Annotated in this window: 105 protein-coding genes (2 of these 105 running past the window's edge); 42 read left to right on the top strand and 63 right to left on the bottom strand. The window is 44.8% G+C overall.

The window, feature by feature from the left end:
• The 11 genes from K5X84_RS06230 to ttcA all read left to right on the top strand — a co-directional run.
• Positions 1-1,084: the 3' portion of a methyl-accepting chemotaxis protein gene (locus tag K5X84_RS06230; RefSeq protein WP_222235347.1), read on the top strand. 557 nt of this gene lie to the left of the window's left edge; the window shows 1,084 of its 1,641 coding nt (coding positions 558-1,641); its start codon lies beyond the left edge, outside the window; its stop codon occupies positions 1,082-1,084.
• A gap of 137 nt (positions 1,085-1,221) precedes the next feature.
• Positions 1,222-2,658 carry a cytochrome-c oxidase, cbb3-type subunit I gene (ccoN, locus tag K5X84_RS06225; protein WP_054487734.1) on the top strand — a complete coding sequence of 479 codons (1,437 nt, stop codon included), beginning with the start codon at positions 1,222-1,224 and terminating at the stop codon, positions 2,656-2,658.
• 11 nt (positions 2,659-2,669) lie between these two features.
• On the top strand, positions 2,670-3,290 hold the full coding sequence (gene ccoO, locus K5X84_RS06220) for a cytochrome-c oxidase, cbb3-type subunit II (RefSeq protein ID WP_054487732.1): 621 nt from the start codon (positions 2,670-2,672) through the stop codon (positions 3,288-3,290).
• Positions 3,290-3,472 carry a cbb3-type cytochrome oxidase subunit 3 gene (locus K5X84_RS06215; RefSeq protein ID WP_054487731.1) on the top strand — a complete coding sequence of 61 codons (183 nt, stop codon included), beginning with the start codon at positions 3,290-3,292 and terminating at the stop codon, positions 3,470-3,472. Before ccoO ends, K5X84_RS06215 begins: the two co-directional genes overlap by 1 nt.
• Complete coding sequence (ccoP, locus tag K5X84_RS06210; RefSeq protein ID WP_054487729.1) at positions 3,465-4,418, top strand: cytochrome-c oxidase, cbb3-type subunit III; 954 nt, start codon at positions 3,465-3,467, stop codon at positions 4,416-4,418. Before K5X84_RS06215 ends, ccoP begins: the two co-directional genes overlap by 8 nt.
• A gap of 51 nt (positions 4,419-4,469) precedes the next feature.
• Positions 4,470-4,967, top strand: coding sequence for a FixH family protein (locus K5X84_RS06205; RefSeq protein WP_199496440.1), 498 nt, complete (start codon positions 4,470-4,472; stop codon positions 4,965-4,967).
• A gap of 4 nt (positions 4,968-4,971) precedes the next feature.
• Positions 4,972-7,350 carry a heavy metal translocating P-type ATPase gene (locus K5X84_RS06200; RefSeq protein ID WP_222235346.1) on the top strand — a complete coding sequence of 793 codons (2,379 nt, stop codon included), beginning with the start codon at positions 4,972-4,974 and terminating at the stop codon, positions 7,348-7,350.
• Positions 7,347-7,526 carry a cbb3-type cytochrome oxidase assembly protein CcoS gene (gene ccoS, locus K5X84_RS06195; protein WP_054487724.1) on the top strand — a complete coding sequence of 60 codons (180 nt, stop codon included), beginning with the start codon at positions 7,347-7,349 and terminating at the stop codon, positions 7,524-7,526. The genes K5X84_RS06200 and ccoS overlap by 4 nt, the downstream gene beginning before the upstream one ends.
• The gene (locus K5X84_RS06190) at positions 7,498-8,169 is read left to right on the top strand and encodes a sulfite exporter TauE/SafE family protein (protein ID WP_233399476.1); all 672 of its coding nucleotides are present in this window, start codon (positions 7,498-7,500) and stop codon (positions 8,167-8,169) included. The genes ccoS and K5X84_RS06190 overlap by 29 nt, the downstream gene beginning before the upstream one ends.
• 65 nt (positions 8,170-8,234) lie before the next feature.
• Entirely contained in the window at positions 8,235-9,161 is a 927-nt protein-coding gene (gene uspE / locus K5X84_RS06185) for a universal stress protein UspE (RefSeq protein WP_199495178.1), read from the top strand.
• 63 nt (positions 9,162-9,224) lie between these two features.
• The gene (gene ttcA, locus K5X84_RS06180; RefSeq protein ID WP_222235345.1) at positions 9,225-10,124 is read left to right on the top strand and encodes a tRNA 2-thiocytidine(32) synthetase TtcA; all 900 of its coding nucleotides are present in this window, start codon (positions 9,225-9,227) and stop codon (positions 10,122-10,124) included.
• A 55-nt stretch (positions 10,125-10,179) separates the two neighbouring features.
• Here ttcA and K5X84_RS06175 read toward each other — a convergent pair whose 3' ends face one another.
• Together K5X84_RS06175 and K5X84_RS06170 are read right to left on the bottom strand one after the other, a co-directional pair.
• A complete protein-coding gene (locus K5X84_RS06175; RefSeq protein WP_054487716.1) occupies positions 10,180-11,019 on the bottom strand; it encodes a glucosaminidase domain-containing protein in 840 nt (279 codons plus the stop codon).
• Between the two features lie 7 nt (positions 11,020-11,026).
• Complete coding sequence (locus tag K5X84_RS06170; protein ID WP_222235344.1) at positions 11,027-11,782, bottom strand: hypothetical protein; 756 nt, start codon at positions 11,780-11,782, stop codon at positions 11,027-11,029.
• Positions 11,783-11,888: 106 nt separating this feature from the next.
• On the opposite strand from K5X84_RS06170, the gene K5X84_RS06165 reads away from it, so the two are divergent.
• From K5X84_RS06165 to K5X84_RS06140, 6 genes are all read left to right on the top strand, one after another.
• Positions 11,889-12,464, top strand: a complete 576-nt coding sequence (locus K5X84_RS06165) for a pseudouridine synthase (RefSeq protein ID WP_054487714.1) — start codon at positions 11,889-11,891, stop codon at positions 12,462-12,464.
• 79 nt (positions 12,465-12,543) lie between these two features.
• Positions 12,544-13,659 (top strand): tRNA 2-thiouridine(34) synthase MnmA, encoded by a 1,116-nt coding sequence (gene mnmA / locus K5X84_RS06160; RefSeq protein ID WP_222235343.1) that lies wholly within the window; start codon positions 12,544-12,546, stop codon positions 13,657-13,659.
• Positions 13,656-14,276: a high frequency lysogenization protein HflD gene (gene hflD / locus K5X84_RS06155; RefSeq protein ID WP_222235342.1), complete on the top strand. Its 621-nt coding sequence runs from the start codon at positions 13,656-13,658 to the stop codon at positions 14,274-14,276. The genes mnmA and hflD overlap by 4 nt, the downstream gene beginning before the upstream one ends.
• 41 nt (positions 14,277-14,317) lie before the next feature.
• Complete coding sequence (purB, locus tag K5X84_RS06150; protein ID WP_143441134.1) at positions 14,318-15,688, top strand: adenylosuccinate lyase; 1,371 nt, start codon at positions 14,318-14,320, stop codon at positions 15,686-15,688.
• Positions 15,685-16,827 carry a cupin domain-containing protein gene (locus K5X84_RS06145; protein WP_222235341.1) on the top strand — a complete coding sequence of 381 codons (1,143 nt, stop codon included), beginning with the start codon at positions 15,685-15,687 and terminating at the stop codon, positions 16,825-16,827. The genes purB and K5X84_RS06145 overlap by 4 nt, the downstream gene beginning before the upstream one ends.
• 132 nt (positions 16,828-16,959) lie before the next feature.
• Positions 16,960-17,997, top strand: coding sequence for a Glu/Leu/Phe/Val dehydrogenase dimerization domain-containing protein (locus K5X84_RS06140; protein ID WP_054487703.1), 1,038 nt, complete (start codon positions 16,960-16,962; stop codon positions 17,995-17,997).
• A 26-nt stretch (positions 17,998-18,023) separates the two neighbouring features.
• Here K5X84_RS06140 and ydiJ read toward each other — a convergent pair whose 3' ends face one another.
• Both ydiJ and ppsA read right to left on the bottom strand, forming a co-directional pair.
• A complete protein-coding gene (gene ydiJ / locus K5X84_RS06135) occupies positions 18,024-21,053 on the bottom strand; it encodes a D-2-hydroxyglutarate dehydrogenase YdiJ (protein ID WP_222236956.1) in 3,030 nt (1,009 codons plus the stop codon).
• Between the two features lie 2 nt (positions 21,054-21,055).
• Complete coding sequence (gene ppsA / locus K5X84_RS06130) at positions 21,056-23,422, bottom strand: phosphoenolpyruvate synthase (protein WP_222236955.1); 2,367 nt, start codon at positions 23,420-23,422, stop codon at positions 21,056-21,058.
• Between the two features lie 108 nt (positions 23,423-23,530).
• Here ppsA and ppsR point away from each other — a divergent pair, with 108 nt between their 5' ends.
• On the top strand, positions 23,531-24,340 hold the full coding sequence (ppsR, locus tag K5X84_RS06125) for a posphoenolpyruvate synthetase regulatory kinase/phosphorylase PpsR (protein ID WP_222236954.1): 810 nt from the start codon (positions 23,531-23,533) through the stop codon (positions 24,338-24,340).
• 30 nt (positions 24,341-24,370) lie between these two features.
• Here ppsR and K5X84_RS06120 read toward each other — a convergent pair whose 3' ends face one another.
• The 7 genes from K5X84_RS06120 to bioB form a co-directional block, all read right to left on the bottom strand.
• Positions 24,371-25,168: a DUF1338 domain-containing protein gene (locus tag K5X84_RS06120; RefSeq protein ID WP_054487695.1), complete on the bottom strand. Its 798-nt coding sequence runs from the start codon at positions 25,166-25,168 to the stop codon at positions 24,371-24,373.
• 40 nt (positions 25,169-25,208) lie between these two features.
• On the bottom strand, positions 25,209-26,567 hold the full coding sequence (locus K5X84_RS06115; RefSeq protein WP_054487693.1) for a class II 3-deoxy-7-phosphoheptulonate synthase: 1,359 nt from the start codon (positions 26,565-26,567) through the stop codon (positions 25,209-25,211).
• A 72-nt stretch (positions 26,568-26,639) separates the two neighbouring features.
• The gene (htpX, locus tag K5X84_RS06110) at positions 26,640-27,503 is read right to left on the bottom strand and encodes a protease HtpX (protein ID WP_222236953.1); all 864 of its coding nucleotides are present in this window, start codon (positions 27,501-27,503) and stop codon (positions 26,640-26,642) included.
• Between the two features lie 59 nt (positions 27,504-27,562).
• Positions 27,563-28,237 carry a dethiobiotin synthase gene (gene bioD, locus K5X84_RS06105; protein ID WP_222236952.1) on the bottom strand — a complete coding sequence of 225 codons (675 nt, stop codon included), beginning with the start codon at positions 28,235-28,237 and terminating at the stop codon, positions 27,563-27,565.
• An 18-nt stretch (positions 28,238-28,255) separates the two neighbouring features.
• Entirely contained in the window at positions 28,256-29,023 is a 768-nt protein-coding gene (locus K5X84_RS06100) for a methyltransferase domain-containing protein (RefSeq protein WP_222236951.1), read from the bottom strand.
• A complete protein-coding gene (locus K5X84_RS06095; protein ID WP_222236950.1) occupies positions 29,020-30,138 on the bottom strand; it encodes an aminotransferase class I/II-fold pyridoxal phosphate-dependent enzyme in 1,119 nt (372 codons plus the stop codon). The genes K5X84_RS06100 and K5X84_RS06095 overlap by 4 nt, the downstream gene beginning before the upstream one ends.
• A gap of 11 nt (positions 30,139-30,149) precedes the next feature.
• Complete coding sequence (bioB, locus tag K5X84_RS06090; RefSeq protein ID WP_082332139.1) at positions 30,150-31,187, bottom strand: biotin synthase BioB; 1,038 nt, start codon at positions 31,185-31,187, stop codon at positions 30,150-30,152.
• Positions 31,188-31,288: 101 nt separating this feature from the next.
• On the opposite strand from bioB, the gene bioA reads away from it, so the two are divergent.
• Entirely contained in the window at positions 31,289-32,584 is a 1,296-nt protein-coding gene (bioA, locus tag K5X84_RS06085) for an adenosylmethionine--8-amino-7-oxononanoate transaminase (RefSeq protein WP_222236949.1), read from the top strand.
• Here bioA and K5X84_RS06080 read toward each other — a convergent pair.
• Entirely contained in the window at positions 32,581-32,940 is a 360-nt protein-coding gene (locus tag K5X84_RS06080; RefSeq protein WP_222236948.1) for a hypothetical protein, read from the bottom strand. The genes bioA and K5X84_RS06080 overlap by 4 nt on opposite strands.
• A 107-nt stretch (positions 32,941-33,047) precedes the next feature.
• Here K5X84_RS06080 and asnS point away from each other — a divergent pair, with 107 nt between their 5' ends.
• The gene (gene asnS, locus K5X84_RS06075; RefSeq protein ID WP_054487679.1) at positions 33,048-34,448 is read left to right on the top strand and encodes an asparagine--tRNA ligase; all 1,401 of its coding nucleotides are present in this window, start codon (positions 33,048-33,050) and stop codon (positions 34,446-34,448) included.
• On the opposite strand, the gene K5X84_RS06070 is transcribed toward asnS, so the two are convergent.
• On the bottom strand, positions 34,445-35,011 hold the full coding sequence (locus K5X84_RS06070; RefSeq protein WP_054487677.1) for a nitroreductase family protein: 567 nt from the start codon (positions 35,009-35,011) through the stop codon (positions 34,445-34,447). The two genes, asnS and K5X84_RS06070, sit on opposite strands and share 4 nt — an antisense overlap.
• A 108-nt stretch (positions 35,012-35,119) precedes the next feature.
• On the opposite strand from K5X84_RS06070, the gene sppA reads away from it, so the two are divergent.
• The 3 genes from sppA to K5X84_RS06055 are packed head-to-tail and all read left to right on the top strand — an operon-like array spanning position 35,120 to position 39,406.
• On the top strand, positions 35,120-36,973 hold the full coding sequence (gene sppA / locus K5X84_RS06065) for a signal peptide peptidase SppA (protein WP_222236947.1): 1,854 nt from the start codon (positions 35,120-35,122) through the stop codon (positions 36,971-36,973).
• A gap of 42 nt (positions 36,974-37,015) precedes the next feature.
• Positions 37,016-38,029 (top strand): asparaginase, encoded by a 1,014-nt coding sequence (gene ansA, locus K5X84_RS06060; RefSeq protein ID WP_054487673.1) that lies wholly within the window; start codon positions 37,016-37,018, stop codon positions 38,027-38,029.
• Positions 38,030-38,062: 33 nt separating this feature from the next.
• The gene (locus K5X84_RS06055; RefSeq protein ID WP_199495165.1) at positions 38,063-39,406 is read left to right on the top strand and encodes a sodium-dependent transporter; all 1,344 of its coding nucleotides are present in this window, start codon (positions 38,063-38,065) and stop codon (positions 39,404-39,406) included.
• 28 nt (positions 39,407-39,434) lie between these two features.
• Here K5X84_RS06055 and K5X84_RS06050 read toward each other — a convergent pair whose 3' ends face one another.
• The 17 genes from K5X84_RS06050 to rluC all read right to left on the bottom strand — a co-directional run bounded on the left by K5X84_RS06050 (position 39,435) and on the right by rluC (position 52,831).
• Complete coding sequence (locus tag K5X84_RS06050) at positions 39,435-40,919, bottom strand: bifunctional 2-methylcitrate dehydratase/aconitate hydratase (RefSeq protein WP_222236946.1); 1,485 nt, start codon at positions 40,917-40,919, stop codon at positions 39,435-39,437.
• A gap of 357 nt (positions 40,920-41,276) precedes the next feature.
• Positions 41,277-42,065 (bottom strand): TatD family hydrolase, encoded by a 789-nt coding sequence (locus K5X84_RS06045; protein WP_222236945.1) that lies wholly within the window; start codon positions 42,063-42,065, stop codon positions 41,277-41,279.
• An 18-nt stretch (positions 42,066-42,083) separates the two neighbouring features.
• The gene (locus K5X84_RS06040) at positions 42,084-42,443 is read right to left on the bottom strand and encodes a hypothetical protein (RefSeq protein ID WP_054487665.1); all 360 of its coding nucleotides are present in this window, start codon (positions 42,441-42,443) and stop codon (positions 42,084-42,086) included.
• Positions 42,444-42,467: 24 nt separating this feature from the next.
• Positions 42,468-43,328 carry a DNA polymerase III subunit delta' gene (locus tag K5X84_RS06035; protein ID WP_054487663.1) on the bottom strand — a complete coding sequence of 287 codons (861 nt, stop codon included), beginning with the start codon at positions 43,326-43,328 and terminating at the stop codon, positions 42,468-42,470.
• Positions 43,328-43,945, bottom strand: a complete 618-nt coding sequence (gene tmk / locus K5X84_RS06030) for a dTMP kinase (RefSeq protein ID WP_054487661.1) — start codon at positions 43,943-43,945, stop codon at positions 43,328-43,330. Before tmk ends, K5X84_RS06035 begins: the two co-directional genes overlap by 1 nt.
• Before the next feature lie 2 nt (positions 43,946-43,947).
• Positions 43,948-44,955: an endolytic transglycosylase MltG gene (mltG, locus tag K5X84_RS06025; protein ID WP_222236944.1), complete on the bottom strand. Its 1,008-nt coding sequence runs from the start codon at positions 44,953-44,955 to the stop codon at positions 43,948-43,950.
• A complete protein-coding gene (gene pabC / locus K5X84_RS06020; RefSeq protein WP_222236943.1) occupies positions 44,952-45,737 on the bottom strand; it encodes an aminodeoxychorismate lyase in 786 nt (261 codons plus the stop codon). The genes mltG and pabC overlap by 4 nt, the downstream gene beginning before the upstream one ends.
• A gap of 54 nt (positions 45,738-45,791) precedes the next feature.
• On the bottom strand, positions 45,792-46,031 hold the full coding sequence (gene acpP, locus K5X84_RS06015) for an acyl carrier protein (protein WP_011234585.1): 240 nt from the start codon (positions 46,029-46,031) through the stop codon (positions 45,792-45,794).
• 117 nt (positions 46,032-46,148) lie between these two features.
• Complete coding sequence (gene fabG / locus K5X84_RS06010; protein ID WP_054487656.1) at positions 46,149-46,886, bottom strand: 3-oxoacyl-ACP reductase FabG; 738 nt, start codon at positions 46,884-46,886, stop codon at positions 46,149-46,151.
• A 16-nt stretch (positions 46,887-46,902) separates the two neighbouring features.
• Complete coding sequence (gene fabD, locus K5X84_RS06005) at positions 46,903-47,823, bottom strand: ACP S-malonyltransferase (RefSeq protein WP_222236942.1); 921 nt, start codon at positions 47,821-47,823, stop codon at positions 46,903-46,905.
• Between the two features lie 10 nt (positions 47,824-47,833).
• Positions 47,834-48,796 carry a beta-ketoacyl-ACP synthase III gene (locus tag K5X84_RS06000; protein ID WP_054488521.1) on the bottom strand — a complete coding sequence of 321 codons (963 nt, stop codon included), beginning with the start codon at positions 48,794-48,796 and terminating at the stop codon, positions 47,834-47,836.
• Positions 48,797-48,812: 16 nt separating this feature from the next.
• Positions 48,813-49,838, bottom strand: a complete 1,026-nt coding sequence (plsX, locus tag K5X84_RS05995; protein ID WP_054487652.1) for a phosphate acyltransferase PlsX — start codon at positions 49,836-49,838, stop codon at positions 48,813-48,815.
• An 8-nt stretch (positions 49,839-49,846) separates the two neighbouring features.
• The gene (gene rpmF, locus K5X84_RS05990) at positions 49,847-50,017 is read right to left on the bottom strand and encodes a 50S ribosomal protein L32 (protein ID WP_011234590.1); all 171 of its coding nucleotides are present in this window, start codon (positions 50,015-50,017) and stop codon (positions 49,847-49,849) included.
• Positions 50,018-50,033: 16 nt separating this feature from the next.
• On the bottom strand, positions 50,034-50,561 hold the full coding sequence (gene yceD / locus K5X84_RS05985) for a 23S rRNA accumulation protein YceD (protein ID WP_054487650.1): 528 nt from the start codon (positions 50,559-50,561) through the stop codon (positions 50,034-50,036).
• 51 nt (positions 50,562-50,612) lie between these two features.
• The gene (locus K5X84_RS05980) at positions 50,613-51,209 is read right to left on the bottom strand and encodes a Maf family protein (RefSeq protein WP_222236941.1); all 597 of its coding nucleotides are present in this window, start codon (positions 51,207-51,209) and stop codon (positions 50,613-50,615) included.
• Entirely contained in the window at positions 51,206-51,868 is a 663-nt protein-coding gene (locus K5X84_RS05975; protein WP_222236940.1) for an HAD-IA family hydrolase, read from the bottom strand. The genes K5X84_RS05980 and K5X84_RS05975 overlap by 4 nt, the downstream gene beginning before the upstream one ends.
• 15 nt (positions 51,869-51,883) lie before the next feature.
• Complete coding sequence (gene rluC, locus K5X84_RS05970) at positions 51,884-52,831, bottom strand: 23S rRNA pseudouridine(955/2504/2580) synthase RluC (RefSeq protein WP_054487645.1); 948 nt, start codon at positions 52,829-52,831, stop codon at positions 51,884-51,886.
• 452 nt (positions 52,832-53,283) lie between these two features.
• On the opposite strand from rluC, the gene rne reads away from it, so the two are divergent.
• Positions 53,284-56,181: a ribonuclease E gene (gene rne, locus K5X84_RS05965; RefSeq protein WP_244994831.1), complete on the top strand. Its 2,898-nt coding sequence runs from the start codon at positions 53,284-53,286 to the stop codon at positions 56,179-56,181.
• Between the two features lie 73 nt (positions 56,182-56,254).
• Here rne and K5X84_RS05960 read toward each other — a convergent pair whose 3' ends face one another.
• The 11 genes from K5X84_RS05960 to gyrA form a co-directional block, all read right to left on the bottom strand.
• A complete protein-coding gene (locus K5X84_RS05960; protein ID WP_054487643.1) occupies positions 56,255-56,575 on the bottom strand; it encodes a ComEA family DNA-binding protein in 321 nt (106 codons plus the stop codon).
• Between the two features lie 108 nt (positions 56,576-56,683).
• On the bottom strand, positions 56,684-57,379 hold the full coding sequence (gene pyrF, locus K5X84_RS05955) for an orotidine-5'-phosphate decarboxylase (RefSeq protein ID WP_222236939.1): 696 nt from the start codon (positions 57,377-57,379) through the stop codon (positions 56,684-56,686).
• A 3-nt stretch (positions 57,380-57,382) separates the two neighbouring features.
• Positions 57,383-58,540 (bottom strand): lipopolysaccharide assembly protein LapB, encoded by a 1,158-nt coding sequence (gene lapB / locus K5X84_RS05950; RefSeq protein ID WP_054487639.1) that lies wholly within the window; start codon positions 58,538-58,540, stop codon positions 57,383-57,385.
• Positions 58,541-58,546: 6 nt separating this feature from the next.
• Complete coding sequence (locus K5X84_RS05945) at positions 58,547-58,807, bottom strand: lipopolysaccharide assembly protein LapA domain-containing protein (RefSeq protein ID WP_054487637.1); 261 nt, start codon at positions 58,805-58,807, stop codon at positions 58,547-58,549.
• 74 nt (positions 58,808-58,881) lie between these two features.
• A complete protein-coding gene (locus K5X84_RS05940; protein ID WP_054487634.1) occupies positions 58,882-59,163 on the bottom strand; it encodes an integration host factor subunit beta in 282 nt (93 codons plus the stop codon).
• Positions 59,164-59,200: 37 nt separating this feature from the next.
• A complete protein-coding gene (gene rpsA / locus K5X84_RS05935) occupies positions 59,201-60,880 on the bottom strand; it encodes a 30S ribosomal protein S1 (RefSeq protein ID WP_054487632.1) in 1,680 nt (559 codons plus the stop codon).
• Positions 60,881-60,994: 114 nt separating this feature from the next.
• On the bottom strand, positions 60,995-61,687 hold the full coding sequence (gene cmk, locus K5X84_RS05930) for a (d)CMP kinase (RefSeq protein ID WP_054488516.1): 693 nt from the start codon (positions 61,685-61,687) through the stop codon (positions 60,995-60,997).
• A gap of 97 nt (positions 61,688-61,784) precedes the next feature.
• On the bottom strand, positions 61,785-63,074 hold the full coding sequence (gene aroA, locus K5X84_RS05925; RefSeq protein ID WP_222236938.1) for a 3-phosphoshikimate 1-carboxyvinyltransferase: 1,290 nt from the start codon (positions 63,072-63,074) through the stop codon (positions 61,785-61,787).
• Positions 63,067-64,170 (bottom strand): histidinol-phosphate transaminase, encoded by a 1,104-nt coding sequence (hisC, locus tag K5X84_RS05920; RefSeq protein ID WP_222236937.1) that lies wholly within the window; start codon positions 64,168-64,170, stop codon positions 63,067-63,069. Before hisC ends, aroA begins: the two co-directional genes overlap by 8 nt.
• A gap of 31 nt (positions 64,171-64,201) precedes the next feature.
• Positions 64,202-65,287: a 3-phosphoserine/phosphohydroxythreonine transaminase gene (serC, locus tag K5X84_RS05915; protein WP_222236936.1), complete on the bottom strand. Its 1,086-nt coding sequence runs from the start codon at positions 65,285-65,287 to the stop codon at positions 64,202-64,204.
• Positions 65,284-67,923: a DNA gyrase subunit A gene (gene gyrA, locus K5X84_RS05910; RefSeq protein WP_222236935.1), complete on the bottom strand. Its 2,640-nt coding sequence runs from the start codon at positions 67,921-67,923 to the stop codon at positions 65,284-65,286. The genes serC and gyrA overlap by 4 nt, the downstream gene beginning before the upstream one ends.
• A gap of 149 nt (positions 67,924-68,072) precedes the next feature.
• On the opposite strand from gyrA, the gene ubiG reads away from it, so the two are divergent.
• The 6 genes from ubiG (at position 68,073) to K5X84_RS05880 (ending at position 73,875) form a co-directional block, all read left to right on the top strand.
• The gene (gene ubiG / locus K5X84_RS05905) at positions 68,073-68,801 is read left to right on the top strand and encodes a bifunctional 2-polyprenyl-6-hydroxyphenol methylase/3-demethylubiquinol 3-O-methyltransferase UbiG (protein WP_199495149.1); all 729 of its coding nucleotides are present in this window, start codon (positions 68,073-68,075) and stop codon (positions 68,799-68,801) included.
• 3 nt (positions 68,802-68,804) lie between these two features.
• Entirely contained in the window at positions 68,805-69,488 is a 684-nt protein-coding gene (gph, locus tag K5X84_RS05900) for a phosphoglycolate phosphatase (protein WP_054487618.1), read from the top strand.
• 271 nt (positions 69,489-69,759) lie between these two features.
• Positions 69,760-72,090, top strand: coding sequence for a class 1a ribonucleoside-diphosphate reductase subunit alpha (gene nrdA, locus K5X84_RS05895; RefSeq protein WP_054487616.1), 2,331 nt, complete (start codon positions 69,760-69,762; stop codon positions 72,088-72,090).
• Between the two features lie 18 nt (positions 72,091-72,108).
• Positions 72,109-73,242 carry a class Ia ribonucleoside-diphosphate reductase subunit beta gene (nrdB, locus tag K5X84_RS05890; RefSeq protein WP_199495148.1) on the top strand — a complete coding sequence of 378 codons (1,134 nt, stop codon included), beginning with the start codon at positions 72,109-72,111 and terminating at the stop codon, positions 73,240-73,242.
• 3 nt (positions 73,243-73,245) lie between these two features.
• The gene (gene yfaE / locus K5X84_RS05885) at positions 73,246-73,506 is read left to right on the top strand and encodes a class I ribonucleotide reductase maintenance protein YfaE (RefSeq protein WP_054487612.1); all 261 of its coding nucleotides are present in this window, start codon (positions 73,246-73,248) and stop codon (positions 73,504-73,506) included.
• Positions 73,507-73,608: 102 nt separating this feature from the next.
• Positions 73,609-73,875: a GrxA family glutaredoxin gene (locus tag K5X84_RS05880; protein WP_054487610.1), complete on the top strand. Its 267-nt coding sequence runs from the start codon at positions 73,609-73,611 to the stop codon at positions 73,873-73,875.
• Positions 73,876-73,906: 31 nt separating this feature from the next.
• On the opposite strand, the gene hrpA is transcribed toward K5X84_RS05880, so the two are convergent.
• Together hrpA and K5X84_RS05870 are read right to left on the bottom strand one after the other, a co-directional pair.
• Positions 73,907-77,824, bottom strand: coding sequence for an ATP-dependent RNA helicase HrpA (hrpA, locus tag K5X84_RS05875; RefSeq protein WP_222236934.1), 3,918 nt, complete (start codon positions 77,822-77,824; stop codon positions 73,907-73,909).
• An 11-nt stretch (positions 77,825-77,835) separates the two neighbouring features.
• On the bottom strand, positions 77,836-78,870 hold the full coding sequence (locus K5X84_RS05870; RefSeq protein WP_222236933.1) for an isoaspartyl peptidase/L-asparaginase family protein: 1,035 nt from the start codon (positions 78,868-78,870) through the stop codon (positions 77,836-77,838).
• An 89-nt stretch (positions 78,871-78,959) separates the two neighbouring features.
• Between K5X84_RS05870 and K5X84_RS05865 the strand changes: the two genes are divergently transcribed.
• Positions 78,960-79,196: a hypothetical protein gene (locus tag K5X84_RS05865; protein ID WP_222236932.1), complete on the top strand. Its 237-nt coding sequence runs from the start codon at positions 78,960-78,962 to the stop codon at positions 79,194-79,196.
• Between the two features lie 483 nt (positions 79,197-79,679).
• Here K5X84_RS05865 and K5X84_RS05860 read toward each other — a convergent pair whose 3' ends face one another.
• Positions 79,680-81,854, bottom strand: a complete 2,175-nt coding sequence (locus tag K5X84_RS05860) for a YecA family protein (protein ID WP_222236931.1) — start codon at positions 81,852-81,854, stop codon at positions 79,680-79,682.
• A 218-nt stretch (positions 81,855-82,072) separates the two neighbouring features.
• Here K5X84_RS05860 and K5X84_RS05855 point away from each other — a divergent pair, with 218 nt between their 5' ends.
• From K5X84_RS05855 to K5X84_RS05825, 7 genes are all read left to right on the top strand, one after another.
• Entirely contained in the window at positions 82,073-83,041 is a 969-nt protein-coding gene (locus tag K5X84_RS05855; RefSeq protein ID WP_222236930.1) for a DUF4238 domain-containing protein, read from the top strand.
• 569 nt (positions 83,042-83,610) lie between these two features.
• Complete coding sequence (locus K5X84_RS05850) at positions 83,611-84,093, top strand: hypothetical protein (RefSeq protein ID WP_222236929.1); 483 nt, start codon at positions 83,611-83,613, stop codon at positions 84,091-84,093.
• A 1-nt stretch (position 84,094) separates the two neighbouring features.
• The gene (locus tag K5X84_RS05845) at positions 84,095-84,970 is read left to right on the top strand and encodes a hypothetical protein (RefSeq protein WP_222236928.1); all 876 of its coding nucleotides are present in this window, start codon (positions 84,095-84,097) and stop codon (positions 84,968-84,970) included.
• A complete protein-coding gene (locus tag K5X84_RS05840) occupies positions 84,967-85,230 on the top strand; it encodes a DUF6290 family protein (RefSeq protein WP_222236927.1) in 264 nt (87 codons plus the stop codon). Before K5X84_RS05845 ends, K5X84_RS05840 begins: the two co-directional genes overlap by 4 nt.
• Complete coding sequence (locus K5X84_RS05835; protein WP_222236926.1) at positions 85,220-87,031, top strand: type IV secretion system DNA-binding domain-containing protein; 1,812 nt, start codon at positions 85,220-85,222, stop codon at positions 87,029-87,031. Before K5X84_RS05840 ends, K5X84_RS05835 begins: the two co-directional genes overlap by 11 nt.
• Positions 87,024-89,459: a MobF family relaxase gene (gene mobF / locus K5X84_RS05830; protein WP_222236925.1), complete on the top strand. Its 2,436-nt coding sequence runs from the start codon at positions 87,024-87,026 to the stop codon at positions 89,457-89,459. The genes K5X84_RS05835 and mobF overlap by 8 nt, the downstream gene beginning before the upstream one ends.
• A 94-nt stretch (positions 89,460-89,553) precedes the next feature.
• On the top strand, positions 89,554-90,456 hold the full coding sequence (locus tag K5X84_RS05825; RefSeq protein ID WP_222236924.1) for a hypothetical protein: 903 nt from the start codon (positions 89,554-89,556) through the stop codon (positions 90,454-90,456).
• A gap of 292 nt (positions 90,457-90,748) precedes the next feature.
• On the opposite strand, the gene K5X84_RS05820 is transcribed toward K5X84_RS05825, so the two are convergent.
• The 4 genes from K5X84_RS05820 to K5X84_RS05800 form a co-directional block, all read right to left on the bottom strand.
• Entirely contained in the window at positions 90,749-92,521 is a 1,773-nt protein-coding gene (locus tag K5X84_RS05820) for a hypothetical protein (RefSeq protein WP_222236923.1), read from the bottom strand.
• A 78-nt stretch (positions 92,522-92,599) separates the two neighbouring features.
• Positions 92,600-92,749, bottom strand: a complete 150-nt coding sequence (locus K5X84_RS05815) for a hypothetical protein (RefSeq protein WP_222236922.1) — start codon at positions 92,747-92,749, stop codon at positions 92,600-92,602.
• Between the two features lie 132 nt (positions 92,750-92,881).
• Entirely contained in the window at positions 92,882-95,179 is a 2,298-nt protein-coding gene (locus K5X84_RS05810) for an nSTAND3 domain-containing NTPase (protein WP_222236921.1), read from the bottom strand.
• 573 nt (positions 95,180-95,752) lie between these two features.
• Positions 95,753-96,961, bottom strand: coding sequence for a tyrosine-type recombinase/integrase (locus tag K5X84_RS05800; protein WP_222236919.1), 1,209 nt, complete (start codon positions 96,959-96,961; stop codon positions 95,753-95,755).
• A 149-nt stretch (positions 96,962-97,110) separates the two neighbouring features.
• On the opposite strand from K5X84_RS05800, the gene sbcB reads away from it, so the two are divergent.
• Both sbcB and K5X84_RS05790 read left to right on the top strand, forming a co-directional pair.
• A complete protein-coding gene (sbcB, locus tag K5X84_RS05795) occupies positions 97,111-98,559 on the top strand; it encodes an exodeoxyribonuclease I (RefSeq protein ID WP_222236918.1) in 1,449 nt (482 codons plus the stop codon).
• A complete protein-coding gene (locus tag K5X84_RS05790; protein ID WP_222236917.1) occupies positions 98,537-100,168 on the top strand; it encodes a GMC family oxidoreductase in 1,632 nt (543 codons plus the stop codon). Before sbcB ends, K5X84_RS05790 begins: the two co-directional genes overlap by 23 nt.
• Positions 100,169-100,200: 32 nt before the next feature.
• Here K5X84_RS05790 and K5X84_RS05785 read toward each other — a convergent pair whose 3' ends face one another.
• Together K5X84_RS05785 and K5X84_RS05780 are read right to left on the bottom strand one after the other, a co-directional pair.
• Positions 100,201-102,531 carry an efflux RND transporter permease subunit gene (locus K5X84_RS05785; RefSeq protein WP_199495199.1) on the bottom strand — a complete coding sequence of 777 codons (2,331 nt, stop codon included), beginning with the start codon at positions 102,529-102,531 and terminating at the stop codon, positions 100,201-100,203.
• Positions 102,532-103,704, bottom strand: a complete 1,173-nt coding sequence (locus K5X84_RS05780; protein ID WP_222236916.1) for a WD40/YVTN/BNR-like repeat-containing protein — start codon at positions 103,702-103,704, stop codon at positions 102,532-102,534.
• A 162-nt stretch (positions 103,705-103,866) separates the two neighbouring features.
• On the opposite strand from K5X84_RS05780, the gene K5X84_RS05775 reads away from it, so the two are divergent.
• Positions 103,867-105,216, top strand: a complete 1,350-nt coding sequence (locus K5X84_RS05775; protein ID WP_222236915.1) for a DUF1329 domain-containing protein — start codon at positions 103,867-103,869, stop codon at positions 105,214-105,216.
• 66 nt (positions 105,217-105,282) lie between these two features.
• Here K5X84_RS05775 and K5X84_RS05770 read toward each other — a convergent pair whose 3' ends face one another.
• Genes K5X84_RS05770 through K5X84_RS05760 form a run of 3 tightly spaced genes read right to left on the bottom strand, consistent with a single transcriptional unit; the run spans position 105,283 to position 107,717 of the window.
• On the bottom strand, positions 105,283-106,152 hold the full coding sequence (locus tag K5X84_RS05770) for an NAD(P)-dependent oxidoreductase (protein WP_199495202.1): 870 nt from the start codon (positions 106,150-106,152) through the stop codon (positions 105,283-105,285).
• A gap of 2 nt (positions 106,153-106,154) precedes the next feature.
• The gene (locus K5X84_RS05765; RefSeq protein WP_222236914.1) at positions 106,155-106,943 is read right to left on the bottom strand and encodes a methyltransferase domain-containing protein; all 789 of its coding nucleotides are present in this window, start codon (positions 106,941-106,943) and stop codon (positions 106,155-106,157) included.
• A 12-nt stretch (positions 106,944-106,955) separates the two neighbouring features.
• Positions 106,956-107,717, bottom strand: coding sequence for a Nif3-like dinuclear metal center hexameric protein (locus tag K5X84_RS05760; protein ID WP_271331419.1), 762 nt, complete (start codon positions 107,715-107,717; stop codon positions 106,956-106,958).
• Between the two features lie 140 nt (positions 107,718-107,857).
• Between K5X84_RS05760 and K5X84_RS05755 the strand changes: the two genes are divergently transcribed.
• Positions 107,858-108,277: a hypothetical protein gene (locus K5X84_RS05755; RefSeq protein WP_222236913.1), complete on the top strand. Its 420-nt coding sequence runs from the start codon at positions 107,858-107,860 to the stop codon at positions 108,275-108,277.
• Positions 108,278-108,336: 59 nt separating this feature from the next.
• Here K5X84_RS05755 and K5X84_RS05750 read toward each other — a convergent pair whose 3' ends face one another.
• From K5X84_RS05750 to phrB, 10 genes are all read right to left on the bottom strand, one after another.
• Positions 108,337-108,594: a DUF3912 family protein gene (locus tag K5X84_RS05750; RefSeq protein ID WP_054487590.1), complete on the bottom strand. Its 258-nt coding sequence runs from the start codon at positions 108,592-108,594 to the stop codon at positions 108,337-108,339.
• 84 nt (positions 108,595-108,678) lie between these two features.
• Complete coding sequence (locus K5X84_RS05745; RefSeq protein ID WP_054487588.1) at positions 108,679-109,206, bottom strand: DUF3833 domain-containing protein; 528 nt, start codon at positions 109,204-109,206, stop codon at positions 108,679-108,681.
• 1 nt (position 109,207) lies between these two features.
• Complete coding sequence (locus K5X84_RS05740) at positions 109,208-109,714, bottom strand: chalcone isomerase family protein (RefSeq protein WP_054487586.1); 507 nt, start codon at positions 109,712-109,714, stop codon at positions 109,208-109,210.
• Positions 109,715-109,718: 4 nt separating this feature from the next.
• Positions 109,719-110,219, bottom strand: a complete 501-nt coding sequence (locus tag K5X84_RS05735) for a DUF2878 domain-containing protein (protein ID WP_199494688.1) — start codon at positions 110,217-110,219, stop codon at positions 109,719-109,721.
• Positions 110,219-111,457, bottom strand: a complete 1,239-nt coding sequence (locus K5X84_RS05730; RefSeq protein ID WP_222236912.1) for an SAM-dependent methyltransferase — start codon at positions 111,455-111,457, stop codon at positions 110,219-110,221. The genes K5X84_RS05735 and K5X84_RS05730 overlap by 1 nt, the downstream gene beginning before the upstream one ends.
• A 21-nt stretch (positions 111,458-111,478) precedes the next feature.
• A complete protein-coding gene (locus K5X84_RS05725) occupies positions 111,479-112,201 on the bottom strand; it encodes a DUF1365 domain-containing protein (protein WP_222236911.1) in 723 nt (240 codons plus the stop codon).
• Positions 112,198-113,472 (bottom strand): NAD(P)/FAD-dependent oxidoreductase, encoded by a 1,275-nt coding sequence (locus tag K5X84_RS05720; RefSeq protein ID WP_222236910.1) that lies wholly within the window; start codon positions 113,470-113,472, stop codon positions 112,198-112,200. Before K5X84_RS05720 ends, K5X84_RS05725 begins: the two co-directional genes overlap by 4 nt.
• The gene (locus K5X84_RS05715) at positions 113,472-114,200 is read right to left on the bottom strand and encodes an SDR family NAD(P)-dependent oxidoreductase (protein ID WP_199494692.1); all 729 of its coding nucleotides are present in this window, start codon (positions 114,198-114,200) and stop codon (positions 113,472-113,474) included. The genes K5X84_RS05720 and K5X84_RS05715 overlap by 1 nt, the downstream gene beginning before the upstream one ends.
• On the bottom strand, positions 114,197-114,631 hold the full coding sequence (locus K5X84_RS05710) for a nuclear transport factor 2 family protein (RefSeq protein ID WP_054487575.1): 435 nt from the start codon (positions 114,629-114,631) through the stop codon (positions 114,197-114,199). Before K5X84_RS05710 ends, K5X84_RS05715 begins: the two co-directional genes overlap by 4 nt.
• Positions 114,624-115,343: the 3' portion of a deoxyribodipyrimidine photo-lyase gene (phrB, locus tag K5X84_RS05705; RefSeq protein WP_222236909.1), read on the bottom strand. The gene runs 687 nt beyond the window's last position; 720 of the gene's 1,407 nt are visible here — the last part of the coding sequence; its start codon lies beyond the right edge, outside the window; it ends in the stop codon at positions 114,624-114,626. Before phrB ends, K5X84_RS05710 begins: the two co-directional genes overlap by 8 nt.

The following is a 115,343-nucleotide window of genomic DNA, read 5'->3' as shown; positions in this document are numbered from 1 at the left end:
GTTGTGGCAGGAGTTCTTTAAGTTAGCTGGGTTGGCTCTGTTTCTTGCTGTGCCTCTCCTGCTTTTGTTTGTGTTGATCATACGCAGTATTACTCGTCCCTTGAAAACGATTAATAATGCAATGTTTGATATTGCTGAAGGTGAAGGTGATTTAACCCGGCGGCTCGACGACTCTGGCTCTGATGAACTCGCTAAATTAGCGACCTCTTTCAATACTTTTGTACACAAAATACAGCAACTCGTACAAAGCGTTCAGGAGAGTGCTAAACATGAAAGCGAGGCTGCTAGTCAACTCACTGACTTATCGGCTACGAGCAGTCGACAGAGTGATGAATTAAGTTCTCAAACAAGCTCTATCGCTACAGCAATCACTGAATTATCTTCATCGGCTTCGGAAGTTGCCGACCATGCCCGTCAGGCCGCCGATTCAGCGAATACTGCCGATGAAGAAGCTGGTCGTTCAGCAATTATTGTTCGTGAATCGGTCAATAATATTGAGGCACTAACCTCTGAATTGGGTAAAGCCGGTGAGAAGGCCCGGTTATTACAGGACGGTTCAGATAAGATTGGTAATATACTCGGTGTTATTGTTGCAATTGCTGAACAAACGAACTTACTTGCATTAAATGCAGCTATTGAGGCCGCCCGGGCCGGTGATGCAGGACGTGGGTTTGCTGTAGTTGCTGATGAAGTCAGGACTTTAGCAACCCGAACCCAACATTCAACCGATGAAATCTCCTCTATTGTGGAAAGCATTCAGGGAGCAATTAAAGAGGTCAGTCAAATTATCAATGATGTGGAGCACCGCTCAGCATCGACCAACGAAGAGGCGTTGAAAGCCGAACGAGCAATCAGCCAAATTCAGGAAGCGGTCGCCAATATTTCCAGTATGAACATACAAATTGCATCAGCCACCGATGAACAAAGTCGGGTCACTAAAGATTTGAATGAAAACATCACGGGCATTTCTGACCTTTCCCATGCTAACCAGGACGCAAATACGCGGGTATCTGAAGTAAGCCGGGATCTCAGTAAAAACAGCATTGATCTGAGTCAACTTGTGAGCCGGTTTAAAACAAAATAACCTTAAAAAGACTAGGGACAATAGTAATCTGCCCTGTACCTTTTGAGTCACAAGACGTAAAATGCACGTACTTTTACATGGATCGTGTCTGGTAAAAGTCACCTTTTTCCTGATCTTAATCACTGCGGATTTAAAAGATGAGTCAAACAATTCCACAACAACCGATCGAATATAATATGAAGGTCGTTCGGCAGTTTACTGTCATGACCATTATTTGGGGTATCGTCGGTATGGCGTTGGGCGTATTGATAGCTGCTCAGCTAGTCTGGCCAGAGCTAAACTTCAATACACCTTGGTTAACCTACTCCCGTCTTCGCCCACTACACACTAACGCGGTTATTTTTGCGTTTGGTACCAGTGCACTTTTTGCTACCTCTTATTACGTGGTTCAAAAGACCTGTAAAGTGAGCTTGTTCTCAGACAAGTTGGCAGCTTTTACCTTCTGGGGTTGGCAGGCCGTCATCGTTGCAGCGGTTATTACTCTGCCTTTGGGCCTATCTAGCAGCAAAGAGTATGCAGAACTGGAATGGCCAATCGATATCCTGATTGCTGTCGTTTGGGTTGCTTATCTCATTGTTTTCTTTGGGACATTGGCTATTCGTAAGACATCGCACATTTATGTGGCGAACTGGTTCTACGGTGGCTTTATTGTTGTTATCGCCATGCTGCATATTGTGAACAGCTTCGCGATACCAGTGTCGTTTACTAAGTCATATTCAATCTACTCAGGTGCTGTAGATGCCATGGTTCAATGGTGGTACGGACATAACGCTGTAGGTTTCCTTTTGACAGCCGGCTTCCTGGGCATGATGTATTACTTTGTGCCAAAGCAGGCAGAACGCCCCGTTTACTCGTACCGTTTGTCGGTTGTTCATTTCTGGGCACTTATTTCCTTATACATTTGGGCCGGACCGCACCACTTGCACTACACCGCTTTACCAGACTGGACTCAGTCAGTGGGTATGGTGATGTCAGTCATTCTGTTCGTTCCTTCGTGGGGCGGCATGATCAACGGTATCATGACCTTATCGGGTGCCTGGCATAAACTGCGTACCGACCCAATTCTGCGCTTCCTGATTGTATCTCTGTCATTCTATGGTATGTCGACTTTCGAAGGTCCGATGATGGCAATCAAATCAGTAAACGCCCTTTCTCACTACACCGACTGGACCGTTGGTCACGTGCATTCAGGCGCTCTAGGCTGGGTTGCGATGATTACCATCGGCTCTATGTACTACCTGGTACCTCGCTTGTTTAATCAGAAAGAAATTCACAGCATTAAGCTGGTTAACGTTCATTTCTGGTTACACACTATCGGCGTAGTTTTCTACATTGTTTCAATGTGGATTTCAGGTGTTATGCAAGGTCTTATGTGGCGTGCGACAAACTCTGATGGAACACTAACTTATAGTTTCGTAGAGAGTGTTCAAGCATCGTATCCGTTCTGGACAGGCCGCTTTATTGGTGGTGTGTTCATTGTCGTTGGTATGCTGCTTATGGCTTATAACTGTTACCAGACAATTCGTGCCGGCCGTCGTGAGACAGCTGCAGGCAACGTCGTACAAACTGCCTGAGGGAGAGAATAATGAGTCGCTTTAAACACGAATTTGTTGAGAAAAACTTAGGTTGGCTGTCTATTTTAATGATTCTTGCTGTTTCTATTGGCGGTTTGGTAGAAATCACTCCCCTACTTTTTCAGAAGCAGACCAATGAACCGATTAAAGGGCTACAGCCATACACAGCATTAGAACTTGAAGGCCGTGATATCTATATCCGCGAAGGGTGTAACAACTGTCACAGTCAGATGATTCGACCTTTCCGTGCTGAAACAGAACGCTATGGACATTACTCTTTAGCCGGAGAACACGTATGGGAATTCCCTCACCTTTGGGGTTCTAAACGGACAGGTCCTGATTTGGCTCGGGTTGGTGGACGTTACAGTGATGAGTGGCATCACGTTCACTTAATGAACCCACGAAATGTGGTTCCTGAATCAAATATGCCAGCGTTCCCGTGGCTTGCAGAAAACAAGCTAACGGGTGAAGACACCGCTAAGAAAATGGAAGTTATGCGTTCGCTTGGCGTTCCTTATGAAGATGAGGATATTGCCGGGGCTAAAGAAGCTGTTCAGGGTGAAACCGAAATGGACGCTCTTATCGCATACTTGCAGTCTCTTGGCACTGCGTTACAGCAGGCTGATAAGTAATGGATTACGGAACCTGGCGCGGCGTGTTTAGCCTGATCATATTGGCAATTTTCATTGCTATTGTGTTTTGGGCTTTCAGTCGCCGCACAAAAAAACAATTTGATGAAGCGGCTAATTCCATATTTGAGGACGAGTCATCAGTAGATAAAAGCGACAAACCGGAGTCGAAGAAAGATGAGTAGCTTCTGGAGTGCATGGATAATTGTTCTGACGCTGGCCACTTTGGTGGTACTAATTTGGCTATTGCGCTGGAACATGAAAAATTATACTCACATCGAAGAAGGTCAGGAAATGGACCACGAATTCGATGGAATTGTTGAGTTAAACAACCCTCTTCCAAAGTGGTGGACCTATTTATTCTGGGCCTGTTTTGCCTGGGGCTTTTTGTACTTAGCTTTATATCCTGGGTTAGGCAATTTCAATGGCCTATTGGACTGGAAAAGTTCAAACCAAGACGTTCGCTCTCTAGAGGAGTCTCGTCAGGCAATGGAAGAAGCCCATGAAAAAGGAATGATAGTTGAGTACGATCGTTCGATTCGTGCAGCTGAAGAGAAATACGGCCCTATTTTTGAAGCATTTGCAGAGCAGTCTGTTAAAGAACTGGCAAAAAATGAAGATGCTTTAGATGTTGGTCAACGGCTATTCTTGCAAAACTGTGCTCAGTGTCACGGCTCAAACGCTATGGGTGGCCAGGGCTTCCCTAACTTGACTGATGATGACTGGTTGTACGGTGGTGAGCCAAGCGATATTAAGACATCCTTATTAGAAGGTCGCCGCGGTAACATGGCACCTTTTGGTGAGCAGTTCAGTGATAAAGAAATTAATGAACTGGCAAACTACGTCGCAAGTCTTAGTGGCCGCGACAGAGATCCTGACCTGGTTGAAGCCGGCAAGGCAAACTTTGCAGTCTGCAGCGCTTGTCACGGACAGGATGGAAAAGGTAACCAGCAGCTGGGTGCTCCTAACTTGACTGATAATGTTTGGCTATATGGCGGTTCAATTAATAAAATTGAAGAAACTATTAGGTATGGGCGTAGCGGCGTTATGCCTGCCTGGAAAAACATTTTAGGTGAAGATAAAATTCATGTTATCTCAGCTTATGTCTACAGCTTGTCAAACGACGAATAAAACGCAGTATATAGCCCCGCTACGGCGGGGTTTTTTGTAAGAGGTCCTATTATGATTCAACCTTGGTATAAGCAGTTTTGGCCATGGTTTCTTATTTCCCTTCCCGTTACTGTAATGATCGTTTGCGGTGTTATCATTTATTTGTCCATCTCTCAGGGCAACTTTTCGATGGTGGTCGACGATTACTATAAACGCGGCAAGACAATTAACGCTGTTATTGAGCACGTTGAAGAAGCTCAGCGTCGTAATATTTCCTTCGAATTTACTGCAAATCAGGGCAAGTTAACTCTAAAATATGCTTCAGGTGAACCGGAAGAGCTGTCAGCTTTACGGGTTTATTTTGTGCATGCTACTCAGCCTGAAAAAGACTTTAGTCGTTTGCTAAGTGTCGCCGCAGACGGTACCTACCGGGCTGATATTCCAGACAACATTAGCGGCAAGTGGACCGTTACTGTTGAACCCTATAACAAGGTATGGAAAGTGAGCGAAAAGTATCAACTCCCTAAAAGTGAATTAACAAAACTTCGTCCATTATTATACGGAGTTTAAACACATGGAATGCTTCCACTGCCTGCAGCCTATTCCCCGGGGAGTTAACCTTTCTGTTGAATATAAAGGCTCAGAAAAGCCCGTCTGCTGTGCCGGTTGCCAGGCCGTGGCAGAAACCATTATTGAGCATCGTCTACATGCTTATTATGAACACCGGGACATCTCCCAACTTCAGGAGACTCCTGTACTCCCTGATGAGTTAAATGATTTGAATTTGTATGACCACCCTGACTTACAAAAAGAGTTTGTAAGACACGAAGGTGATGGCACTGAGATTGCCACTCTGACAATAGAGAATATCACTTGTGGTGCGTGCGGCTGGCTTATTGAACGTGAATTAATGCGTTTGAAAGGCATACACAAAGCTATCGTTAATGTTACCAGTCGTCGATTACAGGTTAGCTGGTCACCTGAGGAGTTAAAACTCAGCAATATTCTCAGAGCGTTAGCAGGAATTGGTTATAAAGCTTTGCCATTTCAGGCCAATGAGGCTGAACAGCAATATGAGCGCCAGAGAAAAAGTTATATAAGGCGCTTAGGCGTGGCAGGTATTGCCACCATGCAAGTAATGATGATTGCTTTTGGCCTGTACTTTGGTGTGGTAAGTGACCTCTCTCCTGACTTACAGCGTTTTTTATGGGGAGTCAGTCTGGTATTTGCAACTCCAGTCATTCTGTACAGTGCACAACCTTTTTATGCTGGCGCTCTTCGGGCTATACAGGCTTCACGCTTGAATATGGATATTCCGGTAAGTATTGCTTTGTTAGGAGCTTACAGTGCCAGTGTGTACGCTACTATTACCAATACTGGCGAGGTGTACTTTGAATCCATCTCCATGTTCACCTTCTTCCTCTTAACAGGACGTTTTCTTGAGCTACTCGCAAAGGAACGTGCGTTAAAATTTGCAACTAACCGGCTGACTCTTTTACCTAAGCTGGCTTCCAGAGAAACCGATGACGCTGTTGAATCTATTGCTATTAAGCAATTAAACGTCGGCGACATTATTCGTGTAAAAGCTGGTGAAACCATTCCTGCCGACGGAGAGTTGTTAAATCCGCAGGCACAGGTTGATGAAAGTTTGCTAACAGGTGAAAGCCTGCCACGTTCGAAAAAGCTTGGCGACGCAATTATTGCCGGCAGTATTAACCAGCACTCGCCGATACGCGTCAAAGTGACGGCTATTGCTCAGCAGACCGTGCTGGCGGGTATTATATCAATGCAGGACTCTGCATTAGCGGTTAAGCCAAGAGCTCAGCAAGTTATTGATAAAATTGCAGGTTATTTTATTGCTGCCATTTTAATTATTGCTGTTATTACGTTCTTCAGTTGGTGGTGGATTCAGCCTGAGCATGCGTTGTGGGTTACTTTAGCGGTTTTGGTTGCAACCTGCCCTTGTGCTTTATCACTTGCCGCTCCCACCGCGCTTACCGGTATTATTCATCGGCTCAATCGAGATGGGATATTACTTAAAGGCGCTGATGTATTAGAGTCTGTAAAGCAGTTAGACAAAGTTTGTCTTGATAAAACCGGTACTTTAACCGAGGGGCAGTTTCGGCTTGTTGAACGCCAGGACTCTATCGACCCCAAAACAGTGAATCATATTGTTAGTGGACTGGAACTGTTTTCCGAGCACCCTCTTTCCGTTCCTTTGAGTCAACTTTCATATACCCCTGCTAAATTTACTCATGTCAGCAACGAAATGGGGGCCGGACTGCAAGGCGAACTTGACGGTGAAGTTTATCGAGTCGGCAGTGAACGTTTTATTCAGCAATGGCACCCTGAGTTTAAAGCACTTAATAAGTACCAGGTAATTGTGGCAAGCAAAAAGCAGGTTTTGGCACAGTTCCGGGTTGAGGATCAAGTACGGGACGGTGCAGCAGAAACCATAGAATGGTTAAAAGAAAATGGCTATGAGCCTATTATATTAAGTGGTGACAGTGAGTCCAGAGTCCATGAACTGGCTAAAGAGTTAGGCATAGCTGAGTACCATAGTGGATTAAAGCCAGAGGAAAAATTGGCATTCGTTACCGAACAACAACAATTAGGTCATACTGTCTGGATGGTCGGTGACGGCATCAATGACAGTCCGGTTCTTGCAAAAGCTGATCTTTCAATGACCTTTTCAAAAGCATCAGACTTGGCGCAAACCGCTGCCGACGTTGTACTAATGTCAGAGTCATTGAACCAAATAAAAGTGGTTATAGAAAGCGCTCTGAAGACACGCAAGGTGATGCAGCAAAATTTCACTTGGGCATTAGTTTATAATGTATCTATATTACCTGTTGCAGCTATTGGTATGGTTGCACCATGGGCAGCAGCGCTTGGCATGTCGCTCAGCTCTCTGTTGGTCATTGGTAACTCTTTAAGGTTGTATCGAAAATGAGTGTAATTTACGCGTTAATACCGGTTGCGATAATTTTTGTGATCATCGCCGTGGCTATTTTTTTCTGGGCGGTACGCTCCGATCAGTTTGAAGATATTGAGCGTCAGGGTCTCAATATTCTAATGGATGATGAAGACAACAAGGCCGATGATGAATCCGATAAGCCAAAGCGCTGATCTTGTAACCGCATTACTCATGGGCCTTGCGGGCGCTGGTCACTGCCTGATGATGTGTGGCGGGATAGCAAGCGCCATGGGCATTAATACTAAGCCCCATCATGTATGGCTTTATAATTTAGGCCGAGTGTCCTCTTATATGATAATTGGAGCACTTGTCGGCGGCGCCATAGGCTTTTTTGCTCCCGAAGGTGGTTATACAACCGTTATTCTGCGTTGGTTGGCGGTTATTTTTCTGCTTCTATTGGGGCTTTATTTTACGGGCTGGTTTGCTGGCCTGGTTTATTTGGAAAAAGCTGCAAGCCCGGTATGGCGAAAGGTTCAGCCCTTTGCCGCTAAGCTGAGAAACAAACCGGGTATTTTTGCCACTTTCTTTGCCGGAACCCTATGGGGCTGGCTGCCTTGCGGTATGGTTTACAGTGCTCTTAGCTGGGCCGCGTTAAGTGGTTCAGCCAGCGGTGGCGCATTAACCATGGCGGCTTTTGGCTTAGGAACCTTGCCAGCTATGGTTGCAGCCGGTCATTTCAGCCAGTTTCTGCACAACTTTTTGCGAGCTCAGGGGGTTCGCACAGCCATGGGTGTTTTACTAATTATTTATGCCTTATGGAGTTTATTGACCCTCCTCAAACCTTTTTTTCAATAAAGCCTGCAAAGCTTTCTGCTTTCGTCTAATCTAACTAATAGACGCGGATTTATTATGAGGTGAGTATGGACGCATTCCGTCATGTTTTGGTCGTTATAGATGCCGCCGATGAGCAGCATAAAGCCTTGAAAAGAGGTCTGCATATGGCTCGATTGAGTGATGCCAGACTGACGTTGTTTTTATCCATTTACGATTTCTCTTATGAAATGACAACCATGTTATCCAGCGAAGAACGCGATATTATGCGTTCTAATCTCATTGCTGACAGAAAAGCCTGGCTAACAGACTTGTTGAGTGAATTTGATACAGACGCAATTGCTATTGATATCAGCGTTGTTTGGCACAATCGCCCGTTTGAAGCTATTATTAGAGAAGCGATTAAACACAAGCATGATCTCATCATAAAAGGTACTCAGGTCAGTGCGAGTTTCCAAAATCTCATTTTCACACCAACTGACTGGCACTTGTTAAGAAAAGCCCCCTGCCCGGTTTTGCTGGTCAAAGAACACGAATGGCCCAGTCATGGCCAAATTATTGCCGCTGTTCACACGGGTTCAGAAGAAGAACATCATCAGAAATTAAATAAACGAATTATTGAACACGCTCAGTCAATGAGCAAAGTTCTTGATGCCAGTGTGCATTTGGTTAATGCGTACCCTAGTGCGCCCGTTAATGTAGCGGTAGAAATTCCAGAGTTTGATGTCAGCGAGTATACAGATGCTCTCGAGCAGCATCATGTAAACCGAATGGCTGCTCTTGGCCGGGAGTATGGCATTTCCAGTCACTATCAGTACCTTTCTCAAGGTTTACCGGAACAAGTGATACCTGAAGCGGCCAAACAACTGGATGCCGAATTAGTCGTGTTAGGGACTATTGGCCGCACTGGGTTAAGCGCTGCGTTACTGGGTAATACTGCGGAGCATGTGCTGGATCAGTTAAATTGCGACGTATTAGCCATTAAGCCAGAAGACTTCGTTAGTCCCCTCGCTTGAGTTTAATGCCTCAGGTATAATCCGGCTCCTAACGCTTAAATATGACAGGTTGCAGGAGCCATTATGGCCAGTGAAAACAAATACAGTTTCAACAAACTACAGAAACGTATTCGCCGCGAAGCCGGCAAAGCCATACAAGATTTTGGCATGATTGAGGATGGTGACCGCATCATGGTCTGTCTGTCCGGTGGCAAGGACAGCTACACTCTGTTAGACACATTGCAGTACCTTCAAAAAGTCGCTCCTGTAAGATTCTCCCTGATCGCCGTTAACCTTGATCAAAAGCAGCCCGGTTTCCCAGAGCATGTACTTCCTGAGTATTTAGAAAAGCTTGGTGTTGAATACAAAATTGTTGAAGAAGACACCTATAGTATCGTGAAAGATAAAATCCCTGAAGGAAAGACAACCTGCTCTCTTTGTTCGCGTTTACGCCGTGGAATTTTATACCGTACGGCAAAGGAGTTAAAAGCCACTAAAATAGCTCTGGGACACCACAGAGACGATATGATTGAAACCTTGTTTTTAAATATGTTTCATGGCGGCAAATTAAAATCGATGCCGCCGAAACTCGCAAGCGATAACGGTGAACATATTGTTATTCGACCACTTGCCTACGCCCGGGAAAAGGACATAGAGCAATATTCTGAGGCTATGGAGTTTCCAATTATTCCGTGCAACTTGTGTGGCTCTCAGGAAAATCTTCAAAGGAAGCAAATAAAGCAAATGCTTAACCAGTGGGATAAGCAGTTTCCAGGAAGAATTGAGAGTTTATGTACCGCAATGCAAAATGTTGTTCCTTCGCACCTGGCTGACAATGCCCTGTTTGACTTTAAAGCGGTTACTGCCAATGGCGTTGCCGATGAAAACGGCGATAAAGCTTTTGATACCGAAAATTTTAGCTCTGTTGCAGTAAATAATGAGCCTGTTTTAATGAGTGATATTCCGATTAAACAGCTGGCTTAAATAAGATAAAAAAAGGCTCCTGATTGGAGCCTTTTTTTTATTATGTCGAAGTGCGTTATTCGGGTTGTGGTGGTGGATTCAACTCTTCGCTAACGCGTTCCACAATTGGTCGGTTTATACGGATCATTGCTCGTAGCTCTTCAATATAATCCTCGCCGCGCTCTGAATAGCTCGAAAGTCCAGTAATAAGATCTCGTGCCAAAATATCTGCATTATTTAAACGCTTTTGCTCACGCAGTAAACGTAAATCCAGATATGCTCCATGGGTATTTATATTGCGCATGTAGCTCTTTACTGAGGCATTAACCGAGTCAAACTGCGCAACTTCATGGCGACCACCTTCAACTCTTCCGGTAGGCACGAGACCACAACCTTTCGAGTAACACCATTGCCCAAATAGGTTTAAACCTTTTCTGGAGAAACGCGAAGTCCCCCAACCAGATTCATTGGCGGCCTGCACCAAAACCATCATTTCCGGAATAATATCGATGCGTCGTTTCAGAAGACCAAACAGATTATCATCAATGGCAATATCGTCTTCCAGACGGTAGTAATTTATCCACTCTTCCATTTGCTTCTTGTCTGCAGCGGTAAGCTCGCCGTTTTTATAGCGTTCATAAATGGCTTTAAGATACGCTCTATCATGCAATATACGTATATTTTCAGCTTCAACTAAAGGCAGCAAAAAACGAAAGAACTCTTCCTTCTTTTCGGTGACATCTGTCATTGACATAAAATCCGGGAGATCTCTTTTCACTTCAACCTCCGGAATTGCCGGTAAATGCGCCGTAACGGATTGATCCGGAACTTTTACATCAGGCTCCTTAATAAGCCAGGGTAAAAGTAATGCAGCTATACTCAGTACTATGAACAGTAAAATTGTTAATAATCGCATGTAGTCCTCAAGCCGAAATATTTTCAGACGAATTATCTTTTTGGGGTTTCTCAATAACAGTTACGCCAATAATGTCTCGATAGACCACTCCAATGAGGTTATAGATCATTGGGAGCATCCAAATAAGACCAAGTCCGAAAGGAATTATAGCGACAAACAGTAACCCCAGAATAATAAGAAACAACAGAATAAATTTGGGAAGTTTAAAATGCGTTATTTTTATCGAGTAGTACAATGCACTTAACGGCCCCACCCCTCGTTCAACGACTAGCGGCATAGCAAGACTCAAAATTACCGTAATATAAAGCGATACTAATATTGCAAAATTAGGGTGAACCAGCACCATTAATTCACTGACCAGTATGCTAAGCAAGCTGCTAATAACGGCAACGGTAATGAGCGGAAGCAGTACATTGAATCCGTTAAAAACATCGGCTGTTTTTGTTTGAATGCCAACGCTATGTTTAATTCCCATTAGCATCAACCCGCCAAGTAACGGTGCGCTTATAACAGCCTGAAGAATACTGGCAAGATATTGAATTTGCGCCGAGCTTTCTATGGCGTCAATTGAGAATACGCTCATTAAAGCCAGGACCATAAGCACGTTAATGCCTAACAAAATTAAGAAACCACCAATCAAAGACACTAAGTTTGACTTGGTTACATTAAACGACTGCTCTAATACTTGCCGCACTGAAAGCTGATAGTTCCCTTTTAGGGCGTCAATCAGTGAGCCTCCAATGACTACTTTGTTATCATCCACAGAAATTCCCACACTTTTTTTAACAGTAAGATAAACTAGCGCCCGATATACTAGAGTATCCATTGACGCGATCCAATTTAAATCGACAGAACAATTTGAGGCAGGCATGAAATCACAGAAAAAGCGACCCGCCAATCCTAAGTTGGTTTTGCTAAACAAGCCCTACGGTGTGTTATCGCAATTTACAGGTGAGGAAGGCGACCAAACATTAAAGGCTTTCATCCCACATAATGATGTCTACCCCGCCGGACGATTGGATAAGGACAGTGAAGGCCTGCTTTTGTTAACCAACGATGGCGTTTATCAGGCGCGCCTGGCAAATCCTAAATATAAAGTATGGAAAACTTACTGGGTTCAAGTCGAAGGTGAACCCAGTGAAGAACAACTGGAGCAGTTACGAAATGGCGTTGAATTGAACGATGGAATGACGCGTCCAGCCGAAGCCTTTGTAATGCCCGAGCCAATGAACTTATGGCCACGGAATCCTCCAGTCAGAGAGCGTAAAACGGTGCCTGACACCTGGCTTTGCATTAAAATTCGTGAAGGTAAAAACCGTCAGATTCGCCGTATGACAGCGCATGTTGGACTCCCTACTCTGCGCCTTATACGTGCGGCAATTGGTCCGTTTCAGTTAAAAACGCTGCAGCCGGGCGAATGGCGTGAAGAACCGCCTGTTTGGTAGTTACCTGAGCTACCCTAGCGCGGCCTAAAATGATAGAATGCGCAGCCAATTCAGGAGTTACAGTCAGCCAGGTCAGTCTATGTCAAATGCCAGTAAAAAAGTCATTGTTGGAATGTCAGGAGGAGTCGACTCTTCCGTATCAGCCTATCTTCTTCTGCAACAGGGCTATCAGGTCGAAGGCCTGTTTATGAAAAACTGGGAAGAAGATGATACTGACGAATACTGCGCTGCATCCGAAGATTTAGCCGATGCCGAAAAGGTTTGCGAAACACTCGGCATAGAGCTGCACACAATCAATTTTGCCGCAGAGTACTGGGACAACGTGTTCGAGTACTTTTTGGAAGAATACAAAGCCGGGCGAACACCGAACCCGGATATCATGTGTAACAAAGAAATTAAATTTAAGGCCTTTCTGGAATTTGCCGCAGAAGCATTAGATGCCGATTACATTGCGACCGGACATTATGTGCGTCGTCAGCAGAACGACGGAAAGTGGGAAATGCTGCGCGGTTTAGACAGTAATAAAGACCAAAGCTACTTCCTTTATACGCTAAGCCATGAGCATATTGCACAAACTTTGTTTCCGGTTGGCGAGCTGGAGAAATCAGAAGTTCGGAGAATTGCAGAAGAGCAAGGCCTTGTTACAGCGGATAAAAAAGACTCTACAGGTATTTGCTTTATTGGCGAGCGCAAATTTAAAGACTTTCTCCAGCAGTACCTGCCGGCAAAGCCCGGCCCCATTGAGTCTGTCGATGGCGAACAGTTAGGTGAACATGAAGGTTTGATGTACCACACTCTGGGTCAGCGTAAAGGCTTACACATTGGCGGAATGGCCGACACCTCCGGCGAACCCTGGTACGTTGTCGATAAAGACGTAGAGAGAAATGTGCTTATTGTTGCGCAGGGAAAAAATCATCCCCGCCTCTATTCTCAGGGACTTATTGCCGGGCAACTGCACTGGGTGAGTCGTACCACACCATTAAAGGCTTTCGATTGTACGGTTAAAACGCGCTATCGCCAGCAGGATATACCGTGCAGGGTTACTCCGCTTGATAACGGCGACTTTCAGGTTCAGTTTAAAGAGCCTGTTGCAGCGGTAACGCCAGGACAATCCGCAGTATTCTACAGCAACGACGTTTGCTTAGGTGGCGGCATTATTGAACAGCGCATTACCGATTTTGAGGTCAAGCTATGAATGAGTGGCAGCAGCGAGTAATTGCTTTAGCTGGTATGTCGTTAAGTGCTATGGCCGTGCAGAAGCTGGCTCGCAGTGGAGAACTTTACCCTGAGTCTATTACCAACACTTTGGTCCACAGTCTTCTGCAACAAAACCCTGACAACATAGAAGATATTTACGGCGGTCTGGAGAATATTCAACCAGGCATTCAGGCATTTATTCGTCAGGCCGGAAATAATAAAAATAAAGATTTAGAGGTCACCCGCTATTTAGTTGGATTGATCCACCTGTCCCGGCGCTTACTTAAGCAGCCCGACGTACTTAATTTACTGGGCGAACGTATCGCTCAGGTAAAACGTCAGAAAGAAGAGTTTGAATTTGAAGATTATCGCGTACAGCAAAGTTTTGCGGGAATTTATCGCGAATTGATAAGTCCTCTGGGACAGCCTATTCGAATTAATGGTAACCCGGAATTTTTGAAACGGGACTCTAATCAAGACCACATTAGAACCTTGTTGCTGGCCGGCATTCGCAGTGCCGTGCTTTGGCAGCAAGTAGGCGGCAAACGTCGTCATTTCGTATTTTCAAGAAAGAAAATGTTAGATACAGCGCAGCAATTGTTGCATGTCGCATAAAAGATTAATGACTTAATTAACTCTCGGAGAGCCAGTTTATGTTGCCCTTTTCTTCACTAACCGCAGTGTCACCTGTCGATGGACGATACGCTTCAAAAGCAGAAATGTTACGTCCTATTTTCAGCGAGTACGGACTGATTAAATTTCGTGTCACTGTTGAGGTTCGTTGGTTGCAGTTATTAGCCGAAGTCGATGGCATTAAAGAAGTGCCGGCATTAAGTGAAGAAGCGACACAAATACTGAACGCCATTGTTGAAAACTTCTCAGTAGAAGACGCTGAACGCATAAAGACCATTGAGCGCACAACCAATCACGACGTGAAAGCGGTTGAATACTTCCTGAAAGAACAAGTCGCTAATAATGAAGAACTGAATAAAGTATCCGAATTCATCCACTTTGCCTGTACTTCAGAGGACATTAACAACCTTTCTCATGGCTTAATGCTGAACACAGCTCGTGACGAAGTATTAGTACCGATGATGCAGGAATTAGTTGATCGGGTTAAAGAGCTGGCGAAAGAACACAAAGCCGTTCCTATGATGGCCCGTACGCACGGCCAACCGGCAACGCCAACCACAATGGGCAAAGAGTTTGCGAACGTTGCTGTGCGTCTACAACGTCAGCTGACGCAGCTTAAAGCTGTAGATGTCATGGGTAAAATCAACGGTGCTGTCGGTAACTATAACGCGCACCTTGCGGCCTACCCTAATGTCGACTGGCATCAAATCTCAGAGCAATTTGTTACGTCACTCGGTTTAAGCTGGAACGCGTACACGACTCAAATTGAGCCTCATGACTATGTTGCAGAATACTTTGACGCACTGGCTCGCTTTAATACAGTACTTATCGATTTTGATCGTGATGTCTGGGGTTATATTGCTTTGAACCACTTTAAACAGCGTACTGTTGAAGGTGAAGTTGGCTCTTCAACGATGCCTCATAAAGTGAACCCTATCGACTTTGAAAACTCCGAGGGCAACCTGGGTATTGCTAATGCGGTTATGCAACATTTGGCTCAGAAGCTGCCTATTTCCCGCTGGCAACGTGATCTGACTGATTCTACCGTTTTACGTAATTTAGGTGTAGGTGTTGCGCATGCCGTTATTGCATTTCAGGCAACGTTAAAAGGTTTGAGTAAGCTGGAAGTTAATGAAGCCCGTCTGGCAGCTGAGCTTGATGAAAATTGGGAATTGATGGCGGAACCGGTGCAAACCGTTATGCGCCGATACGGTGTTGAAAAGCCGTACGAAAAGCTTAAAACCTTAACTCGCGGAAAACGCATTACCAGCGATGATCTTGCGAAATTTATTGACTCTTTAGACGTGCCAGATGCTGCTAAAGATGAAATGAAAGCTTTAACACCAGCTAACTATATTGGCCGCGCAACTCAGTTTGTTGATGATCTTGTATGAAATTAGCTTTTGATAAAGACGATTTTTTAAAAAACTACTGGCAGAAAAAGCCTTGTCTTATTCGACAAGGCTTTGCTGATTTTACGGACCCTGTCAGCCCTGAAATTCTAGCTGGACTGGCCATGGAAGAAGGCGCCGACTCCCGGGTTATTGAGTCACAGGCAGATACAGAATCTGGCTGGTTGGTTACTCATGGCCCGTTTGAAGAATACGAGCAGTTTGGTGAGAGCCACTGGACCTTATTAGTTCAATCAGTAAATGAGTGGCTGCCAGACGTTGGCGAATTGATAACGCCTTTCCGTTTTCTTCCGGATTGGCGCATAGACGATGTCATGGTCAGTTTCTCATGCGAAAACGGTGGTGTTGGTCCGCACTTGGATCAGTATGACGTTTTTATCATACAGGGAGCCGGTTCCCGACAGTGGCGCGTTGGTGAGCGACAATCAATGCGGGAGTGTCAGCCAGCAGCCGACCTTTGCCAGGTAGAAGGTGAGTTTAAAGCCGTTATTGATGAGCACCTGAAAGCCGGTGACGTTTTATATATTCCCGCGGGCTGTCCGCATGATGGTGTTGCCTTAGAGCCTTCGCTCAACTACTCGGTTGGGTTCCGGGCGCCGTCAAAAGCAGAGTTATTATTGCAGCTGGGCGATATTGCCATGCAACAGGAGTCCCTTCAGGAACGATACCAGGATCCAGAAATTGGCAGCGACGATACTTCCTGGGAAATTGAAGAAAAGCAATTAGCCGCCTTAAAAGGCTTTTTGAAAGAAGCCCTTGAGAGTGACGAAACAGACAGGTTACTGGCGAGAATTGTATCGCAGTCAAAACGCCCTCTTCCCGAGCCAGAATTGCCAACAACAGCAGCGCAAGTGCCAGACTTATTGGCGCAACCGAATGCATTCATTGAGAAAGCGTCCGGTGCCCGTTTCTTAAAACTGAGTCAGACCGAGTTTTATGGCAATGGGGAAGCTTTTAGGGTAATCCCGGAAGCTTTACCCACAGCAGAATGGCTGGCTCAACTGCAAGGCTCAAAATCCGCATCGGAGCTTTCGAAACGAGTAAATTTAACGGCACAGGCTGAGCTAGTTGCTGAAATGATAAATCAGGGAATTATCTACTTATACATTGAAGAATCCTGAGCGATTCTGTGTAAACAAGAGTTGATAAACACCCGTTTGAATTGCTGAATTTATTCACTTAATAAAGTAGCGCGAGCCCTATCTAAATGGTAATGTTCGCGCAATTTTTGAAGCAATGAGGAATTGAAATTCATGTCTCTATACGAGCATCCCGAATTCGATCATCACGAGCAAGTTGTCTTTTGTCATGATCAGGAATCAGGCCTAAAAGCCATTATTGCAATTCATGACACAACTTTAGGTCCAAGCCTTGGTGGTACCCGTTTGTGGAACTACGCTTCATCGGCCGAAGCTTTAACCGATGTGCTGCGCTTGTCGCGCGGTATGACTTATAAAAGTGCTATGGCCGGCTTACCTCTGGGTGGCGGTAAAGCGGTTATTATTGGTGACGCCAAGAAAATTAAAAGCGAAGAACTGTTCCGCGCATACGGTCGTTTTATCGAGTCATTGAGCGGCCGTTATATTACTGCAGAAGATGTGAACATTCGTACCGAAGACATCGACATGGTTGCGAAAGAAACCAGTCATGTTGCCGGAACTGCTGATAAAGCTGGCGATCCTTCACCTCATACAGCACTGGGCACTTATCTGGGTCTTAAAGCTGCGGCAAAACACAAGTTAGGCAGTGAAGATCTTAAAGGTGTAAAAATAGCGGTTCAGGGCCTTGGTTCTGTTGGTTATGACTTTGCTAAGTACTGCGCAGAAGACGGTGCAGAGCTTATCGTTACCGACATTAACGAAGAAGCTATAGAGCGTGCCGTTAAAGAACTCGGCGCGAAAGCTGTTGGTTTGGATGAAATCTACAGTGTTGATGCTGACGTCTATGCGCCATGTGCGCTGGGTGCAACCATCAATGACGAAACGTTAAAACAACTTAAAGTTAAAATCATTGCCGGAAGCGCCAATAACCAGTTAGCGAACCCTAAACACGATCAAGCAGTAAAAGATATGGGTATCCTTTACGCACCTGATTACGTGATTAATGCCGGTGGTGTCATTCATGTGTGTTCAGAAGCCGCTAATATGAGCTTAGAAGAAACCGATAAACGTGTTCGTGGTATTTACGACACCCTGGATCAGCTTTTTGCTCGTGCAAACGACGAAGACCGCCCTACCGGTGCAGTTGCTGACCAAATGGCTCGTGAAATTATAGCTAAAGGTAAGCAGTAAACGTTGCTGCAAATAAAAAGCCTGATTTAACTCAGGCTTTGTAAGATGATTTCAAGCGGGTGTTTCACCCGCTTTTTTTCTATCCGTTTTATTTGAGACCGGCATGAGAACCCGGTTACCAGCACACCGCTGCTGCCGTATTGCTGAACTGCCTGCTGCCACCCCATTTCATAAAGGCCGAAGCTGTCACTCTGGTTCTGTTTTTCGTGACCAAAAGTTCCCGCCATACCACAACAACCAACATTAACGATATCCAGTGTTAACCCTAATTTACTGAACAATTCTTGCCATTGTTGCGCCGACTCTGGAACAAAGCTTTGCTCTGTACAGTGCAATAGCAGTCCATAATTGCTGGTGCTGGTTGGCCCGGCTTTCTCAAAGTTTAGCGTGCTTAACCATTCAACTACGGTCATTACCTCAACCTCTGGCAACTGACCTCCGTTTGATTTTCGGTATTCATCTCTGAATATCAAGGCCGTAGAGCTGTCTGGCCCAATCAGTGGAATTCCTGCATCAGAAAGCGGTTTAAATTGCTCAGTAACTTTAGTCGCCGTTTTGTCGAAATCACTAAGGAAACCTTTGACATGCTGTGCTTTACCATGCCCTATAAAAGGCAGTAAAACCGGAGTAAAACCGAGCTTCTTAATGAGTCGCCCCAGCTTTAATACAAAGTCAGCCTCATAGAATGTGGTAAAAGGATCCTGCGCAATAACAACCGCCTGTTCGCGTTCTCTTTCAGTTAAACTCAGAACTTGTTCTGTTGTTAGCTCAACGAGGCCGTGACGCTTCCATGCAGTTCTCAAATTGGGCGTTGAAAATAAAGGGGTATCGACATAACCCACACCGTACTTAAGAATAACCCGGCTTATAGGGTTATTAATCAGCAAATTACTCAAAACAGGGAACTTACTTGCAAGAGGCGCCGTTTTTTCTATGCCCTTTACTAAGTAGTCCTTTAATGGACGAGCGTATTTACTGTAATAATGATCGTAAAAACGCGCACGAAATGTTGGGACATCGACATTAACCGGACACTGATTCGTACAGGCTTTGCACGCCAGACATTTATCCATCGACTGTTTTACTTCATGACTAAAATCGCTTCGCCCTGTAAGTCGGTTTAGCTGGCGTTTAGCAAAGCTTACCGGCTGAGGCCTTTGAGTGGCGTCATAACCCGCGTTATGGGTCAACCGTAACCATTCGCGCAGAAGCCCTGCCCGACCTTTAGGAGAATAACGACGGTCCCGTGTGACTTTATACGAGGGGCACATAGCGGACTTGGGGTCATAATTGAAACACAAGCCATTACCGTTACAGTCCATTGCATTTTTGTAGCTGTTTCTGGTTGCTATTGGAATCTGCCTGTCAAAAAAGCCTCGTTTTACTGCGTCAACAGAGACTAATTGCGCATCCGTATTCAGAGGCGTGCAAATTTTCCCGGGGTTCAATTGGTTAAACGGGTCAAAACTCGCCTTAATTTTCTGCAATTCTTTATAAAGGTGCTCTCCAAAAAAAGCGGGGGCGTATTCGGAGCGATAACCTTTTCCGTGCTCGCCCCACATGAGTCCGCCATACTTCTGGGTTAATTCTGCCACCTGGTCACTAATTTCTCTAAGCAGGATTTCATCGTCCGGCTCACACATGTCCAGGGCTGGCCGTACGTGTAAAACACCGGCGTCTGCATGCCCGAACATTCCGTAGTGCAGGCCTTTAGCATCTAATAGCGCCCTAAACTCATTAATAAAGTCAGCCAGTTTTTCAGGAGGAACCGCCGTGTCTTCGGCAAAAGCAACGGGTTTACGTCGGCCTTTTGTCGCACCTAATAAACCCACCGACTTTTTACGCATAGCATAAATCAGCTGTATACTCGGCAGGTCATCGCAAATTTGATAACCAATAACACCTTTGTTGTCTTTGCTTTTAATCAGTTTATCCAGACGTTTGGTTAACGAACCGACCTTCTCGTCTATTTCCTCTTGATCAAGCCCGGTAAACTCAACCATGTTGATACCGTCCATCCGCTGACCTTCAACATCGGAAAGTAAAGGTTCAACCGACTTCCAAATGATATCCTCACGAGCAAGATCAAGCACCGTACTGTCAACGGTTTCTACTGAAGTTGCTTTAGCTTCCACTAAGAAAGGAGAATTCTCTAGTGCAGACTGAAAGTTTGAATATTTAACATTAACCAGCACTCTGTGCTTAGGAATGGGAGTGATATTCAGCTTAGCTTCGCTGACAAAGCCTAAGGTCCCTTCCGAGCCTGCGATGACTCGAGAAACATCAATTTTTTGATCTCCAGGGTCATAGGCATGCTTTAAATCGTAGCCGGTCAGGAACCGGTTTAAAGGCGGAAACTTTTCACGAATATGAGTTTCTTCACCAACACAGGTGTCTATCACCTGGCGGTAAATGCGAGCTATTCGATTGTCCTGGCGAGCGATACTTTCCGCTTGCTCTAGCGAAACCGGACCGCTGTCTAGTACATGCCCATCAAGTAATACGGTTTTCAGGCCAAGAATATGATCACTGGTTTTACCGTAAACTAACGAGCCCTGACCTGAGGCGTCGGTATTAATCATGCCACCCAGAGTCGCGCGATTGCTGGTAGAAAGGTCAGGTGAAAAAAAGTAGCCCTGAGGACGTAAAATATCGTTGAGTTTATCTTTAACCACACCAGCCTGAACTTTAACCCAACCTTCCTTCGGGTTAACTTCAAGCACTTTATTCATGTGTCGGCTTAGATCAACCACAACACCTGAGGTTAATGACTGTCCATTAGTGCCGGTTCCGCCGCCTCGGGGAGAGAACTGCACACTGCTGTTACTCTCCTCACCAGCAAGCTTCATTAATAAAACAAGGTCGGCATGATGCAGTGGGTACAACACTGCCTGAGGCAGACTTTGATAAACGCTGTTATCCGTAGCCGCAATTAAACGGCCAGAGTAACTGACATCAATTTCACCAGCGAACCCCGACTCTTTTAACTGCTCTATAAAGTGCCGGTAGTTCTCTGGTAAAGCGTTTTCAGCAGCAACCTTGGGTAATACTGTCATTTTTACAGGTGGTCCGCCAAGTACATCCATGTCTCAATAACGGTATCCGGGTTCAGTGATACCGAATCGATCCCCTGTTCTACCAACCAGGCGGCAAAGTCAGGATGATCTGATGGTCCCTGACCACAAATACCGACGTATTTACCGCGCTTCTTGGCCGTTTGAATGGCCATTGCCAGCAGCTTTTTCACCGCTTCGTTACGCTCATCAAATAAATGTGCGATAACGCCGGAATCACGATCCAGACCTAAAGTTAACTGGGTTAAGTCGTTAGAACCAATTGAGAAACCGTCGAAGATGTCGAGGAATTCGTCTGCCAACAGAGCGTTAGAAGGCAGCTCGCACATCATAATTACGCGTAAACCATTTTCGCCCTGAACCAGTCCCTGTTCGGCCAGAAGTTCAATAACCTTGCGACCTTCTTCAAGAGTTCTGACAAATGGGATCATGATTTCGATATTGGTCAGACCCATATCGTTACGAACGCGTTTAATTGCTTCACACTCCAGTGCAAAGCAGTCGCGGAATTCTTCAGAGATATAACGAGATGCACCACGGAAACCCAGCATTGGGTTTTCTTCGCCAGGCTCATACTGCTTTCCGCCGATAAGGTTGGCGTATTCGTTCGACTTAAAGTCAGACATACGCACAATGACGCGTTCGGGTGAGAATGCGGCACCTAAGGTAGAAATGCCTTCAGCTAAACGTGCTACGTAGTATTCGCGAGGGCTGCTGTAGCCGGCCATCATACTATCAATCGTTTTCTTCAGCTCATCACTTTGCTGCTCGTAATTTAGCAAGGCTTTAGGGTGAACGCCTATCATTCGGTTAATAATAAACTCCAGGCGAGCCAGGCCAATACCGGCATGGGGCAAGCTGGCAAAATCGAACGCTCTGTCGGGGTTGCCCACGTTCATCATAATTTTTAAGGGTAGATCTGGCATAGCATCAATTTGTGACTCAGTGATATCAAAGTCCAGTTCGCCCTGGTAGATATAACCTGTGTCGCCTTCAGCACAAGAAACCGTAACCGCTTGTCCATTACTGATATGGTCAGTTGCATCACCGCAACCAACAACCGCCGGAATGCCAAGTTCACGGGCTATAATAGCGGCGTGACAAGTACGGCCACCACGGTTAGTCACAATGGCAGCAGCGCGCTTCATAATCGGTTCCCAGTCAGGGTCGGTCATATCGGTTACTAATACGTCGCCCGGCTGGACTTTATCCATTTCACTAATGTCATTCAGAACACGAGCAACACCACGGCCAATACGCTGGCCAATAGCACGGCCAGTACAGACAACGTCACTTTTGGCTTTTAGTGCAAAGCGTTCAATAGCTTGCCCTTTTTGGTTTGACTGAACCGTTTCGGGGCGTGCCTGAACAATATAAAGTTTGCCGTCAATGCCGTCTTTTGCCCACTCGATGTCCATTGGACGACCGTAGTGCTCTTCAATAATCAGAGCCTGTTTAGCCAAATCTTCAACTTCTTCATCGGTTATCGAGAAGGTCAGACTTTTCGACTTTTCGATGTCTTCAATGACTGTCTGCTTTCCATGCTCTCTGTCGTCAGAGAAAATCATCTGGATTTTTTTGCTGCCGAGCGTTCTACGCAGTACTGAAGGACGCCCTGCTTTTAACGTTGGCTTATGTACGTAGAATTCGTCCGGATTAACAGCGCCTTGTACGACCATCTCACCAAGACCGAAAGATGAGGTAATGAAAACAACATCGTCAAAGCCTGATTCAGTGTCAATGCTGAACATAACCCCGGAAGAGGCAATGTCACTGCGGACCATACGCTGTATACCTGCTGACAAGGCAACACCGCGGTGGTCGTAGCCCTGATGAACACGGTATGAAATAGCGCGGTCGTTAAACAAAGAGGCGAATACGTGCTTAATAGCTTCCATAACGCTACCCAGACCACGTACGTTCAGGAAGGTTTCCTGCTGGCCGGCAAACGAGGCATCCGGCATGTCTTCAGCCGTTGCGGAGCTGCGTACCGCAAAACTAAATTCATCGTTATTTTCGCTAAGTTCGGAAAAAGCGTCCTTTATGGCAGCTTCAAATTCCGGTTGGAACGGCGTATCGATGATCCACTGACGAATTTCCTTACCAGCCTTTGCTAAGGCCTGAACATCGTCAACATCAAGTGTGTCGAGCAAATCGTGAATACGATCGTTTAAGCCGCTTTGCTCCAGAAACTGGTTATAGGCGTCTGCCGTTGTCGCAAAACCGCCGGGAACTTCAACCCCTGCTCCGGCTAAGTTACTGATCATTTCACCCAGTGAGGCATTTTTACCACCGACTCGGTTTACGTCCTGCATTCCCAGATGTTGGTACCAAACTACGTATTCTTGCACGTCACAATCCTTAATTGATTTTTTCGGCATGGAAGTGACTACTATTTTACACGCTGCGGCCCAACAAGTTAATATCGAACCTTCAATCGCTTAAAAAGAGATCCGCCTGTGCGCTATGCGTTTTACATTTCTGACGGTACGGCACTGACCGCCGAGGCCTTTGGTCACGCGCTTTTATCGATGTTCCCTGTCACTTTTGAACACAAAACATTGCCTTTTATCGATAATCAGAAAAAAGCCGATGACGTGTGTAAAACAATAAAAAAGGCCGTTTTAGACAGTGGCGAGCCTCCTTTAATCTTCCATACTTTCGTAAATGAGAAGCTGAAAGCCAAGATCACCGACTGTGGCGGCATATGTTATGACTTTCTGGATCATTTCATCGCGCCAGTAGAAAAGGAGCTGGGAGTTAAAGCTCAACCTAAAACGCATCGTACCCATGGCGTACATAAAAACTACAACTTTCGAATAGATGCGATTAATTATGCTCTGGATAACGATGACGGGAAGCGCCTGAATCAACTGGATAAAGCCGATTTGATTTTAATTGGGGTGTCTCGTACGGGGAAAACACCAACCAGCTTATACCTTGCCATGCAGTATGGTATTAAGGTTGCGAACTATCCGTTGACCGATGATGATGATTTTGAACGGTTACAATTACCTAAAGAACTGAAACTGCATCGTCATAAGTTATTTGGTTTAACCCTCTCTTCACAACGGCTACATGAAATAAGAAGTCAACGACGAGAAGGCAGTCAGTACGCCTCAATGGCTCAATGCCGATTTGAACTTGCAGAAGTGGAAAGGCTTTATAGCCGCGAGGCTATACCATTTATTAATTCAACGCACTATTCCGTGGAAGAAATTGCGGCAAAAATTCTGGCTAAAACAAACCTAGAGCGGCATCGCTATTAATGCCGCCCTATTCTTTTTGGGACAATGAAACTAGTTAGCGTTGGTGCTTTCAAAAATTTTGTCTGCTGACGCTGCGACAAAGCCGGTATACAGCTTGCCGTTTTCAATTTCGTAGCGCTTAGCAAACTCATAGAAGCAGCTGGGGATCTCAGCAGTCTTGTCAGAAAACTCAACCGGGTGGCGATCGGCCATGGTTGATGACTGTTCCAGGTAAACTTCCGGAGAACCTTTAATTTCGCCACCAGAGTCATTCAGTTTGAAGCCATTGTCTTTCAACTTCTGGTTCACTTGTTCAAGAGACTCATATCCGGGCAGTTGATTCACACTGACCGTGAAGTGGTTGGCGCAATAACCAAACGCTGCCATCCAGGCTGCGTACTCACTTTCTTCTAACAAAGCCTGATAATCAGCGTGGCTGACTTTCCAATGCGTCCCTGAGTACAAGAAGTCTGACTTTTTCGTGTCTTCAACTGACACTTGAGCCACCATGTCTTTCACTTTCTTTTGCAGCTCTTCTGAGAATTCAGCAGTCATCAATTCGCTGATAAACACTTTTGGTAGTTCGGGGTCTTCATGCTCAAAATGTTTTGCACGAAGCTTCTTCGCTTCAAAGTGGTAATCACCACCTTCTTTATAGCCCAAGTCTAAAAAGTGCTGAGCCAATACTTCTAAGCCTACTGGACTGATATCGAAGGTACGAAAGGCAACGTGATCATTCACTATAGGATGCCCTTCTCCTAAAATTTGATGAACCTTCTTTGCTGAAGGTGTCCGTGATAAATAATCTTGCCACAAGTTTTCAAATAACACTTCTACCTGTTGCGACATACAACAATATACCTCTTAAATAATCGGTTAAAGGAGACTATCAGCCCTCGCCGTTGCGGGCTGCTTTTAATGACTCGGCGACTAAGAACGCCAATTCTAACACTTGATCAGCGTTCAGTCGCGGATCGCATTGTGTGCGATAACGGCTGGATAAATCCGCTTCACTGATGCGGTAAGCGCCACCGGTACATTCGGTAACATCCTCACCTGTCATTTCTAAGTGAATACCACCAGGGTAAGTGCCTTCCGCCTGATGAATGGCAAAGAAATGTCTTAATTCTTTATGTATGGCGTCAAAATTGCGAGTTTTCAGACCGTTATCCGCTTTAATGGTATTGCCGTGCATTGGGTCACTGGACCACACTACGTTTCGGCCTTCCTGCTTAACCCGACGTACCAGTTCCGGCAGCTTATTGGCCAGATTGTCAGCCCCCATACGGGTAATAAGCGTTAAACGACCAGGCTCGTTATCAGGGTTCAGTATGTCGAGTAGTGCAATAAGCTCGTCGGCTGGCATGGTTGGGCCTACTTTCACACCAATCGGGTTATGAATACCGCGCATAAACTCAACATGGGCTTGATCCAGCTTGCGGGTACGCTCACCAATCCAGACCATGTGCGCAGAACAGTCATACGGAAGCCCTGTTAAGGTGTCTGTGCGCGTCAAAGCTTGCTCGTAAGGCAATAATAAAGCCTCATGAGAGGTGAAGAGTGACGTCTCATGAATGGTTGCGTTGTTATCTGCGTTTATTCCCAACACTTCCATAAAACGCAAAGCAGACTGTATTTCTTCGGCAATTTGTTGGTAGCGTTCTTTTAACGGGTTTGACGCGAGAAAACTTAAGTTCCACTTATGCACTTTATGTAAGTTGGCCAAACCACCCTGTGCAAATGCACGAAGTAAGTTTAAAGTTGCTGCAGAATGGTGATATGCCTTAAGCATACGTTCAGGGTCGGGTTGACGAGCGGCGTCGACAAACTCTGGTCCGTTAATGATATCGCCACGATAGCTGGGCAAACTTAGATCACCGACAGTTTCAAAGTCACTTGAGCGCGGTTTGGCGTACTGGCCTGCCATACGAGCCACTTTTGTCACCGGACAGGAGCCTGCAAACGTCATGACGATGGCCATTTGCAGAATCACTTTAAAGGTGTCACGAATTTTAGGGGCGTTAAAATCACTAAAAGATTCTGCGCAGTCACCACCCTGTAACAGGAAGCCTTCTCCTTCACAGACATTCTTAAGCTGGTTTCTTAGCGCCCGTATTTCTTCAGCGAATACAAGAGGCGGAAACTGACTAAGCTGCTGTTCTACAGCGTGTAATTGCGACGGATCTGAGTATTTCGGCTGTTGTTCAATTGGCTTATCGCGCCAACTGCGCGCACTCCACTGGGCCATAACAAAAATTTATCCGTTTTATCGGTGAGTAAGAACTAAGAATGTACCGCTGTATCCCTTGAAAAGCAACGACTAACGCCTCTGCTCAAGAGCATGAATGCGCTCATCCAAAGGCGGATGACTCATAAACAATTTCGATATGGTCGAGCGTTTACCATTAATACCGAACGCCAGCATGGTACCGTCAAGCTGAGACTCCTTGCCTTGTTGTAAGCGGCGTAAAGCGGCAATCATCTTTTGTTTACCTACTAAGTCTGCAGAGCCCGCATCGGCCCTGAACTCACGCTGACGAGAGAACCACATAACAATAGTGCTGGCTAATACCCCAAAGACAATTTCAAGAAGCATAACAACGCCATAATAAGCAAAGCCGCCACCTCGTTGATTATTTCCACCACGCATCAACGCGCTGGCAATTATCCGTGCAAAAAACATTACGAAGGTGTTGATTACGCCCTGAATTAACGTCAGCGTTACCATATCGCCGTTAGCAATGTGACTCACCTCGTGTGCCAGAACTGCTTCTACTTCATCTGCGTTCATGTTCTGTAATAAGCCCGTGCTGACTGCAACTAAAGAAGCATTCTTACTGCGGCCGGTAGCAAAAGCATTAGGTTCCGGAGACTGATAAACCGCGACTTGAGGCATAGGAAGTCCGGCTTTTTGTGCCTGCTGTTGTACTGTGCGAAGCAGCCATTCTTCAGACTGATTCTGTGGTTGCTCGATAACCCGGGCACCGGTTGAGCGCAAAGCCATCCAGCGTGAGATCCAAAGCGATACAAAAGCACCACCAAAACCAAACAACGCACAAAAAACTAATAGTCCGACTGACCCCTGAGCGTCAATTCCGGTTGCTGCAATCACAATGTTAAAGACCACACTAACTACCAGCAAAATGGCCAGGTTAGTGGCTAAAAACAGCAAAATTCTTTTCATTGTCCGTACTCCAGAGGGAACTTAATCTGCTAAGTTATGTGGGGTTATTTCGCCAAATTTCAATCGTGTTTGCGAAAATAAATGGTCAAATCTTTTTCCGGCCAATCCGGTACATAAGGTATATAAGCAAGCTCCTGAGTGCAGAGCAGTTCGCGTAACGAGGCTAGATTTTCCTCTTGTCTTGGCATTGGTTCTGTGCCCGTTTGTACAGCTATCCATCCAACAACGTCACAGCCTTCCTGTCGTATTGACTGAAGGCTAAGCAAAGCATGATTCAGGCAGCCCAGTTTTAATCCAACCACCAAAATGACTCGGGCATTGATATCTTTTACAACCTCGGGCATACGTAGTCCCTGGGCCAGAGGTAATTGCCACCCCCCTGCGCCTTCTATCACCAGACTGTCAATCGGTTGCTGACGAAACCACTCAACGGCAGTCATTAATTTTTCTTTCTCTATTACAACACCGTTATCAGTAGCTGCGATATGTGGCGCAATAGCAGCCTCAAAAGTATAAGGGTTAACCCGGTCATAATCGAAGGCTGTATTACTGTGTTGCATTAAATTCAAAGCATCCTCATTCACTAACTGACCGTTTTGCCAGTAACAACCCGAAGCTACCGGCTTCATGACGGCGACATTTTTTTCTCGCTTAACTAAGCTTTGAACAAAAGCACATGCAGCAACGGTTTTTCCTGTGTCGGTGTCCGTTCCTGTAATAAAGTAAGTGTTCATATTAACCTAAACTCAATGTTACTTAACTAACCTGATATTAAGAACCGACCATTCAAGTGGCAGTCCCTCTGTTGTTCTATAGCTTTCAAATGCATCTTCAAGCTGTTGTAAACGCCCCTTGGTCATCAAACCGGAGGTATTCGTGCGTCTGACATAATTGGCACCAACGCCTTTAATACTTCCCATAAGCTCACGTGAACTAGCAAAGTATTGAATGTGTTTTTCCAGTTTAAAGTCGGCAGACTCCCAGTTAAACAAACGCACTTCACGCTCTACCTTCTCCGGAGAATGAAATGTCTGAGTGTGTTGCCTGTCATCAACTGCATTCCAACTCTTAATAAATGAACTGAAAGTCCCTTCCACAACGGTATTAATCGTTGCAACACCGCCAGGCTTTAGAACTCGGTAAGCCTCGCCCATGGCTTTCTCTAAATGATGTACCCATTGCACTGATAAATTAGCAAAAAGCCAGTCAACGGAATGAGCACTGACCGGCAGAGCTTCCCATTCACCATTCAGCCAAACCTGATTTGGGTAGTTGTTTGCTGCTGTCGCCAGCATCGCCGGGGCAATATCAACACCCATATAGCATTCGGTCCGGGGTAATAGATGAGCGGTGGTTGACGCAGGCCCGCATCCGACATCCAGCAAAATCTCAGCACTATTCGGCCCGAGCTTCAACAGACTGTCCGCAGTCAGCCGCTGGATATCGGCATGCTGATGATAGTGCTTAGCGGCTTTGTTGAACTGGCGCGCAACAGCTTGCTGAAAATTCATGGGCTTCATAGATTGTCGCGGATCCTGTCTACAACTTGCCAAAAGCTCTCAAGAGCTACCTGTGGCATATTGGAAGTTAAACTGAAGCGAATACGGGAAGTCCCAACCGGCACCGTTGGTGGGCGAATTACGCTGCATAGGTAACCGTTAGCCTGTAACTGCTTAGACATAGCCAGAGCTTCGGTATCGGAGTCAAATAGCCAGGTCTGTATTGCGGTATTGGAATCAATTATTTTTAAGTTGCGTTGCTTCATTTGCTCACGAAAGTACTGAATACGGTGAGCTAGCTGTTCGCGTCTTTCATCGCCTTCTGCGCTGCGTACAATTTCGATTGAAGACTTTATTGCCGCAGCCTGTGCCGGCGGCATAGCGGTCGAATAGATATAGTCGCGACAAAATTGAATCAAGCTTTCAATCTCATCGTCTTTGGCGCAGACAAATGCCCCGCCAACACCCAGAGCTTTACCAAAGGTTCCGGTCAGCACATCGACAGCATCTGAACCAAAACTTGTTGACCCTTTTCCTTCTGAGCCGTAAGCACCAAGCCCATGCGCATCATCCAACATTACTTTTATGTCAAACTGTTGCTTTAAGGAAGCCATTAGCTTCAAGTCACAGGCGTCACCGTCCATACTAAAAACGCCTTCAGTAACCAACCAGTCACCGGTATTTGCTTTATCAACGACGGGCAAAGGTTGATTGTGGGGGTAACGTTTAAACTGCGCTTCACTATGCTGCATACCGTCAATAATTGAGGCGTGAACCAGCTTGTCTGCAAAGACCTTTTGTTGCTTATCTACCAGGGTTGTCAGTACGCCATGATTCGCAGCAAAACCCGAGTTAAACAGCAAAGCTCTGGGTTTTCCCAACCAGTCAGCCAGCAGCTCTTCGAGTTCCTGATGAGCACTGCTGTAGCCACTGAGTAGAGGCGAGCCTGTACTGCCAACACCCCAGATATCAACAGCCTGCTTAAAAGCTTGTCTGATGTGCCGATGCTGACTTAGGCCAAGATAATCATTGGTGCTAAAATTTAGCTTCCACTGAACGTCAGAGCTGCGCACTTTCCGAACACGAAAAAGCGAAGAACCTTTTCGCTCTTTCAGACGGCGTTGGTATACGGACACGGCCTTTTCCACTATGAAGCGTCGTAATAGCGCACAGGGTTTTGCTGTTCCTGAATAGCGTCCTCTATTACTGCAGTATGGACTTCGTCATCGTATCCATCACGTTGTTCCGGTGTTATTCCCAAACGCTCAAACAATCGCAAATCAGCATCTGCTTCAGGGTTTGCCGTTGTCAGTAACTTTTCGCCATAGAATATTGAGTTGGCACCAGCGAGAAAACACAACGCCTGCATTTCGTCGTTCATGTCTTCGCGACCAGCTGACAAGCGAACGTGCGAAGCCGGCATTAGAATACGCGCAACAGCGACCGTTCGTACAAACTCAAAGTTATCTAAGTCTTCCAGCTTGGCAAATGGTGTACCTTCAACTTTTACCAGCATATTAATGGGAACACTTTCAGGGTGTTTTGGTAAGTTAGCCAACTGTACTAATAAAGACGCACGATCGGTCACACTCTCACCCATACCAACAATACCGCCTGCGCAGACTTTCATACCTGCGTCGCGAACATTATTCAGGGTATTCAGGCGATCCTGATAGGTTCTGGTCGTAATGATGTCACCGTAAAACTCTGGTGAGGTATCCAAATTGTGATTGTAATAATCGAGCCCCGCCTGCTGCAGCATTTTCGCCTGTTCATTGCTTAGCATGCCAAGTGTCATGCAACTTTCTAGGCCTAATGCTTTGACGCCTTTGATCATTTCAATAACGTAAGGCATATCGCGGTCTTTCGGGTTACGCCATGCGGCGCCCATACAAAAACGACTGGCACCCTTTTCTTTCGCAGCCTGAGCTTCTGCCAACACACTTTCTACAGCCATCAAGCGCTCACGATCCAGCCCCGTATGATAATGCGCGCTTTGCGGGCAGTATTTGCAGTCTTCGGGGCACGCACCGGTTTTAATCGATAGTAAGGTACTGACCTGAACTTCGTTCGGATTAAAGTGCTGGCGATGCACGGTTTGTGCTTCAAAAACTAAATCATTCAATGGTTTTTGTAACAGCTCCTGAACCTCTTCAATGGTCCAGTCATTGCGAACTTGTGACATGGTAAATCTCATATACTTGGCAAATTATGGTCGACTAGAATAATTCAGCTCGATACACTGTCAATATACTTTGAATTATATACTTTACAACAGATTAATTTATGAGCATAAGCGATATTGAGTTTGATCGACAGCATATCTGGCACCCCTACACTTCTATGCTTAACCCGTTACCCGCTTATAAAGTGGAGTCTGCGAAAGGTTGCTCGCTCACTTTTGAAAATGGAGCCCAGGTAATTGACGGTATGTCGTCCTGGTGGGCTGTGATTCATGGGTACCGTAACTCTCGCTTAGACTCAGTGGCACACCGTCAAATCGACAAAATGAGCCACGTTATGTTTGGCGGTATCACACATCAGCCCGCGATTGATCTCGCTAAACAGCTTGTTGATTTGACGCCTGATGAACTGGAGCGAGTATTCATTGCCGACTCCGGCTCTGTAAGTGTTGAAGTCGCGATAAAAATGGCTCTGCAGTTTTGGCTGGCTCAGGAGCGCCCGGAAAAGCATCGCCTGCTGACAGTAAAAGGTGGATACCACGGCGACACCTTTAAAGCGATGTCAGTTTGTGACCCCGTCAACGGCATGCATCATCTGTTTAATAAAGCAATTAACTCACAGCTTTTTGCGGATGCGCCAACATTAACCCCCAATGACGAATGGACAGACGACGCAGGTCAGCAGCTTCGACTTTGGTTTGAACAGTTTCATGGTGAGCTTGCGGCGGTCATACTTGAGCCTATTGTTCAGGGCGCAGGCGGTATGCGGTTTTACCACCCGGAATACCTTAGGCTTATACGCAAACTCTGTGATGACTTCAATGTACTGCTCATTGCCGATGAAATTGCTACCGGCTTTGGTCGCACCGGTAAGTTGTTCGCCTGTGAACACGCCGATGTGACTCCTGATATCCTTTGTGTGGGTAAAGCTCTTACCGGTGGCTACATGACATTAGCTGCTACGTTAACCACGAAAAAGGTAGCAGAAACTATTGGTCAGGGGCCCGGGGGCGGAGCTTTGATGCATGGACCTACTTTTATGGGCAATCCCTTAGCATGCGCGGTTGCAGCAGAATCATTGGCAATTATTGCTGAAGGTAACTGGCAACAACAAGTCAAAAAAATAGAGAAACAATTAAAAAAGGAACTTCTTCCGTTAGGAGAATATAAATCAGTAAAAGACGCTCGTGTATTTGGAGCTATTGGCGTACTGGAAATGGAACAGCCTATTGACGTAGCCAGTGCACAAAAGCGGTTTATTGAATTAGGTGTCTGGATTCGGCCTTTTGGCCGTTTGCTCTACATTATGCCGCCTTATGTGATTACTGCGGAAGAGCTCAGTAAGCTTACATATGCGATGAAAGACTATGTCGAAAACCAGGACAACGGCCAGGTTTAGAAGCCAAAGAAATAAAGCGATAAGCCACCTAAGCAACTCATGATTAATATCATAATATTAATCCATAAATGCTGCTTGTCCTGGCGAAAAAGAACGTAATTAAGAACAAAGCTCAGCAGACTAACAAGCAGCCCAACGACTAAAAGAATGACGAATAAGTCACCTAAAGTAATGTGCCAATAGTCACGTACCGAAATGCCGAAAATTTCGGTTAGAATGGTATTGCGTTCAGGCTTCGCATAATTAAAAACAATGGCAGCAACCACAAAGATAAGCCAGCCAAAAATGGACAGCCATCCCAAAACACGGGACCAAAATGGTACTCGCTTTAAATCCGCTAAGGATCCCCTTTTCATAATTTTTCTCTCTGTTCTCAGGGGTTATACTTGAGTCTGCGCCAAACCGAGGTAACATAGCAACCTTTCTATAGCAAAATAGTGTAAATTTCGGAGAAAACCAACTCATGTCGTATGCTTCTGTAGTGGATGTTCTGGCAGGAAAAATCGCTGTCGATGAAACCGTCACAGTCCGGGGCTGGGTGCGCACTCGCCGTGACTCAAAAGCCGGTATTTCCTTTATTAACCTGCACGATGGCTCATGTTTTGATGCCATTCAGGCCGTTGTTCCGGCAGAACTCCCCAATTACAGTAACGAAGTTCAGAAGCTGACCACCGGTTGTTCTGTTGCTATTACGGGTGTTGTTGTTCCCTCTCAGGGCAAAGGCCAGTCATTTGAACTGCAGGCAACCAAAGTTCACGTTTATGGCTGGGTTGAAGATCCAGACACCTACCCTATGTCGCCAAAGCGTCATAGCATGGAGTATTTACGCGAATACGCTCACCTGCGTCCCCGTACAAACATTACTGGTGCCGTTATGCGTGTTCGTAATGCGTTATCTCAGGCGGTTCATCGCTTCTTTCACGAGCAGGGGTATCTTTGGGTAAGTACGCCTATCATCACCACCTCCGATTGCGAAGGTGCCGGTGAGATGTTCCGTGTTTCAACGCTGGATATGCTGAATATTCCAAAAACCGACAAAGGTGAAGTCGACTTTTCAGAGGACTTTTTTGGTAAAGAAGCTTTTCTGACCGTTTCAGGTCAGCTAAACGTTGAGTCTTATGCCTGTTCGTTGTCTAAAGTCTACACCTTTGGGCCGACGTTCCGCGCCGAAAACTCAAACACCAGCCGTCACTTGTCTGAATTTTGGATGGTTGAGCCAGAGTTAGCGTTTGCAACATTAGACGACATAGCAGGCTTAGCAGAAGCTATGTTGAAATATGTCTTTAAAGCCATACTTGAAGAACGTCCGGACGACATGGCGTTCTTTGCCGAGCGCATTAACCCTGACGCTATCAGCCGTCTGGAAGCCATAGTTAATAATGATTTCGTGCATATGGACTACACCGATGCCATCGAAATACTGAAAAACTGCGATAAAAAGTTTGAGTACCCGGTTGAATGGGGTGTGGATTTGCAGTCAGAGCACGAACGTTATTTAGCCGAAGAACATGTGGGTGCACCGATTATTCTGAAAAACTACCCGCGTGATATTAAAGCCTTTTATATGCGTCAGAACGAAGATGGTAAAACCGTTGCTGCAATGGACGTTCTGGCTCCGGGTATTGGTGAGATCATCGGTGGCTCTGCGCGTGAAGAGCGTCTTGACGTTCTTGACCAGCGAATTGAAGAAATGAACCTGCCGAAGGAAGAATACGGTTTCTACCGAGATTTGCGCCGTTACGGTACTGTTCCTCACGCAGGCTTTGGACTGGGCTTTGAACGCTTAGTCGCTTACGTCACCGGTGTGCAAAACATTCGTGACGTGATTCCATTCCCACGAGCTCCGAAAAGTGCTGAATTTTAATCCAGCACCAGGTCGTTGCCGTTTATAAAGAACGGTGACGGATCTTTTTGCGGTTTTACTGGCGTAGGGACAGCAGGCGTCCCTACGTACAGAAAGCCAACTATGGCATCATCTACTGATAACCCTAACTGCTCCTTGATAAAGTCATCCTCAGCCATCCATCCCGTCCGCCAAATTGCTCCAATACCTTGAGCAAACGCCGCTTGCTGCATACCGTGAGTCGCGCAGGCTACTGTACAAAGTTGTTCGTCACGCGGGACTTTTTTATGGTCCTGAAGCCGTAAACACGAAGCTATCACTAAAGGCGCACGAAAAGGCAACTGGCCTGCTTGCTCGACGACCGTTTCAGAAAAATCGTTAAGCCGGGCCGCCTGCTGGTAAACATCCGCAAGAACTTGCCTTTCTTTGCCTTGAAACAAAATAAATTGATAAGGTGCTAGCCCCATGTGATCAGGTGCTCGCACGGCTGCTGCCTGTATTAATTCGAGCTGTTCTTGTGTAGGTCCCGGTTCGTTTAAACGCGGCATAGAGGAACGAGTTGTTAGTAATTCTTCCGCTTTCATACATCAACCTTTTTCAATGTGTAACGCTTAGTTACATTCTCTGACTAGTCTGTCGCTCAGACATTCGATATGCTAAGGCCAATTTAAATTAGCAAATGAGAATTAACTATGCGTTCAGTCGGGTCAATCTTCAGTTATTTGTGGAAAATAATCAACGGTACTCGCAAGTTCATTTTGAACCTTGTGTTTTTTATTATTCTGGCAATTTTTATCGCGAGCTTAATGCAGGGAGAAGATCCTATTGAGGTTCCTGAAAATGGAATTATGGTTCTTAATCCAAATGGCATGTTAGTTGAAGAAAAGACCTGGGTTGACCCGTTTGATAAGTTCCTAAATGAAGCATTGGGGAGCGGAGACGAAGTTCCTGAAGTGCTGTTGTCTGATGTTATCGACTCAATTGAGAAAGCTAAAACTGACGAACGTATCGGTGCGCTATACCTCAACCTCCAAAACTTATACCCAAGTGGCTTGAATAAACTGCGTGCAGTTGCTGATGCATTAAATGATTTCCGTACCTCAGGGAAGCCAATTATCAGTAATGCTGACTACTATATGCAACATCAGTACTACCTGGCGGCGCACGCCGATCAGCTTTATCTGAACCCAATGGGTGCGGTAGTTTTCGAAGGGCTTGATTATACTCAGGTTTACTTTAAGGAGCTACTGGACAAACTTAAAGTTCAGCCGCACGTGTTCAAAGTCGGTAAATTTAAAGCCGCAGTTGAACCTTTCATTCGCAACGATATGTCAGATGAAGCGCGCGAAGCCAATGAGTTCTTGTATTCTGCATTGTGGGACACTTTCCATGCAGATGTTACCGCTGCCCGAAACATTAATCCGTTGGTTACAAGCGGTAAAATAGATGACTACATGTCAGCATTTAATAATGCCAATGGCGATATGGCTAAAATGGCGTTAGAAACGAACTTGGTTGATGCTCTGCGTACTCGTACAGAAGTCCGCAATGAACTTATTAACTTAGCCGGACACGACAAAGAAGAAGATACATTCCGTCATATTACTTTCGACAATTACTTAGCTTCTGAGAAAGTCGTTCCGGAAAGCCTGAAACCGAAAGACCGCAACCAAATTGCCGTTATAGTTGCTCGTGGTCAGATAGTTAATGGTTCACAAAAAGCCGGTATGATTGGCGGAGACAGCACAGCAAAGCTTATTCGCGACGCGCGTAATAACGAGCAGACCAAAGCAATCGTACTTCGAATAGACAGCCCCGGCGGCAGTGCTTTTGCGTCAGAAATTATTCGCCAGGAGATTTTACAGGCAAAAGAAGCGGGCATTCCTGTTATTGCGTCCATGAGCTCCGTAGCGGCTTCTGGTGGCTACTGGATTGCCGCTGATGCAGACAAAATTATTGCGGCACCAACAACAATTACAGGTTCAATTGGCGTCTTTGGCCTGCTAATGACGTTAGAAGACAGTTTTGCTGCTATCGGAATTCACAGTGACACTGTGAGTACAACAGAGATTTCGTCATTGAATCCGCTTGAAGAAATGACCGATTATCAGAAAACACTCATACAGCGTTCTGTTGAAACCACTTACGAAAACTTCCTAAGCATTGTCAGCAATGCGCGTAATATGTCTCGTGATGATGTTCATGAAGTTGCTCAGGGTCGTATATGGACGGGACAGCAAGCTATGGAATTTGGGCTGGTTGACCAATTAGGTGATTATGATGATTCCATTGCGCTTGCGGCTGAACTTGCAGCCATTGATGATTACGATGTGAATATTGTTAAGCAAGAGCTATCTTCAAAAGAGAAGTTTCTCGCTGACTTATTTAACAGCAGTTCAGATTACCTGCCAACGCCGAATATCAGTTCACAACACTGGTTAATGGGTACTTTGAATAAAGTGAAATCAGAAACTGCTGTTTTGCAGAACTTTGATGACCCTAAAAATGTTTACTCTTATTGTGCACTCTGCCCTCAACCGCGATAGAATTATCGCGGTTACTTTGTTTGTAGAGTAAGGGAGTAAACTTTGCCGCGTAAAAAGATTTACGTCGCCTATACGGGCGGCACTATCGGTATGAAAAAATCAGCTCAGGGTTATGTTCCGGTTGCGGGGCACCTGAGCCAATGCGTTGAAAATATGCCCGAATTTTTTCGTGATGAGATGCCGGAATTTACCATTAATGAATACTGCCCATTAATGGACTCATCCAATATGGCACCATCTGATTGGGTAACCATAGCTCGGGATATTGAACAAAACTACGCAGACTACGATGGTTTCGTGATCCTACACGGAACCGACACCATGGCTTATACAGCTTCAGCTCTCTCCTTTATGCTGCAAAATTTGAGTAAGCCCGTTATTGTAACTGGCTCTCAAATTCCTCTGGCCGCACTGCGCTCAGATGGTCAGACTAATTTGCTTAATTCACTTTATGTTGCAGCTAACTACCCTATTCCAGAAGTCGGTCTGTTTTTTAACAATACTTTGTATCGGGGAAATCGCTCAACCAAAGCTGACGCTAACGGCTTTAACGCTTTTGCCTCACCGAATTACCCTTCTTTGCTCGAGGCAGGTATTCAGATTCAGTTGAACGCTGGTGAACTGTCGGAACCCTTGACCCATGAGCTCAAGGTCATTGAAATGACGCCCCAGCCAATTGGAGTCGTAATGCTTTACCCTGGTATCTCAGCCAAAATTATACAAAACCAATTGCAACAGCCAGTAAAAGCAATGATTTTACAAAGTTACGGTGTCGGAAATGCGCCGCAGGATAACGCTTTACTGAAAAGCCTGGAAACAGGTATAGATCAGGGTATTACAATTCTTAACTGCACGCAGTGCTTCCGTGGACGTGTCAATATGGATGGCTACGCGACGGGAAATGCTCTGGCTGAACTGGGTATTGTATCCGGTGCCGATATGACCATTGAAGCGGCTCTTACCAAGCTGCATTACGTGCTTTCGCAAGACTTAAACCAAAACAAAATGCAAAAGCTGTTACAGAAGAATTTACGCGGCGAATTAACTCCGCCATAATTTGATATTGCTTAAATAATAATAAGAAGAACCATGGCAAATTCATCACCTGCGTTCGCAACGCGATTAGGTTTCATATTAGCCGCCGCTGGCTCAGCGGTCGGTGTAGGTAATATTTGGGGATTCCCAACACAAGCTGCCAGTAACGGCGGTGGTGCATTTTTATTGGTTTATTTAATCATGATTGCACTTCTGGCTTACCCTATGCTGGTAGCGGAAATTACTATCGGCAGAATTCGGCGCCAAAACCCTATTGAGTCGCTTAGGAATCTTTCTGAAAAGCCATTTTTTCGAGGTTCAGGCGCACTGGCAGGTATTGTTGGTTTAATTGTGCTGAGTTTGATACTGAGCTTCTATGCCATCGTTTCCGGTTGGCTTTTATCTTATATGATCGAGCCTCTTATGATCTTAATTGGTCTGCCGGAAACCGCCGCTTGGTTTACTGAGTTTTCAGTGTCCAGAAATATGGCAACCATGGTGTTCTTCATGTTGCTGACTGTTTACGTTGTCCGGTCAGGCGTGAATAATGGAATAGAACGTTGGTCAAGACGTCTAATGCCCCTACTCTTCATTTTGCTGATAGGTATGTCCGCCTATATATTGACTCAGGACGGAGCCATTGAAGGCCTGAAAATGTACCTGGTTCCGGACTTCTCAACCATAACGGATCCAAACCTGATTATTCGTGCCATGGGGCAGGCGTTTTTCTCCCTGTCACTGGGTGTCTGCGTAATGATGACTTATGGTGCCTATCTGTCGAATTCCGAGAACATTCCTAAAACGGCAGCCTGGGTAGCCGGCATCGATACCAGTGTCGCGTTTTTAGCGGGTTTATTGATTTTACCTGCGATGTTTGTCGCTCAATCTAATGGGGTTCCCATTTATGCAGAGGACGGCAGTTTACTGTCTGCCGATACCTTAGTTTTTACCGTGCTTCCGGCAATGTTCGATGCACTGGGTTACACTGGACTTTTCGTCTCTTTCGGCTTTTTCCTGTTGATGGTTATTGCTGCTATTACGTCGTCAATTTCAATGCTTGAAGCTCCTGTCAACGCACTACGAGAAGAAGCTAAATGTGATCGCAGTAGTGGGGTGTGGATTATTGCCCTGGTCGTTACCGCAATTTCTACAACCATTATTTATAATTTTGAAACTCTTTTTGGCGCCGTTATTACCTTCAGCACCGTTTACATGCAGCCGATAATGGCGTTGGTGTTTGGCGTTATGCTAACTTGGGTACTGCGCCAAAACCATTTACTGAAAGCGCTCCAGCAAGGCTCACCTAATATTGATAAAAGCTTGTTTTGGAAAATATGGCCCTGGTACGTTAAGTTTGTTTGCCCAATACTCATTATTCTGGTCATTTGGCGAGGATAATGCCCCACGTAGATGTGGGGCTGCCCTATTAAATAGTGAGCATATCCATAAACTCATTAACGGGTATCTGTTCAAACGATGACTGTTGACGGCAACGTTCAAAAATTGAACTCACCCTGTGTTCGGGAAACCGCGTCGCTAAATTTGCCTTAAACTTGTTTTCAAGTACAGGAACGCCCTCTTCTCTGCGGCGTCTATGGCCAATTGGGTACTCCACCACAACCTTGTCGGTATGACTACCGTCTTTAAAAAATACTTGTAGTGCATTAGCTATCGAACGCTTTTTCGGGTCGTGATAGTCCTTACTGTACTGGTTGTCTTCAATCACATGAATTTTTTCCCGGATAGTGTCAATTACCGGATGATTTTCATGAAAACTGTTTTCATAGTGATCAGCATTCAGTTCGCCAAATATTAGGGGAACGGCTGCCATATACTGTAAACAATGATCTCTGTCGGCAGGGTTAGCAAGTTTGCCCTGTTTGGAGATAATTCGAATAGCGGACTCGTGGGTAGTAATTTCAATCTTCTCTATTTCATCAATTCTGTCTTTAACTTCCGGGTGTAATGTAACCGCCGCTTCACAGGCTGTCTGCGCATGAAACTCTGCCGGGAATGACAACTTAAACAAAATATTTTCCATCACATAACTGCCATAATCCCTTTGGAACTTAAACTGCCAGTCATCTTTAGGTTTTAGTTTCTGATCTTTATTCGTTTTATTGAAGAGCACATCATAGAATCCCCATTGTGGAGCCGTCAGGGCCCCCGGAATACCCATTTCGCCACGCATCGTTATATCGGCTAAACGCACCGCTCTTGAAGTGGCGTCCCCTGCTGCCCACGACTTACGAGAACCGGCATTGGGAGCATGACGATAGGTTCTTAAAGACTGGCCATCAACCCATGCCTGGGAGAGCGCTGCCATAATTTGTTCCTTAGTTCCGCCCATTAACCAAGTAACAACGGCCGTTGAAGCCACCTTAACCAGAACGACATGATCAAGACCCACACGGTTAAAACTGTTTTCTATCGCCAGATTACCCTGAATTTCGTGGGCTTTAATCATAGCTTCCAAAACCGTTTTCATGGTTAACGGCTTTTCACCTTTAGAGACGCGGTTTTGAGAAATATAATCTGCTGTTGCCAGTATTCCGCCTAAGTTATCGGATGGGTGTCCCCACTCGGCAGCTAACCAGGTGTCATTGAAATCAAGCCAACGTATAATGCAGCCAATATCCCAGGCCGCCTTGACAGGATCCATACGAAACTGAGTTCCCGGCACTCTGGAGCCATTTGGAACACTTGTACCTTCAACTAAAGGACCCAGGTGTTTGCTACATTCCGGGAATCGCAGTGCTAACAAACCGCAACCCAGGGTGTCCATCAGGCAGTTGCGCGCGGTATCCCAAGCTTCATCGCTTTTAACCTCATAACTTGTAACATAGTCTGCGATATCCTCAATAACCTTGTCGTAATCTGGACGTTCGTTACTTTCTACTGTCGCACTCATCGCTGACTCCTTAACTCTAAAGTTCAATGACAAATATTGTTAGCTCATGTAACTATTTGTACCAATACAACGCCTTTTTTGATCGCTGCCTATTAGGCTTTTCGCCAAATAATGAATAAAAAAAACCCGGAACCAATCCAAATTGTTCCGGGTATAGGGGAATGGCTCAAGGGTTGAGCCGTGCGCTAACTCATGAATAAAAAATTGTAAAATAGTTCGCCTAAAATTTGTTCGGTAAATTTCAGTGTAGACAATATTAAAGAGATGTCTAATATTTTTGCACTTTTTTTTGCTTTAGCTTATCTCACTGTTTTTAATTGATTTTAGGTAAGTAAAACACAGGTTATGCACAGCTAATTAAGCGTTATTAAACAGCTTGTAATAGTTAGCCGTTGTTGTCTTAGCAACCTCTTCCAAAGTAATTCCCTTAACATCAGCAACGCATTTAGCAACGTCAATAACGTAGGCTGGCTGGTTCTCTTTACCTCGATGGGGCACTGGAGCTAACCAGGGACTGTCGGTTTCAATGAGCAGCTTTTCAAGCGGTAATGCTTTGATAGTTGCACGCAATTGCTCTGCGTTTCGAAATGAAGCGATTCCCGAAATAGAAATATAGAAATCAAGATCATCGATAGCTTTTTTAGCCATATCCAGAGACTCAGTAAAGCAGTGCAAAACACCGCCGGATTTATCTGCATGGCCATTTTTTAATAACGAGAGGGTGTCATCCTGAGCGTCACGCGTATGAATAATTAAAGGCTTATTAATATCCTTGGCAATTTCAATATGCTGCTCGAAGTTTTCTCGTTGTAATGCTTTAGACTCTGGGTGATAAAAATAATCCAGACCCGTTTCGCCTATAGCAACCACATTATTTGCCGAAGCCAGCTGACGTAACTTGGTACCCAACTCTACAATAGGTGTCTGGCTGTCCTTAACGTATAAAGGATGCACCCCACAAGAAATGGAAACATCGTTAAAACCTGCAACGGCTTGCTGCATAGCCGGAAAGTCTTCCAGTGTAACGCACACACACAGCATGTGTTCGACCTTATTGGCTCTTGCCATTTCCACAATTTGCGTTAGATCAGCGCCCGCCTTTTCAGGATTAATTTTATCCAGATGGCAATGCGAGTCGACGAACATAAATAGCTCCACTTATCGTTAATGTGAGTGACAAAAATCCGTAATTAATTGCTCAAAGAGTTTACCATAGTCGTTTCTGTGATGGCGGCATAGGTAATTGATCTGATGAATTCGAGCTTGTTGCTCCGAGCCAAGGGTAACGGCAACCCAGTCTTTAGCCGCCTTAATTTCAAAGCACAAAGCAATGCTTCCTGATAGATCAACTGGTTTAGGGCCGAGTTCAGGATACCTAAGCTCCAGAGTGACGCTCTCTCCCAGAGCAGCTTCTTCTGAAAGCTGTGCACCGGTTTGTATCATTAGAGTCAAAGGAGAAAGTTCGGGAATAATGCGCTCAGCAAGTTCCCTCGCTGAGTTTATATGTAATTGAAAACTAGACAAAAGGCTCTCCTTTTTAAGGAGCCCCTAACCCGAAAGAGTATTTGACCAGCGACTCCAGGCAAAACCTAATAATAACGGTAAATTAATGCCAGTGGAGCCCTGAAACTTCTGACGTAGCTGTCTGCATTCTGCTACCCATTCACTGAGCTGTGCAATATTCACCCAATCAAAACCGCTCAACTGTTGAAGCTCGTCCGCTAATTGCTGATATCGCAAACGCGAAACAGCCGCCTTTTGGTGAATCAGCAGCCAATCTAGTACCAGGTTTTCTGATATATCCAGCCAGTTTAAAGCTGCTTCTTTATCTTTTATTACAGGAAACTCTTTATTACCGCGAAGACTGTCCAGAAGAGTTTTCGCAGAAACCGTCTGTTCGTCGCTTTGCACTGAAGCTGGATAAGCAATGCTGATCCATTGCATACGACTTCTCAGGGTTGGTAATAAGCGTTCCGCATCTTTTGTTGATACTAGCCAGTGAGTGTCCGCCGGTGGCTCTTCCAGAACCTTCAATAAGGCATTGCCGGCCTGTTCCGTCATTTTTTCTGCCTGCAGTATCACAGCAACTTTTAAACCGCTCTGGTTAGCTGTCTGCATAACATTTTGCTGCAGTTCACGAACACTATCGACACCAATTCGGTTGACTTCGGCGCCGTCGATAGTCCAGGTATCCGGATGGTTTCCCGACTGATAAAGCAAGCATGACTTACATTGCCCGCACGCACTTTTGCCGGGTTGTTTGCACAACAAGAACTGATTTAATCGTTCAATAAATTCGGTTGAACCAGCCTCAACGTTATGTTGCAAATAATAAGCGTGAGCAAGCCTACCTGAATCGGCACTCGCAACGAGTCTTAACCAAGGTTCCCGCAGCCATGGAAACGCCATTAAAACAAATACTCCTCAATTGCTTGCAGTATGGCCTGATGTACATCCAGCATCGGCTGGTTAGCATCAATGACGATAATTGTCGGGTCTTTTGCTGCTATATTCAAATAGGCTTGTCTTGTACGCTGGAAAAATGCCAGATCTTCTTCTTCTATACGATCCAGGTCTCCTCGCTCACGGGCACGCTCAAGACCTTTTTTCTCGTCAACATCCAATAATAGGGTTAAGTCAGGTTTAAAACTTCCCAGAGTTATTTCGCGTACTTTTTCTAATAACTCATCGCCAAGCTGACGACCGCCCCCCTGATAGGCACGTGAGGATAAATCATGCCTATCACCGATAACCCAGCGGTTTTTTAATAGAGCCGGCTTAATAACATTATCAACCAACTGAACTCTGCTTGCGTACATTAATAGCAGCTCGGTTGTTGAACTGACTTTCTCGTCCCATTTCTTTTTTACCAGTTCCCGCAATGACTCTGCCAGCGGCGTACCGCCCGGTTCTCGTACGGTTTCCGGTCGAACACCTTTCGCCTGTAGATGAGTAACTACGCTTGCAATTGCTGAGCTCTTACCGGCACCTTCAAGTCCTTCAATAACAATAAATTTTCCTGACATAATTACTCTTGATTCAGTTGATAACGGCGAACAGCCTGCTGGTGTTCTTCCAGTGTTTCTGAGAAAACATGTCCACCCGACTTATCCGCCACAAAATAATAGTAAGGTGATCGCACCGGGTTAGCCGCGGCTTCAATGGATGCTTTTCCCGGCATCGCAATTGGTGTTGGCGGCAACCCGTTAATTCGATAGGTATTATAAGCGGTTTTCTCGCGCAAGTGAGCTCGCGTCAGATTACCGTCAAAATCTTCAATACCATAAATTGTCGTGGGATCAGATTGTAACCGCATACCAATTTCCAGACGGTTAGCAAAAACACTTGCAACCATAGGACGTTCGTCAGCCAGTCCCGTTTCTTTTTCAATAATTGAGGCCAATATCAGTAATTCGTACGGTGAGCCTACAGGACACCTGTCTGACCGCTGCTCCCAGGCTTCTGATAATACAGTCTGCATAGAAAGGTAAGCTTGTTTTAATATTGAAATGTCTGTGGTGTACGCTCTGTAGCTGTAGGTTTCGGGCAACAGTACACCCTCAATAGCGGGCTCTTTAATACCTAAGGTTTGTTTGAGTTCTGAATCATTTAGATCAGAAGATTTACTGACCAAATAAGGCTGCTCTTTTAATTGAGCCAACCACTGATTAAAAGTTAAGCCTTCTACCAGAGTGACGGTAAATGTCTTTTCTCTGCCCTGGCTAAGCATTTTCCAAATATCAAACCAGCTTTGCTGTCCGTCTATTTCATACAGTCCTGCCTGCAGGTGATCAATATCTGCGAAAACCTGACTAATACGATAACTGACTAGCGGATGCCCACCCTGGAAGTGTTCAGTTACTTTGGCAGTTACCGTTCTGGCACTTTCTCCGCCTCTGAAGTCGAGCAACAAAGGAGTTGCAGACTCACCTTGAATAGGCTGCGATAAATACCAACGCCCGGAAACAAAAACAAGAACAGCTGAAATAGCTAACGCGGCAATAACGAACAAAAAAGTAAAACGTATTTTTTTCATATAAGCTGTTCTAATACTGAGGGTAATTCATCATTGGCCACTACTTTATCATTAAACTGAGTGACGGTGACAGCGCCTCTAACGCTATTGGTAACGATTATTTTTTCAGCTCCGGCAAGTTCATTTAATGGGTAACAACCAATGTTTAAAGGTGCTAATAACTTTTCATCAATAATGAGTTGTCGAATAATACCGTTGATACCAGCAGCGCTGAGGTCAGGTGTGAACCACTGGCCCTCTTTAAACCAGAACACATTGCCTTGTATCGCCTCTACAATATGTCCGCTTGAGTCACAAACCAGCAAATCATCATAACGGGAAGCGCTGCACTCTCTCGTTAATAATACTTGCTCCAGCCGATTCAACGTTTTCAAGCCAGCTAACTCGGGTTGCTGAGCTAACCTTAATGTCGCAACTCCCATATGAACAGTGCCGACTGCTGGCGGAGCGTCACTTACCTGAATGTATTCGTTAGCAATACAATCATCAGAAAAGCGGTAGCCTCTGCCACCGTTACCCCGGGTAAGTATAACTTTACAAACACCCTTCTCTACACCTGAGCATGCAACTTTTATGCGCTCAGCCAAAGAGTCGAAACTCGAATGGTTTATAAAGAGACGTTGGTTCGTATTTGAAAGTCTTTCAAGATGCCGTTCAATAAAGAGAGGAACACCATTAACAATGCGCATGGTGGTGAAGTGGCCATCACCAAATTGCAGACCTCTGTCGAGCTCTGAGCAGTGATAAGACACATTATTAAGTAGTATTTTACGTATAGTCATAACAAAAAAGGCGGAACCAGTGGCTCCGCCTTTTATATCACGTTCAACGACAAATTAGTCGTTAGAATGATTATTTACGTAATCGATTGCTGACTGAACTGTTTTAATTTTTTCAGCTTCTTCGTCTGGAATTTCAGTTTCAAATTCTTCTTCCAAAGCCATTACCAGTTCAACAGTATCTAAAGAGTCGGCACCTAAGTCATTTTCAAATGACGCTTCAGGCTTAACTTCTTCTTCTTTAACACCTAACTGTTCAACAATGATTTTCTTTACGCGTTCTTCAATAGTACTCATTTATAAAATCCCTCAAATAGTCATCGCGAGAGTGAAAATTGGCTGTAGTGTAGTGAAACCAGCCCCATTAATAAAGTAAAAAATAGCATAAAGTTAAGAGGTCGTACCGCTAACCTCTTAAACCATAGCCATACCACCATTAACGTGAATGGTCTCACCAGTGATATAAGCTGCACCTTCCGATGCTAAAAATGCTACCGCAGCAGCAATTTCCCTTGGCTCGCCTAAGCGCGCTGCCGGAATATTATCAAAAATAGCTTGTTTTTGTTCATCATTCAGCGACTTGGTCATGTCAGTATCAATAAAACCTGGCGCCACACAATTTACCGTGATGCCACGTGCAGCAACTTCTTTCGCCATAGCTTTGCTAAAACCAACCAAGCCAGCTTTAGCTGCACAGTAGTTTACCTGTCCGGGGTTTCCGGTTGTACCAACAACTGAACTGATGTTGATAATACGCCCATTACGGCGTTTCATCATACCACGCACCACCGCTTTACAAACCTTAAATACCGCTGACAAATTGGTGTTTAGTACGGCATCCCACTCGTCATCTTTCATTCTCATCATTAAATTATCACGAGTAATACCCGCATTATTAACCAGAATATCAATAGAACCGTACTTCTTTTCAATATCTTTTATGGTCTGCTGCAAGCTCTCCGCGTCAGTAACGTCCAGCGCTAAACCTTCACCATTAGACCCCAGGTATTCTGAAATTGCGGCTGCACCTTTATCGGATGTTGCAGTACCAATAACTTTGGCGCCCTGACTGGCTAGATTTTCTGCTATGGCCTTTCCTATTCCGCGGCTTGCGCCGGTAATCAATGCGACTTTATTTTCAAAGTTTTGCACGTTAATAACCTATTAATTAAAGTGAGTTTAAAGAGTCTAACGTATTCAGTGCGCTACAACCAAAAGACTTCGTAATACGCTTATTCAGACCGGTAAGCACTTTGCCCGGTCCAACCTCATAAGCTGTTTCGACACCCATTTGGGCAATCTGTTCCACAGTTTCTGTCCAGCGCACCGGACAATATAGCTGACGTACCAATGCATCTTTAATGGCGTCTTCACTATCGGCTACAGCGACATCGACGTTATTAATAACCGCTGTATGTGGTTGCTGTAGCTTCACCGACTTTAACGCTTCACCCAATTGACTGGCTGCCGGCTGCATTAAAGCACAATGCGACGGAACGCTGACAGGTAATGGTAATACACGCTTAGCACCGGCTTCTTTTAAAGCTTCTGCAGCTCGGGCTACTGCTTCTGCGTGCCCTGCTATAACAACCTGACCCGGTGAGTTATAGTTCACCGGAGTGACCACCTGTCCTGCCGCTTGCTCCAGGCAAATCTTCTCAATGTCAGCGTCTTCCAGGCCAATTACTGCAGCCATAGCGCCTTCACCTTCAGCAACGGCTTGTTGCATAAATTGACCGCGTAAAGCGACTAATTTAACCGCATCAGAAAAACCAAGAGCTCCCGCGCAAACAAGTGCTGAATATTCACCTAGGCTGTGCCCCGCCATAACGCTCACATCGGCAAGGCCTTTTTCTTTAGCGACACGGTATAAAGCAACGCTAGCGGTCAGTAAAGCTGGTTGTGTGCGCTGGGTATCATTAAGTTTCTTCTCCGGTCCCTGTTGAACCAGTTCCCATAGGTCGTAATCTAAAACTGAACTTGCTTCAGAAAATGTTTCTTTAATTAAGGCAAAGTCGTTCGATAAATCGCCTAACATTCCAACGCTTTGTGACCCTTGTCCCGGAAATAACAATGCCGTTTTAGTCATAATTACCCTCTTAATATTGAACCAGCGCAGAGCCCCAGGCGAAACCACCACCAAAGGCCTCTAACAATAATTTTTGGCCGCGTTTTATACGTCCGTCTTTGACCGCCCAGTCAAGTGCTATTGGCACCGATGCCGCAGAAGTATTACCGGTTTTATCCAAAGTAATAACCACTCGCTCCATCGGCATATGTAATTTCTTTGCTGTTGCTTTAATGATACGCAAATTTGCCTGGTGAGGTATTAGCCAGTCCAGGTCCTGCGCCTGTAATCTATTCTCTGCCAGAGTATCGGTAACCAAACTGCTCAACTTAGCAACGGCAACTTTAAAAACCTCGTTACCTTTCATATACATCCAGGCGCTTTCTGCACTACCTTCAGTACCTCTGGGGGCTTGTTTCGCACCTAATAAGTGGCTGTATTCACCGGCGCTGTACAAGTGAGTTGAGAGAATACCGGGGGAGTCACTTTGTTCAAGTATGACAGCACCGGCCCCGTCACCAAAAAGTACCAGAGTGTTGCGATCATCGGGATCACACAACCGGGCAAGAACGTCGGCTCCTATCACCAGTATACGGCGATGTTGACCACTTTTAATAAATTGATCGGCAACAGAAAGTGCATAAATAAAACCGGAGCATGCGGCTCCGACATCAAACGCGGGAATGGATGTAATACCCAGCATACGCTGAATTTCACATGCAGCACTTGGAAATGCGTGTTCTGCAGAAGTGGTCGCAACCACTATCATATCCACATCTTGTGGATTCAGTTGAGCCGCAGCTAAGGCTTCTTTAGCGGCTTCAAACCCAATTGTTGCGGCCGTTTCGTTAGCTCCCGCAATACGTCGTTCCTTGATACCCGTACGTTCGGTTATCCATTCATCGGAGGTATCAACGCGTTTCGAGAGTTCTTCATTGGTCAGTCGTTGTTCCGGAAGATAATGCCCGGTACCAACAATTTTTGAATAAGTCATAGCGCTACTTAACTGATTACAGCTGTTCTGATAAGACTGCTTCGACACGATGTTTAATTCGTTCAGGAAGCTGTTCATGCGCTTCTGCGACGGCTTGCTGAATTGCACTATAGAAAGCGCCGGCGCTAGCGCTACCGTGACTTTTTATCACGACATGCCGCAATCCTATCAGACTCGCACCATTGTAGTGGTCGGGCTTCAGCCTATCCCAGGACTTGTGCGTTCGTTTTTGTAGAAAACGGAAGAAGAATCGGTACAACCAATGTGAGTTAAGCGTTTCCCGCATCTGCTCAATAATGAAAGTTGCAAGACCTTCACAGCTTTTCAGTGCAATATTACCCACGAAGCCATCACAAACAACGACATCGGCACGTCCACTGAATAAATGATTACCTTCAATAAAACCAATATAGTTGACGTGGTCGCATTGTGCGAGTCGCGCGGCCGCATTCCGCACTACATCGTTACCTTTAATGTCCTCTTCGCCCATATTAAGAAGGCTAATTTTTGGGGCAGGCACTCCAGAAAGATACTCCGCAGCTACAGCTCCCATAACACCAAATTGAAATAATGTTTCCGAGTCACAGCTTGCGTTGGCGCCCAAGTCCAATAGATACGATTTACCACCGGTTTGATTCGGCAGTGCTGTCATTAACGCCGGGCGTAACACTCCGGGCAAGGTTTTTAAAGTAAAATAGGCGTTAGTCATCAGCGCGCCGGTATTTCCCCCGCTTACCATAGCCTGGCAATCGCCCTCTGTTAGTGTATTAAGAGCAATGCGCATGGAGGATTCTGGTTTGCTGCGTAAAGACTGCCCAGGCTTATCATCCATTTCGATGATTTGCTCTGCATGAATGAGTTTTACTGCCGGATGAGAGTTTAAGTGATGCTTTTCAAGCAACGGGGTGAGTTCATGCTGATGCCCGACAACGGTGAATTTAACATCAGGATACTGATGAACCGCTTTTTCCAGGGCTTCTATAACAATAGAGGGGCCATTATCGCCCCCCATTGCATCAATCGCTATGTTCAGTTCAGGCATGGCCTGTCTTACTTATTAACGACCTTACGACCCTTATAATAACCGTCGGCTGTTACGTGGTGACGACGATGCGTTTCACCCGTAGTTGAGTCAACCGACAGTGTTGGGCCGTCTATCGCATCGTGTGAACGACGCATGTCGCGTCTTGAACGACTTTTCTTACTCTTTTGAACAGCCATTTACGCTATCTCCTGATTATTTACGCTTCAATTCTTGTAATACGGCAAACGGGTTCTCAGACTCTTCAGCAGCTGATTCGTCAATTTCGCCCCACGTCATCGCATCACGATCCACCTGACATGCCTTAGCGTCGTGCTTAGGAGCTAATGGCATAGCCAGAATTAATTCGTCTTCAACAAGCCCATGCAAGTTAATTTCCCCAAAATCGTTTACCTCAATAGCTTCATAGCTATCAGGAAAGTCATCTGCCACCTGCCGCTTAGTGACAGGAGCATACGCAAATTGCGCCAGAATATCAACTGCCAGGGGCGTATTACAGCGTTCACAAAGTACTTTTACAGCAACTTTTGCTTTCCCTGTAAAATAGCTAATGCCCTGTTCATCAATTCCAAACTCAACGCTGGCCTCAGGGTCCGGGCATGGTTCAACCAGGCTTTCCTGAAGTCGTGTCATTGTTTTTCCAGGCACAACCCCGTCATATACCACTTTCTTATTGGCACTTTTGACTGGATCTACTGTTACGGGAATACGAACGTTTTGCATAGCGCGCGAATGTTAACGAAGTTCCACCTTAGTGACAAGGGAAATCTGTCGTTATTCCTTATTTAGAGGGTTAATTTTATGAGTTCTCAGCATATCCAATAAGGCAATGGCCGGTAACCCAATTAATGTGTTGGGATCATTCCCTTTCAAACTGTTAAATAAACTGATACCCAGGCCTTCACTTTTAAAACTCCCGGCACAATCAAATGGCTCTTCCAACTCGACGTAGCGCTCAATTTCGTTTTCACTTAAGTGTCGAAATTCTACGTTAAAAGGTTCCACTCTCACTTCGCACTGTTCCGTCGCGGTGTTCAGTACTGCCAGACCGGTGTAAAAAGTAACGGTTTTACCAACAAACCCCAGTAATTGCTTAACGGCATTCTCAGCATTACCGGGTTTTCCTAGTATCTGTCCGTCACAAACTGCAACCTGATCGGAACCAATAATAACCGCCTGTTTATGAGCCATGAGCTTTTCAACTGCACGGGCTTTGGCTTCAGCTAAACGCCCTACCAACTGTTGTGGGCTCTCGGAAGTGATTGCAGACTCATCAATATCGGGCTTAACAACTTCGTACTTCAAGTGCAGTTTATCTAAAATTTCACGACGGTATTTAGAACCTGAACCAAGGATTAACGGTAATGTCATGGTCTCTCCTTTATAAGTCTGTCACTGAGCTCTGTTAATGAGTCTACAACCAAAGCAGCACCTGCCTCACGTAATCTCTCTGCATTATGTACACCAAAACTAACACCAACAGGATGCACACCTGCTGCAATAGCCATTTTCATATCATGAACCGAATCGCCAACCATGACTGTTTCTTCCTGATGAGCGTTTAATTCATCCATTATCTCATAAAGCATTTGAGGGTCAGGTTTACCCCGGGTCTCGCTTGCACACCGGGAAGCTACAAAGTAATGTTCGGTTTCGCTTTCTGACCAAACTCGCTGTAAGCCTCTGCGAGCTTTTCCCGTTGCCACGGCCAGCTGAAGACCCGAATCTGTGAGCTGAGACAAGACAGCTTTCGCATCATTGAATAAGGGCGACGGTGTGGGATTTAAATCGACATATTCATCACGGTATTGGACTAAAAAGCCATCCAACTCTACTGGGTTAAGCACACCAAACAACTTCTCAATGGCCGGCTCAAGGCTCAAACCAATAATATCTCTAACGGCAACATCGGTTGGAACGGGCAAACCAATATGCCGGGCGGTGTTCTGCATAGACGACACAATTCGGCCTATCGAATCCATCAAGGTGCCATCCCAGTCAAACACAATAAGTCGCTTATCGTACATCATTATAAGCTGTCCATATTATTGGGGAGTCAGTCGCTTTAATGTTTCTTGTAAGTTGTCGTCCAGCGGTGCCTCAAAAGCAACTTCTTTAGCCGTAACAGGATGTAGGAAGCGTAACTGCCAGGCGTGTAAAAACAAACGCTTTAAGCCAACTTGAGACATTGTGTTATCAAAATCCGCGTCACCGTATTTAGGGTCCTTTGCTATAGGATGTCCGGCGTGCAGTGCGTGCACTCTAATTTGGTGAGTTCTTCCGGTAACAGGAGAAGCTTCTACTAATGTCCCTTCCTTATACCTTTGCTGGATACGAAAACGGGTTAAAGAGGCTTTACCTTCCGCATCAACACGTACAATTCGTTCACCGGACTTTAATGTGTTTTTCTTTAGCGGAGCTTCAACACTGCGAACCCGCTTTTGCCATTGCCCCCGAACTAATGCCAGGTATTGCTTATTCATTTCTTTATTGCGCAACTGTTCATGCAAGTTTCGCAACACCGAACGTTTTTTAGCAACCAACAACAAGCCGCTGGTATCTCTGTCCAGCCTATGTACCAGCTCTAAGCTCTTTTCTTTAGGGCGTAAGGCTCTAAGCCCTTCAATTAGACCGAACTGCAAGCCCGAACCACCATGCACTGCAACACCTGAAGGTTTATTAATTAACATCAGTGCGTCATCTTCGTACAAAATGGCATGTTCAAGCGCCGCTACCTGCTCTAAATTAGCTGACGGTAAATCCGGGCGTTCGCTGACTTTAACCGGAGGGATACGAATAAGATCGCCCTCCTTCAGCTTATAATCAGGTTTTATCCGCTTTTTATTCGCGCGCACTTCACCTTTACGTACAATTCGGTATACCAATGACTTAGGCACACCGCGTAATTGCGCAATTAGGAAGTTGTCTATTCGCTGCCCCGACTCGTCTGCAGAGACGGTGTGCCAGCGGACTTCTTGTTGTATCGTTTTCATAACGCCATTTTACCATCATCTGCAGGATTCAACAGAGAAATTGTTGCTTGTATTTTCAGTGGTTTTCATGAAATAATTAAGTGTCAAAGTCCATCGAAGATGGCAGACGAAGAATATATTTCGCGCAGTCGAAGTAACAGAGCGACGCATTATCCACATCAGCATACGGTTTTAAAGTTTAAAAAGAGACTTGCCCGAGATGTTGATGGCACGGAGAAGAACACAGCACATCGAACACGCTTTGTTTAATAATCGATTGCAGACGTAAAATTTAGCGACAATATGACACCGAACAGTTGGTGTTATCGGCACAGTCAAACTCATTTTAGTTACACGTTGTAGATGACGGGTAACGCAGGTCCCAAAGGGCCTGCAGCGACAGACGAATTCGATAATTGCACGATCGCCATAGGGGCGTGTCATATTGTGGCCCAAAGAATTGAGTCACAGTAATGAAAAGAATGCTAATAAATGCCACGCAATTAGAAGAATTGCGTGTAGCGTTGGTTGACGGCCAACGCCTTTACGATTTAGATATTGAAAGCCCTGGTCACGAACAAAAGAAAGCCAACATCTATAAAGGCAAAATTACTCGTATTGAGCCTAGCCTTGAAGCGGCTTTCGTTGATTATGGCGCTGACCGCCACGGCTTCCTTCCTCTTAAAGAAATCGCAAAAACCTACTTCCCACAAGGTTATACCTTCCAGGGCCGCCCGAATATCAAAGACGTGGTTAAAGAAGGTCAGGAAGTTATTGTTCAAATTGATAAAGAAGAACGCGGACAAAAAGGCGCCGCCTTAACCACGTTTATTTCTTTAGCGGGCAGTTATTTGGTACTTATGCCAAATAACCCTCGCGCAGGCGGTATTTCACGTCGCATTGAAGGCGACGAGCGCTCAGCACTTAAAGAAGCTTTATCAGAACTGAATGTGCCTAAAGAAATGGGGCTCATTGTTCGTACAGCTGGCGTAGGGAAATCTAAGGAAGAATTAGAGTGGGATTTAAACGTCTTACTTAACCATTGGGAAGCTATTAGTAAAGCCGCCGATGAACGCCCTGCCCCTTTCCTTATTCACCAGGAAAGTAATGTTATTTTCCGTGCTCTGCGGGACTACTTACGCCGTGACATCGGCGAAGTGCTTATTGATAGCCCGAAAGTATACGAGCAGGTACGCACACACATACAATTAATTCGTCCGGACTTTCTGCAACGAGTAAAACAATATGAAGGTGACGTTCCGCTATTCAGTCACTATCAAATTGAAAGCCAAATTGAATCAGCTTTTCAACGCGAAGTTCGCCTTCCGTCCGGTGGTTCAATTGTTATCGATCCGACAGAAGCCTTAACCTCTATCGACATTAACTCCTCTCGCGCCACTAAAGGCGGAGATATCGAAGAGACGGCACTGCAGACTAACCTTGAAGCAGCAGAAGAAATTGCGCGTCAGTTGCGCCTTCGTGATGTGGGTGGCTTAGTTGTTATCGATTTTATTGATATGACGCCTTCTCGCCACCAACGCGATGTGGAAAACCGCCTGCGCGATAGTCTGTCTCAAGACAGAGCTCGCATTCAGGTTGCCCGTATTTCACGGTTTGGCTTGATGGAAATGTCGCGCCAACGCCTGCGCCCATCACTGGGCGAGTCTGCAAACAATGTTTGTCCTCGTTGTAACGGTCAGGGAACCATACGTTCAAGTGACTCTTTAGCACTTTCAATCTTACGTTTGATTGAAGAAGAAGCGATTAAAGACAATACCATTCAGGTTCATTCACAGGTGCCAGTTGACGTAGCCACGTATTTGTTAAACGAAAAGCGTCAATCGGTTAACCATATTGAAAAACGCCATAACGTTAAAATCGTCATTATTCCAAACCATCACCTGGAAACACCGCATTTTGAAGTTTTACGAATTCGTGATGACGAAGTTCCTGAATCAGCAAGTTTTCAGTTGGTGCAAAAACCAGAGCAAACAGAGTCTACAGTTTCTATTACCCTGACCCAGGATAAAGCTAAGTTTGAGGAGCCAGCATTAAAAGGCCTTCAGGCTCCGAGCGCAGCGCCTACCCCAGCGCCAAAAGTTGAAGCTAAAAAACCAGCTCAACCATCATTACTGACTCGTTTGAAAGTTTGGTTCTCAGGTTTATTTGGTTCCGATGAAACAGAAAGCCAGGCGGAAGCAAATAAAAACAAACAAAGAACTTCGCAAAATCAACGGAATCAGCAACGTCGAGGCCGTAACCGTCGTTCTGGTAACCGTCAGCAACGGGGTCGCAATCAGTCTACAGCTAACAAGGATGAGCCTAGCAAAGAAGCGGCTTCTACAGCTGAAGAGAAGTCGACCGATTCACGTGATGATGCAGGCACTCGCAACACACGTAACCGGAATGACCGCAGACGTCGTGGACGCAGTAATAAAGCAAACCAGACACCAAAAACTGAAGCGGCTAAGAACGATCAAGCGAGTACTGCGGCTGAGCCAGAAAAATCCAAAGAGCCAAAAGCTCCTCAGGATAAGCCTCGCCGTCAGCGTAAACCTATTGAAAAGTCGGTTAGAGTTTCATCTGCCGGCGATACAGTAAAAGCAAAAGAGGCTAAGCAAGAGGAGCAAAGTACTGAGCAGGTCAGTACCGACAATAGCTCTCAAAAGCAAACAGCGGCAAAAGAAAAACCGGCACAGCAAAGTAGCTCCGGTAAAGCTGAAAACAAAGCCATTTCTGATAAGGTGCTTGATCCACGCATTCAGGCAGCTGCTGAACTCGTGCAAAATCAGGCTCAGTCTAAAACAGCTGATGACGAAAAGCATGAAGAGCAGCCAACAGCTCCTCCGGTAGAAAAAGCTAAGCAGGAAAGCGTGGAGCAAGAAGAAAAGGCAAAAGAAGCCGTTTCCGATAATGCGCCTCAGTCTGAAGATAAAGCTGAAACGGCTGTTGAGAAAGCTGAAGCACCTACGCCAGCAGAGCCTGCTGATGCAGCTGAACCTGAAGCGTCTCATGAAGCGCCAAAGGCCAAGGCCGTAGAAGAAGAGCCAGCAAAAGAAGACACTGAGCCCAAAGCAAACGAAGAAAAGAAAGGTCGGGATCGCTCTCGCCGTTCTCCTCGCCACCAGCGTGCTGCGGGTCAAAAACGCAAGCAACAAGGTAAGGCCGAGGCCGTTATACCAAACCGTTCTTTGAGCGGCTCATCCTTTTCGGCCATGACTAAAGCTACGGCAATAGAGCGCACTGAAGATTTCAAAGCGCTACCTATTGCACAAGCGACCAGTCGCCAGGATTTTACTAAGGACAGTCGTGTAGCGAGTATTTCTCAGGCTCGCTCCAGTTCTTATGCTGAAATGGCGAAATGTGACTAAGGGTATTTAAGCAACAAAAAAGGTCGGTAGTTATACGCTACCGACCTTTTTTTATCTCTGGAGTTTAAGTTTCTTACTGCTTAATAGTAATGAATGCGCGGTTTTTTTCTAAGGTTTTTGCGCCTATACCTTTCACATCAAGTAGTTGCTCAACTTCTGTAAAGCCACCTAATTGCTCACGTAACTCGATAATTTGCTCGGCTCGTTTCACGCCGACACCAACCAGAACGTCGGAAATTTCCTGAGCAGAGCCGGTATTAATGTTGACAGTTTTTACGTTGGTATCTTGCACTACTGGTGATGCAGTTGCTGTAACCGGCATTGAGCCCGCTTGTGCACCGCAAACCCAAAAGAGTGATGTTCCTAATAGTATGGATAATAATTTTAGCTTCATAGTATCTATTCCCTTTCGATAAAGTCACTGCGTCACTGCAGTAGAGATACTATAGCCGAACTTTTTTACCATCTGGCGAGATTACGACATTACCAGGCGTTAAGTAGGTTACTCTCCTATGGAAGCCAGAATTTCTACAACGGTCTCTTCAGGGTTTTCTGAGCGCGTGATAGGACGCCCGATAACCATATAGTCAACACCAGCAAGCATAGCTTCCTTAGGGGTCATTACTCGTTTCTGATCGTCCGTTGCACTATTGGCAGGTCTTATACCCGGCGTAACCAGTTTAAATGATTCCCCCAGTGCATCTTTAAGCATGCGCGCTTCTTGTGCAGAGCATACCACACCGTCTAAGCCTGCTTTCTGCGTCAACCTAGCTAAATTGAGTACCTGTTGTTCTGCCGTTACCTGAATACCAATATCAGCAAGATCTGCATCACTCATACTGGTCAGCACCGTTACAGCAATTAACAATGGTGGGTTATCGAAAGGCTCGAGCGCATCTTTAGCCGCTTTCATCATGTCACTTCCGCCACTGGCGTGGACATTGACAATATCAACACCAATTTTAGCCGCCGAAGTGACAGCTTTAGCAACTGTATTGGGAATATCGTGAAATTTTAAATCCAGAAAGATGGAAAAACCTTGTTCTACTTGCTTGCGTACCCATTCAGGGCCAATAGAGGTAAACAACTCCTTTCCAACTTTAAGTCCAACTTGCCCGGAAGGAAGCCTGCTGACTAACTGGTCAGCCTCTTCTTGTGTCTGGCAATCTAAAGCTACATATATTTTCGGCAATGCCATGTCTTATTCACCATCTAGTCCAAAAATAGGTTTTGTTGTTGACCAACTCTTACAGGAAGGACAACGCCAATACAAAGTATGCCCTGAGAAACCGCAATGACGGCACTTATAATTTGGCCTCTGCACTATGTGTTCGTGCACCATTTTCTGCAGTCTACGAAGACTGTCACGGGCATTACCAACATCAGCGGCCCGGATGTGAAGCCCCATTAAATAATGGAACCCTCGCATCGTTGGATGCTGCTCTAACACCTGAGTCATAAAGTGCTCGGCATCTTCAATGCTTTGAGATTCGCAAATTTTTTCGGCCAGTGTAATTGCTGCCGTTATTCCGGCGTTCTGTTCGACACAAGTATGGAGAAATTCGATAAACGTATGAGTATCAGAAGTCTTTTCAAAAGCTTCCTCTAGCAACGGTATGGTTTCGCAAACAAACGACTTATCTTGTTCAAATACCCGGGTCAGATAATTAATAGACTCACTATACCGCCCTTCATTCATATAGATTTTACCCAGGGAAAGTACGGCGCGAACACAGTTATCATCATGTTTTAATGCTTTATTGTAATGCTTTACTTTACTGGTGGTATTGTCATCTAACTCAGCAAGTTCGCAATAAAGTTGCGCCAGAACCACTCGAGCTTCCGGGTCTTGCTTAGACAGCCGTAAGGCAATCTTTATGGCTTTATCCCACTCATGGGTAGATTCGTACAGCTCCAGAAGGTGCTTTTGGCTCTTTTCCCGAAACAGTTTGTAACTTTGCAAACCCGCAAACATCTGTTCAGCGCGATCGTAAATTCCGGCAGAAAGGTAATCTTTTCCTAACTCATACATAGCTGTTAAACGGTCGTGCTCGGATAAATTAGGAAGTGATGTCAGATTTTTATGAATTTTTATTGCCCGGTCTACTTCGCCCCGGCGACGGAATAGCTTCCCTAAAGTCCAGTGCGTTTCAATGGTTTCGCTATCAACATCCAATAGCTCGACAAACAAATCTACAGCTTTGTCTGGCTGGTCTGATAATAAAAGGTTGATACCAGTGGCGTACTGTTTAGAAAATCGCTTTTGTTCTTTCCGCTCTTCTGTGCGAACACTGTTACGACCCATGAACCAGCCATAGGCAGCAGCAATTGGTAGAAGCAGGAAAAGAAGCTCTAGCATGAGCTATTAACTCTCTTTATCCAATTTATTGACGCGTCTAAGCAGGCGATTGTAACGATAACGCCAGGACAGACTCGACAGGAAAAGTAGGAGAATACCAACAACAAACCCGCTACCAAAAAAGATAGCCAGTAATGATGCAACAGCCATTTCAGTTTGCAGTACCAACAAATTCACAATAACAGTTTGTGGGTTCTGGGCACCAAAAGCCATTGCTAAAAGAAATATGAGTAATACAGGAATGAGAATAAGCAGCTTCTTCAGCATAATCGCTTACCTGTTAGTTATAAAAAAACGGCATGCCAGTATAGCATGCCGTTTTTATCAATCGAGCTTAAAAACTAACTTAACGTATCGACCCTCTCGCGAAGTTCTTTGCCCGCCTTAAAATGCGGTACATACTTACCGTCTAATTCAACGGCTTCACCCGTTTTTGGGTTACGACCTACACGAGGAGCCCGATAATGCAGAGAGAAGCTTCCAAACCCTCGAATTTCTACGCGCTTGCCTTGTGACAAGGACTGCACCATCTGTTCAAGAATTTCTTTTACCGAAGCTTCAACCTGCTTAGGAGGTAACTCGTGTTTCAAAGTTAACCTTTCAATCAGCTCTGATTTAGTCATCATTACCTCCTCTAATCAACTGCGTAAGTGCAGGAAATTATTCGTCGTCAGTTTTTGCAGCTTTAAAGGCTTCAGCCATTGCGCTGTTAAGACCGCCGCTTTCTTGCTGCTTGTTGACGCTTTCAACCGCTTCTTTCTCTTCTGCTTCGTCTTTCGCTTTGATAGACAAGCTCAGAGTACGGTTTTTGCGATCAACGCCCATGAAGCGAGCTTCAATAGAATCACCAACGCTTAATTCAGTGCTTGCATCTTCAACACGCTCACGTGAGATGTCTGCTGCACGAACATAGCCTTCAACGCTTTCAGCTAATTCAACTTTAGCGCCTTTAGCGTCTACTTCAGTAACTGTACCTGTAACAATAGCACCTTTTTTATTGGCTGCCAGGTAGTTATTGAATGGGTCTTCTTCAAGCTGCTTGATACCTAGTGAGATACGCTCACGTTCAGCATCAACCTGCATAACTACAGCGGTAACTTCTTCACCTTTTTTGTAGTCACGAACGGCTTCTTCGCCAGTAGCGTTCCAGCTAATGTCTGACAAGTGAACCAAACCATCAATACCGCCGTCAAGACCGATGAAGATACCGAAGTCAGTGATTGACTTGATCTTACCAGTAACTTGCTCGCCTTTATTGTGGTTCTTCGCAAACTCTTCCCAAGGGTTAGGTTTGCACTGCTTAAGGCCTAGTGAAATACGACGACGTTCTTCGTCAATTTCCAGAACCATAACTTCAACAGTGTCGTCCAGGTTAACCACTTTAGAAGGATGAACGTTTTTGTTAGTCCAGTCCATTTCTGAGACGTGTACCAGACCTTCAACACCCTCTTCGATTTCAACGAAGCAGCCGTAATCAGTCAAGTTCGTAACACGACCAGTTAAACGGTGACCTTCTGGGTAACGGTTTGCGATATCTGCCCATGGATCTTCGCCTAATTGCTTAAGGCCAAGAGATACACGAGTGCGCTCACGATCAAACTTCAATACTTTAACAGTGATTTCATCGCCAACGTTTACGATTTCACTTGGGTGCTTAACGCGTTTCCAAGCCATATCAGTAATGTGCAATAAGCCATCGACGCCGCCTAAATCAACGAATGCGCCGTAGTCAGTCAGGTTCTTAACGATACCCTGAACTTCCTGACCTTCTTGCAAGTTTTCAAGCAGCTCTTCACGCTCTGCACTGTTCTCTTTCTCGATAACAGCACGGCGAGACACAACAACGTTGTTACGTTTTTGATCAAGCTTGATAACTTTGAATTCTAAATCTTTGTTTTCCAGGTGCGTTGTTTCACGTACTGGACGTACATCAACCAGTGAACCAGGCAAGAATGCGCGAACGCCGCCTAAGTCTACTGTGAAGCCACCCTTAACCTTACCAGAAATAATACCGATAACGGTTGCATTGTCTTCGTGTGCTTTTTCAAGCTGCAGCCATGCTTCGTAACGTTTCGCTTTTTCGCGAGACAGAATGGTTTCACCAAAGCCGTCTTCTACTGCATCAAGGGCTACATCAACTTCGTCACCGACGCTGACTTCTAATTCACCTTCTGCATTACGGAACTGTTCTGCTGGAATCGCGCTTTCTGATTTAAGACCCGCGTCTACTAAGACCAAATCTTTTTCGATGGCAACGATAGTACCTTTAACAATGGAGCCCGGGCGTGTTTCAACTTCCTTTAGGCTTTCTTCAAATAATTCTGCAAAATTTTCTGACATAGTGATTAACTTCGCTTATAAATAAGACGTCCACTGAACTTCCGTATACAGCGGGGTTATTAAAAAAGTCTGTTTGCTTCCTTACAACAGACGCCTAATTAAGGTCACATGACCCTAGCTAGCCTTTGAGAGTTTGCTATGAGCAAACATCAATACTTGTTCCAACACGTCGTCTACCGGCGTATCGGTGGAATCCAGATATAACGCATCCTCGGCTGGCTTTAGTGGGGCCACCGAGCGATTCGTATCTCGATCATCTCGTTCTTTTATTTCGTTCACTAATTGATCAATGTTAGCATCAAAACCTTTTTCCTTCAATTGCTCAAAGCGTCGCCTTGCGCGCTCTTCGGCTGAAGCCGTCAAAAAGATTTTGGCATCGGCATCGGTAAACACAACGGTTCCCATATCGCGCCCATCGGCTACTAACCCCGGAAGCTCTTTAAAGCCACGCTGACGGCGAAGAAGCGCTTCTCGCACTCTTGGAAGAGCGGCAATTTTAGAGGCCATATTACCCACCTGTTCAGTTCGGATCGTCATGGTGACGTCCTCACCTTCAAGAATGATATGCGTTAATGAGCGTTCTTCTTCTGCTTCAAACTTCACGTCCAGGTGCGCCGCTAAAGCCACCAGACTTTCTTCATCTTCCGGCGTAAAATCGTGATGCAAAGCCGCTAACGCCAGCACGCGATAAATCGCGCCGCTGTCCAGCAAATGCCAACCTAGCTTCTCTGCCAGTAGTCGGCTTATCGTTCCTTTTCCTGCCCCACTCGGCCCGTCAATCGTAATGACTGGAATATGAGTTGCCATAAAATCCTCTAATTGCTCTGCATTACGCAGCATTTAGCCGCGCAATTATACGCATTTGTAAAAAAATTGCATTAATCAAAGTCAGCAAGTCTATGAGTTAACTGTGACAGAGCCGTGAAAACTCAGAGAAATAGTTGGGATAGGTCTTAGCGCAGCAATCCGGATCATTGATCGTAACGCCGGCAGGTGAAAACGCCGCAAGTGAAAAGCACATTGCCATGCGGTGATCATCATAAGTATCAATACACGCGTGTTGCCAGTTCTTAATCGGTTCTATATAGAGGTAATCTCGCCCTTCTTCTACTAGGGCACCCAGTTTGCGCAATTCTGTTGCCATAGCGTACAGGCGATCGGTTTCTTTAACGCGCCAATTAGCCACATTACGAATGGTTGTAGGTTTATCAGCAAAAAGTGCTAATGGTGCAACCGTCATCGCCGCATCTGGAATATCGTTAAAGTCCTGATCGATGCCTTTGACTATTCCCGTTCCGGTAACTGTTATGCTGTTGTCCTGGTAAGCCACAGAGGCTCCCATTTGCTCTATTACCTCAGCAAAACGTTTATCGCCCTGTATCGAGTTTTTACCGACGCCTATTATCTCAACCGGACCTCCCCCTAATAATGCTGCAGCCATCCAGTAGGAGGCCGCACTGGCATCACCTTCTACCCAGTATTCTCCGGGCGACTGATAAACTTGTTTTCCGGCAATGACATAGCATTGAGGAGACTCCTCTTTTACCGAAATACCAAAGTCCGCCAGCATTTGCAGAGTTAAGTTAATATAAGGTCGGGAAACCACCTCGCCTTTTAGCGTTAAGGTTGAATCACCGGGCAACAGAGGAAGCGCCATAAGTAACGCCGAAATAAACTGACTGGATACTGAGCCATCAATTTCAAACTTGCCCGGGGCTAAACCTTGTGAAATAGCGAGTGGTGGAAAGCCCGACTCGCCCAAGTAATCAATTGACGCTCCCTGCATTTGCAAAGCATCAACTAAGTGTTGAACCGGTCGTTCATGCATTCGGGCATCGCCCTTCAGAACCATAGGTGCCTGCTCTTCTTTTGCCGTCGCTGATAACACGGCAATAAGCGGTCGCATCGCTGTTCCAGCATTACCTAAATAAAGTTCAGAGGAAGCCTGACGCCAATGACCACCTAAACCTTCAACCTGAGTTGTAAGTTCATCGTCTTTAAAGCTAACACCCAGAGCAAGCAAAGCTTCACGCATACGACTGGTGTCATCACTGACCAGTAAATTGTGTAAGGTTACGGGAGTCTGGCATAAAGCGGCCATAAGCAGTGCCCGGTTAGCAATACTTTTTGAGCCGGGTAAAGTGACAGTACCGCGACAATGCTGTCGCGGCTCCAAATGAATAGAATTAACCACGCAGCTTTTTCATTGCCTTAATAAAAGCCTGGTTTTCTTCAGGCAGGCCAATACTGACACGTAAATGATTAGGCAACTCATAGCCACCAACAGGACGTACAATAACGCCTTCATGCAGAAGTTCGTCATAGAGCTTCTCGGCATCGGGCCCGACTTCTATGGTCAAAAAGTTACCATAAGAAGGAATATAGTTAAGGCCTAATTCTTCACAAAACTCAGTTAGCTGCTTCATGCCCTGTGCGTTTAACTCAACGGCTTTTTGCAAATAGGCATGATCATCCAGTACCACTTCCGCCGCTTTAAGTGACAGCGAATTCATGTTGAATGGCTGTCGAATACGGTTAAGAAGATCGGCTACGCTCTCATGACTTACGGCATAACCTGCGCGTAAACCGGCTAACCCATAGGCTTTAGAAAAGGTTCGGCTAACCACCAGGTTAGGGTAATCTTTTATCCACTCAACCGATGGCGCCCGCTCTTCTTCTGGCACATACTCGTAATAAGCTTCATCAAGAACCACGATAATATTTTGCGGTATTTTATCCATGAAGCTTTTCAGTGCAGAAGTCGATAAAAATGTACCCGTTGGATTATTAGGGTTAGCAATAAAAATCATCTTGGTTTTATCGGTAACGGCTTTAGCCATACCATCAAGGTCATGGCCATAATCTACCGCAGGAACGGCAACAGGTTTTGCGCCAATAGCCTGAGTAACCAGCGGATACACCACAAACGCATGCTGAGAGAAAATAACTTCGTCTTTATCTGACACAAAGGTACGAGCTAAAATCTCTAAAACATCGTTAGAACCGTTACCCAGAGTAATTTGTTGCGTACCGACCTCGTTAAGTTCTGCCAGACGACTTTTAAGGTAATAACCGTTAGCATCGGGGTAACGCACTAAATCTGTTAACTCAGCTTCCAGAGCCGTTTTGACCTTTTCACTCAAGCCCAATGGGTTTTCGTTTGAAGCCAGCTTAACCACGTGTTTTAAACCTAACTCACGCTGCAATTCGGATGTTGGCTTGCCCGCCTGATACGGACGTAATTGTTTAACTCCGGGATTAACCAGTTCTAATGCGTTGAATTCTGCCATAGCGATTCACTACCTTTTTTATTCTATTTATTTAGCCAAGCTTACGTTCAAAATCAGCCATATAACTTAGCAATGCTTCTACGCCTTCCACCGGCATTGCGTTATAAATACTGGCTCTCATGCCACCAACAAAGCGATGCCCTTTTAACCCTAATAAACCTTCCTTTTTAGCACCGGCTAAAAAGTCGGCATCGAGTTTGTCATCGGCTAACTGGAAAGGCACATTCATGATCGAACGGTAAGCAGGATTAATGTTGTTTCTGTAAAAATCTGAAGCATCAACAAAGTCATAGATAAGTTGGGCTTTACGATGGTTACGTTCGCCCATAGCCGCTAATCCGCCCTGAGCTTTTAACCACTTGAAAACCAACCCTGCCAGATACCAGGCAAAGGTATTGGGCGTGTTGTACATAGACCCGTCTTTAGCCTGGAGTTGGTAATCCATAATAGATGAGACTTGCTTCTGCGGTTGACCCAAAAGCTTTTTATTGACGATAGCAATCGCAAAGCCTGAAGGGCCTATATTCTTCTGAGCGCCGGCGTATATAACACCAAACTTTGAGACATCCAGGGGTTCAGAGAGGATATTTGATGACATATCAGCCACAATGGGTGCTTTAACGTCAGGGATCTCATGCAGCGCAATACCATCGACCGTCTCATTAGGACAGTAATGAAAATAGGCAGCATTCTCAGACAACTTCCAGTTTTCTGGAGACTGAATTTCCTTGCCTTTAGCGCCTTCCTGAACTTGCCCGGCAATATTCACTCTGGAAACGAACTTTTCGGCTTCACGGATAGCAAAACCAGACCATATTCCTGTATCCAGGTAATCTACTGTAGCATCCGGTAACGCGATATTCTGTGGAACCGCAGAGAATTGACCACGCCCTCCGCCTTGTAAAAAGAGTACTTCGTAGTCGTCCGGTACATTTAACAGGTCGCGCAGATCTTGCTCAGCTTCACGTGCCATATGGACATAAGCAGGGTCACGGTGGGAAATTTCCATCACCGATACACCCTGCCCATTCCAGTTCAATAACTCTTCCTGAGCTTGCTTCAACACCTCGACCGGCAACATTGCCGGTCCGGCAGAAAAGTTAAACAACTGGCTCATGACTCGTCGGAACCCTCTTGATTTTCAGAGCTATCCTCAGAAGAGACTTCGCCTTCCTCAGCAATGACTTCGCCGTCGATGAGAGACTCATCTTCGTCAATTTCATCAATGCGCTGCAGGCCAACCACTTTTTCGTCATCAGCTGTACGAATTAAGCGTACGCCCTGAGTGTTACGACCAACGGTTGAGACCTCATTAACACGCGTTCTGACCAGAGTACCTTTATTACTGATAAGCATGATCTCATTGCCATCAATAACTTCCATGGCGCCGACAACGGAACCATTACGCTCGCTGACCTTAATAGAGACAACACCTTTGGTCGCACGACTCTTAGCCGGATATTCACTTAGCGGTGTACGTTTGCCGTAACCGTTTTCAGTCACGGTTAATACATTCGCTTCTTCCTCTTCGTATTCGCGAGGAACAATCAGTGATACAACACGCTGTCCTTCTTCCAAACGAATACCACGAACACCGGTTGCTGTACGACCCATTGAACGCACTTGCTCTTCCGCGAAGCGCACCACTTTGCCAGCGTCAGAGAACAGCATAATTTCGCCGCTGCCGTCAGTGATATCAACACCAATCAGTTCATCGTCATCAACCAGGTTCAGTGCAATGATTCCGCCGTTACGAGGACGTGAGTACTCTGGTAATGGCGTTTTCTTAATGGTCCCTTTACGGGTAGCCATAACAACGAACTTATCTTCCGGGTAATCCCGTGTTGGCAGAATAGCGGTAATACGTTCGTCGGCTTCAAGCGGTAACAAGTTGACGATAGGCTTGCCTCGAGAAGCACGACTTGCCAGCGGCAACTGGTAAACTTTCATCCAGTAAATACGACCACGGGTTGAGAAGCATAAAATGGTGTCATGCGTGTTCGCTACCCACAGTCTTTCAATAAAGTCTTCGTCTTTCATCTTAGTGGCGGCTTTACCTTTACCACCACGGCGCTGAGCTTCGTACTCAGTCAACGGTTGATACTTCACATAACCTTCGTGAGAAAGCGTCAGAACAACATCTTCTTCGTTGATTAAGTCTTCCATGCTGATGTCATGTGCAGCGGCGGTAATATCGGTTTTACGCTCATCACCAAAGTTACTGCGTATTTCAACCAGCTCTTCACGAATTACTTCCATCAGGCGCTCTGAACTGTTCAGAATATGCAGCAGTTCAGCAATTTGTTCTAACAGGCCTTTGTATTCATCCAGAATTTTTTCGTGCTCTAAACCAGTCAGTTTATGCAGACGTAAATCCAAAATGGCCTGAGCCTGTTCTTCCGTCAGGTGATAGTTGTCACCCCGAATGCCGTATTCTTCAGGCAGATGATCAGGACGCGCAGCATCAACACCGGCGGTTTCCAGCATTGAAGCAACATCACCCAGCTGCCATGCGCGGGCAATTAGCCCAGCTTTAGCTTCAGCAGGCGTGGGTGAACGACGGATAAGCTCAATAATTTCGTCAATATTAGCCAGCGATATCGCCAGACCTTCCAGGATATGAGCACGTTCACGAGCTTTGCGTAATTCGTAGACTGAGCGGCGGGTAACCACTTCACGACGGTGGCGAATGAAGCAATCCAGCATATCGCGCAGGTTAAACAGACGCGGCTGACCTTTATCCAGGGCAACCATATTAATGCCAAACACAACCTGTAACTGGGTATTAGCATACAAATGGTTAAGAACAACTTCGCCAACATCGCCACGACGAATTTCAATGACGATACGCATACCGTCTTTGTCAGACTCGTCACGTAAAGCACTAATACCTTCAACGCGCTTTTCTTTAACCAGTTCAGCTATTTTTTCAATTAAGCGGGCTTTATTCACCTGATACGGAATTTCCGTAACAATGATGGTTTCTTTACCCGTTTTCTCATCGACTTCCACTTCCGCCTGAGCGCGCAAATGAATACGACCACGACCGGTTTTATAAGCTTCAACGATACCGCTGCGACCTGAAATTGTCGCTGCTGTTGGGAAGTCCGGACCCGGGATGTATTCCATTAACCCTTCAACATCAATATCCGGGTTATCAATCATCGCCAGTGAGCCGTCAATAACTTCCGTCAGGTTATGAGGTGGAATATTAGTTGCCATACCAACCGCGATACCCGAGGAACCGTTCACTAAGAGGTTCGGAACGCGGGTTGGCAATACATCAGGAATACGCTCTGTACCGTCGTAGTTATCGACAAAATTAACGGTCTCTTTGTCCAGGTCGGCTAATAGCTGGTGAGCAATTTTTGCCATGCGAATTTCGGTATAACGCATCGCCGCGGCTGAGTCTCCGTCAACAGAACCAAAGTTCCCCTGACCATCAACCAACATATAACGCAATGAAAAGTCCTGCGCCATACGAACAATCGTGTCATAAACTGCGCTGTCTCCGTGAGGGTGATATTTACCAATCACATCACCGACAACACGCGCTGACTTTTTATAAGGTTTATTAAAGTCGTTGCGCAATTCGTTCATTGCGAACAAGACACGTCTGTGTACTGGCTTCAGGCCGTCACGGACATCAGGTAAAGCACGCCCAACAATGACGCTCATGGCATAATCGAGGTACGAACTTTTCAGTTCGTCTTCAATATTTACCGGTGACACTTCTCTGGCTAGATCGCTCATAGTTTATTCCCTAAATATAGATCCGCATATTCATTGTTATTTTGATCCAATCATTGTACCCATCCCAAACGCGTCTCGCACCCTCTTTTTCTTATTCTTTGCCTGAGGTAGACTAGCCGCGTTATCCATCTCTTAAAGACGCATAATCTATGACCACCAGTCGCTCTAAAACTGAACAAAAAAACGTCGATCCGGAAGAGATCGCAAAATTTTCAGCACTCGCCTCGCGCTGGTGGGACCCGGATGGCGAATTTAAACCTTTGCATAAAATCAACCCGGTCCGGCTGGGCTTTATCGAAAACCATACCGAAGGGCTTTTCGGCAAGAAAGTACTGGATGTCGGTTGTGGCGGTGGATTACTCAGTGAAGCCATGGCGGAACGAGGCGCTGAGGTTACCGGTATTGATTTGGCCGAGCAGTCATTAAAGGTGGCGCGTTTGCACGCATTAGAAAGTGGCCGCCAAATTGACTATCAATGCATTGCCGTTGAAACGCTGGCCGAACAAAACACCGACAGCTACGACGTAGTGACCTGTCTGGAAATGCTCGAACACGTTCCTGACCCGGCCGCCATAGTACAAGCCTGCGCCAAAGCGGTTAAGCCCGGGGGATTAGTCTTTTTCTCCACTTTGAATCGTAATGTAAAATCCTGGTTATTGGGTATTGTCGCTGCCGAGCATATTTTAGGCTGGGTACCGAAAGGAACTCATCAGCATCAACGTTTTATTCGCCCGTCAGAACTTTTAAGTATGACTGACAAAGCCGCTTTAGAAGATATCGCTATTAATGGCTTAATTTTTCATCCTTTAAAAGGCTTTGTACTTTCAGACAAAGATGTTGATGTAAATTACATTGTCGCTTTGAAAAAGCCGGAGTAATTAATGAGTTCCTCAGATAAAAGTTCTCCGGTAAAAGCTGTCCTGTTTGATTTAGATGGCACCTTACTTGATACCGCACCCGATTTAGGCGCCGCATTAAATGCTGTTTGTGAGCAATACGAGCGCCCTGCTGTCACTGCTGAAGTGTTTACACCAGTTGCGTCCCATGGTTCCAGAGGCTTACTAAAATTGGCCTTTGATGACAATTATACGCACATGGAAACAGAGCTGAGACACGCCTTCCTGAGTGCCTATAAAAATAATATCGCCACTCATACCCAACCTTACCCGGGTGTTCTGGAACTACTGGCGGTATTACAGCGTGAGTCCATTAAAGTCGCGATAGTGACCAACAAGCCTGAACGCCTGACACACCTGTTATTACCACACTTCCCTGAATTTGAAGCCATTGAAGTTGTGGTGAGCGGCGATACTCTCAGTGTCGCAAAACCATCGCCTGAGCCTTTATTCTATGCCGCGGAGAAACTGGGTGTTGAACCAACAGACTGCCTTTACGTGGGTGATGCCGAACGCGATATTGAAGCCGGCCGTAACGCCGGAATGGTCACTGTGCTTGCCGAGTACGGTTATATCAGTAACGAAGACCAACCCCAGCGCTGGCAGGCCGATTATCACATTGAATCTCCACTGGCATTGCTGGAGTTACTGGCTATCAATAACTCTTGATCTATTAACTTCCTTTAAAAGACAAAAAAATTATATAGAAAACTTTTCAGCGCAAACTCAGGCCAGTTAAAGGCTGGCAAAAAATCAAGATTCTGAATTCAAAATTATTCCGTTTTTACCGTTAAATTCACTTGATCGTATTGCCAGTTAGACCTAGCATACAGTTCATCCCAGACACACTAGATATTGTGTAAATATCGCTCTGTACAACTAATAAGCACTATATCTTGTGGCTACAAACCTATAACAAAAAGCTAAGAGTCGGCGCAAAATGAACGAGCAACTTTATGTTACGAAACGCAGCGGCGAACGCGAACCGCTAAACCTCGATAAAATTCACCGAGTGATCATGTGGGCTGCCGAAGGACTGAATAATGTCTCAGCCTCTCAGGTTGAAATTAAATCTCACATTCAGTTTTACGATGGCATTAAAACTGAAGACATTCATGAAACTATCATTAAAGCAGCTGCCGATCTCATTTCGGAAGATGCGCCCGACTATCAGTATATGGCAGCGCGACTGGCTATCTTCCACTTGCGTAAACGTGCTTACGGTAAGTTTGAACCGCCGCGTCTATACGACCATGTGAAAAAAATGGTGGCCGAGCATCGCTACGATGAACATCTGATGGATGACTACAGCGAAGAAGAGTTTGATCAAATGGACGAGTTCCTTGATCACTGGCGTGACATGAACTTCTCTTATGCTGCGGTTAAACAGCTGGAAAACAAGTATCTGGTTCAGAACCGGGTAACGGGTGACATCTATGAAAGCGCGCAGTTCTTATACATATTAGTCGCCGCTTGTCTGTTTTCGGATTACCCGAAAAGCACTCGTATGGATTACGTTAAACGTTTCTACGATGCAGCTTCTGAATTTAAAATTTCTCTACCGACACCGATTATGTCAGGTGTACGTACGCCGACACGTCAATTCAGCTCCTGTGTTTTAATTGAAGCTGGCGATAGTCTCGACTCTATTAATGCCACCGCCAGTGCTATCGTAAAATACGTCTCTCAGCGCGCCGGTATTGGTATTAACGCGGGGCGTATTCGCGCATTAGGCAGCCCTATCCGTAATGGTGAAGCTTTCCACACCGGTTGTATCCCATTCTATAAATACTTCCAGACAGCCGTTAAAAGCTGCTCACAAGGTGGTGTTCGTGGTGGCGCGGCTACCTTATTCTACCCACTTTGGCACCTGGAAGTTGAAAGTCTATTAGTACTGAAAAATAACCGGGGTGTTGAGGAAAACCGGGTTCGCCACCTGGATTATGGTGTTCAATTTAACCGCACCATGTATCAGCGCCTGATTAAAGACGATTACATTACCCTGTTCAGTCCGTCGGACGTTCCGGGGCTTTACGACGCTTTCTTTGAAGATCAGGACGAATTTGAGCGTTTATACCAGCAGTACGAGCAGGATGAGAGCATCCGTAAAAAACGTATTAAAGCCATTGAGCTGTTTGGTCTGTTTATGCAGGAGCGTGCCAGCACCGGCCGTATCTATGTGCAAAACGTAGATCATTGCAACACACACAGTCCATTTGACTCTAAAGTTGCGCCTATCCGTCAAAGTAACTTGTGTCTTGAAATTGCATTGCCAACTAAGCCATTAAGTCACGTAAATGACGAAGAAGGTGAAATAGCGCTTTGTACTCTGTCAGCCTTTAATTTAGGTAAAATTGAAAGTCTGAGTGAATTTGAAAACTTAGCAGACTTGGCTGTTCGTGCACTGGACAGCCTGCTGGATTATCAGGAGTACCCTGTTCCGGCAGCGTACAACGCCACCATGAACCGTCGTACTCTGGGTATTGGTGTTATTAACTTTGCTTATTACTTAGCCAAGCACGGTGTTAAATATTCAGACGGCTCTGCAAACGGCCTGGTTCACCAGACCTTTGAAGCTATACAGTATTACCTGATGCAAGCTTCAATGAATCTGGCTAAAGAAAAAGGCGCCTGCCCTAAATTTAATGAGACCACTTACTCTCAGGGCATTATGCCAACCGATACCTATAAGAAAGATCTGGACAAAGTGTGCGACGAGCCACTGCATTTAGACTGGGATAAGCTCCGTGCTGACATTAAACAGCACGGTATGCGTAATTCAACATTATCCGCTCTAATGCCGTCAGAAACATCGTCGCAGATTTCTAATGCAACTAACGGTATCGAGCCTCCTCGTGGTTTTGTCAGCATTAAGTCGTCAAAAGACGGGGTAACTAAACAGGTTGTCCCTGACTACGAAAACTTAAAAGACAAATACGAGTTGTTATGGCAAATACCGAATAACAAAGGGTATCTTGAACTGGTTGGTATCATGCAAAAATTTGTGGATCAGACAATTTCTGCAAATACCAATTACGACCCGAACAAGTTTGATGCGGGTAAAGTACCGATGAAACAGCTTCTGCAAGACTTGTTAACCGCTTATAAACTGGGAGTTAAAACGCTCTACTATCACAACACTCGTGATGGTGCTGCTGACAACCAGTCCGACATTGCTGCACGTCAACGTGCCGACAAGCCTCAGGCCCAGAGCGCAGAAGTTATCATCGAAGAAGATGACGATTGTGCCGGTGGTGCTTGTAAAATTTAATAATAAGGATTTTAGCGAATGTCGTACTCAACGTTTAACCAAGAGCAGAATAACCCGTTAACGGAGCCTATGTTTTTAGGCAACTCCGTTAACGTTGCTCGCTATGATCAACAAAAACACAGTATTTTCGAAAAACTTATCGAAAAACAAATCAGCTTTTTCTGGCGCCCTGAAGAAATCGATGTCAGCCGTGACCGTATCGACTTTAATAAACTGACTGCCAGCGAAAAGCATGTGTTTATTTCTAACTTGAAATATCAGACTCTTCTGGATTCGATTCAGGGTCGTTCGCCGAATATCGCGCTACTACCTATTGTGTCTCTTCCTGAGTTAGAAACCTGGATCGAAACCTGGTCATTCTTTGAGACCATTCACTCGCGGTCATACACACACATACTGCGTAACTTGTTTAGTGACCCCAGCGAAGTCTTTGAAGATATTGTCATTAACGAGCAAATTAAAATTCGCGCTAATGACATCTCAAAGTACTACGACGATCTTATTTTTTACACTCAGCTGCTACAAACCCACGGCGAAGGCGATATTGTCGTTGACGGTAAGACCTATACGGTCACTCAGCGCGAAATAAAGAAAAAGCTGTTTTTGTGCATTAACTCGGTTAACGCTCTGGAAGCTATTCGGTTTTACGTTAGCTTTGCCTGCACCTTTGCTTTTGCAGAACGTGAATTAATGGAAGGTAACGCAAAAATCATCAAACTGATTGCTCGCGATGAAAACGTTCACCTTACATCAACACAGCACATTCTTAATTTGTGGCAGTACGGCGAAGACGACCCGGAAATGAAAGAAATTGCCGAAGAGCTTCGCGATGATGCCTACGAGATTTTCATGACAGCTGTTAAACAGGAAAAACAGTGGGCGCACTACTTGTTTAAAGACGGTTCAATGATAGGTCTGAACGAAAGCATGCTGTGCCAATATGTCGAGTACATTGCCAACTTGCGTATGCAGGCCATAGGCTTTGATGCTCCATTTGAAAACCAGCGTTCTAACCCACTGCCCTGGATGAACAAGTATCTGGTATCAGACAACGTTCAGGTAGCACCACAAGAGTCTGAAATTACCTCTTACCTTGTTGGTCAAATAGACAGTGAGGTTAATGCCTCCGACCTTGGGGACTTTGATCTCTAAGCTATGGCCAACACCTTTAAAGTCAAAGTCAACGGCGGGCCCGAGCTTGCCGTTGATGCGACTGAAGGCACTTTACTTGAAGCCTTAGAGAAGCATCAGTTAGAAATGCATTACCATTGTCGTAGTGGTTTCTGTGGTGCCTGCAGAAGCACGTTAAAGTCCGGCACAGTTCGCTATACAACCGAGCCGCTCGCCTATGTCAGAAAAGGCGATATTCTGCCCTGTTGTTGCGTTCCTGAATCAGATTTAGATATTGAGCACTAGCCTTATTCATTAAATCGATTGTGCCCATCGTACAGAAGAATTGTTAACCAGCACTAAAATCTGGATAATGGCCGCAATCTATTTTTGCGAGAGAGGTATTTCATGTTTACAGTAATTTTTGGACGTCCGGGTTGTCCTTTTTGTGTTCGTGCCGTAGAAGTTGCGGACAAATTAAAAGCCGATATGGATGACTTTGATTATCGCTATGTCGATATTCACGCTGAAGGTATCAGCAAGGCTGACCTTGAAAAAACAGTCGGTAAACCTGTCCAGACTGTTCCTCAAATTTTTGTCGACGAACAACACGTTGGCGGCTTCACTGAATTTGAAGCTTACGCAAAAGAAAACTTAGGGCTTTACACCGCCTAATTTGCGCTTACGAATTCATGTGTAGAGGCGGCTATTTAGCAGCCTCTATTGCTTGTTTAACCCGCTTTTCAGACACCGGATACTTGGTTCCCAAGGTTTGAGCAAAGAACGAGACTCTTAACTCTTCAATCATCCAGCGGATCTCGGCAACATCATCGGGAACTACCGAACCTTTATTTTCGTAAGCTTTCACCACCGCTTTATACTGTTCTTCAAGGTTAGCTAAAGTCAGTGTCATTAAGCGATCCTTATTAGGATCAACCGGCAGCTTTTCCAGACGTCGTTGAATGGCTTTGAGATAACGCACTATGTCGCTAAGCCGATGACTGCCATAAGCTGAAACAAAACCCGCAAACACCAGGTTATCTAACTGGTCCTGAATATCGCCCCGGGACTGGATTTGATCCAGCGGAATTTTTCCTTTCAGTGCTTTTCGAACTTGTTGTGACAACAGCAGGCATTGCTCGACTTCCAATGCGATTTTTTCAACGCGCTCATTCAAGTTTGCGCGTACAACGTCTTTGAGTTGCCCAAAACTTTGTTTATCTCTTAGCTTATTGCCCTGTTCTATCTGCTCCTGGATAAGGCCATCTACCGCTGCGGCGATACAATCCGCGATTAATGCGTCTACCTTGCCCCAGGGGTTAAAATACATGGCTAATTTAGCTTTGTTCGATAAAGACTTCTGCAAGTGCTTAACAGGCGATGGTATCTGTTGCAGCAGCAACTCCCGCACGCCGGTTTTATGATGCTGTTTTGCTTGCTCCGGGTTATCGAATAGCTGCAGTGCAACCTGACCTTTACCTTTGTTTATCAGACCGGGGTAAGCCTTGAGCTCAAAACCTTGCTGGCGCTCGGTAATCACCTCCGGTAAGTCATCAAAATCCCAGCTATCAACCTGTTCACGGCTAATATCATCACCGGCGGTTTTTTCTAAACGCTGCTGCACCTTACCGGATAACTGTTGTTGAAGACTTTGCAGGTCACGTCCCTGGCTAACCAGTTTCTTTCCATCAAAAATTTTAAAATTCATACGTAGGTGAGCCGGTAGAGAGGACTCATCCCAGTTTTCTTCCGGGACCGTCACACCGGTCATGCGACGCAGCTTAGTCGCCATAGCGTCGGTTAAACGCCCTTGCATAGGCTCCACGTCAGCCATTATCGCGCCAGCAAAGTTTGGTGCCGGCACAAAATTTCGGCGCAGGGCTTTTGGCAACGATTTAATTAAGTGGGCAATACGCTCTTCCCGTAATGCCGGAATGTGCCAGTCAAAGCCCTCAAGCTTCACCTGATTCAGAATACCTAGCTGGATATTCACACTGACACCGTCGTCTTCCGCATTGGGTTCAAAATGGTAACTCAAGGGTAAGCGTAAGTTACCTTGTCGCCAAAACTCCGGGTATTCGTTTTCAGTAATGTGCTCGGTTTCGCCGGCAATTAAATCATCTCGTTCAAAGAACAGTAATTTGGGCTCTTTTTTAGCTGCTTTGTGCCACCAGCCGGCCAATAGCTTTTCGTTATAAATCCCTTCGGGTATGGCACGGTCGTAAGCCTCAAATAAAACCTCTTCATCCACCAGAATATCCCGACGCCGAGATTTCGCTTCCAGAGCTTGAATATCGCTAATTAATTTCAAGTTATGTTGAATAAAAGGCAACTTGCGCGTTAGCTGGGAGTTAACTAAAGCTTCCCGGATGAAAATCTCCCGAGCTTTAACCGGTTCAACCGGCCCATATTGAACGCGTCGTCTGGGCACCAAGATAAGACCCAGCAAAGTTACTTGCTCATCAGCAATAACACTGCCTTTTTTCTTTTCAAAATGAGGTTCCAGGTACTGTTTTTTGACTAAATGAGAAGCCGCTTCCTCAACCCATAAAGGATCAATATCGGCGTTAATTCGTGCGTACAATTTAGACGTTTCCGCCAGCTCTGCAGTAACAACCCATTTTGGTGGCTTACCAAATAAACCTGAACCAGGGAAAATATGAAACCGGCTTTGTCGGGTTCCTTGGTATTCGTGTCGATCTTCTTTAAAGCCCACCTGCGACAATAGGCCGGCAATTAAAGCCCGATGCACTTGCTCATAGGTAGCGGCTTCATCGTTAATGGATAAACCCATCTCCCGAACCGTTTGCCGACTTTGTGTATAAATGTCCTGCCACTCGCGCAGCCGCATAAAATGAATAAATTCACGGCCCATCTGTTTACGGAATTGGTTACCTGACAGCGCTTTTTGCTGTTCTTTTATATAATTCCATAAGTTTAAAAAGGCCATAAAGTCGGAACTTTTATCACGAAAACGTTGGTGCCATTCATCCGCTTTTTGCTGTGCGTCGTGCGGACGTTCACGCGGGTCCTGAATACTCAGCGCTGCGGTAATTACGAGCATTTCTCTCACACAGCCATATTGCTGCCCCGCCAGCACCATTCTGGCTAACCTAGGGTCCAGAGGCAGTCTTGACAATTGTCGGCCCGTATCAGTTAACTGTGGACGCTCAGCTTTACGTCCGGCCTCTATTGCGTGCAGCTCCTCCAGCAGGTTCAGACCATCTTTAACAAAACGCTCATCCGGCTTCTGGACAAAAGGAAACTGTCGAATATCACCTAACCGTAACGCCGACATTTGCAAGATAACAGCTGCTAAGTTAGTACGAAGGATCTCAGGGTCGGTGTACTCCGGGCGCTGCAGAAAGTCATCTTCGCTATAAAGGCGAATACAAATGCCCGGACCAATACGACCACAACGACCTTTACGCTGGTTAGCACTGGCTTGAGAAATAGGTTCAATAGGTAAGCGCTGTACTTTAGTGCGGTAACTGTAACGGCTCATGCGCACGGTGCCCGGATCAATAACAAAGCGTATACCCGGAACCGTTAATGAGGTTTCTGCTACGTTTGTGGCGATAACCACTCGGCGTTGACTGTGCGCCTGAAACACCCGATTCTGCTCATGCGATGACAAACGCGCATACAGAGGAAGAACCTCTGTACTTCGCAACTTCAAATCGCCAATAGCTTCCGCATAGTCGCGTATTTCCCGTTCGCCACTGGCAAAAATAAGAATGTCACCTTCACTTTCGCGCTGCAGCTCTTCTACCGCTTCACAAACACCCAGAAGTACGTCTGCATCAGCTGCTTTCCCGTCTTCTTTTGGCGGTCGATACCGAACCTCCACGGAGTAAGTTCGCCCGGTTACCGTCAACACAGGCGCATCATGAAAGTGCTTTGAAAAACGCTCAGTTTCAATGGTTGCTGAGGTAATAACCAGTTTAAGATCGCGTCGCTTAGGCAATAACGTATGCAGCACACCCAACAAAAAGTCGATATTAAGGCTCCGTTCATGAGCCTCATCGATAATAATGACATCGTATTGCAGTAGCAGAGGATCTTGCTGCAATTCAGACAACAACATGCCATCGGTCATCAGCTTAATTGCCGTGGTTGGTGCCGTTTCATCCTGAAACCGTATTTTGTAGCCAACCTGAGTTTTATTGTGATCCTGCAGTTCTTCACCAATACGGGCGGCTACACTGCGTGCGGCTAAGCGTCGGGGTTGCGTGTGACCTATAGTCCCTTTACGGCCATAGCCCATTTCCAGCAACATTTTCGGTAACTGGGTGGTTTTACCCGACCCGGTTTCGCCGGCAATAACCACCACCTGGTTCTGTTCAATGGCCGACTTAATGTCATTACGCTGCTGAGCAACCGGTAATTCGTCTGGGTAACTAATATGAAACTTTTGTTGTTGCCGCTCCAAATACTCCAGCTCGGCAGTTTCAATGTCGGCAGCTATCCGCTCCAGCACCTGTTGCTGTCGTTGCTCGTTTTTAATTTTGCTCAGACCACGCAAACGGCCGCGCAATAGCGCGGCCTGACGTGTTGTACATTGCTCTAATTGTGTCTGAAACTTCTCAACAAAAGGGTTACTGTGCGATTTTTGACGACTCATAGACTCCGAACTTATTCATCCTCGTTATAAATAGCGACTTCCGCTTTATCCTCACCTTTAAAATAACCCCGGTACATGCCTTCGGTATTAAATGGCATCGCAATATTACCCTGAGCATCAATAATTATGACACCACCGGTACCGCCGGCATCCTGCAACACACCATGAATAACTTCATCGCCCGCGTCACTCACCGAAAGCCCTTTATATTTAACTCGAGAGCAAATATCGGCAGCCACGTGGAAGCGAATAAAATACTCGCCGTGTCCGGTAGCCGAGACAGCACAGCTGTCATTATCAGCCCATGTACCAGCACCAATAATGGGGGAATCCCCTATTCTACCATAACGTTTAGCCGTCATGCCTCCGGTTGACGTACCGGCACTCAAGAGCCCGTCTTTATCAACCGCAACAGCCCCAACCGTTCCGTATTTGTAATCAATATCCAGGTATTCCCAGGCCTGTTGCTCTGGCTGTTCACTTTTCCTAATGGTTTCTTTGGCTTTCTGTAACTGCTGATAACGGTGCTCGGTATTAAAGTAACTGTTCTCTACCTGTTCCAGTCCCTGCTGACGAGAAAACTGCTCTGCGCCTTCACCACTTAGCATCACATGTACAGACTCTTCCATTACTTCGCGGGCTAATTCTATTGGACTTTTTACAGTCTTCACACCCGCAACTGCCCCGGCATTTCCGTTCAGACCTTCCATCAGTGAAGCGTCAAGCTCATGTTCTTCGTCCCAGGTATAAACGGCGCCTTTGCCAGAGTTAAAAAGTGGTGAGGCTTCCATTACCTGAATAGCGGCAATAACGGCTGTGGTACTGTCACCGCCTTCTTTCAATACCTTTCGGCCGGCTTCTAACGCTTCTGTCAGTTTATCTTTGTAGGCTTGTTCCTGTTCAGCGGTTAAATTGGCCCGGGTAATTGTTCCGGCTCCGCCGTGAATGGCCATGGCATATTCAACATCGTGATCATCAGCGTGCGCCGGTAACAACGATCCAAACGCAGCAGCGGTAAGTAATGCAGATAAATAGAGTTTTTTCATCTCGACCTCGGTTTTATTGTTATAGGCTAGACTGTTAGTAATAGCATAGTCGCAGGAAACTACCGAACTGACAACGAGGAGATTTTCAGATGCCGACTTATCACGTTGAATACACACACTTAGGCGATAAACAGCAAATAACACTGGAAGTTGACGGCAACTCATTAGGTGACGACCAGAAGTTCAGAGACGCTATTGCACGACGGTTAGCTGAACGTATATTACCCCACGCCGAACTCGCTTTTCGTCATGAAGATGAACGCACTCTCGAGCAGAAACTGAATAAAGCCTACGATGTTCAAGTGAACAAAATTGAAAGGCAGTGAGTGGCTGAATTCCTCCTTGTCCTCGTGCTATAGTTTTCTTTTTCCGCTGAGCAGTTAGGCTTATGGCACAAAACGAACAAGAAACTTTTTACTGGCACGATTACGAAACCACCGCTTAAATAAAGGGCTATTTAAAGGTTTTTTATTTTGGGTACCTTAGCGGGTACACATTCTAACTTGGTGAATATAAAAACCGAACATCACGTTCTTAACATTCGTTTGCATATTTGATTTCTCCACACCGTCGGGCTGTTTGCGCAAAGGTTAACGTAAGTCCACTCTATAATTAGTAGAGCCAGTTTCACATGCACTGTTGGTATGATAGGGAAATTTCTATTCGACTCAGAACGGAAACCCAACAAACTCCACGAGAAACCAAGAATACTAGCTGGATAGAATCAATTGAGATCAATCTCATTGCAAGTCGCCATAACAAAGCAAATCGATGTGCGACTTTTTAGGAATTGGTCTAGCTGGCGTGGGTTATAGACAACACTTCTTGTACTTCTTTCCGCTTCCACATGGACAAGGAGCGTTTCTCCCCACTTTCTTCTTGGCTCGTCGATATAGTATGCCTGGTCGTTGTCGAAGCGTTTTATCATGTTCTTTAGCAGCTTGCTCCATCCCGTCATCCTTTTCCCACTGACCCACAACACTCAGACCAAACCTTAATTTCGCGGTGACAGGATTGAGACAAATCCCATACCAAAGATCCGACCTTCCTATATATTTTCGGAGTCCACAATGACTTGCTAGTTTATTCCTCGCATCAGACCTTTCTCTATCCGTTAAATGAAAGGTAAAGCCTGTACCATTGTGAAGTGGCATTGAAAAGTCATGAGTCTTTCCATCAGCTGAATAAAGTTGAATACAGCGCTCGATACATTCATTAATCTGCTCTAAAGATTCGCTACTAAGTCTCAATAACTCAAAACCAAAGTCTATTACCTCTGCATGCTCATAATCTTCGATTTCAACCAGCAGATTGCCAACATAAGTGTTTTCAAACTTGGTGAGGATACCCTTTGGTGTCTCATTACCCTTTATACCTGTCCGCCTGACAGTCATTGCAACATCAAGCTCAACAGCCACTGAGTCATCAAAATGAAAAAATTCGTTCTCTTCTTCTAGCCAAAGGTTATTGCTAAGGTGATAGCCTAGCACCGATAACTCCATCGACGCATTAAGGCTTCCCTCGTATTGGCTTCGCCTATTAATGAAACTCAGAAAACGAATGGGGCTATCCAGAAACTCCGTCAGCGTATCTAACAAAAAGACATCTGCGACGTAAGGAGCATTGATATTTTCCGTTACGTTATAATTTAAAAACTGTCTGGATTGATGAAACAGGGCTGGATAGTGGTCAGAAACCACACACATGATATACACATCATCAAGTTTAAAACGTGGAGTTATTGTGATGCCAGTTCGCGTTTTGAGAGAGTAGTTATCTGGCTGTAAAATCAGTTCTGCACAGCTATAACCTTGCTCATAAGCACTTTGAACTGCTTTTTGGAAGTCCTCTTCAATTTTATCCTTAAGCCCCTGTCTTGCGGCGATTGTAAGAGTCTTCGATTTTGCCTGTACGATCAAAGCTCGGTTAGCAAATAACACTAAGGTGTCAATCTCGCCAACGACATCCCCACCTTTTGAGAAAATTTCAACATTAGAAAAAACGTTCTCTTCGCCGAAAACACGCGTTAAACGTTCTTCAGAAAAGTCTTCGGTAAACTGTCCCCTATTCTCGGAGGCAATATTTCTGTATTCCTTATCATCTTTCATCCAAAAAAATGGAGATTCGTAAAACGACTCAACTAAAGAATAGTGCTGAAAAAGCAGTATCTCATTATCATTCAACTTCAGTATTGGACGGGCGTTTACGATATTGAAGTCATCAACTTGGTTGAAGGTATGATTAGATTCAGGAACATTAATAGCAAATGCCGCAATTACAGCCTCCACGACAGAACGCTGTAGCTCTGTTTCATTGCAAATATCTTGGATCTGAAACCGAAAAGCATTGAGAAAGTTCCATTCATCCGGAGGCGCTTTCGAAAAACTGTCTAAGGTCTCATTTAGCTGCTGATCGAAAAGGCTATTTAAAGCCTTAATAACAGAAACAACAGATTCCGTAGAGAATCCCATTTTTGATTCAAAATAGTCCGAGTCTCTCTTGTATCGTTTACTAGCGAGATCTCGATATTGAAAGTGATATGCTGACTCCCCGCCATAAAAGACGGCTTCTCGCAACATTCCACTGCTTTCTATTATCTCTTTAAGTTTCTCAGGATCGGGATTTCCCTCTTGATCAACTGCGTCGGCAAAGCTTGGAAGTATGGAGTCGTGAAGTTCCTGCAGTAACGATTCCGTCTTATCGATGTTTGCTTGCATTTGGTGTCCATCGATCATTTTCACATCAATTCCACTTCGGACTAATAGACCGAGTAGTAAGTTTATCTCCGTTCTTAGCAGTCTTTCATCACTGTACTGATTAGCGAAACTATCAACATCGATTCCCGATTCAGGGTCATAAGAAACAGCATTAGCTTTAAAGCAAAAATACGCAATGGTATGTATAAATCCATTACTTCGACAAAGCTCTTGTAAGCTTTCAAATATTTCAGCTTCTTCTCTCGTTTTTCGAGGTTCCGTCATCATTTTCCCTAGGTCAGCTACATTCTTTAAATAGTACCCTGTACGCACCATATCTAAAGGAATTAATTTACTTTAGTTAACCTACCTATGGAAGCATCGAACATTACCATTTCGTTAGACTACCTTATGAAGAGTTGCACCAGCATCCTTAACTCTAGTATTTTTATGCAATCAATAAACCACCATCATCGAAACAACGCTTTGAAATAAGGAGATTTTTGATGCCTCAGAATGGAAACGCCAAAGTGCAACATTACGTACCTCAACTTATTCTTAGAGGCTTTACAGAGGGAGAAAATCAAATCAATGTGTTTGATAAAAGTACTAGCAAAAAATTTAAAAGTAATATAAGAAAGGCTGCAGCAGAGTCTAAGTTTTACGACTTCGAATTTGACGACAATGAGGGCTCACTTGAACAAGAGCTCAGTAAAATCGAAACTAAAATTGCTCCTGTCATAAAAGAAATAAAAGACGAAAAGTCGATTTCCGGACTAACGGTACATCAACGAAGAGAACTTTCAGACTTTGTCTCGTTACAGTTCGTTCGCACACCTCAATATCGTTATCGTTGGCAGCAGATGGGAGATATTCTAAAGAATTGGCTTCAGGAGCACGTAGTCGATGAAGAGCAACACATTATCGAGAGAGCCGGGAATCCAGATGAAGCCAAACTTGCTCATATACAGCAAATTAACGCATACAAAGTCTTTAGCGAACAGTTTTTTAAAAAACCTTGGATTTTATTTAGAACTACCAGTAAAAAACCGTTTTGGCTCTCAGATAACCCAATTGTTTTACAAAATATACGTGAGGCTAAAGGAAGAGGTAACGTAGGTCTTGGGGTTGAGGGGATAGAGATCTATTTTCCTATTTCTAAAAGTCTTTGCCTTGCGATGATGTGTCCTAGTAATCGAGACATGGTTAAAAGCCTAATGGCTGTGAAAGAAAAAAATCCTGAACTCGCACTAACTATTCGCCAAGACTGGAGCCCGATAACTGCACTTGACCAAGGCTTTTGTACGGGTGAAGCTGTTTTAACACCGCAAGACACAGTGACAAACATTAACTCTCTTCAAGTCATTAACTCATCTCGGTTCATTTTTGCCAGCGAAAACAAGTTTTCACTCGCTGAGGAAATGCTGTCAGAAACGCCTGAACTTCGGGAAGGACCAAAAATAGTAGCTGGATAGAAAAAGTCTAAATGAACCCTATTCATTACAGGTATAAATGAAGCCTGATACCTCTAAGCTATTGACCGTTCAATTGACAAGTAAGTTACCTTTTTCGTTCGTAAAGCACTGAAAAGTGCTGAACGTAAGTCGCGCCAAAGTGAGAGCTTAAACGCTATAACCAATAGTTATAGAGTCGCAGGTATTGACTCGCATTTTCAAATAATCTCCTTATTGTACTCACAATCAACTTATCACCACCAACCGAATAAGAACCGCAAAAACATCTCATTTTCCTGTAAAAAATTGACTAATTTACAATTTTTTTTAATTTTTTTGTTACGACAGCACCATCCCCAGAAGCCTTGTCACCTGTCATCGTAAAGTTGAAATAATACGACCAAAAACTTGACAAAAGCACTCTTATATTACATTAAGTCATTGATTTTATTGATTTTTTATTGACATATAGATTTCATCTGTTTATAATAGAATACGATCGCATAAGATATGATTATTTTTATACACCCTGATAAGGAGATAGTTATGCAATCACGTTCATAAAAAAATAAACAAAAGGAGAATTATTTATGAAACATTTAATAAAAGAGGTGAAAAGCCACGTAAAAGAGCAATTTAAAATAAATGATGAAGGTGATGTTTTTTTAGTCGACGGCGCTGACGAAAGTGTCGAAAAAATGGTTCGGCATGCTCATCTTGTACCTAACTATGATGGTTCTACATACCCAAGCACGTTTGTCCACAACACGCTTTACTGTCTTTTAGATGAGTATGATAACGCAGACACTATCGATGACCTTTATACGCGTAGTGTGGAGCCCGACGTCTACAATTACCAACTAGAGCAATGGGTCAGCTCACACACCGCAAGAACCTCATACGCAGATGAGGCTATTAAGCAACTGTTTCAAATGAACAGCCCTTGTGATTACCACTATTTACTGAGATATGCACAATCGCTGGAGATAGAAGAGATAAAGCATAAGCTCGCAGCCTACCTCGAAGAGAAAATCGAACACCGCCTCGAAAACGAAGACGAAGTGGAGGTGTAAGATGAGCAAATTTATTACAGATACTAAAAAAGACACTCTCGAAGAATTTTTCAAAGGCCATACACAGCCCGAAGTTGGCGATGAACAACATTACAAAAACTTTAGCATTGAACTTAACGATTTTTGCATGTGGTTTTTTGAAAAGTTTGGACCCGAAAGCGATCGTCTGTTAAGTGAGTTCCTTGGCACATGCCGAGCAGATTACGAGAAACAGCTTCATGAGAGCGAGACGCAATTTGATTGTCCATTGGTATGGCATGACAACTGCCTGTACAACTCTCCCAGAGACAGAGGTTTCGTTGATGAATACGGTGATTTTGACAAGCTTGACGAACACTTGGAGCTCGCCGCCCAAAAACTAACTGACGCAATCAACGAAGAGTTAGAACAAAAAAAACCAGCTCGTCTAACTGGGTTCATGGAAGCAGTCATCGATATTTTCGATATTGACCACGACGAAGTTAATAACGATAGCTGCCATATGGACATAATGAGATTTTTCAGTTATTCGCAACGTCCTTGCTCTCAACTTCAGTTAGCATGCCTTCTGAGTTTGAAACAAGCACTGGACCTGGACTCTCTTGAGCTTGCAAAAGACGTCCTAGCTGTTTTTTTGATAACACACTATGAGACAGAGCTTACTTCGACTGTTTACAACTTCAGCTCAAAGTCAGAATACACCCGACGCCAACTTCATGGCATTCAAGGTGCCTACAAAAAAGTAGCAAACGCTTTAGCAGCAATTGATAGAGCTTCGAAAGACGGTAATGAGCCCAAAGAGGACGCGATAAAACATTTGAATGATATTAGCGCTAAATTTGCAGCGATTTTAAACATGACACCCGTTTCTAGTAATACAGAGGGGGAGTCGTCATGACACGAGCAATATCAATACGTTTTAACGAAACCGAACTCAATGAAATCAAGTCCGTAGCTAAGCAGAAAAACACGTCTGCTTCAGCGCTCATTCGAGAAGCTTACTATCGAGATTTAGATACGCAGTTTATGCTGCGTAAGCTATCTAAACGGTTGAATAAACAAGATGAACGGTTAGACCGCATCGAGCAGCAATTGAAAGTGCTGGTTAGCTCTCTTAAGAAATTTGTGAATGATGCAAGGGGGGCCAATGAGAAGTAAAAGCACATTTTCCAGTAGTCTCTCACCCAGTAAAGTTGCTCCTTCAGTCAAAACAGTCAATTTACCACTGGTCATTATTATTCTCGTAGGCTCACTAATCATCATGAGCATTTTCGGCGCTTATGCCGTGAGTGAGCTAACGTCAGCTCTTAGCTTGCCGGAAGCGGCGGTAATGACACAGAACAGCCTTCTTAATTGGGTATTGAGTGAACCCCGATTACCGAGCTGGTCGTCGTGGTTCTTGCAGTTATTCAGCTCTGAGCAATACCTCAATCAAGCTATCGTGTTAAGCGTACTCTTTTTGATTTTACTGAGCGTCATTTTAGAAGTGAAAGTGCTGCTCAGTAAATTCAAATCCGACGGGCTAGTTCACGTTAAAGGTCCAAAACTAATAGAAGGCAACAAGGCCATCAAACGGATCAAAAAGTCTTTTAAGTCGGAGTACGAATTTGGCGGTAAGGGATTACGCATCCATCCAAACTTACAAATGCCTCAACAAAGAGAAAATCAGGCAATGTTGATTCTGGGCAGTGTGGGTTCAGGCAAGACCCAATTTTTGTTGCCAATCGTTAAACAAGTCGTGAACAAGCGGTCCAGCAAGTCTGTAATTTTCGACTACAAAGGCGATTTTACAGAATATTTTTACGGCAAAAATTCGGTTGGGCTCTATGCCCCGTGGGACAAGCGTTCATTTTGCTGGGATATAAAAGAGGACTTAAAGACCAGCAATGACGCACTGCTGTTCGCCGAGGCTATGCTCCCGTCGCCCAAAGGTCAGACCGATCCGATGTGGATACTTGGAAGTCGTCAAATACTTACCGGATGCGTCATGGCAGCACAGAAAAAGAAGCCTGACAACTGGGGTTGGGGTACGTTATCAAAAATACTTTCTCTGGACATCGACAGGCTGCATCGACTACTGCGCGTTCATTATCCCATAGCAGCTAATCTGCTGGATAAAGACTCAAAAACATCTGCGTCGTTCTACCAAACACTGCAAAGCTACTGTCAGTCAATACACAACCTTGCAGAAATACCGTCGAGCAATGCACATCGTTTCTCGATAAAGCGATGGTTAAAAAATAAAGAGCCTGAATGCAATCACATCATCCTACAAAGTAATCCTGAGTTTGCTGCTTTATCGAAGTCGCTAGGCGAGCTTTTTCTGTACTTTAGCTCTCGCTATTTACTTGCGATGCCTGACGATATGCAAAGAGAAGTCTATTTCATTCTCGATGAAGCAGCGCACCTTCAGTTCAAACAATTGCCTGAGCTAATCTCTACAGGACGGAGCAAAGGTTCCCGTGTATTTATTGGAGTTCAGGACTTAGGACTGTTTAGTGAGCAGTTCTCCGAGTCTCAAATTGATGCGATGTCGAGCATGGTAGGAACGATTGTCAGCTTCCGACTATCATCACTCAGCAAGTTTACTCAGAAGGTCTCCGATGGCTTTGGTAAGCGTGTTGTTGAGAGGCTCAATGTCAGCAACTCCGATGACTCAAACCGTAAGACCGCCTCTTGGCAATATCAAGAGCTTCCGCTGGTGTCAGCAACAGATTTAATGGCACTGTCCCAGGCTGGTAAAAAAGGTGTTTCTGGCTACATTAAATTTGCTGGTACAGATACGGTGGCGAAACTGACATGGCCATTAACCAAGTTCCCTAAAATTGCAGTGCCTGTCATTCGTATCAAAAGCGATACAAAGAATGTAAAACACGATAGTACAAGTCGATATGATGAGTTTATGAAGAGCCTAGAGAGCGCCGAGAAGTTATCGGCTCAGGAGGGCTCTGATGCTTAGCATTCAAACACTTGGCAAAGCCACCGAATCAAAAGTAAATTACTACACGGAGCTTGCATCCAGTAGTTATTATACTGAAGCGCAAGAGCCCGAAGGCTGTTTCTACGGTGAGCTGGCAAGGAAACTAAAGCTTTCCAATAAATCCGTTTCCAACGACATTTTATCCGCATTATCGCGCGGTTATTCCCCCAAAGGTAAGGCATTAGTTAAGAATGCCGGAGATGAACACCGCATGGGGTTTGACTTAACATTCAGTGCGCCCAAATCTGTATCCGTTTGTTTTGGTCTTGCGGATGAAACCCTAAGAACCCAAATACAGGAGGCTCACGATAAAGCCGTAAAACGTGCTCTTAACTATATCGAGTGCCAACTCATACAAACACGACACGGATTTGAAGATGACGGTCGAAGACATTTTACCAAAACGGAAAATGCCTTGTTCGCATTGTTTGAGCACGGCAGCAGTCGAAGTAATGACCCCGCCCTGCACACGCACGCTATTTTACTCAACTTCACTCAGCTAGCCGACAGCTCATTCCGCTGTCTTGAAGTACCAGAGCTGTTTCGCCATAAAAAGGTGTTAGGCGCTCTGTATCGCTGTGAACTCGCTCAACAAATGGCGCAGTTAGGTCTTACAGTCGAGAAAGATGAAAGCTTTTTTAAAGTGTCAAAAGTACCGGCCAGACTCGTTCAGATATTCAGTAAACGCTCAAACCAAATCAGCGAGCTACTAGAGAAAAGTGGTTTCTCAAAAGCCAGCGCAAAACTCAAGCAAACTGCGGCTTTATTCACTCGAAGTAAGAAACAAACAGTTTCGCGTGAGCAGCTTTATCAAAACTGGCGCGAAGAGGCACAGTCGGAGCTTGGCAAGAGCTGGACACCTGAGAGCACTTTGCGCAAAGAAAGTGTATCAGAGCGTTTGGATGTAAAAGAGTTTCTCGACGAATTAACTGAAAAAAATGCCATTTTTCAAGAAAAAGACGTACTAGAAAGTCTGCTGATAAAATATCAGCATATGGGACGAGGGGCTGATGCTGCCTTTCATATGTTTAACCAGCTTTTGAGGTCTAAAGACTACATAAAGCAAATCAACCATCCCACAGAAGGCATTTGCTATACCACCCAGAGACAGTATCTTTTAGAAAAACGGTTTTATGAAAATGCCCTAGCCTATTCAGACACATCCTTTGTAAGTAACGAGGAGCGTGAGGCACAAACAATAACCTTTAAAAAGCTCAATGAAGAGCAGCGCCAGGCGTATAGCTACCTGACAAACGATGAGTCATCATTGAAACTGCTTAATGGCGCACCCGGAACGGGGAAAAGCTTCCTTCTTCGAGCAGTTAAAGAGCATTATGGAAACACCCCTATCCTTGGATGCGCTCTAGCAGCAAGCGCCGCTAATGAGCTCGAAAAATCCAGCGACATCAAATCCCAGACGCTTGATAGTCTTTTAATGGAATTGGATACTGGGAAGAAAGAATTAAAACAGCATAGCATGATAGTCGTCGATGAGGCCGGAATGGTCGGCATAAAAAAGCTAAACCGTTTGCTCAACTACGCACGGGAAACACACTCAAAGCTAATCATGGTCGGAGACTACAACCAGCTATCCCCCATCGAGTGCGGTTTCGCGTTCAAAAACTTATTAAACAACACAAAGAGTGCCAGTTTAAGAAACATTCAAAGGCAGCGCTCTCAGCAGGACATCGACAATATAAGGCTCATTGAGCACGGCGAGAGCCAAGAGGTACTTAAAAACCTTTCAGAGCGAGGACTTTTTACATTCGATACTGACCAGACACGCTGTAAGTTTCAGCTCGTTGAGCACTGGCATTCAGGAACTAACCAAAACTATAAGGAGTCATTAATTTTAGCGTCCACACGCCACGATGTTGATGAACTCAATCTGATAGCCAGAGCTAAATTACACGAAGAGAATGAGCTCAGTGATATTGAGACATCATTCTCAAATCATGATGGAAAGACGCTTACCGTTGCTGAAGGCGAACGAGTGATGTTTAGAGCGAACAACCGAGAGCTTGAGGTTCAAAATGGTACTACTGGAACCATAAAAACTATCACCCAACACCGCCACAGTAAGCACCGCCATGTGGAGGTTATACTTGATAGTGGAAGAGAGCTAAAGTTCACCACTGCTGACTACAATGCTTTAGAATATGCCTACGCAATGTCTATTCACAAGTCTCAAGGTAAGACTGTCGACAGATCATTCGTGTGGCTGAATGAAGTTTTTTTAAATAAGGAACTGAACTACGTTCAAATGTCCCGCGCTCGGAATAGCACTCATACATTTGGAGCTTCAGCTTTACTGGACGAGTCAGAGTTTCAGGTGTCTTTGGCAAATCAAGCAAATAAAGCCAATGATAAACCTGATTTAACAAAGGCTATTTCTCCGGCGCCGTAAGCTGGAAAAGTAGATACCCCATTACCTACACTTCGGCTAATACAAAAGAAACAACTTGTTAATGAGCCATCGCGTTTCAGAAGGAACTAAAACAATGCAAAAAACTAAAAGAAGAGTTGGGTTTCTTACAAAAGCAGATAACAATAAAGTTAACATTGCCATTCAAAGTAACGATTTCGATGACGAGTCTTACTCTGAACTAAACCAGTACTTCGCGTTCATCCATAAGCTACAACCCATTTTAACCTCGTATGAAGCTATCGAGTTAAGTTTCAAGGAGCTTGAAAGTTTACTCATCAAATATGACAACTATTTTTCCACAGTACAGCTTTTCGATGCATTTCAAACGGATACTCTTCTCACATATTTAGCTGAGACAACTCAAAAAACCACCAACTTTTTATCTTCTGCAACATCATTCCTTTGTTGTGCCGAAGTACGACTACAAAAAGAGTTTGGGAAAAACTCCAAGCAGTTAGATGAGTGGAACAGCTACAGGAAAGGATTACATCACCAAAGTTTTGCTTACCGGTTTCTCTACGAGATGAGAAATTACTCGCAACACTTTTACCTTCCCATCGACTCTATCAAAGTAGAACTCGACAATATTTGTATTGGGGGGAGAAGCGTCAAAAATACCTTATCCCTTAAACGAGATGAGCTATTGAACTCAAGTTACAAGTGGAAAGAAAACATGGTTGCTGACATACAAAAAACAGAGGCAAATATTGACCTAGCCCCCTTAATCGAAGAGTACATGAAATCAATTCGACAGATTGCTCAAAAGTACGTTGTAAACTATAGAGAGGAAGCAGAAAGGTGTTCTAGGTACGTTGCTTCATTTAAAAAGCAATTCCAGCTTCCCGAAAGCTGTATTCCGGTAATTTATATTGGAGAAACAGAAGAAGGCCAGCCTGTCCCAAGACATATGGAATTTATACCGTTCCCTCAGTTCAACTGGGTTTACAGACACTTTTTACAACTTAGCGGGCTATAATGCAGTGGCAAACTAAGTTTGAGTCGACGTAGTAACTGCTGGAATAATACGCAACGTAATGCTTTTTCAGAAGTCTGAAGATAGAATAGATGCCGACTTATGGTTACCGTTCATTTGTGCAGGCTCAGAATCACATATCGAAATATTTAGTCGAATATTACAGAGAGCCTAGGCCGCATCAGCATAACAACGTTTAAGTCCGAATCAGACAGGGCAAAAATACTGGGTTAACTATAAGCCGGAGGCCAGCTTTGTTGACCACTACAAATAGCTCTCACACGAGCAGAGCTTTTTATACTTTTTTTATAAATAGCTCTGAGTTTCTCTTCAATTTTCTGTCGAATTTTATTCCAACCTCTCCCACGTTACAGATATCTACCTCCTCATCATTAACCTGTAAGGACTGAATTGTGACCTTTGAATAACTACTCTGTTTTTTCACAATCAAAGTATCGCCTACAGCTAAGGGAGTATCATCCAATTCTATGATAGCAACTTGACCATCCATTAAAAGCTCACGTGCAATGCCTATAGAGTCAATGTTTTCAGGTTCTAAAGTGATTAATCCTGTTGTGAAAAGTGACTCTCTAACATCTTCTTTTTTCAAAATACCTTCTTCAATCATGAAATATGCTTTATAAAGGTCATATGTGGTTAAGAGACCACGCTTATCATGGCCTGCATCTTTTATCTGGTTCTTTGTAAACGGAGGATTTGATCTTGATTTTGGCGGCACATATCTCTGGTGATTGACAATATATAGCCCATAGACATCAAATTTATTTCTTTGCTCAGCACGTCTATATTTGATTTTGCTTATCTGAGAACAATCTTTATCTGTCGAAGTACCGCCAATACCTTTAACTTCAACAACTAAAAAGCGATCCCCACAATCTACTTGAATATCTTCCTCAAGAGTATCCGGGTTTGTATCATCAAAGTTAACCACTGATTCAAAATCCAACCACTTTAAGTACTGCTCAACCGAAGAAACTAATGCATCTCCAGTTTCAGAAATTAAATCAGCCAGAAATTTGTAGTCTTTCTTTAGCTCCAAGATCGAGTTTTCGTTTTCACTAATATCTTTTAGGTACTTTTCCTCTATCTGAGCTCTCTCCTGCAATAAATCACTCTCACCTGGTAACAAATAATCCCCGCCATCTAACCAACCAAACTCACCATGATATGGAAATATATCTGGCATGATTTCTGGCAGATATGTCTTAAAGAGGTTAGCAACAAAGCTCGGTTTGTCTTCAACGTCAGGGAAGACCAATACTAGTGAGTCATCTTTGTAATGAGCATAGCTTACTATTTCATCCCTCTCGTTTAGTAACAATGGTTTGAAATTCACGTCTTTCTTCTGCTTGCCGCCCGCCCAGTCAATAGGATGGGGAAATACAGATTTGTACTCAATTCCGTCTAAGTGTTTATTAAAAAGTGGAGATAGAGCTGACCCTTCGGGTGGGAGAAAAACCTTACGCCCTCTTCGTGCTTTAGAGCCACAAAACTCGTTATAAAACGTTAGGTTCGAATATGACACCTTTCGCGTCATTCTAGATTCTGTTGATGTTATTTCTACAAGCTGATAGTCGGAAGAAGTTTCAATACCGCAGAAAGCTATAACTATTGACTTCTTCTTTCTGAGTTCATCTATTTCCTGAGAAACGACATTGATAGAGAATGGTCGGGGGTCGAATACTTGCTCTGGATAAACGCTAAGTATGGCGTGAGCCTTGTTTCCCGTTGTATTTCTTAAAACATGCTGGCTTGTATCGAAAATTTTTGATTTATCATTAGTCAAATCCAACATCACTATGTCGAATTCATGTAAATTATTCGGATAATCGTGATTCAACTTCATAAGCTTGTGGTCGTATTTTTTATTGTCAACCTTTACAGTTGAACCAAAAGTTGCAATTACATAGTTAAACCTCAACTTTCTCAGCTCTTCTTCTACATCTTTCGTAAAGTCAAAAAGGCATACCATAGGATGTTCATGTGGTGTTGAAGTTTCCTCTTGTAAGGGTCCATCCGTGCTTTTTAATTTTGGTGTTTTGAACATCGCTATTCCTATTTATATAATCTATACGCACTAATTCTTCAGTTAGCGGTAAAGTAAAATTGACCCACCCTCAGCGGTTTACTCGTTATTCTGTTGGTTCGTTACCGGTACTACCCAACTGTTTTTTTTTGCCGTAGCCAGTTGCAGCATCAGGTCAGCAGCGGTAATAAAGCGTACTTTAATACTTTTATGAATGATCTGATAAGCATAACTCAATGCCAGCATCATTCTCATCCACTATTACAGTCAGATCGTTCTCAAAAGGAATAGTGAAGTCGATTAGGCATCTAAAACCGTTGACTCGGATTTCATAGATTTTCATTAGATTGGCTTCCCTTTCCAGAACATTGACTCTACCGACTAATGCGTTTCTTCATCATCTAGCAGTGGACTAAATAAGTTCTTTATATCATCATCATCGAAGTTATCGCTCGAATTCCTTCCACTAAATTCAGGAACCTGATCCTCAACGTCACTCTGCTCATCTTCCAAGTCAGATATTCGTTCTTCCGCTTCAAGTACCGCCATTTTAACAGTTAAACTATCCACTCGTGATTGTTGTCCTATATTCCTAATTGTTTCTATATAGTCTTCCAGCTCTGGTTTAGAATCTATGTCCTCAACAACTGAACCAACATCAGAAAGTTCATACTCAACAGCATTTCTTATCAAACCTAGCAAGTCGCGACTTAAACAGTCTTCGTTACTTCGAGTGGCATCAACTATATACTCTAAATCCTCAGCCGAAATTGATTTTTTTTCCATCATATCCATCAATGACAATTCAAGTTTACTCGCCAAGGAAACTTCAAGTGGACGCAGATCATTAACATCCTTTGACCTTATATTTCCTATGAGCTCAATAACTTGATCTGCATCTAGCCAAGGATCGAATCCATCTACTGGAGACTCAGACAATGATAAAGCATAGTTAACAAAATTATCGCAACTCGATGACTCCCACCACTCTATCAATAAGGATATTCTAGCTATATTTGTCAGCCCTACTAATTTCCTGAATATTCCTAGTCTGTAGGTCTCGCGAACAGGAAGTTTAGTTAACTTAGATGCGATTCCATCAAAGGATAAAGCAAAGGCTGATAAGCTATCTTTCTCTTTTATGATCTCTTTCCCAAAACGCCATAAAGACCTAGCCCAGTATGAACATATGGCAGATTCAGGAAAATCACGAATGAGAGACTCATCTTTTAAGTAACCAGACAGGTAATCCCTGACCGAGGGGCTCATGAAGTCAATATTTCCATCACCTATTGAAATAAAGCTACCTTCAAGTATTTGCAGTGCTTGCTCAAAATCCTTTACCCCGTAAGAGTCGCCGTATTTTTTGCAAAGGTTAGAGTGAAGTTTTACGTAAATACTTTTTAATTTATCAATTTGAACTCCTCGTTCTTCGCAGAAGAAGAGCGCGAATAAGAGGTGTCGGCACTTGTTCGAAATGTGATCGTTAAAAGCGACTTCCCATAGGCGTTTAGGGTTGTCGAGAATGGATAGAAAGTAGTCGGAATATTCGTCAGCAGTAATTTTTAAGTATTTTATTTCATTAGTCATCCACCAAACTATGCGCGGGCTATAATTTTTGTGATCAATAATTTTTGTAAGGTTATCGCTTTTTAGCAAGTTGTATATGAAACTCGTAGGAGTGTCGTATACGACAAGGTGATTGTACAAAATTCTAGCTCTTATCTCTCTTGTATAAGTCCCGACATCTAGTACGAATTTACTAATGTCTAATAAAGGGCTGGATAGGTATTCAGAACTACGTTTAGCCTCCTCAAATATATAAGCTCTAGTAGTGAGAACGAATCTCGCGTTTGGCGACTTAGAGACCCTCTGCAAAAACTTGTAAATGTCAGAGTCTTTCTGCAAAAGGCTAGCTGAATCCAACGCTATTTGGCCTAAGAAATCATCGAACAGAAAAATTTGCTTCCTCGTATCATCCAAAGAGGCAAATCCATCATCTAAAGTTTTAATTGCGTTTAGCTCCCACCCTTTAGAAACGTAAGCAAAAGCAAGCATTTCAGCTAAAGTTGTCTTTCCGACTCCTGGAGGGCCAGATATAATCAACGAGTGGCTGTTTTCTAAAATGTCTAACGCATTACTAAAGCTAGGATTTGGAGCATAGACTTTTACCTTATCTACTATTTCTTCATAAGTTAGCTTATTGTACGTGTCTGATGTGGCGCGAATAATACTTTTCAAAACAGTAGAACTTGATAGCCAGAGCTTTATATGGGCGTGTTCTACCTTTGGATGCTTTCTAAGTGACGCATTTAAATCTGAAGCTCCCCATATATTTGATTCCGAGAGACAAGGTAGATTTATAGCTTTCGCTAGCTGACTTTTTTTTGCAGGGGTTAGATCTTGAGACGTCACTAAAATATATTTAGACGGCGCCAAGCTGGCTACTACTTCTCTCTCACGCGCCATCTTACTTTTGAGGGTAGCAAAACTTGAGCGCACATAATGTTTTGCTTGAAGTACTACATGCTCCTCCCCTGAGGAATACCGCCCGTCCATGCCCTCATCTCGACCTTCGGCAAAAGCCTCAAAGCGAACGCCTAACTCCTCTCCCAGTAAGTCTCTAGCAAGGTCCTCAAAGTCTGCATGATTCAGCGTCTTAAAATCATAATTTGCCAATTGTGCCCCAGACCTCTTTTTATAAGTGTGTAAATAAGCTAACAAGACTAACCAATCAAGTCGCTCTTTACCACTTAGTAGCAGTTAACTACATCCCACTATTTTAGTGACAATATAGCCATTGCGAGAACGCACTAACATAAAAAAATAAATAAAACAATAAAAATCATTGACTTTTTTAAAGGTATTTAGTATGATTGATCTTCGTTGAGATTATCAACGATTATAGTTCTGCTGTAGAAACACAGAACAAACCAATTATACATAGCAAATGCACCGGTGAGATGTCTCCGAGCAGAAAGGCTCAAAAGTGTCCTTCTGTATACGACTAGCACCTCACCACGAACCCAAAAGAATTCGTTCTTGGAAGGTTCAAAATTGGTTTGGAGGTTTTTATGGCACTACTAAAAATTAAGGATTTACAAGAACGATATAACCTATCAAGGGCAGCGATGTACCGTTGGCGTAAATCACCAGACTTTCCGAAGCCTGTAACTCCGGAAGAAGTCCACCCTAGGTGGTCATTAGAAGACCTTTTGGATTGGGAAAGTCGAAACCAGTCAGTAGCTTAGCTTATGAGACTTTAATGTCTCTTAAGCTTTCTGCTATTAGTTCTTCCCATAACTGGTAAGCTTCCCTTTGCTCCTCTATCCACTCACCTTTATTGTAAGTTCTAAATATTCTCCCGCCTAAGACATGGCCTAACATTTTCTCTGTTACGTGCAGCTGAACTTTATAGTCTGATAAAATCGTTGATAGAGAACGCCGGATGTCATGAAGTTTAAAACGCTCAACCCCTTTTTGATCTTCTACCCTAGCCCTTACATTCCGAAAAAGCTTATTTAGAGCCTGTGAAGCAATGCATGTCTCAATATTCATACTTGGAAAGACCCATTTAGAGATATGGGCATAGTTTAATTTCTGTTCATTAATTACTTTTAAAGCTGCTGGTGACAAAGGTCGGGTAACAACTCGTTTTGTTTTACTTTTTTCTTTAGGGAGCTTCCATACTCCTTTTTCAAAATCGATATCATCGAAAGCTAATGTTCTGGCTTCTGATGAACGACAAGCAGTAAAAAATATAAATCTAATAGCATTACCGGTAGATGGTCTACAGCCGCTTCGCCCTAATTCATCCAAAACATAAGCTATCTCTTCAATTAGAGGTACTCTCTCTCCTGTTTCACAGTCCTCACCGACAACTTTAGTGTCAACATTCATGATTGCGCATTCATTTATAAATGCTCTGGATAGACAAAATCTGATCATATTTTTAGTCATACGAAGTGTTCTTTTAGCGACATACCCCGATCTTTCTTCGGAAATAGTATCGAAAATCTCAATCCAGTTTCGCACTGTCAGCTTCTCTACAGGATGTTCATGATAGCTTTTCATAACCGAGTAAAAGCAATTATCGTTTTGGTGCTGAGTATTTTCTTTATAATCCTTGTACTTGTATTTACGGAATTCTTCTACACAATCCAGAAATGAGATAGCGTCTGAGCCTTTTCGTTGCTCTGCAAGATGTGTTTTAGGATTGATACCGTCTTGTATGAGTTGTCTTAACTTTGGGATTTTCTCTCTAGCTTGTGATAGCGTTAATCCAGGGTATCTGCCAAGGGAAAGTCGGCTTTTTTTACCGTTAAAAGCATAACGGTATTGAAATGTAAGAGTTCCTCTCTCTGAAACTCGAACGCTAAGACCGTCACGATCCGTCAACTCAAAACGCTTTTCTTGTTTTTTGTTTGATAAGCCGCGAAGCTTGGTATCTGATAAGCTCATTCACACCTCTTGGGTACACTTTGCATAACGGGTACATCAAAGGGTACACTTGTTAGGTGATACAAAACAAGATAAAAGAAAACAAGATGAAACAGAAATAAACACAAGACATTGATAAATAATAAAATATTTTTAAATTGAAGAAGAAAATGACAGAACAAAACGAAACCAAACAAGAAACCTTCTACTGGCACGATTACGAGACATGGGGGGCTAACCCATTAGTCGACCGCCCCGCACAGTTTGCCGGCTTGCGCACAGATGCCAATTTTAACGTTATCGGTCGGCCGTTAACGCTTTACGCTCAGCCTACGCCAGACTTTCTGCCTAACCCGGAAGCCACCTTAATTACCGGTATTACGCCACAGCTTGCACTGAAACAAGGTGTCGGTGAAGCCGAATTCAGCAAAGCCATAGCAAAAGAGTTTCAGCAGCCCAATACCACCATTATTGGTTACAACAATATTCGCTTTGACGACGAAGTCACCCGTTTATTGTTCTATCGTAATTTTTATGACCCCTACGAGCACAGCTGGCAAAATGGCAATTCACGCTGGGACTTAATAGATGTGGTGCGCGCCTGTTTTGCGCTGCGTCCGGACGGTATTAACTGGCCGGAAAATGCAGACGGACAGCCCAGTTTAAAACTCGAGCACTTAAGTGTTGCTAATAACATTGAACATGGTCAGGCGCACGATGCTATGTCGGACGTTTATGCAACCATCGGCCTGGCGAAGCTTATTAGTGAAAAGCAACCTAAACTCTGGCAGTGGGCCTACAGTATTCGCCGTAAACAAAAATTACTGAACCTGTTTAACTGGCAGGCACCTGAACCTTTAGCCCATGTTAGTGGGTTTTACGGTACAGCAAACCGCTATTTGTCGGCCATACTGCCGCTGGGCTTTCACCCTAAACAGAACAATAACGTCATAGCCTGGGACTTGCGCGTTCCCCCTATGGATTTTGCTGAGAAATCAGTCGAGGAATTAACCGCTTTAACTTACACCAGCCGCAAAGAACTCGATGAGCAAGGACTTAAGAAAAGTGGATTACAAAATATTCATTTGGGTCGCTGTCCTTTCTTAGCGCCCATTAAAACCATTTCTTCTGAGGCAGCAAGTAACGCAACGTTAGATACAGCAGCTATTGAAGCAAACGCCAAATGGCTGCAGGAAAACAGCGACTTCCGCGACAAACTCATGCAGGTGTTCGAACAAACAAAAGAGTTCGCGCCCAGAACAGACGTTGATCACCAGATATACGATGGCTTCTTCTCCCCCCAGGATAAAAAGCATATGGAGATTATTCGCTCATCTGAACCTCAGCAACTGGCTGGGCTGGAGCTGGACTTTCAGGACAAGCGCATGCCGCAGTTGTTACTGCGCTACCGGGCAAGAAACTACCCTTCAACGCTCACGGACAAAGAGCTGAACCAGTGGCGTCAATTTTGCCAGCAACGCTTAGTAGAGCCACCAGAAGGTATGTTGTCTGCTGAGGAGTTTGCGCTCAAACTTGAGGACTTAGCGAGCCAACACCAGGAAGACACGCATAAACTGCGTTTATTAAAGTCTCTGTATGACTACGCCGCTTCCCTGTAATAACACCGAGTCCTTTGACTACATTATAGTCGGCGCCGGCTCTGCCGGCTGTACTTTAGCGAACCGGCTTACCGAATGTGGCAGGTACCGCGTATTACTATTAGAAGCCGGAACCTCTCATGGCGGTCTGTTCTCAGATATGCCCTCCGGCTTTGCGCGCTTTATGCACAGCCGAAAATTCAACTGGCTGTACCGCAGTCAAAAAGAGCCTCAACTCGATAACGAAAAAGGCTGCTATACCCCAAGAGGAAAGATGCTGGGTGGAAGTAGCGGTATCAATGCCATGATATACACCCGCGGCCTGGCAAGTGACTATAACGCCTGGGCTGAACTGGGGAATCACGGCTGGAGTTATAGCGACCTGCTTCCCTATTTTATAAAGAGTGAAAATAACAGCCGCGGACACTCAAAGTACCATGGTGACAACGGACCATTGTCGGTATCCGATGTAGCCCCGTACTATAGTGTATCAAGACAATTCTTAGAGGCCTGTGATCAATACGGTTTAAGAGCTAACCCGGACTTTAATGGCTCTCAACTTGAGGGGCACGGTGCATACCAGTTTACGATTAAAGACGGGAAACGATGCAGTGCATACCACGCTTACCTCAAACCGGCTTTAACTCGCACAAACTTAACGGTGTTATCTGGTTGTTTAACCGAGCGCGTGCTGTTTTCAGGTAAACAGGCCACAGGCGTTTGCTACCAGCAAGGCAGAAACCGATATATAGCGAATGCAGAGAAAGAGGTCATCCTTTGTGCGGGGGCATTTAATTCTCCTCAAATTCTATTACGTTCAGGTATTGGCTCCGCCGAGCAATTAACTAAGTCCGGAATTGAGTTAGTTCATGAAAACTCTGCTGTCGGCAAAAACCTCCAGGAGCACGTTGATATCAGCATTCATTGTAAGAACAACGCCAAAGACGGACTGACTCTTACGCCCTGGGGTTTAGTGAAACTATCAATTCCTTTTGTGAGCTACCTATTCACAAAGAAAGGTCAGTTAGCCCATTCTCTGGCTGAAGTCGGTGCGTTTTATTGCTCGTCCGGCAAAGTGCAGGAGCCGGACATTCAAGTTCACTTGCTGCCGGTAATGTTTAACGACAGCGGCTATGACTGGACACCAACCTTAAAACAAGGTTTTACCTGTCATGTGTGTTTATTAAGGCCGGAGTCCCGCGGGGAAGTTAGGCTGAACCCGGAAAACGCTTTTGGCAAACCACTCATTACTTATGGTTTTCTAAAAGAAGAAAGCGACAAGAAAGCCTTAATTAACGGTATAAAAAAAGCTTTTGAAATACTAAAGCAACCCGCTTTATCAAAGCATCATGGTGGGTTTATATTCCCCAGCCCAGAACTTAGTGACGACCAACTTTTAAAGCAAATTAAGTCAAAATGCGGACTTATCTACCACCCGACAGGAACCTGTAAAATGGGGCCTGAAAATGACAACGACGCTGTGGTTAGCCCAGAGTTAAAAGTAAAAGGCGTTGAACGGCTTCGGGTCGTGGATGCCTCCATTATGCCCCGCGTTATAAGTGGTAATACGAACGCCCCCACCATCGCTATAGCAGAAAAAGGCGCCGACTTAATAAAAGCCGACGCCTGATAAAACCGCTCGTGAGTTTGTCAGTGACTAGCTCAGCTGTTTTTATTCCCCACCCGGAATAAACGAGCCAGTGCAGGAATAAGAATAAGCGCACCCAGCATATTCCAAAGGAACATAAAGGTTAACAGTATGCCCATGTCCGCCTGGAACTTAATGGGTGAGAATATCCAGGTTGCGACACCAATGGCCAGCGTGAGGCCAGTAAAGCCTACTGCTTTGCCAGTGTTGTCCAGCGAGTGCTTATAGGTATCCTGCAGCGACATGCCCTGCTCCAGACCTTCTTTCACCTTACTGTAGATATAAATGCCGTAATCGACACCAATACCAACCCCTAAGGCAATAACCGGTAAGGTCGCAACTTTAATACCAATGCCTAATACCGCCATCAGACCCTGACTCATTACCGTAGTGAAAGCCAGAGGCAGAACAATACAGGCAACCGTACGAATACTGCGGAAAGTAATAAAACACAGCAAAACCACAACGCCGTATACCCACAGCAGCATCTTATTCTGAGCCGCTTCTATAACCGAGTTTGTTGCAGCTTCTATCCCGGAGTTACCAGCCGCCATTAGCAGCTCTAAACCCTCCTGCTGATAGTTCTGGTTAAAGTTATTAACCGATGCAACAACGTTTTCGAGCGTTTCGGCTTTGTGATCATCCAGATAGATAATCACCGGAGCCATTGAGCAGTCGTTATTAATAAGCCCGTCGGGAATGCGACTTAACGACGCATTAATCACGTACTGGTTCCGATTTAAGCTGAACCACTTCAGGTTACCTTCGTTAATACCGAACATACCCATTTTAGAAACGTAAACCACAGACTTAACGTCCTGAACGCCGCTGGTGTTTTCCATATGCCAGCTAAAACGTTCCATCAACTCGAGGTTGTCATAGGCAATGCACTGCTCTGGAGCCGATGCCGCCATAACAACAAAGATGTCAGTACTGGAACTGTAGTTATCAACGATAAAGGCATTATCCTGATTATAACGACTGTCAGGACGAAGCTCTGGCGCCCCTTTGTCCAGGTCGCCGATAGCCATGTTTTGGCTGTTAACCAGACCCCAGGCAAGCATAACAAGTGCAACACCTAGTGCTGAATACGCCCACTTAGGTTGAGTAAACTTAGCAAAGAACTCAAATAATGGATGACGTTCGCCTTCAATCTTCTTCTGATAAGCCACGCCGTTATCGGATGTGCCCAGATAAGACATCAGGATAGGCAGCAAACCAAGGTTGGTTAACACAACAACAGCTACACCAATACTTGCTGCAATAGCCAATTCCTTAATCACTTCAATATCAATAACCATTAAAGTGGTAAAGCCAATAGCATCACTGGCTAAAGCCGTTAGCCCCGCTATGTACAAACCGCGGAACGCTGCACGCGCAGCAGCAACTTTATCAAGTCCGGCTACCCGGTTAATACCAATGGCATTAATAATTTGAACACCGTGGGAAACCCCAATGGCAAAAACCAGGAACGGAACCAGCATAGAATACGGATTAATGCCGCTTCCTATGAGTTTGATGATTCCTAACTGCCATATTACGGCAATTATGGAGCAACTCAGCACCATAAAGGTGCTACGCCAGCAGCGGCTGTAGAAATAAAGCATGATGAGCGTGATAGCAATTGCCAGCAGGAAGAACAAGCCAACCTGCTCCGCACCTTCAATCAAGTCACCAATTAGCTTGGCAAAGCCGGTAATATGAATTTCAATGTTGTCGCTTTGGTATTTGTCACGAACCAGGGTTTCCAGCTTTTCCGAAAACTGCTGATAGTCCAGCTTTTCACCGGTATCTGGATTAACCTCATCAAGCGGCACATAAACAATAGTGGATTCAAAGTTGTTGGCAACCAGGTTGCCCACTTCACCCGAGCGCAAAACATTCGTTCTTAACTGCTCTAATGACTCTTCGCTGCCATCGTAGCCATCGGGAATGACCGGGCCTCCGACAAAACCTTCTTCAGTAACTTCCATCCAGCGAACATTTGGCGTCCATAAGCTTCTTAGTCCTGAACGGTTTACGCCGGGGATGAAAAATATCTCGTCGGTAATTTCCTGCAGCTTCTGCTGAAACTCCGGATCAAAAATATCGCCGTCTTTATGCTCAACAGCAACCCGAACCACGTTGCCTAAACTGGCCAGATCATCCTGATAGTCAAAGTAGTTCTGAATAAAAGGATGGTTGGTCGGAATCATTTTGGTCAGGCTGGCGTCAGGACGCACCTGCGAAGCGTGATAGCCCAAAAACAATGTCAGTAACAGAAAGACAATTAGCCAGGGAGCCCGTACCGTGAATAATAGTTTCTCCAGCAGTCCTGCCGACTTATTCGCACTCGGATTATCCATTTACTGCGCTCCTTGTTGCGTTGCTAAAGCTTCTTCTTCGGTTGTTTTGGCGGGCCAGTGCAGCAAACCGCTGCGCCCGGTCATGAGCCACTCGCCGTCACTCACTTCGATAATATCAGTCATGACTGAACCACTAGGATGAGTTCTGTTCGTTACACTCAGCTGTTCATCGACCTCCAGGATAGTCCCTGAGTGGCCAACAATAAGTTGTGTTCCGGACTCAGTCGTTGTACCAGCCGACAAGTTAACTCTGGTGCCTGTGTCTATGGTAGTGAAGCTCTGGCCTTTATCTTCAGAAACAAATGCGTTTCCTCGCAGCCCATAAACCCATAGCCTGCCCTCGGTATCAACATGACCACCGAACAACGAACCATGGTAAGGCGAGTTCAATGTTTCCCAGCTCGCTCCACCGTCATTACTGGCAAATGCCAAACCGGACTCGCCCATAATATAAAGATCATCGCCTTTTCCGAAAATAGCATTTAAGTGATAGCCATTAGGGTTTTCCAGTCGATGAGAAATCACTTGCCAACTCTCACCACCATCTTGAGTTTTCAGAAAAGTTCCATAGGCTCCAATTGCTAACGCTTCACGTGCGTTTTTAGCGTAAAGGTCTAAAAATGGTTTGCTTGGACCTTCTTCTTCGGCAACCTCAATGTTGCTAATTTGAAATTGCGCCTCTTCAACTTGCCATTCGAGTTCGCCAACAACCTCTTCGTCATCGCTCGATTCAATTTGCTCGTTTAATTTAGCAATACGCTTTTCATAATAGTTCTTTTCAAGTTTTATAAGCTCGAAACCATCGAACTGCCGCTTCCAACTATTACCGCCATCTTCAGTTTTAATAATGACACCGTGATGCCCTGTTCCCCAACCGATTTGTTCATTGGCAAAGGCTACACTGGTTAATAGTACACTGGTATCAACATCGGCTTGTTGCCAGTCGTCGCCCTCTTTCCATAGAATGTTGCCATGCGCGCCAACCGCGACTAGACGCGGTCCGACAGTTGTCACCTCAATAAGTACTTCGCTTTTAATTCTGTCTGATGACAATGCTGGTGCACTGATCACTTCGTAATCAGTTATTGTTGTTGTGTCGCCTTCCTGTGCAAGCACTGTGGTACTAAAAATAGCCCCCAACAACACCCCTAATGGGGTTAAAGACAAGCGCATGGAACCTCCCGGGTACTAAAAATGTCATAGGATTGTATAAGCTCAAGAATATTTGAAAACCTTTTTTCGTTAAATTCGTGCTTTTTTTCGTTAAAGTATTGCTTGAGAGGTCAGTCCTCTGGCAAAGTGATGTTGGAAAGTAGAACAACAAGGAAAATTATAATGAATAAACTGATGCTAAAAGCTGGCGTATTCGCCATGTCGGTGATTTCCGCGAGCGTTGCGGCTAAAGTATCACCAGAAGAAGCCGCTCGGCTCGGTCAGGATTTAACCCCTATCGGTGCTGAGAAAGCAGCTAACGCTGATGGATCTATCCCTGCCTGGGATGGTGGTTACTCTGATAAGTCGGTCGATGTTGTTCGCGGTAATAACCCATTTGCCGATGATAAACCGTTATTTACCATCACCCACGACAATCTGGATGAGCACAAAGAACATCTTAGCGAAGGTCAAATCGCAATGTTTGAGAAGTACTCAGACTATAAGATGAACGTTTATCCAACTCGTCGTACAGCAACTTATCCGGACGAACTGTGGCCGAAAATCAAATCAAATGCAGAAAATGCAGAAATGGTTGCCGGTGGTAACGGTGTCGAAAACTTCGATACAACTATTCCGTTTCCTATTCCTGAAAATGGCTTAGAAGCAGTATGGAATCATATTACACGCTACCGTGGTGGCGCAGTAACACGTAACATTGCTCAGTTCCCGGTATTATCAAACGGTAATTACACGACGGTCGAGTTAAAAGAGACACTGGTGTTCCCGGAGTATCTTGAAACCGGACGTCAGGAAGCTGACGACAACGTTCTGTTTTACTTTATGCAGGAAGTTGAAGCTCCTTCTCGTTTAACCGGTACTGTACTTCTGGTACATGAAACCATTAACCAGGTCAAAGAAGGTCGTCGTGCATGGATTTATAACGCCGGTCAACGTCGCGTTCGCCGTGCGCCTAACGTAGCCTACGATGGACCTGGTACAGCAGCTGATGGTCTTCGTACTTCAGACAACCTGGATATGTACAATGGTGCTCCGGACAAGTACAACTGGGAACTAAAAGGGAAAAAAGAAGTTTATATTCCTTACAACAACTACGAAATTATGAATCCTGAGCTGGATTATGAAGACATTATCAAAGCCGGCCATATGAATCAGGACTTAATTCGTTACGAAAAACACCGTGTTTGGATTGTTGAAGGTACCCTTAAAGATGGCGAACGCCATATCTACTCCAAGCGTACTATGTACCTGGACGAAGATAGCTGGACAGCCTCTTTGGTTGATCACTATGACGGACGTGGTGAACTATGGCGTGTTGGTGAAGCTCTGAATACTCAGTTCTACAACCAGGACGTACCATGGATGGCCGCAGAAGCACTGTATGATCTGGACTCAGGTCGCTACATCTCGCTTGGTCTGGGTAATGAAGAAAGTACTTACATGGAATGGGATATTTCTCCAAGCCGTGATGACTTCAGTACAAACGCATTACGCCGTAAAGGCTTCCGTTAAGTTTTAAAACTTAACCAAATAAAAAGGAGGCATTTGCCTCCTTTTTTTCTTCCTGAAGTAATATCACTACTTTTCCAGGCGAGCCAAAAGGCTTGAAGTATCCCAACGGTTACCACCCATTTTTTGAACATCTGCATAGAACTGGTCAATTAGTGCTGTCGCAGGCAAAGAAACGCCCTGCCGATCCGCTTCAGCCAGCGCAATTTTTAGGTCTTTGCGCATCCAGTCCACTGCGAAACCATGCTCATAGTGGTTATCCCACATAGTTTTGTAACGGTTTTCCATTTGCCACGAACCTGCGGCACCCTTGCTAATGGCGGCAATAAGCTTATCCGGATCAAGCCCAACCTTACGTGCTAGTTGAAGACCTTCCGATAACCCTTGCAGTACACCGGCAATACAAATTTGATTAACCATTTTTGCCAGCTGGCCACTACCAACAGGCCCCATTAACTGACGAGTTTTTGCATAACATTGGAATAACTCATCTGCGGCAGCAAACGTTTTATCACTGCCGCCGACCATTGCCGTTAAAACGCCATTTTCAGCACCAGCTTGCCCGCCGGAAACCGGTGCATCAAGAAAGCTCCCCTCTTTTTCTTTTACCGCCAGCTCTAATTCCCGAGCCAATTCTGCAGAAGCCGTTGTATGGTCAATAACCACTGCACCGGGTTTTAGTTTTGAGAGCAGACCGTCGTCACCATAAAAAACACTGCGAACATCCTCGTCATTTCCCACACAAACCATGACAAAATCGGCGTTTTTAACGGCCTCTGCTGGCGTTTTTCCGTAGTTCCCCGAGAATTCCTTTGACCATTTTTCAGCTTTAGCTGTGGTTCGGTTAAATACGCTAACGCTGTGCCCTGCATTTTGTAAATGTCCCGCCATAGGGTAGCCCATAACACCTAAGCCAATAAATGCGCACTGCTTTCCCATATTCACTCCTCCTGAAAGTTTGGCTTTTCGATAAGCCAATGCTGGTAACGTCCCAACTCGCGATAAGGGGATGTTTGGTTGTATTTCATCTCAAGTGACAGTAACTCATTAAACCGTTGTTGGTCGTCTAAGTTTCGTAAATAATCGTGAAAACATCTAACCCCCGTTTTCTGCCTGACTTTTAGTTTGTTGTCTTTCAGGTAGTCATCCACTTTTTCTGGCACAACGGGGTTTTGGGGGCTTAAACGAACGGTCTTCTTAACTTTTAATCCCCGTTCTATGTAATCAAAATTTCCATAAACGGCATTCGCAAATAGTTGAGCGTGATGATTATAAAACATGAGCGAAAGCCTGCCACCGGGCTTCAATAATGACGCCAGTTGCTCAATAGCAACCTCAGTGTCCGGCAGCCATTCCAGCACCGCGTGACAAAGGACAATATCGTACTGAACGAGAGGTTGCTGGTTAACCAAATCGTTTAAACTGGCCGTAATATACTGACACTGACCTCCCAAGCCTGCGGCTTTATGTCTTCGGGAAGCTTCTTCAACCATGTCCGTTGACAGGTCAGAGTGCACAACGGTAAAGCCTTTTTCCTGGAACCATTGGTTTACCTGACCTAAACCGGCACCAACATCCAGCACAGAGCATGGCTCACTCGCCAGTAGAGAGGCTAAATCGCGTTTAAGCACCTCAACTCTTAACTGGCCTTTTGTGGTGTCGTAGATTGATTTAGAGAATTTTTGGCTGATACCGCTAAAGTCCCCTCTTTCTTGCTTCTTTCTGTTCATTTAGCGCTTCTCTTAAGCCGGACTATCGATATCAATGAACTTAACCTCAAGTTTGAAGTGTTCAGCTAAATGCTCCCCCAGCGCTTTAACACCGTAACGCTCAGTAGCGTGGTGCCCGGCCGCAAAGAAGGCAACATTCTGTTCACGGGCACTATGAATGGTCGGTTCTGAAACCTCACCTGTAATAAAGGCATCAACACCCAGTTGGGCAGCTCTATCAATAAATCCTTGCCCACCGCCGGTACACCAGGCGACTTTTTCAATTTTATGCCCCCCAGTGACACGGCAAACCAGCTGCCGTTTTAACTTCTCCTCCAAATGAGCTGCCACCTCATCATCGAGCATAGGTTGTTCTAAACGACCTGTGACCAGAGGGCATGCGGGATCAGAAGAGTCGACCGCACCATCGAAATGCCAACCCATTAATTTTGCCAGTTGGGCGTTATTGCCAAGCTCAGGGTGAACATCCAGAGGCAAGTGATAAGCAAACAGGTTGATGTCATTGTTCAACAACTGTTGTAACCGTCGTTTCTTCATACCTGTGACCTCGGCAGGCTCACCTTTCCAAAAGTAGCCATGATGAACAAGTATTGCGTCGGCGCCTTCAGAAACGGCTCTATCAACCAAGGCCTGGCATGCCGTAACCCCGGTAATAACTTTGCTTATTTCAGCCTTGCCTTCGACCTGTAAACCATTCGGGCAGTAGTCCTTAATTTGGTTACTGTTTAATAGAGTATTAAGGTAGTTTTGTAACTCGTTTCTTGTAATCGACATAATTAAAAACCAAATTCACTGTGCAAATAGGCTTAAGTTTACCCGAAATTAGACAATAATCCGAAAAAACGGTATAAACGAAGGGTGAAGTATTTTTATACAAACCTTTTAAAACAAACCTTGAATAAAGGAACAATTGAATGAGCAAACTGGATAAAGAAAAGGTACTCGCTGAATATACCGAAGCTTATCAAAAGGCTCACGGTAAAAAGCCTAAAATTGAAAGCAGCAACGGCTGGTACAGCGTTGATGGTGGCAAAAATGTGCGCCTGGCACAATTAGCAGATGAAGCTAAAGCTCTGGGTAAAGAGAAAAAGTCAGCGCCTAAAAAATCTGAAACTAAAAAGTCTGAACCCAAAAAGACTGAAGCCAAGAAACCGGCCGCGAAAAAAGCTGAGCCTAAGAAAAAGACTGAGAAAAAGCCTGCCGCTAAAAAATCGACAGCGAAGCAGTCACCGGCTAAAAAATCCAGTTCTGGCGGTTTAACCGCAAAAGAGTTATGGAAGCAAAAGTTGGAAAATAAAGGAAGTGATTGCCGCTTGCCTCGTGGTACAGCGTAAATCCTAGCCCGTAAAGCAAAAAGCGACCCTAAGGTCGCTTTTTTGTTTATCTTTTTTGCTTATAAAACATCGGGGTTCTTACCCGCTACGCGGTCAATCGGCACCTTGATTTTACGATAACGATGCACTAAAAAGTCACTGCGTTTAAAGATTACCTGCTCAGAGCCAAACTCGGCCTGAGAAACAAGAAACCGTTCGTTATCCAATGTTTTTACGACTATCCCTAACTTCCCCTGATGCGGACCACGCTTAATAAAAACCGTCTGCCCTTGTATGCGGGGGTTGTTGTAAGAAAATGTCGGATAATTTATTGCCACTGCAGCTTCCCTAAACCTTTTAAGGCTTGACCAATACTCTGGATTATACTCCTATTATCGGTCGCTGACAGAGATTCTTGATATTTATTTCTTACCAATATAGAGCGTGATCTCTCCTACCGGGAAGCCCCACTTGGACATATCCGTTCGATTGATCATATTGTCTTCATCAATCAGATAAAGCCAGTCATCCAGTGTCAAAACCATGGGTTCACCATCAACCTCTACTTCTAGCTGATAGCCCCAGTTTAATACGTTACCCGCAGTCGTCCCTCTGGCTACGCCTTTTACATCATCTGCGCGCCCTTCGTAACTGTTAGGCCCTGTTTTTGTTATACGCCAGACGCGGCGCTCTTCACGACCATCGGCATAGGTAAAATGTTCATCAAGAACACCTTCATTACCCTGCCAGGTGCCGGTCATAGTCACTTCAAAACGCTGAATAACTTCGCCGCTATAGTCCTGAACCATGCCATAAGCTACAAGCTCACCATTAAAAAACTCTTCCAGTTTTAATTCTGGCTTTTCACTCTTGTAAGCATCAATTCCGGTAGAGCAAGCGGACACTAAAAAAAGCAGAACGGTTACCGCTATCACTTTAAATAACTGCATACTATTTCTCTCCAATCAATTCGTTTCTTTCCGAACGAAAACGGCTGTTTTCAGATAACCAAATGGCTAAAAACTGTTCTGTGAACTCTTTGTCTTTAATGGTTCCCAGGAGTTTTTCGCCTTGATAAAACTCGGCCGATCCCTCTTCATCTTCAACCAGTAAGAGGCAGTCTCCTTCTTCTATATTCGGCCAAATTGAATCTAATTGCGCTAACCAGTCTTTGTGCTTTTCACGGTCAAGCTCCAGCTTCTGCCATTCTTCTTCTGTCGTCTCTATTAAATCTTTCGCTTTAATATCGCGCAGGTACTCTAATAACAGCGCTTGACGCTCATTCTTTTCATAATTCCCTGACGGGCTGAACAAGGTCGCATCGTAAACATCCCAGAAATAAACACTTAACCGGGTTTCTCCAACCTTACTGAAGTTACCAGGCACCGACTGCGAGCATTCGGCGGCGAAAAGGTTGACGCTGAAAAGCGCCAATAAACCAAATAATGTAAACCTCATAACTTCACTCTCCCGACTCTTTTTTGGGTGACATGGAGAAAACAAAGTAGGCCATCATTAATCCCCATATGACCGCATAACAGGCAATGACCAGCGGCATTGAATCAATTGTGGCGGCGTTTAACTCCACACCAGCAATATAGGTTATAGGCCCGGATACAGCACCAACCAGAACCGCAAAAATAGGTTTCGGAGCTAACCAGTCCAGAGCAACCGGTGCCATGGATGAAAAGCCAAGCCACAGCATAGCTAACCATAAAGGGAAGTAACCGCCGGCAAAGTCAATCACCCCCAGGCTTATGCTTATGGCCTCCAGTAACAGTCCAACTGCGAATAAGCGCAGAATTAAAGTCCAGCTGACTTTGACAACCCCAACGCTATAAACAAACTGCAATGCCAACAGAACACCGCTAAGAATGATATAACTGTCACGACCCGCCACAGCGCTAAACCACAACGCGTTAAATAGAACGAAGCTGACTATTTTGTGCTGAATAGAAGTCATTAGTAAGCCTGCGCTTTGCTGGCCGTAACCTGAACAACAGAAACTCGCTGTTCAAGAAAGCCACCTTCACAATAGCTAAAATAATAATTCCATAACCGCGAGAACCGCTCATCGTAGCCAAGTTCTTCCAGTTCCTTCTGGTGGCTGTTAAAACGTTCTTCCCATTGCCTTAGTGTTTTTGCGTAACTTAGACCAAAGTCATGTACATCACGAACAACTAAGTCGGTATAACGCGTAAATAGCTGAGTCATCTGGCTTAACGAAGGCAAAAAGCCTCCTGGAAAGATGTGCTTTTGGATAAAATCGACGGAGCGCGCGTACGATGCCGCACGCTGATCAGCAATAGTTATAGCCTGCAATGACATTTTCCCGTCTTCTTTTAAAAGCTTATTGCAGGTACGGAAGAAGGTTGGCAAATACTCTTTGCCAACGGCTTCTATCATTTCAACGGAAACCAACTTGTCATACTGCCCTTCCAGGTCCCGGTAATCTCGTTTGAGCAATTCAATTTTATCGGAGAGACCGGCGGCCTCAACTTGCTCTTTAGCGTACTGAAACTGCTCTTCTGATATCGTAGTTGTAGTAACCCGGCAGCCATAATGTTTCGCAGCGTAAACTGCCAGGCCACCCCAGCCGGTACCTATTTCCAATAAATGATCGTCAGGTTTTAATGCCAAAGAGTCGCATAAGCGCTTCATTTTATTACATTGAGCCTGCTCTAAAGAATCAGCTGCATCCAGGAACAATGCACTTGAATACTGCATCGCTTCGTCTAGAAAGCGAGTATAGAGCTCGTTACCCAAGTCATAGTGAGCTGAAATATTCTTTTTAGCCTGGCCTTTATGATTCCGGTTACTCCAATGCTGGTATTTATTAAACGGAAAAGTTAACCAAGCCAGACGAGTTTCCAGTTTATCCAGCGCCGGCAAATTGCGTGCAAAAACCCGGATAACAGCGGTTAAATCGGGAGTATCCCAGTGCTTATCGATATAAAGTTCGGCTGCACCAATACTTCCCCCGGTTACCAGGCGACGATAAAAAGAAGAGTCCTTAACATCAATTTCAGCGCTAAGCTCTTTATCGGCATGACCAAAGGTATCAATGAACGTGCCTTTTTCTTTTATCGTTAGCTGGCCATATTCCAAATGCGCTAATAATTTAAATGCGATAGTTCGGAATAATTTATCCCACACGCCGTATTGAATAGGCGCCACCATAGTCGTTTCACCACTGGACATACAAACTTGCCTTCTGATTATTTAACTACCAGGGTTTCCGTAAAATGGAACCCGCTTGATAAAAAGCTTTAACGCCTGCCAATAAATGCCACCAATAATTTTTATGGCCATGAAAGGTGTTGTTCTTAATACGCGGTAAATCGCACTACGGTTTAGCGGTTGCCGATTTAATTTCATTCCGGCAACAAAATCTTTGTTTTCCTGGTGAGCACTTAAAATAATTTTTAAGTTCTCATTAGGCGGGGTAATCTCCCAATGGTAAGTCATATCCATTGGGTTAAAAGGTGAGACATGAAACTGTTTCGTTGTTTTAGGCGAGTCTTCCGATAAATCAACTAAATAATAATGGCGTTGCAGCCATGGAGTATTACTAACTTCAGCCAGCATATAAGTAAATTCACCGGTTTCCTGCTGAAGAAAGTAAAAGTTTACCGGGCTAAAGAAAATGCCAAAAGTTCGTATATTACCCACAAAAAAAACATGACCGGTTAACGTTTTTCCAGCGAGGGAGGACATTTTCTTCAACGCCGCCTGATGCAGGGTGCCCTCTTCATCTTTCAGGTAATCTTTTCGACGAAACCACAAAGGGGCAAAACCTTTACATGACATCCAGCGGCTTAAACGATGGACGTCGTCGAGCTCAGATAAATCGATACACCACTGCTGGAACTTATAGTTAAATGCGTGGTGCTTAGGCCGATGCCTTACGTGAAAAACATCGCCCCAATAAATTACGCTGTTCATGAGTTTTCAATTGCCGCGGCATTTAGCCTGTTAACAACATCTATAGCACTTCTGACACCATCCTCATGGAATCCGTTATACCAATAAGCGCCGGCAAAATGGGTGTTATTTTTACCACAAATAAGATCACGCTTAGCTCTTGCTTTTAAAGATGCCACCGAATATTGAGGGTGATCATAGGTGAATTCCTCAATTATTTTTTCTGGGTCAATAGCCGCAGTATTGTTTAATGTGACACAAACCGTCTTATCACACTGCAACCCCTGCAGAATATTCATATTGTAAGTAACAGAGCTCGGTTGCATTGCTGCTGCCTCTTCTTCACGCAGAAGGTAGTTCCAGCTCGCCCAGGCACGCCGGTTCTTCGGTAGTAATTTTTCATCGGTATGAAGAACGACATCATTTGGACAGTACTCAATAGCCCCCAGAACGTCTTTCTCTGCTTCTGTTGCATCATGCAGCAAAGCCAAAGTCTGATCACTGTGACAGGCAAATATCACTTCATCAAAAAACTCTTCTTTCCCGCTACTGAATACTAAAACAACCTGCTCTTTCTGCCGCTTTACTGTCACGATCTCACTGTTTAAGTGAATGCTTTCCTTAAAGGGTTCTGTCAGCCTTGGTATATAGGCATGAGAGCCGCCCACCAGGGTATGCCATTGAGGCCGGTCACTGACATTGAGCAAACCGTGATTATTAAAAAAGCGCAGGAAGAACCCGAGGGGAAAATCCTTAGCATCTGCAAGGCTTGCCGACCAAATGGCTGAAACCATCGGCAGCAAATAGTATTCAGAAACGGGCGCCGGAATATCATGTTCAGTCAGAAACTCCGATAAGGTAACATTATCAAGCTCATTGACGTCGCCTTCTAATGCCTTTTTAGCCGCCTCGTTGAACTTAAGAATGCCCTTTAGAAGTCGATAAAATGACAAGCTGAACAAGTTTTTTCGCTGCGCGAACAAGGTATTCAAATTATGGCCGTTAAACTCCAACCCTGATTTCGGGTCGCGCACACTAAAGCTCATTTCAGTATCCCGCCACACGACCTTTAGTTCGCTTAGTAAGCGTTTGAACCTTGGATAAGTTTTATCATTAAAAACGATAAATCCGGTATCAACAGCAAACATATTACCGTTAATTTTTATATCACGAGTACAGGTATGGCCACCAATGTAATCATTCTTCTCATAAACGCTCACCTGATGCTCTTTACTCAAATAATAAGCGCTTGTTAAACCCGCAATACCACTTCCTATAACGGCTATCTTCATTACTGCTGCTTCCTTGCCATTTGTTCTGATAATTTAACTTGAATGCTTTCGGGTAAAATTGACATGAATTTCAAAAGGCTGCTGAAGAGCCACGGGAATGCGATATCCCGCTTACCCTTTTTAATTCCTTTAATGATTGCCTGAGACGCAAACTCAACATCAACGCGCATCGGCATTTCAAAATCATTGGCATCTGTCATTGGTGTTTTAACAAAGCCTGGGGACACTGTCTGAACCTTAATCCCTTTCGGCTTTAAATCCACTTCCAGGCTTCTGGCAATATAATGCATCGCTGCTTTAGAGCCACCGTATGCCTGAGCTTTGGTGAAAGGCAGAAGACGAGCCAGGCTGTCGACAATAACCAGATGTGCTGAATCGTTAAACTGTGGCAACAAGGCTTCTACACAATTCATGGTGCCAAAAACATTAACTTTAAATACGCGCTCAAACATGTCCGCATCAAACTCTGCAACATTCAGGTACTCGCAGACACCCGCGCATAATATGGCGACATCAATGTTTTCGACTTCTTTTAGCGAAGCCTTGGCAGACTCTTTATTGGTAATATCAAAAGCGGCACACGATATTTGTTCAGGGTATTGCTTCTGCAACTCACTAAGAGCCTCGTTATTGCGGCCGCAAACGACAACCATATTCCCGTCGGCTGCATAGTCCAGCGCAAGCTGCCGGCCAATACCTGAGGAAGCACCCGTAATTAAGACTTTCATTCGTCTGTCAGCCTCTGTTTAATTTTATCAATAACATAACCGACCAGAGGCACGTGCTCGTATAGCATGGCGCCGAGGTCATAATAATCTCGTTGCTCTCTAATTTTGCCATCTTCAAAAGTCAGGTAAGAAACCCCCGGCAGAATAATTTCCATACCGTTAGCTAATTTAGGGTGCGCATAACGCATTTGCCAGGCCAGAAAAGCTTGCCCCTCACCAACACACTCATCATCAAATGCGAAGTGGCAATATTCCACATTCTCCATTGTGTGCTTTAAATACTTACGAAAATCCTCTAGCCCAACCACATGCTGAATAGGATCAGTAAAGGAAATTTCCTCGTGATAGAGATCATCTAAGTCGTCGAGGTTTTCGGTTTTTAGCTCGTCGTAAAAGTCTTTTAACTTTTCAACTAATTCACTGTTATCCATTTTTCACCTGCTTAAACGTTGTTAAGAATCGCTCTCGAGCAAACTTATGCTCAACTACGGGTTCGCAATAGTTATTACTGCTTTGTTGCTGAAGCCAACTATGAGGCCAGTGAATATACTTTGTTGGTACTTCCTTAAGCTCGTGTACCCATTTACGAATGTATTCCCCTTCAGGATCAAACTTCTCACTTTGTTTAACAGGATTGAAAACTCTAAAATACGGAACTGCATCGGTACCAACCGAAGCGCTCCATTGCCAGCCGCCATTGTTTGCCGGAAAACTTCCGTCAATCAAATGCTGCATAAAGAAAGCTTCGCCTTTTCGCCAGTCCACTAGTAGATCTTTTACCAGAAAATTAGCTGTAATCATCCTTAAGCGGTTGTGCATCCATCCAGTTGATGTCAATTGACGCATTCCGGCGTCAACAATTGGGTATCCTGTACGACCCTCACACCAACGTTGAAAGGCGTCACTGTCGTCTAACCATTGAATACTATCGGTTTCAGCCTGAAAACTTTCACCCTTAGATAAGCGTGGCACAAAATACATAAGATGCTGATAAAATTCGCGCCAGGCTAACTCAGTAAGCCAGGTATCTGCTCCTGACGGCAGCCCAAAAGGAAACTCCGGGGAAAACTGATGCAGCGCACGCGCCGCGGTTTGCGGGCCGACAACACCCAAGGCTAAATAAGCAGAAAGTTTTGAGGTGCC

The sequence above is a fragment of the Idiomarina abyssalis genome, assembly GCF_019797805.1.
Taxonomy (GTDB): domain Bacteria; phylum Pseudomonadota; class Gammaproteobacteria; order Enterobacterales; family Alteromonadaceae; genus Idiomarina; species Idiomarina abyssalis.
Note: the sequence above shows the minus strand (reverse complement) of the source record. Positions and strands in the feature narration are given on the sequence as shown.

Excerpts from the sequence above, each read along its gene's own strand:
- sbcB (WP_222236918.1), top strand. The coding sequence starts at position 97,111 with ATGACAGAACAAAACGAAACCAAACAAGAAACCTTCTACTGGCACGAT.
- mnmA (WP_222235343.1), top strand. The coding sequence starts at position 12,544 with ATGTCAAATGCCAGTAAAAAAGTCATTGTTGGAATGTCAGGAGGAGTC.
- K5X84_RS05710 (WP_054487575.1), bottom strand. The coding sequence starts at position 114,631 with ATGGATAACAGTGAATTAGTTGAAAAGTTAAAAGACTTTTACGACGAG.
- K5X84_RS06200 (WP_222235346.1), top strand. The coding sequence starts at position 4,972 with ATGGAATGCTTCCACTGCCTGCAGCCTATTCCCCGGGGAGTTAACCTT.
- K5X84_RS05840 (WP_222236927.1), top strand. The coding sequence starts at position 84,967 with ATGACACGAGCAATATCAATACGTTTTAACGAAACCGAACTCAATGAA.
- yfaE (WP_054487612.1), top strand. The coding sequence starts at position 73,246 with ATGGCCAACACCTTTAAAGTCAAAGTCAACGGCGGGCCCGAGCTTGCC.
- K5X84_RS05755 (WP_222236913.1), top strand. The coding sequence starts at position 107,858 with ATGAGCAAACTGGATAAAGAAAAGGTACTCGCTGAATATACCGAAGCT.
- gph (WP_054487618.1), top strand. The coding sequence starts at position 68,805 with ATGAGTTCCTCAGATAAAAGTTCTCCGGTAAAAGCTGTCCTGTTTGAT.
- ccoO (WP_054487732.1), top strand. The coding sequence starts at position 2,670 with ATGAGTCGCTTTAAACACGAATTTGTTGAGAAAAACTTAGGTTGGCTG.
- htpX (WP_222236953.1), bottom strand. The coding sequence starts at position 27,503 with ATGAAAAGAATTTTGCTGTTTTTAGCCACTAACCTGGCCATTTTGCTG.
- K5X84_RS05820 (WP_222236923.1), bottom strand. The coding sequence starts at position 92,521 with ATGTTCAAAACACCAAAATTAAAAAGCACGGATGGACCCTTACAAGAG.
- K5X84_RS05880 (WP_054487610.1), top strand. The coding sequence starts at position 73,609 with ATGTTTACAGTAATTTTTGGACGTCCGGGTTGTCCTTTTTGTGTTCGT.
- K5X84_RS05860 (WP_222236931.1), bottom strand. The coding sequence starts at position 81,854 with ATGATGACGGAACCTCGAAAAACGAGAGAAGAAGCTGAAATATTTGAA.
- K5X84_RS05815 (WP_222236922.1), bottom strand. The coding sequence starts at position 92,749 with ATGATGCTGGCATTGAGTTATGCTTATCAGATCATTCATAAAAGTATT.
- K5X84_RS05945 (WP_054487637.1), bottom strand. The coding sequence starts at position 58,807 with ATGCTGAAGAAGCTGCTTATTCTCATTCCTGTATTACTCATATTTCTT.
- acpP (WP_011234585.1), bottom strand. The coding sequence starts at position 46,031 with ATGAGTACTATTGAAGAACGCGTAAAGAAAATCATTGTTGAACAGTTA.
- K5X84_RS06145 (WP_222235341.1), top strand. The coding sequence starts at position 15,685 with ATGAAATTAGCTTTTGATAAAGACGATTTTTTAAAAAACTACTGGCAG.
- yceD (WP_054487650.1), bottom strand. The coding sequence starts at position 50,561 with ATGCAAAACGTTCGTATTCCCGTAACAGTAGATCCAGTCAAAAGTGCC.
- K5X84_RS05770 (WP_199495202.1), bottom strand. The coding sequence starts at position 106,152 with ATGGGAAAGCAGTGCGCATTTATTGGCTTAGGTGTTATGGGCTACCCT.
- K5X84_RS05760 (WP_271331419.1), bottom strand. The coding sequence starts at position 107,717 with ATGTCGATTACAAGAAACGAGTTACAAAACTACCTTAATACTCTATTA.
- K5X84_RS06080 (WP_222236948.1), bottom strand. The coding sequence starts at position 32,940 with ATGAAAAGGGGATCCTTAGCGGATTTAAAGCGAGTACCATTTTGGTCC.
- K5X84_RS05765 (WP_222236914.1), bottom strand. The coding sequence starts at position 106,943 with ATGAACAGAAAGAAGCAAGAAAGAGGGGACTTTAGCGGTATCAGCCAA.
- nrdB (WP_199495148.1), top strand. The coding sequence starts at position 72,109 with ATGTCGTACTCAACGTTTAACCAAGAGCAGAATAACCCGTTAACGGAG.
- hrpA (WP_222236934.1), bottom strand. The coding sequence starts at position 77,824 with ATGAGTCGTCAAAAATCGCACAGTAACCCTTTTGTTGAGAAGTTTCAG.
- K5X84_RS05870 (WP_222236933.1), bottom strand. The coding sequence starts at position 78,870 with ATGAAAAAACTCTATTTATCTGCATTACTTACCGCTGCTGCGTTTGGA.
- lapB (WP_054487639.1), bottom strand. The coding sequence starts at position 58,540 with ATGCTAGAGCTTCTTTTCCTGCTTCTACCAATTGCTGCTGCCTATGGC.
- cmk (WP_054488516.1), bottom strand. The coding sequence starts at position 61,687 with ATGGCAACTCATATTCCAGTCATTACGATTGACGGGCCGAGTGGGGCA.
- bioB (WP_082332139.1), bottom strand. The coding sequence starts at position 31,187 with ATGTCACAAGTTCGCAATGACTGGACCATTGAAGAGGTTCAGGAGCTG.
- K5X84_RS06215 (WP_054487731.1), top strand. The coding sequence starts at position 3,290 with ATGGATTACGGAACCTGGCGCGGCGTGTTTAGCCTGATCATATTGGCA.
- K5X84_RS05855 (WP_222236930.1), top strand. The coding sequence starts at position 82,073 with ATGCCTCAGAATGGAAACGCCAAAGTGCAACATTACGTACCTCAACTT.
- K5X84_RS05720 (WP_222236910.1), bottom strand. The coding sequence starts at position 113,472 with ATGAAGATAGCCGTTATAGGAAGTGGTATTGCGGGTTTAACAAGCGCT.
- ccoP (WP_054487729.1), top strand. The coding sequence starts at position 3,465 with ATGAGTAGCTTCTGGAGTGCATGGATAATTGTTCTGACGCTGGCCACT.
- sppA (WP_222236947.1), top strand. The coding sequence starts at position 35,120 with ATGCGTTCAGTCGGGTCAATCTTCAGTTATTTGTGGAAAATAATCAAC.
- ydiJ (WP_222236956.1), bottom strand. The coding sequence starts at position 21,053 with ATGACAGTATTACCCAAGGTTGCTGCTGAAAACGCTTTACCAGAGAAC.
- K5X84_RS06100 (WP_222236951.1), bottom strand. The coding sequence starts at position 29,023 with ATGAAGCCCATGAATTTTCAGCAAGCTGTTGCGCGCCAGTTCAACAAA.
- K5X84_RS05850 (WP_222236929.1), top strand. The coding sequence starts at position 83,611 with ATGAAACATTTAATAAAAGAGGTGAAAAGCCACGTAAAAGAGCAATTT.
- K5X84_RS06175 (WP_054487716.1), bottom strand. The coding sequence starts at position 11,019 with ATGCGATTATTAACAATTTTACTGTTCATAGTACTGAGTATAGCTGCA.
- K5X84_RS05780 (WP_222236916.1), bottom strand. The coding sequence starts at position 103,704 with ATGCGCTTGTCTTTAACCCCATTAGGGGTGTTGTTGGGGGCTATTTTT.
- tmk (WP_054487661.1), bottom strand. The coding sequence starts at position 43,945 with ATGTCAGGAAAATTTATTGTTATTGAAGGACTTGAAGGTGCCGGTAAG.
- K5X84_RS06070 (WP_054487677.1), bottom strand. The coding sequence starts at position 35,011 with ATGAAAGCGGAAGAATTACTAACAACTCGTTCCTCTATGCCGCGTTTA.
- K5X84_RS05740 (WP_054487586.1), bottom strand. The coding sequence starts at position 109,714 with ATGAGGTTTACATTATTTGGTTTATTGGCGCTTTTCAGCGTCAACCTT.
- fabD (WP_222236942.1), bottom strand. The coding sequence starts at position 47,823 with ATGACTAAAACGGCATTGTTATTTCCGGGACAAGGGTCACAAAGCGTT.
- K5X84_RS06045 (WP_222236945.1), bottom strand. The coding sequence starts at position 42,065 with ATGTTCGTCGACTCGCATTGCCATCTGGATAAAATTAATCCTGAAAAG.
- asnS (WP_054487679.1), top strand. The coding sequence starts at position 33,048 with ATGTCGTATGCTTCTGTAGTGGATGTTCTGGCAGGAAAAATCGCTGTC.
- rluC (WP_054487645.1), bottom strand. The coding sequence starts at position 52,831 with ATGAAAACGATACAACAAGAAGTCCGCTGGCACACCGTCTCTGCAGAC.
- K5X84_RS06055 (WP_199495165.1), top strand. The coding sequence starts at position 38,063 with ATGGCAAATTCATCACCTGCGTTCGCAACGCGATTAGGTTTCATATTA.
- serC (WP_222236936.1), bottom strand. The coding sequence starts at position 65,287 with ATGAGCCAGTTGTTTAACTTTTCTGCCGGACCGGCAATGTTGCCGGTC.
- K5X84_RS05730 (WP_222236912.1), bottom strand. The coding sequence starts at position 111,457 with ATGTCCAGTGGTGAAACGACTATGGTGGCGCCTATTCAATACGGCGTG.
- hflD (WP_222235342.1), top strand. The coding sequence starts at position 13,656 with ATGAATGAGTGGCAGCAGCGAGTAATTGCTTTAGCTGGTATGTCGTTA.
- K5X84_RS06120 (WP_054487695.1), bottom strand. The coding sequence starts at position 25,168 with ATGTCGCAACAGGTAGAAGTGTTATTTGAAAACTTGTGGCAAGATTAT.
- K5X84_RS05715 (WP_199494692.1), bottom strand. The coding sequence starts at position 114,200 with ATGAAAGTCTTAATTACGGGTGCTTCCTCAGGTATTGGCCGGCAGCTT.
- mobF (WP_222236925.1), top strand. The coding sequence starts at position 87,024 with ATGCTTAGCATTCAAACACTTGGCAAAGCCACCGAATCAAAAGTAAAT.
- K5X84_RS06165 (WP_054487714.1), top strand. The coding sequence starts at position 11,889 with ATGAAATCACAGAAAAAGCGACCCGCCAATCCTAAGTTGGTTTTGCTA.
- K5X84_RS05775 (WP_222236915.1), top strand. The coding sequence starts at position 103,867 with ATGAATAAACTGATGCTAAAAGCTGGCGTATTCGCCATGTCGGTGATT.
- K5X84_RS05785 (WP_199495199.1), bottom strand. The coding sequence starts at position 102,531 with ATGGATAATCCGAGTGCGAATAAGTCGGCAGGACTGCTGGAGAAACTA.
- rpsA (WP_054487632.1), bottom strand. The coding sequence starts at position 60,880 with ATGTCAGAAAATTTTGCAGAATTATTTGAAGAAAGCCTAAAGGAAGTT.
- K5X84_RS05975 (WP_222236940.1), bottom strand. The coding sequence starts at position 51,868 with ATGATGTACGATAAGCGACTTATTGTGTTTGACTGGGATGGCACCTTG.
- K5X84_RS05865 (WP_222236932.1), top strand. The coding sequence starts at position 78,960 with ATGCCGACTTATCACGTTGAATACACACACTTAGGCGATAAACAGCAA.
- K5X84_RS05940 (WP_054487634.1), bottom strand. The coding sequence starts at position 59,163 with ATGACTAAATCAGAGCTGATTGAAAGGTTAACTTTGAAACACGAGTTA.
- K5X84_RS05735 (WP_199494688.1), bottom strand. The coding sequence starts at position 110,219 with ATGACTTCTATTCAGCACAAAATAGTCAGCTTCGTTCTATTTAACGCG.
- pyrF (WP_222236939.1), bottom strand. The coding sequence starts at position 57,379 with ATGGCATTGCCGAAAATATATGTAGCTTTAGATTGCCAGACACAAGAA.
- rpmF (WP_011234590.1), bottom strand. The coding sequence starts at position 50,017 with ATGGCTGTTCAAAAGAGTAAGAAAAGTCGTTCAAGACGCGACATGCGT.
- K5X84_RS05745 (WP_054487588.1), bottom strand. The coding sequence starts at position 109,206 with ATGCAGTTATTTAAAGTGATAGCGGTAACCGTTCTGCTTTTTTTAGTG.
- K5X84_RS05960 (WP_054487643.1), bottom strand. The coding sequence starts at position 56,575 with ATGAAGCTAAAATTATTATCCATACTATTAGGAACATCACTCTTTTGG.
- plsX (WP_054487652.1), bottom strand. The coding sequence starts at position 49,838 with ATGCCTGAACTGAACATAGCGATTGATGCAATGGGGGGCGATAATGGC.
- K5X84_RS06000 (WP_054488521.1), bottom strand. The coding sequence starts at position 48,796 with ATGACTTATTCAAAAATTGTTGGTACCGGGCATTATCTTCCGGAACAA.
- K5X84_RS05825 (WP_222236924.1), top strand. The coding sequence starts at position 89,554 with ATGCAAAAAACTAAAAGAAGAGTTGGGTTTCTTACAAAAGCAGATAAC.
- mltG (WP_222236944.1), bottom strand. The coding sequence starts at position 44,955 with ATGAAAAAAATACGTTTTACTTTTTTGTTCGTTATTGCCGCGTTAGCT.
- ccoS (WP_054487724.1), top strand. The coding sequence starts at position 7,347 with ATGAGTGTAATTTACGCGTTAATACCGGTTGCGATAATTTTTGTGATC.
- K5X84_RS06205 (WP_199496440.1), top strand. The coding sequence starts at position 4,470 with ATGATTCAACCTTGGTATAAGCAGTTTTGGCCATGGTTTCTTATTTCC.
- K5X84_RS05845 (WP_222236928.1), top strand. The coding sequence starts at position 84,095 with ATGAGCAAATTTATTACAGATACTAAAAAAGACACTCTCGAAGAATTT.
- ttcA (WP_222235345.1), top strand. The coding sequence starts at position 9,225 with ATGGCCAGTGAAAACAAATACAGTTTCAACAAACTACAGAAACGTATT.
- K5X84_RS05835 (WP_222236926.1), top strand. The coding sequence starts at position 85,220 with ATGAGAAGTAAAAGCACATTTTCCAGTAGTCTCTCACCCAGTAAAGTT.
- hisC (WP_222236937.1), bottom strand. The coding sequence starts at position 64,170 with ATGGCAGAATTCAACGCATTAGAACTGGTTAATCCCGGAGTTAAACAA.
- bioA (WP_222236949.1), top strand. The coding sequence starts at position 31,289 with ATGAGCATAAGCGATATTGAGTTTGATCGACAGCATATCTGGCACCCC.
- pabC (WP_222236943.1), bottom strand. The coding sequence starts at position 45,737 with ATGACTATACGTAAAATACTACTTAATAATGTGTCTTATCACTGCTCA.
- ccoN (WP_054487734.1), top strand. The coding sequence starts at position 1,222 with ATGAGTCAAACAATTCCACAACAACCGATCGAATATAATATGAAGGTC.
- ubiG (WP_199495149.1), top strand. The coding sequence starts at position 68,073 with ATGACCACCAGTCGCTCTAAAACTGAACAAAAAAACGTCGATCCGGAA.
- K5X84_RS06050 (WP_222236946.1), bottom strand. The coding sequence starts at position 40,919 with ATGAGTGCGACAGTAGAAAGTAACGAACGTCCAGATTACGACAAGGTT.
- K5X84_RS06035 (WP_054487663.1), bottom strand. The coding sequence starts at position 43,328 with ATGGCGTTTCCATGGCTGCGGGAACCTTGGTTAAGACTCGTTGCGAGT.
- K5X84_RS06190 (WP_233399476.1), top strand. The coding sequence starts at position 7,498 with ATGATGAATCCGATAAGCCAAAGCGCTGATCTTGTAACCGCATTACTC.
- K5X84_RS06140 (WP_054487703.1), top strand. The coding sequence starts at position 16,960 with ATGTCTCTATACGAGCATCCCGAATTCGATCATCACGAGCAAGTTGTC.
- K5X84_RS05790 (WP_222236917.1), top strand. The coding sequence starts at position 98,537 with ATGACTACGCCGCTTCCCTGTAATAACACCGAGTCCTTTGACTACATT.
- K5X84_RS05980 (WP_222236941.1), bottom strand. The coding sequence starts at position 51,209 with ATGACATTACCGTTAATCCTTGGTTCAGGTTCTAAATACCGTCGTGAA.
- gyrA (WP_222236935.1), bottom strand. The coding sequence starts at position 67,923 with ATGAGCGATCTAGCCAGAGAAGTGTCACCGGTAAATATTGAAGACGAA.
- rne (WP_244994831.1), top strand. The coding sequence starts at position 53,284 with ATGAAAAGAATGCTAATAAATGCCACGCAATTAGAAGAATTGCGTGTA.
- uspE (WP_199495178.1), top strand. The coding sequence starts at position 8,235 with ATGGACGCATTCCGTCATGTTTTGGTCGTTATAGATGCCGCCGATGAG.
- K5X84_RS06115 (WP_054487693.1), bottom strand. The coding sequence starts at position 26,567 with ATGGCCCAGTGGAGTGCGCGCAGTTGGCGCGATAAGCCAATTGAACAA.
- bioD (WP_222236952.1), bottom strand. The coding sequence starts at position 28,237 with ATGAACACTTACTTTATTACAGGAACGGACACCGACACAGGAAAAACC.
- K5X84_RS05800 (WP_222236919.1), bottom strand. The coding sequence starts at position 96,961 with ATGAGCTTATCAGATACCAAGCTTCGCGGCTTATCAAACAAAAAACAA.
- nrdA (WP_054487616.1), top strand. The coding sequence starts at position 69,760 with ATGAACGAGCAACTTTATGTTACGAAACGCAGCGGCGAACGCGAACCG.
- K5X84_RS05725 (WP_222236911.1), bottom strand. The coding sequence starts at position 112,201 with ATGAACAGCGTAATTTATTGGGGCGATGTTTTTCACGTAAGGCATCGG.